This is a genomic window from Gordonia sp. GONU (assembly GCF_024733855.1).
Lineage (GTDB): Bacteria > Actinomycetota > Actinomycetes > Mycobacteriales > Mycobacteriaceae > Gordonia > Gordonia amicalis.
The window spans coordinates 115,344-229,933 of record NZ_JANRHB010000001.1 but is presented as its reverse complement, the minus strand read 5'-3'; the positions used below and the strand labels follow the sequence as shown (position 1 = coordinate 229,933).

Annotated in this window: 102 protein-coding genes and 4 tRNA genes (2 of these 106 cut by a window edge); 56 read left to right on the top strand and 50 right to left on the bottom strand. The window is 68.5% G+C overall.

Translation table 11 applies throughout. The annotated features are described in order from the left end of the window. The 3 genes in view from NWF34_RS01030 to gluA are tightly spaced (at most 12 nt apart) and all read right to left on the bottom strand, a layout consistent with a single transcriptional unit that may run on beyond the window. Positions 1–186 carry the 5' portion of an amino acid ABC transporter permease gene (locus NWF34_RS01030; protein WP_024498483.1) on the bottom strand. The gene continues 492 nt to the left of window position 1, outside the view, so 186 of the gene's 678 nt are visible here — the first part of the coding sequence; the start codon lies at positions 184–186; the stop codon falls past the left edge of the window. A 12-nt stretch (positions 187–198) separates the two neighbouring features. Continuing rightward, positions 199–1,239: a glutamate ABC transporter substrate-binding protein gene (locus NWF34_RS01025; RefSeq protein WP_236577606.1), complete on the bottom strand. Its 1,041-nt coding sequence runs from the start codon at positions 1,237–1,239 to the stop codon at positions 199–201. Positions 1,240–1,246: 7 nt separating this feature from the next. After that, positions 1,247–1,975, bottom strand: coding sequence for a glutamate ABC transporter ATP-binding protein GluA (gluA, locus tag NWF34_RS01020; RefSeq protein ID WP_024498485.1), 729 nt, complete (start codon positions 1,973–1,975; stop codon positions 1,247–1,249). Positions 1,976–2,118: 143 nt separating this feature from the next. On the opposite strand from gluA, the gene miaB reads away from it, so the two are divergent. Both miaB and NWF34_RS01010 read left to right on the top strand, forming a co-directional pair. Beyond that, positions 2,119–3,666 (top strand): tRNA (N6-isopentenyl adenosine(37)-C2)-methylthiotransferase MiaB, encoded by a 1,548-nt coding sequence (miaB, locus tag NWF34_RS01015; protein WP_024498486.1) that lies wholly within the window; start codon positions 2,119–2,121, stop codon positions 3,664–3,666. A gap of 36 nt (positions 3,667–3,702) precedes the next feature. Continuing rightward, a complete protein-coding gene (locus tag NWF34_RS01010; protein ID WP_096273859.1) occupies positions 3,703–4,293 on the top strand; it encodes a hypothetical protein in 591 nt (196 codons plus the stop codon). Between the two features lie 152 nt (positions 4,294–4,445). Here the strand turns inward: NWF34_RS01010 and NWF34_RS01005 are convergent, their stop codons facing one another. Further along, positions 4,446–5,810 (bottom strand): DUF349 domain-containing protein, encoded by a 1,365-nt coding sequence (locus NWF34_RS01005; RefSeq protein ID WP_024498488.1) that lies wholly within the window; start codon positions 5,808–5,810, stop codon positions 4,446–4,448. A gap of 214 nt (positions 5,811–6,024) precedes the next feature. On the opposite strand from NWF34_RS01005, the gene NWF34_RS01000 reads away from it, so the two are divergent. From NWF34_RS01000 to hflX, 4 genes are read left to right on the top strand one after another with little or no spacing between them, the layout of a single operon-like run. Then, entirely contained in the window at positions 6,025–6,774 is a 750-nt protein-coding gene (locus NWF34_RS01000) for a hypothetical protein (protein WP_024498489.1), read from the top strand. After that, entirely contained in the window at positions 6,771–7,688 is a 918-nt protein-coding gene (gene miaA, locus NWF34_RS00995) for a tRNA (adenosine(37)-N6)-dimethylallyltransferase MiaA (RefSeq protein WP_024498490.1), read from the top strand. Before NWF34_RS01000 ends, miaA begins: the two co-directional genes overlap by 4 nt. Positions 7,689–7,733: 45 nt before the next feature. Beyond that, positions 7,734–8,630, top strand: coding sequence for a diaminopimelate epimerase (dapF, locus tag NWF34_RS00990; protein ID WP_024498491.1), 897 nt, complete (start codon positions 7,734–7,736; stop codon positions 8,628–8,630). 51 nt (positions 8,631–8,681) lie between these two features. Next, the gene (gene hflX / locus NWF34_RS00985; protein ID WP_024498492.1) at positions 8,682–10,136 is read left to right on the top strand and encodes a GTPase HflX; all 1,455 of its coding nucleotides are present in this window, start codon (positions 8,682–8,684) and stop codon (positions 10,134–10,136) included. Between the two features lie 21 nt (positions 10,137–10,157). Here the strand turns inward: hflX and NWF34_RS00980 are convergent, their stop codons facing one another. The 4 genes from NWF34_RS00980 to NWF34_RS00965 form a co-directional block, all read right to left on the bottom strand. Continuing rightward, positions 10,158–10,418, bottom strand: coding sequence for an HPr family phosphocarrier protein (locus NWF34_RS00980; protein WP_006436465.1), 261 nt, complete (start codon positions 10,416–10,418; stop codon positions 10,158–10,160). A 71-nt stretch (positions 10,419–10,489) separates the two neighbouring features. Next, positions 10,490–12,565: a fructose-specific PTS transporter subunit EIIC gene (locus tag NWF34_RS00975; RefSeq protein WP_024498493.1), complete on the bottom strand. Its 2,076-nt coding sequence runs from the start codon at positions 12,563–12,565 to the stop codon at positions 10,490–10,492. A 59-nt stretch (positions 12,566–12,624) separates the two neighbouring features. After that, positions 12,625–13,590, bottom strand: a complete 966-nt coding sequence (pfkB, locus tag NWF34_RS00970) for a 1-phosphofructokinase (RefSeq protein WP_024498494.1) — start codon at positions 13,588–13,590, stop codon at positions 12,625–12,627. Beyond that, complete coding sequence (locus NWF34_RS00965) at positions 13,587–14,357, bottom strand: DeoR/GlpR family DNA-binding transcription regulator (protein ID WP_024498495.1); 771 nt, start codon at positions 14,355–14,357, stop codon at positions 13,587–13,589. The genes pfkB and NWF34_RS00965 overlap by 4 nt, the downstream gene beginning before the upstream one ends. Before the next feature lie 134 nt (positions 14,358–14,491). On the opposite strand from NWF34_RS00965, the gene NWF34_RS00960 reads away from it, so the two are divergent. Continuing rightward, positions 14,492–16,192 (top strand): phosphoenolpyruvate--protein phosphotransferase, encoded by a 1,701-nt coding sequence (locus NWF34_RS00960; RefSeq protein WP_258324049.1) that lies wholly within the window; start codon positions 14,492–14,494, stop codon positions 16,190–16,192. Here NWF34_RS00960 and lexA read toward each other — a convergent pair. Continuing rightward, a complete protein-coding gene (lexA, locus tag NWF34_RS00955) occupies positions 16,170–16,877 on the bottom strand; it encodes a transcriptional repressor LexA (RefSeq protein WP_006436470.1) in 708 nt (235 codons plus the stop codon). The genes NWF34_RS00960 and lexA overlap by 23 nt on opposite strands. 236 nt (positions 16,878–17,113) lie before the next feature. Here lexA and NWF34_RS00950 point away from each other — a divergent pair, with 236 nt between their 5' ends. Together NWF34_RS00950 and nrdR are read left to right on the top strand one after the other, a co-directional pair. After that, a complete protein-coding gene (locus tag NWF34_RS00950) occupies positions 17,114–17,680 on the top strand; it encodes a LysM peptidoglycan-binding domain-containing protein (RefSeq protein WP_024498497.1) in 567 nt (188 codons plus the stop codon). A gap of 99 nt (positions 17,681–17,779) precedes the next feature. Then, positions 17,780–18,247, top strand: a complete 468-nt coding sequence (gene nrdR, locus NWF34_RS00945) for a transcriptional regulator NrdR (RefSeq protein WP_006436472.1) — start codon at positions 17,780–17,782, stop codon at positions 18,245–18,247. On the opposite strand, the gene hrpA is transcribed toward nrdR, so the two are convergent. After that, on the bottom strand, positions 18,221–22,207 hold the full coding sequence (gene hrpA / locus NWF34_RS00940) for an ATP-dependent RNA helicase HrpA (RefSeq protein WP_024498499.1): 3,987 nt from the start codon (positions 22,205–22,207) through the stop codon (positions 18,221–18,223). The genes nrdR and hrpA overlap by 27 nt on opposite strands. A gap of 61 nt (positions 22,208–22,268) precedes the next feature. Here hrpA and NWF34_RS00935 point away from each other — a divergent pair, with 61 nt between their 5' ends. Then, entirely contained in the window at positions 22,269–23,528 is a 1,260-nt protein-coding gene (locus NWF34_RS00935) for an aspartate aminotransferase family protein (RefSeq protein WP_051349601.1), read from the top strand. A gap of 234 nt (positions 23,529–23,762) precedes the next feature. Here NWF34_RS00935 and NWF34_RS00930 read toward each other — a convergent pair whose 3' ends face one another. Continuing rightward, complete coding sequence (locus NWF34_RS00930) at positions 23,763–24,296, bottom strand: alkyl hydroperoxide reductase (protein ID WP_024498501.1); 534 nt, start codon at positions 24,294–24,296, stop codon at positions 23,763–23,765. A gap of 10 nt (positions 24,297–24,306) precedes the next feature. Beyond that, entirely contained in the window at positions 24,307–24,894 is a 588-nt protein-coding gene (locus NWF34_RS00925; RefSeq protein ID WP_024498502.1) for a peroxiredoxin, read from the bottom strand. 130 nt (positions 24,895–25,024) lie between these two features. Here NWF34_RS00925 and NWF34_RS00920 point away from each other — a divergent pair, with 130 nt between their 5' ends. Further along, positions 25,025–25,957, top strand: coding sequence for a hydrogen peroxide-inducible genes activator (locus NWF34_RS00920; protein ID WP_024498503.1), 933 nt, complete (start codon positions 25,025–25,027; stop codon positions 25,955–25,957). A gap of 4 nt (positions 25,958–25,961) precedes the next feature. On the opposite strand, the gene NWF34_RS00915 is transcribed toward NWF34_RS00920, so the two are convergent. After that, complete coding sequence (locus NWF34_RS00915; RefSeq protein ID WP_035760358.1) at positions 25,962–28,067, bottom strand: RNA helicase; 2,106 nt, start codon at positions 28,065–28,067, stop codon at positions 25,962–25,964. Then, entirely contained in the window at positions 28,064–29,044 is a 981-nt protein-coding gene (locus tag NWF34_RS00910) for a PAC2 family protein (RefSeq protein WP_024498504.1), read from the bottom strand. The genes NWF34_RS00915 and NWF34_RS00910 overlap by 4 nt, the downstream gene beginning before the upstream one ends. 253 nt (positions 29,045–29,297) lie before the next feature. On the opposite strand from NWF34_RS00910, the gene NWF34_RS00905 reads away from it, so the two are divergent. Both NWF34_RS00905 and NWF34_RS00900 read left to right on the top strand, forming a co-directional pair. Beyond that, a complete protein-coding gene (locus tag NWF34_RS00905) occupies positions 29,298–29,963 on the top strand; it encodes a hypothetical protein (protein ID WP_024498505.1) in 666 nt (221 codons plus the stop codon). 91 nt (positions 29,964–30,054) lie between these two features. After that, positions 30,055–31,149 carry a DUF4192 domain-containing protein gene (locus tag NWF34_RS00900; RefSeq protein ID WP_024498506.1) on the top strand — a complete coding sequence of 365 codons (1,095 nt, stop codon included), beginning with the start codon at positions 30,055–30,057 and terminating at the stop codon, positions 31,147–31,149. Positions 31,150–31,215: 66 nt separating this feature from the next. Here the strand turns inward: NWF34_RS00900 and NWF34_RS00895 are convergent, their stop codons facing one another. After that, positions 31,216–31,911, bottom strand: a complete 696-nt coding sequence (locus NWF34_RS00895) for a metal-dependent transcriptional regulator (protein ID WP_024498507.1) — start codon at positions 31,909–31,911, stop codon at positions 31,216–31,218. Positions 31,912–32,071: 160 nt separating this feature from the next. Here NWF34_RS00895 and NWF34_RS00890 point away from each other — a divergent pair, with 160 nt between their 5' ends. After that, positions 32,072–33,328: an acetoin utilization protein AcuC gene (locus tag NWF34_RS00890; RefSeq protein WP_024498508.1), complete on the top strand. Its 1,257-nt coding sequence runs from the start codon at positions 32,072–32,074 to the stop codon at positions 33,326–33,328. Beyond that, positions 33,321–36,161: a bifunctional GNAT family N-acetyltransferase/acetate--CoA ligase family protein gene (locus NWF34_RS00885; protein ID WP_024498509.1), complete on the top strand. Its 2,841-nt coding sequence runs from the start codon at positions 33,321–33,323 to the stop codon at positions 36,159–36,161. Before NWF34_RS00890 ends, NWF34_RS00885 begins: the two co-directional genes overlap by 8 nt. A 22-nt stretch (positions 36,162–36,183) precedes the next feature. On the opposite strand, the gene NWF34_RS00880 is transcribed toward NWF34_RS00885, so the two are convergent. Next, entirely contained in the window at positions 36,184–37,122 is a 939-nt protein-coding gene (locus NWF34_RS00880; protein WP_174324729.1) for a sigma-70 family RNA polymerase sigma factor, read from the bottom strand. Between the two features lie 289 nt (positions 37,123–37,411). Beyond that, the gene (locus NWF34_RS00875) at positions 37,412–37,852 is read right to left on the bottom strand and encodes a DUF3099 domain-containing protein (RefSeq protein ID WP_024498510.1); all 441 of its coding nucleotides are present in this window, start codon (positions 37,850–37,852) and stop codon (positions 37,412–37,414) included. A 146-nt stretch (positions 37,853–37,998) separates the two neighbouring features. Between NWF34_RS00875 and NWF34_RS00870 the strand changes: the two genes are divergently transcribed. After that, a complete protein-coding gene (locus NWF34_RS00870) occupies positions 37,999–38,271 on the top strand; it encodes a DUF3039 domain-containing protein (protein ID WP_024498511.1) in 273 nt (90 codons plus the stop codon). 21 nt (positions 38,272–38,292) lie between these two features. Here NWF34_RS00870 and NWF34_RS00865 read toward each other — a convergent pair whose 3' ends face one another. Further along, positions 38,293–39,609, bottom strand: coding sequence for a YihY/virulence factor BrkB family protein (locus NWF34_RS00865; protein WP_024498512.1), 1,317 nt, complete (start codon positions 39,607–39,609; stop codon positions 38,293–38,295). A 298-nt stretch (positions 39,610–39,907) separates the two neighbouring features. Here NWF34_RS00865 and NWF34_RS00860 point away from each other — a divergent pair, with 298 nt between their 5' ends. Continuing rightward, a complete protein-coding gene (locus tag NWF34_RS00860) occupies positions 39,908–41,662 on the top strand; it encodes a DEAD/DEAH box helicase (protein WP_024498513.1) in 1,755 nt (584 codons plus the stop codon). A 94-nt stretch (positions 41,663–41,756) separates the two neighbouring features. Here NWF34_RS00860 and NWF34_RS00855 read toward each other — a convergent pair whose 3' ends face one another. From NWF34_RS00855 to ppgK, 4 genes are all read right to left on the bottom strand, one after another. Next, positions 41,757–41,963: a hypothetical protein gene (locus NWF34_RS00855; RefSeq protein WP_006436490.1), complete on the bottom strand. Its 207-nt coding sequence runs from the start codon at positions 41,961–41,963 to the stop codon at positions 41,757–41,759. Between the two features lie 200 nt (positions 41,964–42,163). Further along, a complete protein-coding gene (locus NWF34_RS00850; RefSeq protein WP_024498514.1) occupies positions 42,164–43,165 on the bottom strand; it encodes a sulfite exporter TauE/SafE family protein in 1,002 nt (333 codons plus the stop codon). A gap of 420 nt (positions 43,166–43,585) precedes the next feature. Next, a complete protein-coding gene (locus tag NWF34_RS00845; protein ID WP_081712414.1) occupies positions 43,586–45,133 on the bottom strand; it encodes an RNA polymerase sigma factor in 1,548 nt (515 codons plus the stop codon). 55 nt (positions 45,134–45,188) lie between these two features. Continuing rightward, positions 45,189–45,977: a polyphosphate--glucose phosphotransferase gene (ppgK, locus tag NWF34_RS00840; RefSeq protein WP_024498516.1), complete on the bottom strand. Its 789-nt coding sequence runs from the start codon at positions 45,975–45,977 to the stop codon at positions 45,189–45,191. A gap of 129 nt (positions 45,978–46,106) precedes the next feature. Here ppgK and NWF34_RS00835 point away from each other — a divergent pair, with 129 nt between their 5' ends. Then, the gene (locus NWF34_RS00835) at positions 46,107–47,003 is read left to right on the top strand and encodes an inositol monophosphatase family protein (RefSeq protein WP_024498517.1); all 897 of its coding nucleotides are present in this window, start codon (positions 46,107–46,109) and stop codon (positions 47,001–47,003) included. A gap of 19 nt (positions 47,004–47,022) precedes the next feature. Here NWF34_RS00835 and cei read toward each other — a convergent pair whose 3' ends face one another. Further along, positions 47,023–47,715, bottom strand: a complete 693-nt coding sequence (gene cei, locus NWF34_RS00830) for an envelope integrity protein Cei (RefSeq protein ID WP_024498518.1) — start codon at positions 47,713–47,715, stop codon at positions 47,023–47,025. A gap of 473 nt (positions 47,716–48,188) precedes the next feature. Here cei and NWF34_RS00825 point away from each other — a divergent pair, with 473 nt between their 5' ends. Then, positions 48,189–48,488 (top strand): DUF4193 domain-containing protein, encoded by a 300-nt coding sequence (locus NWF34_RS00825; protein WP_006436496.1) that lies wholly within the window; start codon positions 48,189–48,191, stop codon positions 48,486–48,488. A 117-nt stretch (positions 48,489–48,605) separates the two neighbouring features. Here NWF34_RS00825 and NWF34_RS00820 read toward each other — a convergent pair whose 3' ends face one another. Further along, positions 48,606–49,160, bottom strand: coding sequence for a DUF3093 domain-containing protein (locus tag NWF34_RS00820; RefSeq protein ID WP_024498519.1), 555 nt, complete (start codon positions 49,158–49,160; stop codon positions 48,606–48,608). Between the two features lie 23 nt (positions 49,161–49,183). On the opposite strand from NWF34_RS00820, the gene dut reads away from it, so the two are divergent. Beyond that, positions 49,184–49,654 (top strand): dUTP diphosphatase, encoded by a 471-nt coding sequence (gene dut / locus NWF34_RS00815; RefSeq protein ID WP_024498520.1) that lies wholly within the window; start codon positions 49,184–49,186, stop codon positions 49,652–49,654. A gap of 76 nt (positions 49,655–49,730) precedes the next feature. Then, positions 49,731–50,600, top strand: coding sequence for a DUF3710 domain-containing protein (locus NWF34_RS00810; RefSeq protein ID WP_258324048.1), 870 nt, complete (start codon positions 49,731–49,733; stop codon positions 50,598–50,600). 19 nt (positions 50,601–50,619) lie between these two features. Here the strand turns inward: NWF34_RS00810 and NWF34_RS00805 are convergent, their stop codons facing one another. Next, complete coding sequence (locus NWF34_RS00805) at positions 50,620–51,342, bottom strand: alpha/beta hydrolase (protein WP_024498522.1); 723 nt, start codon at positions 51,340–51,342, stop codon at positions 50,620–50,622. Positions 51,343–51,540: 198 nt separating this feature from the next. Between NWF34_RS00805 and NWF34_RS00800 the strand changes: the two genes are divergently transcribed. After that, complete coding sequence (locus tag NWF34_RS00800; protein ID WP_006436501.1) at positions 51,541–51,921, top strand: OB-fold nucleic acid binding domain-containing protein; 381 nt, start codon at positions 51,541–51,543, stop codon at positions 51,919–51,921. Then, positions 51,918–52,598 carry a DUF3159 domain-containing protein gene (locus tag NWF34_RS00795; RefSeq protein WP_024498523.1) on the top strand — a complete coding sequence of 227 codons (681 nt, stop codon included), beginning with the start codon at positions 51,918–51,920 and terminating at the stop codon, positions 52,596–52,598. Before NWF34_RS00800 ends, NWF34_RS00795 begins: the two co-directional genes overlap by 4 nt. Here NWF34_RS00795 and NWF34_RS00790 read toward each other — a convergent pair. Continuing rightward, positions 52,588–53,250: a TrkA family potassium uptake protein gene (locus tag NWF34_RS00790; RefSeq protein ID WP_006436503.1), complete on the bottom strand. Its 663-nt coding sequence runs from the start codon at positions 53,248–53,250 to the stop codon at positions 52,588–52,590. The two genes, NWF34_RS00795 and NWF34_RS00790, sit on opposite strands and share 11 nt — an antisense overlap. A 17-nt stretch (positions 53,251–53,267) precedes the next feature. Next, positions 53,268–53,933 (bottom strand): TrkA family potassium uptake protein, encoded by a 666-nt coding sequence (locus tag NWF34_RS00785; protein WP_006436504.1) that lies wholly within the window; start codon positions 53,931–53,933, stop codon positions 53,268–53,270. Positions 53,934–54,011: 78 nt separating this feature from the next. On the opposite strand from NWF34_RS00785, the gene NWF34_RS00780 reads away from it, so the two are divergent. The 4 genes from NWF34_RS00780 to NWF34_RS00765 all read left to right on the top strand — a co-directional run bounded on the left by NWF34_RS00780 (position 54,012) and on the right by NWF34_RS00765 (position 60,508). Beyond that, the gene (locus tag NWF34_RS00780) at positions 54,012–56,027 is read left to right on the top strand and encodes an APC family permease (RefSeq protein ID WP_024498524.1); all 2,016 of its coding nucleotides are present in this window, start codon (positions 54,012–54,014) and stop codon (positions 56,025–56,027) included. After that, positions 56,024–57,316, top strand: coding sequence for a class I SAM-dependent RNA methyltransferase (locus tag NWF34_RS00775; RefSeq protein WP_191834405.1), 1,293 nt, complete (start codon positions 56,024–56,026; stop codon positions 57,314–57,316). Before NWF34_RS00780 ends, NWF34_RS00775 begins: the two co-directional genes overlap by 4 nt. A gap of 122 nt (positions 57,317–57,438) precedes the next feature. Next, positions 57,439–59,397 carry a 1-deoxy-D-xylulose-5-phosphate synthase gene (gene dxs / locus NWF34_RS00770; RefSeq protein WP_024498526.1) on the top strand — a complete coding sequence of 653 codons (1,959 nt, stop codon included), beginning with the start codon at positions 57,439–57,441 and terminating at the stop codon, positions 59,395–59,397. 13 nt (positions 59,398–59,410) lie between these two features. Then, positions 59,411–60,508 (top strand): glutamate--cysteine ligase, encoded by a 1,098-nt coding sequence (locus NWF34_RS00765; RefSeq protein ID WP_024498527.1) that lies wholly within the window; start codon positions 59,411–59,413, stop codon positions 60,506–60,508. Positions 60,509–60,530: 22 nt separating this feature from the next. Here NWF34_RS00765 and NWF34_RS00760 read toward each other — a convergent pair whose 3' ends face one another. The 3 genes from NWF34_RS00760 to NWF34_RS00750 all read right to left on the bottom strand — a co-directional run bounded on the left by NWF34_RS00760 (position 60,531) and on the right by NWF34_RS00750 (position 62,973). Then, complete coding sequence (locus NWF34_RS00760) at positions 60,531–60,959, bottom strand: SRPBCC family protein (RefSeq protein ID WP_024498528.1); 429 nt, start codon at positions 60,957–60,959, stop codon at positions 60,531–60,533. An 80-nt stretch (positions 60,960–61,039) separates the two neighbouring features. Continuing rightward, positions 61,040–62,314 (bottom strand): HRDC domain-containing protein, encoded by a 1,275-nt coding sequence (locus tag NWF34_RS00755; RefSeq protein WP_024498529.1) that lies wholly within the window; start codon positions 62,312–62,314, stop codon positions 61,040–61,042. A gap of 5 nt (positions 62,315–62,319) precedes the next feature. Continuing rightward, on the bottom strand, positions 62,320–62,973 hold the full coding sequence (locus tag NWF34_RS00750) for a DUF3000 domain-containing protein (protein ID WP_024498530.1): 654 nt from the start codon (positions 62,971–62,973) through the stop codon (positions 62,320–62,322). Positions 62,974–63,104: 131 nt separating this feature from the next. On the opposite strand from NWF34_RS00750, the gene hemE reads away from it, so the two are divergent. From hemE to NWF34_RS00730, 4 genes are read left to right on the top strand one after another with little or no spacing between them, the layout of a single operon-like run. Continuing rightward, positions 63,105–64,166: a uroporphyrinogen decarboxylase gene (gene hemE / locus NWF34_RS00745; protein WP_096273863.1), complete on the top strand. Its 1,062-nt coding sequence runs from the start codon at positions 63,105–63,107 to the stop codon at positions 64,164–64,166. Beyond that, complete coding sequence (locus tag NWF34_RS00740) at positions 64,166–65,575, top strand: FAD-dependent oxidoreductase (protein WP_258324047.1); 1,410 nt, start codon at positions 64,166–64,168, stop codon at positions 65,573–65,575. Before hemE ends, NWF34_RS00740 begins: the two co-directional genes overlap by 1 nt. Positions 65,576–65,613: 38 nt before the next feature. Then, on the top strand, positions 65,614–66,309 hold the full coding sequence (gene hemQ, locus NWF34_RS00735) for a hydrogen peroxide-dependent heme synthase (RefSeq protein ID WP_191834401.1): 696 nt from the start codon (positions 65,614–65,616) through the stop codon (positions 66,307–66,309). 32 nt (positions 66,310–66,341) lie between these two features. After that, complete coding sequence (locus NWF34_RS00730) at positions 66,342–66,863, top strand: hypothetical protein (protein WP_024498533.1); 522 nt, start codon at positions 66,342–66,344, stop codon at positions 66,861–66,863. 10 nt (positions 66,864–66,873) lie between these two features. On the opposite strand, the gene msrB is transcribed toward NWF34_RS00730, so the two are convergent. The 4 genes from msrB to NWF34_RS00710 all read right to left on the bottom strand — a co-directional run bounded on the left by msrB (position 66,874) and on the right by NWF34_RS00710 (position 71,142). After that, positions 66,874–67,311, bottom strand: coding sequence for a peptide-methionine (R)-S-oxide reductase MsrB (gene msrB, locus NWF34_RS00725; RefSeq protein ID WP_024498534.1), 438 nt, complete (start codon positions 67,309–67,311; stop codon positions 66,874–66,876). Between the two features lie 48 nt (positions 67,312–67,359). Continuing rightward, complete coding sequence (locus NWF34_RS00720; RefSeq protein ID WP_159404848.1) at positions 67,360–68,634, bottom strand: glycosyltransferase family 87 protein; 1,275 nt, start codon at positions 68,632–68,634, stop codon at positions 67,360–67,362. 70 nt (positions 68,635–68,704) lie between these two features. Further along, on the bottom strand, positions 68,705–70,273 hold the full coding sequence (locus NWF34_RS00715; protein WP_258324046.1) for an alpha/beta hydrolase: 1,569 nt from the start codon (positions 70,271–70,273) through the stop codon (positions 68,705–68,707). Between the two features lie 50 nt (positions 70,274–70,323). Then, on the bottom strand, positions 70,324–71,142 hold the full coding sequence (locus NWF34_RS00710) for a dihydrofolate reductase family protein (protein ID WP_258324045.1): 819 nt from the start codon (positions 71,140–71,142) through the stop codon (positions 70,324–70,326). Between the two features lie 35 nt (positions 71,143–71,177). On the opposite strand from NWF34_RS00710, the gene zapE reads away from it, so the two are divergent. Continuing rightward, a complete protein-coding gene (zapE, locus tag NWF34_RS00705) occupies positions 71,178–72,191 on the top strand; it encodes a cell division protein ZapE (protein ID WP_258324044.1) in 1,014 nt (337 codons plus the stop codon). Between the two features lie 151 nt (positions 72,192–72,342). Here zapE and NWF34_RS00700 read toward each other — a convergent pair whose 3' ends face one another. Genes NWF34_RS00700 through NWF34_RS00690 form a run of 3 tightly spaced genes read right to left on the bottom strand, consistent with a single transcriptional unit; the run spans position 72,343 to position 75,753 of the window. Next, positions 72,343–72,900, bottom strand: coding sequence for an N-acetyltransferase (locus tag NWF34_RS00700; protein WP_258324043.1), 558 nt, complete (start codon positions 72,898–72,900; stop codon positions 72,343–72,345). Then, positions 72,897–73,739 carry a sulfurtransferase gene (locus tag NWF34_RS00695; protein WP_258324042.1) on the bottom strand — a complete coding sequence of 281 codons (843 nt, stop codon included), beginning with the start codon at positions 73,737–73,739 and terminating at the stop codon, positions 72,897–72,899. The genes NWF34_RS00700 and NWF34_RS00695 overlap by 4 nt, the downstream gene beginning before the upstream one ends. Positions 73,740–73,776: 37 nt before the next feature. Next, the gene (locus NWF34_RS00690; protein ID WP_258324041.1) at positions 73,777–75,753 is read right to left on the bottom strand and encodes an NAD(P)/FAD-dependent oxidoreductase; all 1,977 of its coding nucleotides are present in this window, start codon (positions 75,751–75,753) and stop codon (positions 73,777–73,779) included. 136 nt (positions 75,754–75,889) lie between these two features. Between NWF34_RS00690 and NWF34_RS00685 the strand changes: the two genes are divergently transcribed. From NWF34_RS00685 to NWF34_RS00655, 7 genes are all read left to right on the top strand, one after another. Further along, entirely contained in the window at positions 75,890–76,528 is a 639-nt protein-coding gene (locus NWF34_RS00685) for a nitroreductase family protein (RefSeq protein ID WP_258324040.1), read from the top strand. Between the two features lie 11 nt (positions 76,529–76,539). After that, positions 76,540–78,132 (top strand): class I adenylate-forming enzyme family protein, encoded by a 1,593-nt coding sequence (locus NWF34_RS00680; RefSeq protein WP_258324106.1) that lies wholly within the window; start codon positions 76,540–76,542, stop codon positions 78,130–78,132. Next, on the top strand, positions 78,113–78,760 hold the full coding sequence (locus NWF34_RS00675) for a TetR/AcrR family transcriptional regulator (RefSeq protein WP_258324039.1): 648 nt from the start codon (positions 78,113–78,115) through the stop codon (positions 78,758–78,760). Before NWF34_RS00680 ends, NWF34_RS00675 begins: the two co-directional genes overlap by 20 nt. Continuing rightward, a complete protein-coding gene (locus tag NWF34_RS00670; RefSeq protein WP_258324038.1) occupies positions 78,757–79,866 on the top strand; it encodes a CaiB/BaiF CoA-transferase family protein in 1,110 nt (369 codons plus the stop codon). Before NWF34_RS00675 ends, NWF34_RS00670 begins: the two co-directional genes overlap by 4 nt. After that, positions 79,863–81,470, top strand: a complete 1,608-nt coding sequence (locus tag NWF34_RS00665; RefSeq protein WP_258324037.1) for an AMP-binding protein — start codon at positions 79,863–79,865, stop codon at positions 81,468–81,470. Before NWF34_RS00670 ends, NWF34_RS00665 begins: the two co-directional genes overlap by 4 nt. 101 nt (positions 81,471–81,571) lie before the next feature. Next, positions 81,572–82,861: a cytochrome P450 gene (locus NWF34_RS00660; protein ID WP_159405549.1), complete on the top strand. Its 1,290-nt coding sequence runs from the start codon at positions 81,572–81,574 to the stop codon at positions 82,859–82,861. Beyond that, positions 82,851–82,976 (top strand): hypothetical protein, encoded by a 126-nt coding sequence (locus tag NWF34_RS00655; RefSeq protein WP_258324036.1) that lies wholly within the window; start codon positions 82,851–82,853, stop codon positions 82,974–82,976. Before NWF34_RS00660 ends, NWF34_RS00655 begins: the two co-directional genes overlap by 11 nt. A gap of 135 nt (positions 82,977–83,111) precedes the next feature. Here NWF34_RS00655 and NWF34_RS00650 read toward each other — a convergent pair whose 3' ends face one another. Further along, on the bottom strand, positions 83,112–84,755 hold the full coding sequence (locus NWF34_RS00650; RefSeq protein ID WP_159405550.1) for an ABC transporter permease: 1,644 nt from the start codon (positions 84,753–84,755) through the stop codon (positions 83,112–83,114). 6 nt (positions 84,756–84,761) lie between these two features. After that, on the bottom strand, positions 84,762–85,640 hold the full coding sequence (locus tag NWF34_RS00645) for an ABC transporter ATP-binding protein (protein ID WP_024498548.1): 879 nt from the start codon (positions 85,638–85,640) through the stop codon (positions 84,762–84,764). Positions 85,641–85,854: 214 nt separating this feature from the next. Between NWF34_RS00645 and NWF34_RS00640 the strand changes: the two genes are divergently transcribed. From NWF34_RS00640 to NWF34_RS00630, 3 genes are all read left to right on the top strand, one after another. Then, positions 85,855–87,855 (top strand): NAD(P)-binding protein, encoded by a 2,001-nt coding sequence (locus NWF34_RS00640; protein ID WP_258324035.1) that lies wholly within the window; start codon positions 85,855–85,857, stop codon positions 87,853–87,855. 176 nt (positions 87,856–88,031) lie between these two features. Then, positions 88,032–89,042 carry an LLM class flavin-dependent oxidoreductase gene (locus NWF34_RS00635; RefSeq protein WP_258324034.1) on the top strand — a complete coding sequence of 337 codons (1,011 nt, stop codon included), beginning with the start codon at positions 88,032–88,034 and terminating at the stop codon, positions 89,040–89,042. Between the two features lie 177 nt (positions 89,043–89,219). Then, complete coding sequence (locus NWF34_RS00630; protein ID WP_191834398.1) at positions 89,220–89,468, top strand: hypothetical protein; 249 nt, start codon at positions 89,220–89,222, stop codon at positions 89,466–89,468. A 6-nt stretch (positions 89,469–89,474) separates the two neighbouring features. Here the strand turns inward: NWF34_RS00630 and NWF34_RS00625 are convergent, their stop codons facing one another. After that, the gene (locus NWF34_RS00625) at positions 89,475–91,754 is read right to left on the bottom strand and encodes a LuxR C-terminal-related transcriptional regulator (RefSeq protein WP_258324033.1); all 2,280 of its coding nucleotides are present in this window, start codon (positions 91,752–91,754) and stop codon (positions 89,475–89,477) included. Positions 91,755–91,816: 62 nt separating this feature from the next. Further along, complete coding sequence (locus tag NWF34_RS00620) at positions 91,817–92,230, bottom strand: limonene-1,2-epoxide hydrolase family protein (RefSeq protein WP_258324032.1); 414 nt, start codon at positions 92,228–92,230, stop codon at positions 91,817–91,819. A 103-nt stretch (positions 92,231–92,333) separates the two neighbouring features. Between NWF34_RS00620 and NWF34_RS00615 the strand changes: the two genes are divergently transcribed. Next, positions 92,334–93,737: an aspartate aminotransferase family protein gene (locus tag NWF34_RS00615; RefSeq protein ID WP_258324031.1), complete on the top strand. Its 1,404-nt coding sequence runs from the start codon at positions 92,334–92,336 to the stop codon at positions 93,735–93,737. Positions 93,738–93,784: 47 nt separating this feature from the next. Here the strand turns inward: NWF34_RS00615 and NWF34_RS00610 are convergent, their stop codons facing one another. From NWF34_RS00610 to NWF34_RS00595, 4 genes are all read right to left on the bottom strand, one after another. Next, on the bottom strand, positions 93,785–94,681 hold the full coding sequence (locus NWF34_RS00610) for a TIGR03619 family F420-dependent LLM class oxidoreductase (protein WP_191834394.1): 897 nt from the start codon (positions 94,679–94,681) through the stop codon (positions 93,785–93,787). A 157-nt stretch (positions 94,682–94,838) separates the two neighbouring features. Next, positions 94,839–94,913 (bottom strand) — tRNA-Val (locus tag NWF34_RS00605). A 20-nt stretch (positions 94,914–94,933) separates the two neighbouring features. After that, positions 94,934–95,007, bottom strand: a tRNA-Cys gene (locus NWF34_RS00600). 22 nt (positions 95,008–95,029) lie between these two features. Next, a tRNA-Gly gene (locus NWF34_RS00595) sits at positions 95,030–95,102 on the bottom strand. Between the two features lie 253 nt (positions 95,103–95,355). Here NWF34_RS00595 and NWF34_RS00590 point away from each other — a divergent pair. Continuing rightward, positions 95,356–95,427, top strand: a tRNA-Val gene (locus NWF34_RS00590). A gap of 85 nt (positions 95,428–95,512) precedes the next feature. Here NWF34_RS00590 and NWF34_RS00585 read toward each other — a convergent pair. The 5 genes from NWF34_RS00585 to otsB form a co-directional block, all read right to left on the bottom strand. Continuing rightward, complete coding sequence (locus NWF34_RS00585; RefSeq protein ID WP_258324030.1) at positions 95,513–95,983, bottom strand: GyrI-like domain-containing protein; 471 nt, start codon at positions 95,981–95,983, stop codon at positions 95,513–95,515. Positions 95,984–96,023: 40 nt separating this feature from the next. Further along, positions 96,024–96,461: an SRPBCC family protein gene (locus NWF34_RS00580; RefSeq protein WP_258324029.1), complete on the bottom strand. Its 438-nt coding sequence runs from the start codon at positions 96,459–96,461 to the stop codon at positions 96,024–96,026. Next, positions 96,451–99,084, bottom strand: a complete 2,634-nt coding sequence (gene adhE / locus NWF34_RS00575) for a bifunctional acetaldehyde-CoA/alcohol dehydrogenase (protein ID WP_258324028.1) — start codon at positions 99,082–99,084, stop codon at positions 96,451–96,453. Before adhE ends, NWF34_RS00580 begins: the two co-directional genes overlap by 11 nt. Before the next feature lie 139 nt (positions 99,085–99,223). Beyond that, complete coding sequence (locus NWF34_RS00570; protein WP_258324027.1) at positions 99,224–100,180, bottom strand: alpha/beta fold hydrolase; 957 nt, start codon at positions 100,178–100,180, stop codon at positions 99,224–99,226. Continuing rightward, positions 100,177–103,860, bottom strand: coding sequence for a trehalose-phosphatase (otsB, locus tag NWF34_RS00565; protein ID WP_258324026.1), 3,684 nt, complete (start codon positions 103,858–103,860; stop codon positions 100,177–100,179). Before otsB ends, NWF34_RS00570 begins: the two co-directional genes overlap by 4 nt. A gap of 146 nt (positions 103,861–104,006) precedes the next feature. Between otsB and NWF34_RS00560 the strand changes: the two genes are divergently transcribed. The 12 genes from NWF34_RS00560 to NWF34_RS00505 form a co-directional block, all read left to right on the top strand. Beyond that, complete coding sequence (locus tag NWF34_RS00560) at positions 104,007–104,429, top strand: TIGR02611 family protein (protein WP_159405570.1); 423 nt, start codon at positions 104,007–104,009, stop codon at positions 104,427–104,429. A 130-nt stretch (positions 104,430–104,559) separates the two neighbouring features. Then, positions 104,560–106,635, top strand: a complete 2,076-nt coding sequence (thrS, locus tag NWF34_RS00555) for a threonine--tRNA ligase (protein WP_258324025.1) — start codon at positions 104,560–104,562, stop codon at positions 106,633–106,635. Continuing rightward, positions 106,628–107,176 (top strand): HIT domain-containing protein, encoded by a 549-nt coding sequence (locus NWF34_RS00550; protein ID WP_006436352.1) that lies wholly within the window; start codon positions 106,628–106,630, stop codon positions 107,174–107,176. Before thrS ends, NWF34_RS00550 begins: the two co-directional genes overlap by 8 nt. A gap of 18 nt (positions 107,177–107,194) precedes the next feature. Further along, on the top strand, positions 107,195–107,986 hold the full coding sequence (pgsA, locus tag NWF34_RS00545; RefSeq protein WP_258324024.1) for a phosphatidylinositol phosphate synthase: 792 nt from the start codon (positions 107,195–107,197) through the stop codon (positions 107,984–107,986). Beyond that, positions 107,983–108,906: a phosphatidylinositol mannoside acyltransferase gene (locus NWF34_RS00540; protein WP_258324023.1), complete on the top strand. Its 924-nt coding sequence runs from the start codon at positions 107,983–107,985 to the stop codon at positions 108,904–108,906. The genes pgsA and NWF34_RS00540 overlap by 4 nt, the downstream gene beginning before the upstream one ends. Further along, entirely contained in the window at positions 108,903–110,027 is a 1,125-nt protein-coding gene (locus tag NWF34_RS00535) for a glycosyltransferase family 4 protein (RefSeq protein ID WP_024497177.1), read from the top strand. Before NWF34_RS00540 ends, NWF34_RS00535 begins: the two co-directional genes overlap by 4 nt. Continuing rightward, positions 110,027–110,515, top strand: coding sequence for a hypothetical protein (locus NWF34_RS00530; protein ID WP_024497176.1), 489 nt, complete (start codon positions 110,027–110,029; stop codon positions 110,513–110,515). The genes NWF34_RS00535 and NWF34_RS00530 overlap by 1 nt, the downstream gene beginning before the upstream one ends. Before the next feature lie 112 nt (positions 110,516–110,627). Then, positions 110,628–111,539, top strand: coding sequence for a pyridoxal 5'-phosphate synthase lyase subunit PdxS (gene pdxS, locus NWF34_RS00525; protein ID WP_006436347.1), 912 nt, complete (start codon positions 110,628–110,630; stop codon positions 111,537–111,539). A gap of 97 nt (positions 111,540–111,636) precedes the next feature. Continuing rightward, a complete protein-coding gene (locus tag NWF34_RS00520; protein WP_006436346.1) occupies positions 111,637–112,491 on the top strand; it encodes a PP2C family serine/threonine-protein phosphatase in 855 nt (284 codons plus the stop codon). 13 nt (positions 112,492–112,504) lie between these two features. Beyond that, positions 112,505–113,293 carry a hypothetical protein gene (locus NWF34_RS00515; protein WP_024497175.1) on the top strand — a complete coding sequence of 263 codons (789 nt, stop codon included), beginning with the start codon at positions 112,505–112,507 and terminating at the stop codon, positions 113,291–113,293. Positions 113,294–113,453: 160 nt separating this feature from the next. Continuing rightward, positions 113,454–113,933: a LuxR C-terminal-related transcriptional regulator gene (locus tag NWF34_RS00510; protein ID WP_006436344.1), complete on the top strand. Its 480-nt coding sequence runs from the start codon at positions 113,454–113,456 to the stop codon at positions 113,931–113,933. Positions 113,934–114,006: 73 nt separating this feature from the next. Continuing rightward, a protein-coding gene (locus tag NWF34_RS00505) for an acyl-CoA thioesterase II (RefSeq protein WP_258324022.1) crosses the window boundary here: on the top strand, positions 114,007–114,590 show its 5' portion. It continues 271 nt past the right edge of the window; 584 of the gene's 855 nt are visible here — the first part of the coding sequence; the start codon lies at positions 114,007–114,009; its stop codon lies off the right edge, out of view.

Genomic DNA, 114,590 nt, shown 5'->3' with positions numbered 1-114,590 from the left:
GCGGACCACGTTCACGTAGACCCCGGCGAAACCGCGCATCACCGGGACGGGGGAGACCCGCATCGCGGCGAGGGTCGTGCCCCACACCAGCGAGCCGATCGCCGAGTAGAAGGTCAGCTGGATGGTCACCCAGAAGGCGGGCCACAGCTGAGGACCCATGCTCTCCCACAGAGAGGCGTCATTCATCGATGGTTCCTCTCACTCGAGTCCGGGCGGGCACGGCTTGGATGGTGAATCGAGGAATTCGAGGTCACCGGGGTCGGGTTTGTAGGGGAACTTCGACCCGGGACGATCCGCGCGGGCGATGATCTCGTCCACGTACTCGTTGCCGAGAGCTTCGCGCAGGTCGGCGTTCCATGGTGACTCCCCGAGGCCGGCATCAGAGCTCCCGGCCGGGGTCAGCATGGCGTCGAGGGCCTTGTTGATCGCATCCACGGCGGCTTTGTCGCCGAGAGCGACACCGACGCCGTAGCGCTCGGTCGAGAACGGACTGCCGGCCGTTTTCAAGGCGTCCTTCACGCACGCGTCCTTGAGGTAGGTCATCTCGACGAGCTTGAACTCGTCCTTCCAGAAGTTGGCGTAACCGGCGAGGATCGCCTCGTCGGTCGTCAGGGCGTCGACCTTGTCTCGGCGCAGCGCCTCGACACACGCCGAGTAGGAGTCGTACTCCTGCAGCTGGACCGTCGGCAGCTGGGCCTTCACGTTCTGCGCCGATGTCGAGCCGGTGACCGAACAGAGCTTCTTGCCCTTGTCCAGGTCGGTGAGTTCGTCGATCGAGTTGTCGTCGGCGCGCACCATCAGACCCTGATAGGTCTGTAGGTAGGGGCCGCCGAACGACACCTTCTTGGAGCGGCTCGCGTTGATCGAATAGGTGGCGGCGATGAGGTCGACCTCGCCGTTGTCGATCATCGCCTCGCGACGGGCCGACGGCGTTTCCCGCCAGGTGATCTCCGGGTGGTCCACGCCGAGGTCGTCGGCTATGGAATTGACCACATACGTGGCGACCGACGCGTCGAAGCCGGTGACGTTGCCGTTCGGCTCGTAGAGCCCGAGTCCCGGCTGGTCGAACTTGACGCCCAGGACCACCGAACCGTCGCGGATCGAGTTCAGCAGGCTGCGGGGCTCGGTGCTCCCGCAGGCCGACAGCAGTCCGGTCAGCAGTGCCCCGACCGCGAGAAGCAGGCCGGCACGACGCCATCGGGACAAGTGTTGATGTGTGTGTGGTGTGGTGTGGCTCATCCGCATCTCAGTGCCCCAGGATCTTGCCGAGGAAGTCGCGCGCTCGGTCGGTCTTGGGGGCGGTGAAGAAGGTGTCGGGTTCGGAGTCCTCGATGATCGCGCCGTCGGCCATGAAGATCACCCGGTCGGCGGCCTTGCGGGCAAAGCCCATCTCATGGGTGACGACCAGCATCGTCATGCCCTCCTTGGCCAGGGAGACCATCACGTCGAGCACCTCGTTGACCATCTCCGGGTCGAGCGCCGACGTCGGCTCGTCGAACAGCATGATCTTCGGGTCCATCGCGAGGGAGCGGGCGATGGCGACGCGCTGCTGCTGGCCCCCGGACAGCTGGGCCGGGTACTTGTCCTTCTGGCTCGCGATGCCGACCCGCTCGAGCAGTTCGAGTGCGCGCTTGTCCGCGTCGGCCTTGGACTTCTTGCGCACCTTCGTCGGTGCGAGGGTCACATTCTCGAGAATCGTCTTGTGCGAGAACAGGTTGAAGGACTGGAACACCATGCCGACATCGGCGCGCAGTCGCGCGAGGTCCTTGCCCTCGGCCGGCAGGACCTGACCCTCGACCCGGATCTCGCCCTCATCGATCGGCTCGAGCCGGTTGATGGTCCGGCACAGCGTCGACTTGCCCGACCCGGATGGACCGAGGACCACCACCACCTGTCCGGCGGGAACCTCGAGGTCGATGTCCTTGAGTACGTGCAGCGAACCGAAGTGCTTCTGCACCCCGCGCATCGCGATCATCGGCTGGGACCCTGGGCCCGCGGACTTGCTCGGCGAAACGGTCATTCGTGAACCCTAACCAAATACGTGCCATCGAGTCGCGCAGGTGACGCCGAATCGGCGATTTGCGTGGGCCCCGTACCCTGGTAGGAGTGAGTATCGAGTTGTCGGATCGGCCTGACGAGGCTGCATCAGCCCAGTCACCCCGCAGCTATCAGGTCCGTACCTATGGCTGCCAGATGAACGTCCACGACTCCGAACGCATCTCCGGTCTTCTCGAGGACGCGGGATACGTCCGTGCGGCCGAGGACGACGACGCCGATCTGGTCGTCTTCAACACCTGCGCGATCCGCGAGAACGCCGACAACAAGCTCTACGGCAACCTGTCGCATCTCGCGCCGGTGAAGTCCAGCCGTCCGGGCATGCAGATCGCCGTCGGTGGATGCCTCGCGCAGAAGGACAAGGACACCGTCGTCGCCAAGGCGCCGTGGGTCGACGTCGTGTTCGGCACCCACAACATCGGCTCGCTGCCGGCGCTGCTCGACCGTGCCCGTCACAACGCGGAAGCGCAGGTCGAGATCCTCGACTCCCTCGAACGATTCCCCTCGACGCTGCCCGCGAAGCGCGACTCGGCCTACTCCGGATGGGTGTCGGTGTCGGTGGGCTGCAACAACACGTGCACCTTCTGCATCGTGCCGTCGCTGCGCGGCAAGGAGGTCGACCGACGACCCGGTGACGTACTGGCCGAGGTCCAGGCGCTCGTCGACCAGGGCGTCGTCGAGGTGACCCTGCTCGGTCAGAACGTCAACGCCTACGGCATGTCCTTCGCCGATCCCGACCAGCCCCGCAACCGCGGCGCCTTCGCCGAGTTGCTGCGGGCCTGCGGGACCATCGAGGGGCTCGAGCGGGTCCGCTTCACCTCGCCGCATCCGGCCGAGTTCACCGACGACGTGATCGAGGCGATGGCGCAGACCCCCAACGTGTGCCCGCAGCTGCACATGCCGCTGCAATCCGGCTCCGATCGCATCCTGCGCGCCATGCGACGCAGCTACCGCCAGACCAGATTCCTCGGCATCCTCGACAAGGTCCGTGAGGCGATGCCGCATGCGGCGATCACCACCGACATCATCGTCGGGTTCCCGGGGGAGACCGAGGAGGACTTCCAGGCGACCCTCGACGTCGTCGAACGTGCGCGGTTCTCCAGCGCTTTCACCTTCCAGTACTCGCCGCGTCCCGGGACGCCGGCCGCGACGATGCCCGACCAGGTGCCGGCCGAGGTCGTCGGCGAGCGCTACCAACGCCTCATCGCCCTGCAGGAGCGGATCTGCCTGTCCGAGAACGAATCCCTGACCGGCACCGAGGTGGAGCTGCTCGTCGTCGCCGACGAGGGACGCAAGTCCGCCAAGACCCGGCGCATGACCGGTCGCGCGCGTGACGGACGTCTGGTGCACTTCGCGCCCGGCGACGTCGCCTCCGGTATCCGTCCCGGCGACGTGGTCCACACCGTCGTGACCGCGGCCGCGCCGCACCACCTGATCGCCGACGCCGGGGTGCTTTCGCACCGCCGCACGCGCGCCGGCGACGCCTACGAGCAGAGCCGCACGCCGACCACTGCGCCCGTCGGGGTGGGCCTCGGTCTGCCGACTGTTGGTCCCCCCGAGCTCGCACCCGCGACCGCCGACGCCGGATGCGGCAGCGCGTGCGGTGGCTGAGCGTGCACGAACTCGAGATAGAAACAAAGTGAGGCGATGACGATGTCCGAGGATCCGTTCAAGGAGTATGAGAGCGATCTCCGCAAGGCGGAGCGTCGTGTGGCCGGTGAGATCGACCCCGGAGCCCGCGCGGTCGTCGTGGCCGTCGCCGTGTTGCTCGCCATGGTGTCGCTGGTCCTGCCGCACACGGGCTCCGTGACCGGTCTCGAGGTGCTGTCCTTGACACCCGAGGCAGCGGCCGAACGAGTCACCATCGTGTCGAAGATCTTCGTCTACCTGGTGGCGATCTTCGGCATCGCGATGTCGATGCTCGCGCTGCTGACCCGCCGATGGGTTCTGGCGTGGATCGCGTTGTGCGGCTGCGCGATCGCCTGCGTGGCGGGCATGCTCGCGTGGTGGTCGCGCAACACCCCCGGCGTCGGTGGCGTCGAACCCCCGTCGGGTGTGGGCGTCGGTCTGATCCTCGGCTGGATCGCGGTCTTCGTCCTCACCTTCCACTGGTCGCGCGTGGTGTGGGCGCGTTCGTCCTACCACCTGGCGATGGAGGCCGAGCGTCGCAGGCAGGCCGCCGAGCAGGAGGCCTACGCCTCCGCGCTCTACCGCAAGGACCCCGACGACCAGTCCTGAACGATCGGCTCCGCAAGCTCCGCTCCCTGAGGAGGCCCGGAGCCTGCGGAGGGCCGTAAGCTCCGCTCCCTGAGGAGGCCCGGAGCCTGCGGAGGGCCGTAAGCTCCGCTCCCTGAGGAGGCCCGGAGCCTGCGGAGGGCCGTCTCGAAGGGTCAGCGGTCGGTCACGGCGCTCTGGGCGGCCACGGCCCACTCGCGCCACTGTGCGGCCTGTTCCCGCAGTGACGCCGCATCGCGGTCCTTGCCGCGTTCGGCTGCCTTGCGGGCCTGCTCCTCGAACTGTGCGGCGCGATCCGCGAACTGTGCGGCACGTGCCTGGGCCTCGGGGTCGGTGCGCTGCCACTGCGCGTCCTCGGCGTCGCGGATGCGCTTCTCGAGAGCACGCGCGCGTGCCTCCAGCGAGTGCATCTGATCGCGCGGCACCTTGCCGATCTCATCCCACTTGTCTCGGAACGCCCGGAACTCACGGCGTGCGCCGTCCAGGTCGGCGGACGGGTTGATGGCGCGCTCGGCGGCGTCGAGCAGCGCGATCTTGGCGGTCGCATTGGCGGTGAACTCGGCGTCGCGTTCGGAGGTCGCGGCGTTGCGGGCGTTGAAGAAGACGTCCTGGGCGGCCTTGAATCGCTGCCACAGGGCTTCGTCGGTGTCGCGGGGGGCGCGGCCGGCGGCCTTCCACTCACCCAGGAGTTCGCGGAACTTCGCCGAGGTGGGTCCCCATTCGGTCGACGAGGACAGTTCCTCGGCGCGGGCGATCAGCGCCTCTTTTCGTTCCTTGGCGCCCGCTCGTTCGCGGTCGAGTTCGGCGAAGTGCGCACCGCGGCGGCGATTGAAGGCATCGCGTGCCTTCGCGTAGCGCTTCCACAGGACGTCGTCGGTCTTGCGATCGATGCCCTTGATCGCCTTCCACTCGTCGAGGATCTCGCGGAGCCGGTCGCCGGCGCTCTTCCAGTTGGTGGCCTCGGCGCCGATCTGTTCGGCCTCGGTGGCGAGGGTCTCCTTGCGGGCGATGGCGGCGGCGCGGGTCTTCTCGCGCTCGGCGCGCAGCGACTCGGCGACCTCGTCGGCGCTGCCCACGATCGCCTCCAGCCGCCGCTGCAGCGCGGCGACGTCGCCGATGACATGAGCGTTGGGCAGATCGTCGAGCAGGTGCTTGGCCGCCGCCTGCGCCTTGCGCGGATCACCCGAGCGTGCGCTGAGGCGTTCCTCGAGGATCTCGACCTCGGTGGCGAGATCGTCGAAACGGCGCGCGAAGTGGGCGAGACCCTCTTCGATCGTGCCGGCCTGCCACTGGCCGATCTCGCGTTCACCGTCGGCGGTCTTGAGCCAGACCACACCCGAGGAGTCGATCCGGCCGTAGCGGTGCGGGTCGCCGGCGCTGATGTGCGGAACGACAGGTTCGTGGGCTCCCGGCCGCGGGCCCGGCTTGGGGCGAGGGCCGGGTTTGGGTCCGGGCTTCGGCCCCGGCGCGCCCGTCTGGGGTGCCTGGGTGGCCGCGGAGGGATCGGTCGGGTGGGTCATCTGCACAAGTCCTGCCGCTCATTGGTGCCGCGCGTCACGGCTGCCGGTCGCTGGGTCGGTTCTCGCCGGGCATCGTAACGCCGCGGCGACAGCCGACAGTACGGATCCATTCAAGCAGTTCAGGCGCGTGCATGTGGCGTGCGTGCCGACTTGCCGACATCCGTGTCGGGGTTCGGCCGTCGGCGGCCGCGCCCGGTTCGACTAGCGTCGTGGTGTGCTTGCGGCCGTCGTCTTCGTACCGAGTGCCCCGTTGCTGGTACCCGAGTTGACCGGTCCGTCGGCGTTCGACACCGAACCCGTGCGATCGGCGGTCGGTGATGCCCTCGCCGACGCCGCGGCGACCGGGATCGACAGGTGGGTCGTGGTCGGTGCGACCGACGAGCCGATGACCGGGCCGGTCGACGAGGCGGAATCGGGCAGTTTCGCCCGGTTCGGGGTCGATCTCCGGGTGAGCCTGAGCGGTGTCGGGCCGGACGCCGAGACCGGCCCCCGGATGAGCCTGTCGGGGCTGATCGGTGCCTGGCTGCGCGAGTCGGCGTCGCTGGGCCCGACGACCGCGTTCATCGTCGGCCGGGAGACGACGCCTCGTGAGTGCGCCGCGATCGGTGCGGATCTCGCCGCGCTGCTGGGCGATTCGCGCGAGCGGGTCGGACTCCTGGTGGTCGGCGACGGCTCGACCGCGCTGACGCCCAAGGCGCCGGGCGGTGGTCGACGGGACTCCGCGGTCGCCCTCAACGACGCGATCGTCGCCGCGATCGGCGGCGCCGACACGGCAACGCTGGCCGCACTCGAAGCCGGACCCTGTGACAACGAGGGAGTCGGCGGCCGGGTGGCGTGGCAGGTCGTCGCGGCCGCTGTCGAGAACTCCGGCTCCGCCCTCGTCGCGAAGACGGGCTACGCCGACGCGCCGTTCGGTGTCGGCTACGTCGTCGCGACGTGGACCGTCACCGGTGATCCGGCATGAGCGATCACTCGGCGCCGCGGCCGATCATGGTCGTCGGTCCGACGGCGTGCGGGAAATCCGACCTCGCCCTCGACCTGGCCGAGCGGCTGGACGGGGAGATCATCAACATCGACGCCATGCAGCAGTACCGCGGCATGGACATCGGGACGGCCAAGGTGCCCGTCGCCGACCGCCGCGGCATCGTGCATCACCAGATCGACGTCCTCGACGTGACCGAGGTGGCCACCGTCGCCCGGTATCAGCAGGCTGCCTCCGCCGACGTGGAGCGTCTTCTCCACGCGGGGCGCATACCGGTGATCGTCGGCGGATCGATGATGTACATCCAGGGACTGCTCGACAACTGGCAGTTCCCGGCGACCGATCCCGAGGTTCGCGGCCGCTACGAGGAGATGCTCGCCGAGCGCGGTGTCGCCGAGATGCACCGGTTGCTCGCCTCGGTCGATCCGGCGGCGGCCGCCACCATTCTCGACACCGACGGTCGGCGCGTCGTCCGTGCTCTCGAGGTGGTCGAACTGACCGGGCAGCCTTTTGCGGCATCGCAGCCGACGATCGGTGAACCCCGTTGGGGTACCACGATTCTCGCGCTCGACCGGGAGACCGCCGAACTCGACGACCGGATCGCGCGGCGTACCCGGCTGATGTTCGAGACCGGTCTGACCGACGAGGTCGAGGCCCTGTGCGCCGCCGGACTGCGGGAGGGCCGCACGGCGTCGCAGGCCATCGGGTACAAACAGGTCCTCGCGGCACTCGACGGCGAGTACGACATGGCGCAGGCCGAGGAACTCACCTTCATCGGCACCCGCCGGTACGTGCGCAGGCAGCGGTCCTGGTTCCGGCGCGATCACCGCGCCGTGTGGCTCGACGCCGCCGCCCCCGATCTCGCCGACCGCGCCCTCGCGGCCGCCGCCGTGTGAGATCACCGGCAGCTGACGCTCTGCGTGACAAGTAGTCTGGGGCGCGTGAGTTCCCACCAGACCGGTCTGCGCTTCGTGAAGGGGCACGGCACCCAGAACGATTTCGTCGTGCTCGCCGACCCGGCCGCCGAACTGGCCCTCGACACCGAGATGGTCGCGGCGCTGTGCGATCGTCAGCGGGGCATCGGGGCCGACGGCCTGCTGCGCGTGGCGCGCACGGGTGCGCTCGTCGAACGCGGCGTCCTCGCCGCCCTTCCCGACGGGGTCGCGGCCGACGACTGGTTCATGGATTACCGCAACGGGGACGGCTCGATCGCCGAGATGTGCGGCAACGGGGTCCGGGTCTTCGCCCACTTCGTCCGCGCCACCGGACTCACCGCCACCGACGCCTTCACCGTGGGATCGCGCGCCGGTGCGCGGCCGGTGATCATCCACCACTTCGACGACGTGCACGCCGAGGTCACCGTGGAGATGGGCGTCGCGCGCCTCGACGGCACCTCGGTGGTGCGGATCGGCGACGACGTCTACCCGGGCGCCAAGGTCGACGTCGGCAACCCGCACCTGGCGTGCGTGGTCGCCGATCTCACCGCCGACGAACTCGCGGCCGTCGACTTCGCCGCCGGAGTGGTCATCGAACCGGGCGACTTCCCGAACGGAGCCAATGTCGAGCTGCTGACCCCGCCGGTCGAGGACGTCGACGGGCGGCTGTATGCACGGATGCGGGTCTTCGAACGCGGCGTCGGCGAGACGCGCAGTTGCGGAACGGGCCTGGTCGCGGCCACGCGGGCCGCTCTCGATGCACGCGGTCAGGACACCGGTGAACTGCGCATCGGCATCCCGGGCGGCGAGGTCACCGTGACCATCCGGCCCGACGGCTCCACCCTGCGCGGCCCCTCCATGCTGGTCGCCGACGGTGTCCTGCGACCCGGTTGGGACCGCTGAGCCGATAATCACGTGCTGAGCAGGGGGCGGGCGTGAGACCATGGATCCCGTATGACCGAATCATCAGCACAGATCCTTTCCTCAGCGGACCTCGACGATCGCACCGGTGACATCCGGGACGACGATCCGACGGTCGGCGAACTCCAACTCTCCGAGCGCGCGTCACTGCAGCGCGTCGCCGGACTCTCCACCGAACTCACCGACGTCACCGAGGTCGAGTACCGGCAGCTCCGTCTCGAGAAGGTGGTCCTCGTCGGTGTCTGGACCGAGGGCAGCGCCGCCTCGGCCAAGGCCAACATGACCGAACTCGCGGCCCTGGCCGAGACCGCCGGCTCGCAGGTCCTCGACGCGGTGATCCAGCGTCGTTCCAAACCGGACTCGGCCACCTACATCGGCAGCGGCAAGGCCGACGAACTCCGCGAGATCGTCCTCTCGACCGGCGCCGACACCGTCATCTGCGACGGTGAGCTCACCCCGGCGCAGCTCACCGCGCTGGAGAAGGTCGTCAAGGTCAAGGTCATCGACCGCACCGCGCTGATCCTCGACATCTTCGCCCAGCACGCCACATCCCGGGAGGGCAAGGCGCAGGTCTCGCTCGCGCAGATGGAGTACATGCTCCCGCGCCTGCGTGGTTGGGGTGAGTCGATGTCCCGCCAGGCCGGCGGCCGTGCCGGCAGCAACGGCGGCGTGGGCCTGCGTGGTCCCGGTGAGACCAAGATCGAGACCGACCGTCGCCGCATCCGTGAGCGGATGGCCAAGCTGCGGCGCGAGATCCGCGACATGAAGAAGGCGCGCACCACCAAGCGTGCGGCGCGCCATCGTTCGTCGATCCCGTCGATCACGGTCGCCGGCTACACCAACGCCGGCAAGTCGAGTCTCGTCAACGCCATGACCGGCGCCGGTGTCCTCGTCCAGGACGCGCTGTTCGCGACGCTCGACCCGACAACCCGGCGCGCCACCCTCGACGACGGCCGGGCCGTGGTCTTCACCGACACCGTCGGTTTCGTCCGCCACCTGCCGACCCAACTCGTCGAGGCGTTCCGGTCGACGCTCGAAGAGGTCGTCGACGCCGATCTCCTCCTGCATGTGGTCGACGGATCGGATCCGTTCCCGATGGAACAGATCTCGGCCGTCCGTCAGGTCATCGGCGAGATCGTCGCCGAGGAGAAGGTCGAGGCGCCACCGGAACTGTTGGTCATCAACAAGATCGACGCGATCGACGGCAACCGGCTCACCGAGCTGCGCGGTGCGGTGGGTGTCGACGCGGTCTTCGTCTCGGCACGCACAGGTGAAGGACTGCCCGAACTGTTCGACCGGGTCCGCGAGTTCGTGGGCCGCGAGGACGTCGAACTCACCATCGAGGTGCCGTTCTCGCGCGGCGACATCGTCTCGCGGATCCACAGCGAGGGCGAGGTCCTCGACTCCGAGCACACCGAGTCGGGCACCACCATGAAGGTCCGCGTCCCGGCCGCTTTCGCGGGCGAGATCGCGGACCTCACGGTGTAGACCTGCTCAGCCGGCGTCCGTTCAGTCGGCATCCAGATCGGTCTCGACGAGGGTGACGATCTTGTCGAGCGCTGCCTGATCCTCGGCGGTGACCACGACCTTGGCGCCCTTCTCGGCGCCGAGGGTCATGATCATCAGTGCCGAACCGGCGTCGACCGGGTCGCCGCCCTCGAGTTCGAGGGTCACGGTGCTGCCGGAGTCGGCGACGGCCTCGGCGATGATCGTGGCCGGCCGGGCGTGCAGGCCGACGGCCGATCCGACGGTGGCGGTGGTGCTGGGCATGGTGCCTCCTGTGTTGCTGGGGTATTCGGTTGTCGTGCTGGATGAAACGTCGGGTATGAGTGGGTCTGGGATCAGGCTGCCACGGCCTCGAGGTCGGCCGCTGCCACCTCCCTGGTCCTGCCGAATTGCTTCGCCGCGGTCACCGCGACCGCGCTGAGCACGGTGCCGGCGACGAGGGCCACGAGGAACAGCACCCAGTTGTTCATGGCGAAGAAGACGAAGATGCCGCCGTGTGGGGCGCGGAGCTCCACACCGAACGCCATGATGAGCGCACCGGACAGTGCGCCGCCGGCCATCATCGACGGGATGACGCGGAACGGGTCGACCGCGGCGAACGGGATGGCACCCTCGGAGATGAACGATGCGCCGAGAAGCCAGGCGGCCTTGCCGTTCTCGCGTTCGGGTTCGGTGAACAGCCCGGGACGCAGCACCGTGGCGAGGGCCAGGGCGAGCGGCGGGACCATGCCGGCGCACATCACCGCGGCCATGATCTGGAACTGTGCGGGACCGGCGGTCGCCGCGTCGGCGATACCGGCGGTTGCGAACAGGTAGGCGGTCTTGTTGACCGGACCGCCGAGGTCGAAGCACATCATCAGGCCCAGCACGATGCCGAGGACGACGGCCGATCCGCCGGACATGCTCTCCAGTCCGGAGTTCATCTGCTCGGTCAGCCAGGCGAGCGGCTTGCCGAGCACCATGTAGAGCAGTCCGCCGACGATCATGCTGCCGAACAGTGGGATGACGACCACCGGCATCAGTCCGCGAGCCCACTGCGGGACCGGGAGCCGCGAGATCCACAGACACGCGGCGCCGGCGATGAGACCGCCGATGAGTGCGCCGATGAAGCTGGCGCCGACGGAGAGGGACACGATGCCCGCGACGAAACCGGGGGCGATGCCGGGGCGGTCGGCGATGGCGAAGGAGATGTAACCGGCGAGGACCGGGACGGCGAGTCCCATCACCCCCGATCCGATCGCGAAACTCACCGCGCCGAGGTACTGCAGGAGCCCGCCGGACGGCAGATCCCAGACGCTGTTGTTGAGCGCGATGTAGACGGCGTCGTTCAGGGACCCGGCGCTGTCGAGGGTGCTGTTGGCGATCTCGTACCCGGCGAGCAGGAAGCCGAGCGCGATGAGCAGGCCGCCCGCCGCGACGAACGGGATCATGTAGCTGACACCGGTCATGAGTGCCTGACGAGTGCGCGCACCGAGTCCGACACCCGACGACGCGCCGGTCTCGGCGCCCTCGGTGCCGCCGTCGTCGGTCACCCGCGCCGCGTCCGGGTTCCGTCCGGCCGCAACGGCTTCGGCGATCATCGCATCGGGTTCGTTGATGGCTCGTTTGACGCCCGAGGCGATCACCGGCTTGCCGTGGAAGCGACCCTTGCCCTTCACCCCGATGTCGGTGGCGAAGATGACGGCGTCCGCGTTCGCGATGACCTCGGGGTCGAACGGCGTGGTGGCCGACGAGCCCTGGGTCTCCACCGCGAAGTCGACATCGGCACGGTCCGCGGCGTACCTGAGCGCGTCCGCGGCCATGTAGGTGTGCGCTATTCCGGTGGGGCAGGCGGTGATCGCGACGATGTGCGGCCGGTTCTGCGCCGGCGTCCGGGCGGTGACCGGGGTGTCCGTGGCCGGCGCCATCGGCGCTGCCGGGGAAGTGGTTGCGGTCGTGGTCTCGGTCTTCTTGGCGTCGGGATCGATGGCCTCGGTGACCAGTTCGATGATGCGTTCGTCGTTCTCGGCGGCGCGGAGGGACGCGACGAAGTCGGGGCGGACCAGCGAACGCGCCAGGGAGCTCAGCACTTTCATGTGCGCCGCCGCACCGCCCTCGGGGGCGGCGATGAGGAAGACGAGGTCGGCCGGCCCGTCGGGTGCCCCGAAGTCGACCTGGCGCGACAGTCGCGCCATGGCAAGGCTCGCCGTCGTCACCGATGCGGTGCGCGCGTGAGGGATGGCGATGCCGCCGGGGAGCCCGGTGGCCGACTTGGCTTCCCGCTCGAGTGCCGCGCGGGCCAGATCGGCGGGGTCGGTGGTCCGTCCGGCAGCGGCCAGGGCGTCGGCGAGGGTGGTGATGACGGCGGCGGGGTCTGCACCGGCGTCGACGTCGAGACTCACCGTCTGGGCGGTGATGATCTGCTCGGTCATGGGATGTCCTTCGGCATGGAGAGGGGCGGAGTGGTCGGGTGCCCGGTGGGGGATTCGGTTCAGTTCATCGGGGCGGCCCCGGAGAGTTCCGTGACCGTGACCCCGGACAGGTCGAGGTGGTGGGGGGTGGGGGAGGAGGTGCCCGCCAGTGCGGCGGCGGCCGAACCGTAGGCGACGGCGGACCGCAGACAGTCGGGAGCCGACGCGCCACGCGTCTGCGCGACGAGGAATCCGGCGAGGGAGGAATCACCCGCGCCGACGGTGCTGCGCGGAACGGTGGGTGGCGGCGTCGCGCACCAGACGCCCGCCGCGGTGGCGAGGACCGCGCCCCGTGCCCCGAGCGTGGCCAGCACGGCGCCGCCGATCTGCTCGACGAGCGCCGTGGACGCGGCGACGATGGGACGGAGGTCGTTGCGGGAGAGCGATTCCCGCAACTCTGCCGGATCGGTGCCGGTGAGTTCGGCGAGTTCGTCCTCGTTCGGCTTGATCAGGTCGACTCGTCCGGCGGCGGCCGCACGCAGCGGTGCTCCCGAGGTGTCCACCGCCACGCGGCAACCGGCGGTGACCAGGGCGTCGGCGACGGTCCGATACCAGTCCTCCGGTACGCCGGGCGGCAGTGATCCGCACAGCGTGACCCAGTCCGCGCCGTCCGCGTAGGTGCGGATCAGTGCGCTCAGCGCGGCCAGTTGAGCCGCCGTCAGGCTGACGCCCGGGGCATTGATCTTGGTGGTGGTGCCGTCGGCTTCGGCAATGGTCACGTTCGAGCGCACCTCGCCGTCCACGGGGACCGCGTCGTAGGGGAGTCCGAGCTCGTCGAGGGCGGCGAGCAGCGGGTCGCCCGCACGCGCCGGGAGCAGTGCCCGGGTCGGTAGTCCGGCGGCGGCGACGGTGCGGGCCACGTTGACGCCCTTGCCGCCCGGTTGGGCGCGGACCACACCGGCTCGCTGGACCTCGCCGCGCCGGAGCGGGGTGTCGAGTTCGAGGGTGCGGTCGACGCTGGGATTGGCTGTGACGGTGAGGATCATGCGATCACGACCTCGACGCCGCGGGCGGACAGGGCGGCCGAGAACCTCGGATCGATACCGGAGTCGGTGATCAGGACGTCGATGTCGTCGATGCCGGCGAATCCCGACAGCTCCTCGCGCTCCATCTTCGAACTGTCGGCGAGGACGACGACGCGTCGGGCCGCGGCAACCATCGCCGCCTTCACCGCCGCCTCGTCGGGGTCGGGCGTCGACAGACCGTGCGCTTCGCTGAGGCCGTTGGTGCCGATGAATGCGGTCGTCACGCGCAGCCGTCCCAGTGCGGCGACCGTCTCGGCGCCCACCGTGGCCTGGGTGAGTCCGCGGACGCGACCGCCCAGGGCGTGCAGACCGTCCGCATGGCGGCCGGCGAGCAACCCGGCGATCGGCAGGCTGTTGGTGATCAGCGTCAGATCGCGGTCCCGCGGCATGACCTCCGCGGCACGGAACGTGGTGGTGCCGGCGTCGAAGAGCACCGATCCGCCGTCGGGCGGCAGGAAACGGAGGGCGGCGCGGCCGATGGCGGCCTTCTCCTCGATCTGTTCGGTCTCCCGTTCGGCGATGCCGAGTTCACCGATCACCCGCATCACCTCGGGGCGGACGGCACCGCCGTGGACGCGCTGCAGGTGCCCGCCGCGTTCGAGAACGGCCAGGTCGCGCCGAACCGTCTCGCTGGTCACGTCGAACTTCGCGGCGAGCTCGGCGACCGAGGCGCGCCCTGCGACGCGAACCTCCTCGGCGATGGCCTGCTGTCTCTCCTCGGCGTACACACCGGCTCCGTTCTGATCGTTCCTGCTCACTCGGCCACCGCGAAATGTGGGAATATGTGGCTTTGAATGTTGTAGTAACTGTGTTTACGCCTTTTTATGTTGACAAGTCAAGCCAAATTTGTAACCGTGGTCACATGACGCAGATTCTGACGGGGACGCCGGTCGTCGGTGGTGTGGCTCATGGACCCGCACTGTGGCCGGGACGCCGTCCCGACCACAGTGCGGAGGCGCTCGGCGCCGGTGTCGAGATCTCCGAGGACCAGCGCCCGGAGGAGGTCGCACGATTCACTGCGGCGGCAGGCGTCGTCGCCGCGCGACTCCGTGAGCGCGCGTCGCAGAACACCGGCGTCGCCGCGGAAGTACTCGCCGCCACCGCCGGACTCGCGGAAGACCGCGGCTGGATCGGTGCGGCGTCGGCCCTGATCGCCAGGGGTACGCCGGCACCGTCGGCCGCCGTTGCCGCCACCGAACAGTTCGCCGCGGTGTTCACCAAGCTGGGCGGCCTGATGGCCGAGCGGGTCACGGACCTCAACGACGTCCGCGACCGCGTGCTCGCCGAGCTCCTGGGACTGCCCGAACCCGGGTTGTCCACGCCGGAGGTGCCCTCGATCCTGCTGGCCGACGACCTCGCACCCGCCGACACGGCCGGCCTCGACCCCACCACCACGATTGCCCTCGTGACGCGACTGGGTGGGCCCACCAGCCACACCGCGATCATCGCCCGTCAGCTCGGCATCCCGTGCGTCGTCGCGGTGTCCGGACTCGTCGGGATCGATGCGGGTACGGCGATCCTCGTCGACGGCACCACGGGTGAGATCGCCGTCGACCCCGATGACACCGCCGCGCGAGCCCGAGTCGAGGAGTATCGGCGTCACGCCGCTCGCGTCGCCGGATGGTCGGGTCCGGGTCGCACCGGCGACGGGGTGGAGGTGGCGATCCTGGCCAACGTCGCCGACGGGTCGTCGGCCCGCGCAGCAACCGATCACCCGGTGGAGGGTGTCGGACTGTTCCGTACCGAATTGGCCTTCCTCGAGCGCGCCGAGGAGCCTTCGGTCGACGAGCAGGCGGGCATCTATCGCGAGGTGCTGGACGCTTTCGACGGCCGCAAGGTGGTCATCCGCACCCTCGACGCCGGCTCGGACAAGCCGCTGCGCTTCGTGACCCATCCCGACGAGGCCAACCCGGCACTCGGTGTGCGCGGCGATCGAATCGCCTTGGCGCACCCCGAGATCCGCGCGCGCCAGCTCGACGCGATCGCCCGGGCGGCGCTGGAGGCCGACGCGCAGCCGTGGGTCATGGCCCCGATGATCGCCTCACCCGCCGAGGCGGCGACATTCGCCGCGCAGGTGCGCGAGCGTGGACTCGTCGCCGGTGTGATGATCGAGGTTCCCGCCGCGGCGATCCTGGCCCCGGCGATCCTGGCCGAGGTGGACTTCGTCTCGATCGGCACCAATGACCTCACGCAGTACACGATGGCCGCTGACCGAATGTCCGCCGAGCTCGCATCGCTGACCGATCCGTGGCAGCCGGCCGTGCTGCATCTCGTCGCAACGGTCGCCCGGGCCGGACGTGATCAGGGCAAACCGGTGGGCGTCTGCGGAGAGGCCGCGGCCGATCCGCATCTCGCCTGCGTGCTGGTCGGACTCGGGGTGACCTCGTTGTCGAGCGCTCCCGTCGCGGCGCCCGCGGTCGGCGCCCGGCTCGGCGCGGTCACCCTGGCAACCTGCGAAAACGCGGCGGCGGCCGCGCTGGCCGCCACCGATCCGGCTGCAGCTCGCGCGGCGGTCGCCGCGGTACTCGACAGTGACGAGGTCAGACTCGCCTCATTACGGTGACGACCTTGCCGAGGATGACGGCCTCGTCGCCCGGGATCGGGTCGAACAACTCGTTGTGCGGCATCAGCCAGACATGACCCTTCTGGCGTTTGAAGGTCTTGACCGTGGCCTCGCCGTCGATCATCGCGGCCACGATGTCGCCGTTGTCGGCCACGTTCTGCTGGCGGACGACGACCCAGTCGCCGTCGCAGATCGCGGCGTCGATCATCGACTCGCCGACGACCTTCAGCAGGAACAGCGATCCCTCGCCGACGAGCTCCCGGGGGAGTGGGAACACGTCCTCGACGGCTTCCTCGGCGAGGATCGGTCCGCCTGCGGCGATCCGGCCGAGCACCGGTACGAAAGTGGGTTCGGGCAGTGCTCCGCCGGTCGGCGAGGTCGGCGTCGGGGGTTCGCTCGGCGCGATGTTCACCGCCCGCGGACGGTTGGCATCACGTTTGAGAAGGCCCTTGCGTTCGAGCGTCCGCAGCTGATGGGCGACCGAGGAGGTCGAGGTGAGACCCACCTCGTCACCGATCTCGCGGATGCTCGGCGGGTAACCGCGTTCTCGCACGGATTTGCGGATCACCTCGAGAACTCCGCGCTGCCGCGGCGTCAGCGACGCCTCGGCAGCCGCCATGTCCGCCGGGGTGACGGGCTCGTCGGCGCCCCGCGCTCCGGTGCGCTTACCGCCGTCATCGCTCATGATCGGGTTCCTCTCGATTCCGAACGTGCTGGTAGATCGCTTGTCTTTCGACGAGCCTAGCCGAGAACGCCGACCGCATCAAACATTTGTTCGACGTGTCGCGAGACAATTGTCGGAGTGCCGTGCTACAAATCGAACATCAGTTCATCGAACGGATGATCGACATTCGAACAGTTCGACCGGGACGACGCGGTCCCACTCACGAACACCGTTCGACCGGATACACGGAGGGCACCATGCGCACCGCCACTCTCATCGACCCCGTCCACCTCGACCCCGCCCGGCACGACCCCGCCCGGCACGGCGGTCCCGTCCGCGGCGACGTCCTGGAGCGTCCGCGCCCGACACGTCGGGGAGACGCCCGGCGGCCCGTCGACAACCGTCCGGTGCCGGAATCGGCGGTCCGGGTCCGCCGCGTCGCGTCCACCCAGTGCGCGTCGCCGGTGGGTATGCGCGGTCGTGGACCGGTGGTCCCGGCGTGGCGTCCCGCCGAGGCGGCTCCCGCGGCCGTCATCCGCCGGCGTCGCCGCACGGCGACCGCTGTCCTCGCCGGCGTCGCGCTCGCCCTGGCCGTGTGGGTCATCGCGGTCGTCGGCCAGAACTACGCCGCGTCGGTCACGCCTGCCGCGGTCGGCACCGAGGTCGTGCACGTTCGGTCGGGTGACTCGCTGAGCACGATCGCCTCGCGGGTCGCCCCCGAGATGCCGCGTGAGGCCGTCGTCGACGAGATCATCCAGCTGAATGACCTCGCGTCGAGCGGGCTGCGCGTCGGCCAGCCGCTCCTCACCCCCCGGTACCACTGAGGCCGGGCGGTATCCTCGATGCCACAGGGACCAGCCGAGCACCGGCCCGGCATGCGGCGCGGCTGCATCAGAGCGTCCCGTGACCTGCGTGAGGATACGATGCGCTGCCCCTTCTGCAAGAACGACGACACCAAGGTCATCGACTCGCGTGTCGCTGATGAGGGGCAGGCCATCCGGCGCCGCCGCTCCTGCGTGGAGTGTGGGCGACGCTTCTCGACCGTGGAGAGTGCGGTCCTCTCGGTGGTGAAACGCAACGGCGTCACCGAACCGTTCAGTCGCGAGAAGGTGATGCGAGGTGTCCGGCGCGCATGCCAGGGGCGCCACGTCGCCGAGGACGCTCTCGCCCAGCTCGCCCAGCAGGTCGAGGACACCGTCCGCGCCAGTGGTTCGGCCGAGATCCCCAGCAATGAGGTGGGACTCGCGATCCTGAAGCCGCTGCGGGACCTCGACGAGGTCGCCTACCTGCGCTTCGCGTCGGTGTACCGGTCCTTCGACTCCCTCGAGGACTTCCAGCGCGAGATCGACGACCTCCGGGCCGCTTCAGCCGAGTCGGTCAAGAGTTCGTAGGACCCGCTTCTCCGACACCGGGAACGCGGTGCCCAGCCGTTCGGCGAACAATCCGACCCGCAGCTCCTCGACGAGCCACTGCGCCTCGTCGTTGACGTGCGCTTTCCGGTGTTCGGGTACCTGGGCCAGCCGCTGCGCCCACCGTTCGGTCACGCGGTCGATCACGGCGACTCCGGCCTGATCTCGCGCGGCGGAAGCCGGGAGTGCCGTCAACCGTGCCTCGGCGGCCGCGAGGTAGCGCGGCACGTTCTCCAGATGATGTCGCGGAGTGGCGGCCACGAATCCGTCGAAGACGAGGTTGTCGAGTTGTTCGGCGACGTCGTCGGCGGCGAGCGAACCCGCATGACGGTCGATCGCGGCGCGTACCGGCGCCACCGAGCCGAGCGACTCCACCGCGAGAGAGAAATACTCCGGAGCCGACTCGGTGATCCGTGGACGGATCTTCTCCGTCAGGGTGCGGAACGCCTCGGGTGAACGCACGGCGGACGCGGTCCCGGCGTGAAGGCCGGCGACGACGTCGCGGATCGCCCGGCGTGTGCAGTCGGCCAGCAATGTATCGAGATCCGCATAGGGACTCTGGCTCAACGCCAGCCGGCCGGCGGCGCCGAGCGAACTCGCCACGCGCCGGTGCAGTGGCGGGATCGCCAGGTCGAGGAGCGCGACGATCCCCCTCTCCGCCAGGCGATCTCGGGCCTGCTCCGACACCGCGTCGATCACGACCACCCCGCGTGTACGTCCGGCGTCGTCGGTGATCGCGTCGACGGTCGGGTACCTGGTGAGGCGCTGACCGGCGATGTCGACGGTCCGCTGCGCGGCGAGAGTGCCGATGCCGTCGTCGGTCCAGCTGCGATACAGCGTGCGTTTCACCGTCTTCGACGCCGCGGGCGTCGTCGCACGCTGAAGCTCGTCGATCGAGTCGGCACGCGCGGTGATCCGTCCGTCGTCGTCGGCGACCGCGAAATGCATCCGCAGATGGAGGGGAATCCGGTCGAGGTCGAAATCGGCGGCGGTGACCGTCATCTGGGTGATCGTGGTGAGTTCGCGGGCGAGCCCGACCGCGAGCGGTTCGCTGCGAGGCGTGAGACGGGCCAGCGCCAGGTCGGCGAACCGCTGGGCGGGGGACATCGACTTGCGCAACCTCTTGGGCAGCGATTTCACCAGTGCGGTGGCCAGTTCCGACCGCATCCCGGGCACGGACCAGTCGAAGCCCGCCGACCGGACGTGGGGCAGCAGTGCGCGCGGGATGATCACGGTGACACCGTCATCGGGTGCGCCGGGTTCGAACCGGTAGCGGAGCTCGAGTCGGGTGTCGCCCTGCTGCCACGCACCCGGATAGTCGGTCGGTGCGGCCTCGGCGGTTGCCGTGACATCCTCGGGCTTGAGGTCCAGAAGGGCAGGATCGCTGCGCCGTGCCTTCTTCCACCACGTGTCGAAGTGACGTGCGGAGGTGACCTCGGCGCCGACCCGGTTGTCGTAGAACTCGAAGAGCTGATCCTCGGTGATCACGAGTCCGCGTTCGCGCCTACGGTTCTCGACGTCGGCGGCGGCCTCGAGGAGGGCGCGGTTGCGTTCGAAGAACGGGTGCTGGGTACGCCAGTCTCCCTCGACGAGGGCATGGCGGATGAACAGCTCGCGCGAGACGACCGGGTCGATGGGACCGTAGTCGACGCGGCGACGGGCGACGAGGGTGACGCCGTAGAGGGTGACCCGCTCGTACGCCATCGCGGCGCCACGTTTCGACGACCAGTGCGGCTCGCTGTGCGTGCGTTTGACCAGATCCCCGGCCAGTTTCTCCGCCCACAACGGATCGATCCCGGCGACCGTGTGCGCGAACAGCCGGGAGGTCTCCAGGACCTCCGCGGCCATGATGAACGCCGGCGGTTTCTTGGCCAGCGGCGACGCCGGGAAGATCATGAGCGTCGTGTTCCGCGCCCCGGTGAATTCACGACCCTCGGTGTTGCGGACCGCGATGTTGCTGAGCAGACCCGACAGGATCGCGCGGTGGACGGCATCGGCGTCGACCTGCGGCAACTCCTCGCCGGCCGGACGCACGGGCCAGTCGAGATCCTTGACGATCTCGGTGAGCTGACGGTGCAGGTCCCGCCACTCCCGGATGCGCAGGAAGTGCAGGAACTCCCGCTCGCACATCCGCCGGAACCTGCTGCCGGACAACTCCTTGCGCTGTTCGTCCAGGTATCGCCACAGTTCGACGTAGGACAGGAAGTCCGACTGCGGCACGACGAATCGACGATGGGAGGCGTCGGCCGCCTCGCGATGTTCGGCCGGCCGTTCGCGCGGATCGGGCAGCGACATCGCGGACGCGATGACCAGCAGGTGGTCGAGGCAGCCGAGTTCGCGACCCGCGATCAGCATGCGGGCGATCCGCGGGTCGACCGGTATCCGCGACATCGAACGGCCGACGGGGGTGAGGCGCGGCGGGCCGCCTTCGCGGCTCACGGTGATCGCGCCGAGTTCGGTCAGCACGCCCATACCGTCGCGGATCGCGCGCTCGTCGGGCGGCTGGACGAACGGGAAATCCGCGATCTCACCGAGTTTGAGCGAGGTCATCTGCAGGATGACCGCGGCCAGGTTGGTGCGCAGGATCTCCGGGTCGGTGAACGCCGGCCGCGAGTCGAAGTCGTTCTCGCTGTAGAGCCGGATACAGACACCCGGCGCGACGCGACCGCATCGGCCGGCGCGCTGGCGGGCGCTGGCCTGCGAGACCGGTTCGATGGGAAGACGATTCACCTTGGTGCGGGTCGAGTACCGGCTGATGCGAGCGGTGCCGGTGTCGATGACGTAGCGGATGCCGGGCACCGTGACCGATGTCTCGGCGACATTGGTGGCCAGGACGATCCGTCGACCGTTCGACGGAGCGAAGACCTTCTGTTGGTCGGCGATCGACAGACGTGCGAACAGCGGGACGATCTCCGCACCGCCATCGCGGCCGGTTCCGGTGCGGCGCCGCAACGCATCCGCGGTCTCGCGGATGTCGCGCTCGGTGGGTAGGAACACCAGGATGTCGCCCCGGCCGCCGGCCCACAACTCGTCGATCGCGGCGTCGATGCCCTGGATCTGGTCGAGGTCGGCGTGCTCGCCGCCCCCGGTGTCGTCGCCGCTGTCCGGGCGTTCCTGGAGGCTCAGGGGCCGGTAACGGATCTCGACGGGGTAGGTGCGACCGGACACCTCGATGACCGGCACCGAGGCGTCGGGTGTGCTGAAATGCCGTGCGAAACGGGCGGGTTCGATGGTGGCCGAGGTGATGATCACCTTCAGGTCCGGTCGTTGCGGCAGCAGCCGGCGCAGATAGCCGAGGATGAAGTCGATGTTGAGGCTGCGCTCGTGGGCTTCGTCGATGATCAGCGTGTCGTAGCGCCGCAGCATCGGATCGGTGGCGATCTCGCGGAGCAGGATGCCGTCGGTCATCACGCGGATCAGGGTGTCGGCCCCCGAACGGTCGGTGAACCGGACCGAGTAGCCGACCGCGTCACCGAGTTCGGTGTCGGTCTCGTCGGCGATGCGTTTGGCCACCGAGCTCGCCGCGATACGACGCGGCTGGGTGTGCCCGATCGTGCCGCGGATGCCGCGCCCGAGTTCGAGGCAGATCTTCGGTAGCTGTGTTGTCTTACCCGAGCCGGTCTCGCCGGCCACCACCACGACCTGATGGTCCCGGATGGCGTCGGCGATCTCCTCACGAGCTGCCGACACGGGGAGTTCGTCCGGGAAGCGCAGCACCGGCACGCCTGCCCGGCGCCGTTCGAGGCGGTTGCGTGCCTTGGCCACGTCGGCGACGAGCTGCTCCCACTTGCGTGGGTCGGGGGTGCGGCCCAGCTTGTCGACCCGGCGGCGGAGTCGGTGAGCGTCGAGGATCCCCACCTCGTCGAGCGAGCGCAACAGCTGGGATCGGGAGATGCCGGGCTGAGGATCTCGCGGGGCTGGATCTGGGGACTCGACCGACATGATGTCTCCAGGATATGGGTCGCTGCCGGGGGTGTTCACCTCGCCCGGCATCATGGGGGCCATGGCTGATTCTTCGAGGGCACTGTCCGATACTCCTGGCGCTCTGTGGCACGGTTTCGCCGACATGGGTGCGGTGACCGCGAGTGGCCCGTTCGTCGTGACCAAGGGTGAGGGAACCCGCATCTGGGACCGCGACGGCAAGTCCTATCTCGACGCGACGGCCGGTCTCTGGTTCACCAACGTGGGCCACGGCCGCACCGAGATCGCCGACGCGGTGGCGCGTCAGCTCGGCACCATCGCGCACTATTCCAACTTCGGGGACATCGCGAGCGACGTCACGCTGCAGCTCGCCGACGAGCTGGCCGCGATCGCACCGGTGCCCGGTTCCAAGATCTTCTTCACCTCGGGCGGCAGCGACTCGATCGACACCGCGGTCAAGCTCGCCCGCCGGTACTGGGTGGAGCAGGGCAAGCCCGGCAAGCGCGTCGTCGTCAGCCGCACGAAGGCGTATCACGGCATGCACGTCGCCGGTACGTCGCTGGCGGGCATCCCCCTCAATCACGACGGCTACGGCGAGCTCATGCACGACGTGCAGAACGTCGACTGGGATGACGCGAAGAGCCTGCTCGGCCTCATCGAGCGGGTCGGTGCGGACAACATCGCCGCGTTCTTCTGCGAGCCGATCATCGGTGCCGGTGGCATCTACCTGCCGCCGGCCGGATACCTGGACGAGGTTCGCGCGATCTGCCGCGACCACGACGTCCTGTTCGTCGTCGACGAGGTCGTCACCGGCTTCGGTCGTATCGCCGGCGACTCGTGGTTCGCCTCGGCGCGCTTCGACCTGCAGCCGGACATGATCACCACTGCCAAGGGCCTCACCTCGGGCTATGTGCCGATGGGTGCGGTCTTCATCGCGCCGCGCGTCGCCGAACCGTTCTTCGCCGGCGGCGTCTGGTGGCGCCACGGCTACACCTACGGCGGTCACGCCGCCGCGGCGGCCGCCGCGCTGGCCAATCTCGAGATCATCCGCCGCGAGAACCTGCTCGCGGAGGCGACGCGGCTCGAGGGGGATCTCGCCACGGCGTTGTCCCCGCTGGCCGACCTCGATTCGGTCGCCGAGGTGCGCACCGGCCTCGGTGCGGTCACCGCGGTCCAGCTCGCCGACCCGGCATCGGCTCCGGCGGCGGTGGTGAAGCTGCGTGAGCACGGTGTCAGCACGCGCGCCGCGGGACAGGGCGCGCTGCAGATCTCGCCGGCCTTCGTGATGACGACCGACGAGGTCGGCGAACTCGCCGACCGTATGCGGGCCGCGCTGAGCTGAGCACAAGCGCCCCCTGATCCGAAAGTAGCGACCCGACCCCTCGCTCCCTGAGGTGCGAGGAGCGTAAGCGACGAGCCTCGAAGGGCTGGTGAGGATTTCGGACGCATCTCGCCAGGGCCTTCGTGGCTCGCTTCGCTCGCGCCTCAGGCAGCAGAGGGGCCGCCCGCGCGGCAGTGGATACAACAAGGCCCGGTTACCGAATCGATAACCGGGCCTTGTTGTCTGGACGCGCTATCAGGCGTTCGCGAGCACCTCGGTGGTGGCGATGGCCTGGGCCACGCCGGTCACGATCGAGGCGACCTTGAGGGCTTCGAAGATCGCCTCCCGGTCGACGCCGGCCTCGCGCAGGGTGTTCTCGTGGGCGGCGACGCAGTGCCCGCAGCCGTTGACCGAGGATACGGCGAACGACCACAGCTCGAATGCGGCCTTGTCCACGCCCGGGTTGCCGATGATGTTCATCCGCAGGCCGGGACGCAGGTCGTCGTACTTGCCGTCGAGAAAGCCGCGGCCACGGTAGAACACGTTGTTCATGCCCATGATCGACGCGGCGCCCAGGGCGGCGTTGTACGCCTCGGCCGACAGGATGTCGGCGGCCTCGTCGGCGATCTCGCTGAGCACCTTGGCGTTCTTGGTGGCGGCGGCGGTCGACAGCAGCGTGCCCCACAGCTGCTCTTCATTCAGCGCGGTGGTCCGGCTGATCGAGCCCAGGTTGAGCTTGAGGTCCTTCGCGTACTCCGGAAGGGCTTCCTTGAGGTTGTCGATACTCATCTGATCCCCTCTAGACGCCCGAGGACATGAGCTCGCCGGCGTTGATCGTCGGGTCGCCCTTCTTCCAGTTGCAGGCGCACAACTCGTCGGACTGCAGGGCGTCGAGGACACGAAGGACCTCGTCGACGTTGCGTCCCACCGAGCCCGCGGTGACCGACACGAACTGGATCTCGTTGTTCGGATCGACGATGAAGGTGGCGCGGTCGGCGACCCCGTCGGCGTTGAGAACGCCTGCAGCGGTGGCCAGTTCGCGCTTGAGGTCGCTCATCATCGGGAAGGGGAGGGTCTTCAGGTCCTCGTGCTGTGCACGCCACTGGAAGTGGACGAACTCGTTGTCGACCGAGGCGCCGAGCACCTGGGTGTCGCGATCGGCGAACTCGTCGTTCAGCTTGCCGAATGCGGCGATCTCCGTCGGGCACACGAACGTGAAGTCCTTGGGCCAGAAGAAGACGACGCGCCACTGACCGGGGTGGTCGTCGGAGGTGACGGTGGTGAAGTAGTCATCGGGCTGCTGGGCGTTGACCTTGCTGAGGTCGCCGCCGATCACGGCGGTGAGGTTGTAGGCGGGGAACTGGTCACCGATGGTGAGCAGGGCCATGTATCGCTCCTTCAGCTGAGTGAGTGAGTGTACGGAAACTGCGCGCGAACGAATTTCGCGACGTACGAGTACCATCGTGCCGGATTTTGCGCGAAAGCGAAACGTGATTAGTAGCACTACACTGATAGCCATGCCCGATAAAACTTATCAGCCGACCGTCGCCGGACTGCGCGCCTTCGTCGCCCTGGCCCAGCGCAGACACTTCGGTGCCGCCGCAACGGATTTGGGCGTGAGTCAGCCCTCGCTCTCGCAGGCCTTGTCGGCGCTCGAGGCGGGCCTCGGGGTGACGCTCGTGGAGCGCACCACGCGCCGCGTCCTGCTGACCCCGGACGGAGAGGAACTGCTGCCGCGGGCGATCGCGGCCGTCGACGCCGTCGACGAGTTCACGGCGGCGGCCGCGGGTGCCGGACGGCCGTTGCACGGGACGATCCGTCTCGGTGTCATCCCGACCGTCGCGCCCTATGTGCTGCCGGCCGTGCTGCGCGGTCTCGGTGAGAGACTTCCCGACCTGCGCCCTCGAGTCGTCGAGGAGCAGACCGCCCGTCTCGTCGAGCAACTGCGGGGCGGGACGCTCGACGTGGCGCTCCTCGCGCTGCCGCTCGAGATCCCAGGGATCGTCGAGGTGCCGCTCTACACTGAGGATTTCGTCCTCGCCCTGCCGGCCGGGCACGCTCTCGCCGGAAAGCGCCGAGTGGATCCCAGCGCCCTGGCCGACCTGCCGTTGCTGCTCCTCGACGAGGGGCATTGCCTGCGGGACCAGGCGCTGGAGGTGTGCGCGCTCGCGGGTGTGCGTCCTGATCTGGGACAGACCCGCGCGGCGTCGCTGACGACGGCCGTGCACTGCGTCGTCGGCGGTCTCGGGGTGACCCTCATCCCGCAGACCGCGGTCGCCTCGGAGACCGCATCGGGGGACCTGGCGATCGCCACGTTCGCCTCGCCGCGTCCGGGGCGCCGGATCGGGCTGGTGTTCCGGCGGTCCGCACGCCACGACGAGTCGTATCGGGAACTCGGGTCGATCATCGGTGAGCTCGTCGCCGAGACGGGCGCCGTCACGTCGGTCTAGGCGGTCAGGCCTCCGCAGCCTCGGCGGCGAGTGCCTCCCACTCGTCGACGAGGCTCGAATCGACCTCGCGGACCATGGTGCCGAGGTCGACGACGATCTGTTCGATCTCCGGCGTCACGGCGCTGGTCGGAACACCTTGGCGCAGAACCCGATAGCAGTCGGACAGGTAACGCAGCACGACGCCCTCGCTCCGGGCCAGCCCGTACGCGGAGATCAGCTCGGTGAAGGTCATGGCCTTCTCCAGCATCTCGCGGAGTACCGACTTCGGGTTGGGCGGGAACGACGCCACCCAGGGGTGGCCGCGCCGATAGATCTCGAACGCGCCGAAGATCTCCTCGAAGAGGGGTTGCGGCCAGGAGATGTCCTCCAGGCGCGACATCCGTTCCTCGTACTCGATCCCGTCGGCCTTCATCTCGGCGATCGCCGCGTCCCGGGCCACCTTGCGCTGGGCCAGCAGCAACGGCCGCGGGTTCTCCAGCGTCGACTCGAGAATCGAGATCACATCCAGTGCGTACGTGGAGGACTCCGGGTCGAGGATCTCGAACGTGGCCATCGCGAAGGCCGACAGCGGATTGGTCAGCGCGAAGTTCTCCGGCATGTCCACGCTCATCGCGATGTGCCGTCCGGTCTCATCGGGGGCGTCGAGCTGCACGACGATCCCGGCATCGCGCAGACCGCGGTACAACTCGATGGTGTGCTTGATGTGGCGCAGTTGACGATCACGCGGTTCGTGGTTGTCCTCGAGCAGGTGCCGGACGGCGGCGAAACAATCGCCGGGCCGACCCAGGACCTCGAGCAGCATCGCGGTGGTCATCTGGAAATGCGACCGCAACGGCTCGTCGGGTGCGTCGATCAGCTGGGTGAAGGTCTTCTCACCCCAGGATACGAAGCCTTCGGGAGGCTTGCGGCGCACCAGCTTCCGCAGCTTCTTGGGATCGTCGCCGGCCTTGGCGACGGCGCGGGCGTTCTCCACGTCGTGCTCGGGTGCCTGGGCCACCACATAGCCGACGGTGTCGAAGCCGGCCCGGCCGGCGCGGCCCGCGATCTGATGGAACTCCCGCGCCCGGAGGCGGCGGACGCGACGGCCGTCGTATTTGCTCAGCCCGGCGAACAACACCGTCCGGATCGGCACGTTGATGCCCACGCCGAGGGTGTCGGTGCCGGCGATGACCTTCAGCAGTCCCTGCTGCGCAAGACGTTCGACGAGCCGCCGGTATCGGGGGAGCATCCCGGCGTGATGGACGCCGATGCCCGAGCGCAGCAGCTTCGACAAGGTGTTGCCGAAGCCGGTGGAGAACCGGAAGTCGCCGATGGCCTCGGCGATCGCGGCCTTCTGCTCCTTGTCGCAGATCTTGACGCTCAGCAATGCCTGCGCGCGTTCGACGGCAGCGGCCTGGGTGAAGTGCACCACGTAGATCGGTGCACGTCCGCGCTCGACGAGATCGGCGATCGTCTCGTGGATGGGCGTCATCGCATAGTCGTGTTCGAGGGGCACGGGACGCTGGGCGCCGGTGACCTCGACCGTGTCCCGGCCGGTGCGGCGGGTGAGGTCGTCGACGAAGAAGGAGACGTCGCCGAGCGTCGCCGACATCAGCAGGAACTGGGTGGAGGGCAGCTCGATGAGCGGCACCTGCCACGCCCAGCCACGGTCGGGCTCACCGTAATAGTGGAACTCGTCGGCGACGAGCGTGCCGATGTCGCTGTCGCCACCGGCCGCTAGGGCGAGGTTCGCGACGATCTCGGCGGTGGCGCAGATGATCGGCGCGTCCGGGTTGACCGTCGCGTCACCGGTCAGCAGGCCGACCTGGTCGGCACCGAACATCGCGCACAGCTCGAAGAACTTCTCGCTGACGAGGGCCTTGATCGGCGCGGTGTAGAAGGCGCGCTCACCCCGGCAGCGCGCGAAATACAGGGCGCCGGCGGCCACGAGCGACTTCCCCGAGCCGGTCGGGGTCGCCAGGATGACGTGGCTGCCGGCGAGCAGCTCGAGCAGTGCCTCTTCCTGGTGCTCGTACAGGTCGAGGCCGCGATCGGTCCACCACTGCGTGTAGGTGTCGAGCGCCTGGTCCTCGTCGTCGACGGGCGCCAGGGCCGCCGCGCTCGCGGTCAGATCGACGATTGCGGTCCCTCGTCTCCGGGCTCGTCGTCCTTCGAACTCTGCTCGGCGGCCTGTTCGGCGAGGAATCGTTCGAGTTCGGCACCGAGCTCGTCACCGCTGGGCAGCGACTCCTCGGCGGCCAACAGCGACGCGCGCTCCTCGGCGGCCTGCGTGAAGGTGTCGTACTGGGTCTCCAGTGCGGTGACGACCGACTCGATCTCGCTGTTGCCCTCGACCTCGGTGTCCACCTGTGCGCGCACCTTCGCGGCGGCGCTCTCCAGCGCGGCGAGCGGCAGGTCCAGACCGGCCAGCTCGGCGACTGCGCCGAGCAGTCGCGCGGACGCGGCCGGGTAGTTGGTCTGCGCCAGGTAGTGCGGCACGTGGACCGACAGGCCCGAGGCTCGGTAGTCGTGCTCGCTCATCCGCAGTTCGAGCAGCATCGAGGCACTGGCCGGCAGCTTCATCGCCGAACCCCAGCGGGGGAGGTTCCCCAGGGCGTCGGGGTCGCTGCCGTGTGCGGTGATCGACGGCGGGCGCGTATGCGGCACCGCCATCGGGATCGCGTTGAGACCGATGACATCCGTGACTCCGAGTCGGTCGGACAGGCGGCGCACCGCGTCGACGAACTGTTCCCAGCGCAGGTCGGGTTCGGCGCCCGCCAACAGCAGGAAGCCCTTGCCCGCGTTGTCGCGGATCGCGTGCAGCGTCAGTGCCGGCATCTCGACCTCGGTGAAGGTCTCCCCGCTGAACGAGATCGTCGGGCGCCGGGAGCGGTAGTCCATCAGTTCGTCGGAGGAGAACGTCGCGACCAGTTCCGACTCCAGGCTGTCCCGGAGATGGGTGGCCGCCAGCGCGACGGCGTGGCCGGCGTCGGCGAACCCCTCGAGCGCATGGATCAGAACCGGGCCCGTGCCATCGGCACGGGTGACCTGCGGAGCGGGAAAGGCGAGTTCGTACAGCGCGTCGTTCCGCGCAGGTTGCTCGTCCACGTCATCCCTCCTTGTACGTGGCAGCCGTGGCACAGCACGGCTGGATTCTCGTCATATGTCTCATTGTCTCGCACCGGGGTCGCGGGTGAGCACGGGCATCCGGCGAAACACCAACAGTGCAACGACATCGTCGCGCCGGGGATTCCCGAATTGGGTGTGTCACCCGCGTGGGTGAGCGGTCGCGGTGGCACAGTAGATCGCTGTGACCCCGGCAACCGTTACGCCCCGTACGTCTTGTGGCCGCCGCCTGCGCGTGTTCGTGCTGGCCGCTGCCTGCACCGTTCTCGCCGGTGGCGTCCTGTCGGCGTGCTCGATCCAGGGCGACGCCCAGTCGTCGAATCCGGACCTGTCGTCGAGGTCGGTGGCCGCCTCGGATTTCCCGGGTGGTCCGGCGAGCCCGATCCCGCCTCAGGCGGTGGCCAACGCGCTCGCCGACGTCACCGGTGGTCCGGCACCCGGACAGGGGAGCAACACCGAGGTGTCACCGGCCGAGTGCGCACCCTCACCGGTGTCCGCCGACGGCGCGGTCGCCCTTCTCGGTCCCGGGACCGCGGAACGATCGACCCTGACCACCGTCGTCGCACACGTCGACACGTCGCTCGCCGAGGTCGTGGGCCGCGCCGAGAAATGCCCGGAACTGACCACGACGACCTTCGGTGCGTCGTCGACAGTGACCACTGAGGTCCTGCCCGCACCGCCGGCACCCGACGGCGTCGCGACCGCGACCATCCGTCGCACGATCGTCACCGGTGGTGGTACCGCGCCGGTGACCACCAGCTCGCTCGCCCTGATCGGCGAGCGCGACGGGGTTCGCGTGTATGCCGAATATCGTTGGCCCGCAGCAGGTCCGGTACCCGCAGAGGATTCGGCGGCGCTCGACGAGCTGTTCACGAAGGCGGTGTCGGCGGCCTTCGGCTGAGACCCGCCGGCCTGTGGACGGGCCGCGGAGGTTGTCCACAGGTCTCCCGGCTCGCCGTCGTGGGGGCCGGGCACGACAGATGCTCTCGTGCATGCCCAGATTCTCGGCGTCCTCGCGCCTCTACCGTGACCCCATCGATCCGACGACGCTGCTCACGGCGATCCCGGCGCTGCTCGGCTTCCTGCCGGAGCGCTCGATCATCGTCGTCGCCTTCGCGCCCGACCGTGGGATCTCGGCCACCATGCGACACGACCTGGCCCTCGACGACACCGGGAACCCGACACCCGAGCTGTCCACGGTGCTGGCCGGCCTCGGGTCGATCACAGATTCCTATGGCGCCGAGGAGGTCGTGGCGATAGTCGCCGACGACCGTTTTCCGGCCGACAGTGCGCAATATCGGCGGGTGCTCGCGATCGCCGACCGGCACTTCGGCGCGATCGGGGGCGTCGCTGCCGGATTCGCGGTGGCCGCGTTCGATCCCGGGGCGCCGTGGTCGGTCATCTGGTGTCCCGACGGGCAGGCGTGGTCGATCGACGTCGTCGACGACCACGGTGGAGTTCTCGACGATCCGCAGACCTGTCCGACCGCCATCGCCGAGGCCGTGAAATCGGGCCGTCGAATCCTGCCGCGCCGGTCGGAGATGCGGGCGATGCTCGAACCCGTCGACGGCGAATGCAGCGCCTCACGGCCGGGCCCGGACTGCGACGACTGTCGGGTCCTCCCGGTCGGGTCGCTGTCCGACGCACACCTGCTGGACCTGGTGATGGACTCGATCGCCGACGCCGGGGAGTCGCTGGACTGCACCGAGGTCGCGCTGCTGGAACAGGCCGTCGTACGACCCCGCACCCGCGATGCGCTGCTCGTCCTCGCGGTCACCGACCTACGGGAGGACGCTGAGCTGGTCTGGCGGGAACTCACCCGGCGACTCGCCGGGCCCGGACGGGCCGGGGCCGCGACCCTGCTCGCGCACCTGCACTACATCGGTGGGGAAGGGGCCTACGCGGGCGTCGCACTCGACGTCGCCCTCGAATCCGACCCGGACGCGAAGCTCGCCGGACTCCTCGACGGCTGCCTGCGCTCGGGAGTCCGACCCGGCAAACTGTGGGAGATGATCGACGGTTCGTACGCCACCGCCCTGGCGCTCGGGGTGCGGATGCCGGAGATCACCCGGCGCGCCGCCGGGTGATCTCCGGATGTGACGGCCTCAGACCTTCACTGCCTCAGACTTCTACTGCCTCAGACCTTCACTGCCTCAGACCTTCTCGACGACCTTCTCGACGAACACCGAGTGCGCCATGTCCGGGGAGAGCTCCAGACCCTCGTGCCCGGGCGTGTTGATCGTGATGATGCCCGCGGAGTTGGTCACCGTCACCCGGGCATTCGGCACCACCCCGGCCTCCCGCAGCTGCGAGATGAGACCCACGTCGGACTGTGCGTGCTCCGACAGGCGCCGCACGATGACGGCCACGGTGTCGCCGGCGGGCAGATCTGCGAGACGGGTCGCGCCGTCGTCGGTAGTGGGCACCTCGACGCCGAGCAGTTCCAGACCCGGGATCGGGTTGCCGTAGGGCGAGGTCGTCGGGTACTCGAGCACGGCGAGCAGACGACGTTCGACGTTCTCGCTCATGACGTGCTCCCAGCGGCAGGCCTCCTCGTGGACCTGATCCCAGGGCATGCCGATCACATCGACCAGGAGCCGCTCGGCGAGGCGATGCTTGCGCATCACCGCGACGGCCAGCGAACGGCCGCGCTCGGTCAGCTCGAGGTGGCGGTCGCCCGCGACGCGCAGAAGTCCGTCGCGCTCCATCCGGGCAACGGTCTGGGACACGGTCGGACCGCTTTGGTCGAGGCGCTCGGCGATGCGCGCCCGCAGCGGCACGATCCCCTCTTCCTCGAGGTCGTAGATCGTCCGCAGATACATCTCGGTGGTGTCAACCAGATCGTTCACTGTGCCCAATCCCTTTCGTCCCCGCCAAGATTACCCTGTTTACCCACGGTGACCGCCCTCTCAGGGGCCGTCGTCTCGTCACCACGACCCTGACGGTACGCACGTGTGGTCGAACCGACATCGCTCACCCGGCCGCGAGTTGAACCACTAGCCTGAACGTGTGACCGACACTTCTGCGACGGCCGTCATCTGGAGCGAGGACTTCCTGTCCTACCGGTGGGCCCACACCCACCCGATGAACCCCGTGAGGCTCGCGCTGACGATGACCCTCGCCCAGAGCCTCGGCGTGCTCGACGACGTCGAGACCGTCCCGCCGCAGGCCATCGACGACGACGCGCTCACCGTGGTGCACAGCCGCGACTACATCGACGCCGTCCGCGCGGTGGGTTCCGGCACCGCGTCGCTGTCCGGTCCGCTCCTCGAGCGGCTGTTCGGACTCGGCGACGCCGACAACCCGGTGTTCGCCGGGATGCACGAGGCCGCCCGGCTCCTCGTCGGCGGCACCCTCGCCGCCGCGCAGACCGTGGCCTCCGGCGCTGCGACCCGCGCGGTCAACATCGGCGGCGGCATGCATCACGCGATGCGGGCACGCGCCGCGGGCTTCTGCATCTACAACGACTGCGCGATCGCGATCAGATATCTGCTGGACAAGGGATTCGACCGGATCGCCTACATCGACGTCGACGCCCATCACGGCGACGGCGTCCAGGTGGAGTTCGCGGCGGATCCGCGGGTGATGACGGTCTCGCTGCACCAGCATCCGGCGACGCTGTGGCCGGGGACCGGCTGGCCGACCGAGGTCGGCGACGGCGACGCGCAGGGGAGTGCGGTCAACCTCGCGCTGATGCCCAACACCGAGGATCGGCTGTGGCTGCGGGCCTTCCACGCCGTCGTGCCGTCGCTGATCGCCGGGTTCAAACCGCAGATCATCGTCAGCCAGTGCGGCGCCGACAGTCATCGCGCCGACCCGCTCACCGACCTGTCGCTCACCGTCGACGGTCAGCGCGCGGCGATGATCGCGATGCGTGAGCTCGCCGACAAGTACTGCGAGGGGCGCTGGATCGCGGTCGGCGGCGGCGGATACGGCGTGGTCAACGTGGTGCCGCGCAGCTGGACCCACCTGCTGGGCGTGGCGCTCGACCGCGAGGTGGACGTCACCGCGACCATCGACGAATCCTGGTGCGCCACAGCCGAACAGATCTCGACGCAGGTGCATTCCGACTACGCCCGGCCGCCGGTCGGGGTGATGGGTGACGGCGGTGACGTCGATTATCAGCCGTGGGACGGCGACGCCGGCCAGGAGCCGCCCGAGGGGGTGAGCGCGACGGCACAGCGACAGACCGATCGCGCCATCCTCGCGACCCGCCGCGCGGTGTACCCTCTGCACGGTCTCGACCCGGAGGATCCCCGTGACTGATCAGGACGTGTCGTCCACCCCAGAACACTCCACGACCGCGCCGCAGGCGTTGGCCGATCAGCCCGAACCCCGTGGCGCCTGGGACTATCCGCGGCACTGGATAGCCGACGTGCTGGCCTCCGACGGCGGTGTCGTGCACCTGCGGCCCATCGTGCCCGACGACGCCGACCGGATCGTCGCCTTCCATTCCAAGCTCTCCGAACGAACCCGCTACATGCGGTACTTCGGTCCGACGCCCACCCTGCCGCCCCGTGAGGTGGCGCGGATGACGACCGTCGACCACCAGCAGCGCGTCGCGATCGTGGCGGTGCTCGGTGGCGAGATCATCGCCGTCGGCATCTACGAGGGGCTCGCCTTCGACGGCAAGCCGGAGTCGGCCGAGGTCGCCTTCGTCGTCGCCGACGAACACCAGGGCCGCGGCCTCGGACCGGTCCTGCTCGAACATCTCGCCGGCGCCGCGGCCGAGAACGGTTTCACCCGCTTCGAGGCCGAGGTGCTCAGCGAGAACCCGAACATGGTCGCCGTGTTCCGGGACGCCGGCTACCAGCTGGCCCGCAGCTTCGACGGCTCGACGGTGCATGTGGAGTTCCTGATCGACCCCACCGAGGCACTGCTGTCGGTGCGCAACGCCCGCGAGAACGCGTCGGAAGCCCGCAGCGTCGCGAACCTGCTGCGCCCGACCTCGGTCGCGGTGATCGGCGCGTCGACCGACCCGAACAAGGTCGGAAACGCGCTGCTGGCCAACATCATCGCCGGGGGGTTCACCGGTCCGGTCTTCCCGGTGAACGGGCCCGCCCGAGTCGAGGAGGAACCGCCGAGCCCCGGGTCACAGCGCCCGGGCCGCCCGACGTCGCCGAACCGGCGGCGCACTCACGAACGTCCGCCGTCGGTGCGCGGCATCCGCGCCTACGAGACGGTGCGCGACATCCCGGATCCGGTGGACCTCGCGGTGGTCGCGGTCCCGGCGTCCCGGGTCAACGACGTCCTCGACGACTGCCTGGTGAAGGGCGTGCGGACCCTCGTCGTCGTGTCGTCCGGTTTCGGTGACTCCGGCGAGGAGGAGGGTCTGGAGAACGAGCGACGCCTCGTCGCGCAGGTCCGCGAACACGGCATGCGGCTCGTCGGCCCGAACGCGCTGGGCGTGGCCAACAACGACGCCGGTATCGCGCTGAACGCCACGCTCGCGCCGCGCATCCCCGCCGCCGGCCGGGTCGGGTTCTTCTGCCAGTCCGGCGCATTGGGCATCGCGATCCTCGACACCGCCGCCCGGCGCCAGATCGGGTTGTCGACCTTCGTCTCCGCCGGGAATCGCGCGGACGTCTCCGGCAACGACCTGCTGCAGTACTGGGACAGCGACGCCTCGACCGATGTGATCCTGCTCTACCTCGAGAGCTTCGGTAACCCGCGGAAGTTCTCCCGCATCTCCCGCCGGGTGTCGCGGGCCAAGCCGATCGTGGCGGTGAAGTCGGGCAGGGGAGCGATGAGCCCGGTGCGCGCGGCCCGGTCCGCGGCCAACTTCGACGACCAGATCGCGCGCATGATGCTCGAGCAGGCCGGTGTCATCCAGGTCGACACGATCCCCGAACTGTTCGACTGCGCGGCGTTGTTCGCCTATCAGCCGCTGCCGCGCGGACCCCGCGTCCGCATCATCGGCAACTCGTCGGTGTTGGGCAGCCTCGCCGCCGACCAGGCCCGCAACGGCGGCCTGGAGGTGGTCGACAACATCGATCTCGGCGCGGGGGCGACGGAGGAACTGTTCGAGGACGCCGTGTCGGCGGCAATGACCGACACCGGCGTCGACGCGATCGTCGTCGTCTTCGTGCCGCCGGTGGCCGTCGACGCCGACTGGCACGCCCGCGCGCTCATGGCCGCGGCCAACACCCCCGGTGCCGACGGTGCCAAACCGATCGTCACCACGTTCCTCGCCGTCGAGGGTATCCCGCCGGGCCTCACGAAACCCGGCCCGAACGGTCTGCCCGAACGCGGCTCCATCCCGTCCTATGCCAGCCCGGAGCGCGCCGCAGCAGCTCTCGCGCGCGCCTGGCAGTACGCCAAGTGGCGGATGCGGCCGGAGTCGGTCGTCCATCGGGCCGAGGGCACCGATCCGGAGGCGGCCCGCATGTACGTCCGCGAGGCGATGGACTCCGACGGCTCGTCGTCGGACCGTCTTCTCGGCCAGGTCGAGTCGGCGAGGCTGCTGCGGTGGTACGGCATCTCGGTCGTCCCGTTCCGTGAGGTCACGACGATGCACGAGGCGTCGGCGGCGGCCCGCGAACTCGGCTTCCCGGTCGCGGTGAAGGCGACCTCGTCGAAGTGGCGGGGACGTCTCGACCGCGAGGGCGCCCGGCTCGACCTGCCCGACGCGACCGCCGTCGTGAACGCCTTCGCCGAGCTGAGCGAGCTGACCGGCGACCACGTCCTCCACGTCCAGAAGATGGCACCGAAGGGCGTCGGCACGGTCATCCGAGTCCGCGACGACGAGTCCTTCGGTTCGGTGATCTCGTTCGGGCTGTCGGGACGGACCTTCGACCTGCTGGGCGATCACGGGTATCGCGCGATCCCGCTCGCCGAACTCGACGCGCGAGAACTGATCGACGAGCCGCGATCGGCGCCGCTCCTCAACGGCTACCGCGGTGAGGAGCCAGCCGACAAGGAGGCGCTCGTCGACCTGCTCCTGCGGATCTCCACCCTGGTCGACGACATCCCCGAGGTGCGCGAGGTGCTGTGCGACCCCATCCTCGTCTCGGTGGACGGCGCATCGGTACTCAATGCCCAGATACGCGTCGGCCCGGTGCCCGACAGGCGGGACACCGGACCGAGGCGGTTGAGCTAGGAGGCTCTCGAACCAGAGGACGTCAGCTGGCGTAGGCGCGCAGACGCTCGGCACGATCGCCGGCGCGGAGCTTGCCCATGACCTCGCGCTCGATCTGTCGCACGCGCTCGCGCGACAGCCCGAACATGCGGCCGATCTGATCGAGGGTGCGCGGCTGACCGTCATCGAGGCCGTAGCGCATCCGGATGACCTGCTGTTCGCGCTCGTCCAGGGTCGCCAGTACCGCACGGATGTCCGAGTGCAGCAGACCGGCGATGACGGCGTTCTCGGCGGAAGTGGCCTCGGCGTCCTCGATGAAGTCGCCGAGCGGGGCCTCCTCGTCGCTGCCGACCGGCATGTCCAGGCTCACCGGGTCGCGGCTGTGGTCGAGCAGATCGGCGATCTTCTCGGCCGGGATGCCCGACTCGCTGGCCAGTTCATCGTCGGTGGCCTCGCGACCGAGCTGCTGATGAAGCTCCCGCTTGATGCGGGCGAGCTTGTTCACCTGCTCGACGAGATGGACGGGGAGCCGGATGGTGCGGCTCTGGTCGGCCATGCCGCGGGTGATCGCCTGGCGGATCCACCACGTCGCGTAGGTCGAGAACTTGAAGCCCTTCGCGTAGTCGAACTTCTCCATGGCGCGGATCAGACCCAGGTTGCCCTCCTGGATGAGGTCGAGGAGCGGCATTCCGCGACCGGTGTAGCGCTTGGCCAGCGAGACGACGAGACGGAGATTCGCCTCGAGCAGATGGGACCGTGCGGCCTCACCCTCGCGGACGATGGTCGCCAGGTCGCGCTTCTTGGTTGCCGAGAGGCGCTTCTTGGTTGCCAGGACGTGCTTGGCGTAGAGGCCGGCCTCGATCTGCTTGGCGAGTTCGACCTCCTGCTCTGCGTTGAGGAGAGCGGTGCGTCCGATCCCGTTGAGGTAGACGCGGACGAGGTCCGCGGCGGGCGACTGGGCGTCGAGATCCTGTTCCGTCATCGCCGGGCGGGTGCCCGGGGCGGACGGATCCGCGAAACCTGTGGTCGGGGTCGAACGTGCAACTGTCGAGCGTGACATGCGGCCTCCTGACTTGAATACGTTCACTGGGTCCAACGTCCATGCGTTGGCGATAGTTCCCGAAAGTGATTCGTCGCAAACCCGGAGGAGGCTTGGTGACCTGCGAAGACTTTCACCGATTCGCAGGGACGGCTGAGAAGTTGCTGAGATGTCGGGCCGCGGGGGAACCCGCTGCGGTCCCGCCCCGTCGGTCGTCGGGATCGACGGTGACTCAGTCGTCGTCGGGGTCGACCACGTGACCGTCGACGGTGCGGTGGGGGAGTTGCTGTTCGGTGCGCGAGAGGGCGGGAGGGCCGACGACGTGATGATCGGCGCCGTACTTGTAGAGAGGTACCTCCCCCCGCTTGCGCGGCGGCCGGTCGTTGGCGATGAGCACCGCCATCCAGGGCAGCGGGATGGAGACGGCGACGATGGCCAGCGCAAGAAGCCCCGAACCGGTGAGCGAGTAGGCGACGCCGGCGATGATCAGCGCGGGGACGCGGAACGCCATCATGATCAGGTACTTGCGGACACGGGCCTTCTGCTGCGCCTCGAGGGAGTCCTGGGCGTCGGTGATCAGGAAGGTCTCGGCGGGCACGGCCGGATGTTCCGACCTGCCGAAGCGCTTCGAGTCCTCGTGGTGGCCGTGCGGCTCATTGCCGTTCGCGCCCATGGAATCCCTTTGTTCGAACACCCTCTCCACTGTCCCACTTTCGGTTGCTCTTTGCACTCACGGATTCCGGGCCCGGGCGCCGCCCTGTGCCGGATGCGCAGCGGCCTCTCTGTGCCCCGGGTGCCCCGGTGACGCACAATAGAGCAATGGCAACTGAAACCATCGAACGCCCCGATCTCGACGAGTGGACCGACACCGAGACCGACGAGCGGTCCGAAGCCGACGCCACCGACAGCAGTGACGACGACCGGCCCAAGTTCTTCCACTACGTCAAGAAGGACAAGATCGCGGAGAGCGCCGTGATGGGCAGCCACGTGGTCGCGCTCTGCGGCGAGACCTTCCCGGTGACCCGGGCGGCCAAGCCGGGTTCGCCGGTGTGCCCGAAGTGCAAGAAGATCTACGCCAAACTGCGCAAATAGCCGAGCGGGCGCCGGGACCGGTCAGTCGCTCCCGCGGTCACGCGTGGGCCGGCGGATCGGTCCCGACGACAGCCGGTCGGGGATCGTCTTGAGCTGACCGGTGATGTCGGAGGTCTGCGAGTTGACCCAATGCCGGACCTGGGTCGTCGTGGACGCCTTGGCCGGCCAGAACTGCTGCACCGCCGCGTTGAACTCGGCGCCGATGACGATGCCGAAGCCGAGCGAGAAGGTGAACAGCAGGAAGGCGATGGGCGTCGCCAGCGCACCGTAGGACACGCCGGCCTCGGTGATCTTCGTCAGGTAGATGCGCAAGACGTAGCTGGCGACCCAGAAGAAGACGCCCGCGACGATCGCGCCGCCGATGAGCCGGTGCCACGGGAGCGGATTGGGCAGTGCCAGGTGGTAGAGCGTCGTGAGGACGAACAGCAGCAGGACGGCGACGAACGGGAAGTAGCCGTAGTCGATGAGTGTGGTCACGAACGATCCCCAGGACGCGGGCACGATGGCCCGCAGATAGTTCGGTCCGAGGGCGACCAGCGGCAGCAGGAAGACCGCCACGAAGAGGAAGCCGACATAGAGGAACAGCGCGAAGAAGCGCTGCCACACCGGATGTCGGACCTCGTGCTGGTCGTGCGCCTTCGCGATCGAGGCGATGAAGCACGACATCGCCGAGGAGCCCGCCCACAGCGACAGGATGAAACCCACCGACATGAGTCCGATGCGGCCCCGGCCCAGCACGCTGTCGACGGTCGGGGTGATCAGGTCGTCGACGACGGTCTCGGTGAAGGTGCGCTGCGCGAATTCGATGATGCGGTCGTAGACGATGTCGACGGTGCCGGGACCGAACCAGCCCGCGACGTAACCGACCGAGCCGAGGAGCCCGAGCAGTAGCGGGGGCAGGGAGAGCGCCTGCCAGAACGCGGCCTGCGCCGCCCAACCGATGATCCCGTCGTCCCAGGATTTCACGATCGTGCGCCACACCACCCGGTGGATGTTGGGTAGTACCGGGGGGCCGGGTTCGTCCTCGGTGCCGTCGGAGTCGGGCGCCTTCGCGCGGCTCGCGGGGACGGGTTCGTCGACGCCTTCGGGCTTCGCCTCCTTCTCGGCGTCCTCGGGCTCCGCCCGCTTCTCCGCTCCGGTCGTCGTCCTGGGGGATTCGGGCATGACGGGGACGTCTCGTGATGCAGGAGCGGTGTCGCCGGACGCCGAGGTGTCCCCGACGAACGGGGCGGGCCGGCGAGGAGTCCGAAACGTGGTGTCGAGTGGACTGGTGTCGCGTTGACCGGCGTCGAGCGGCGCGGTCACGGCGTTCGACGGATTCGGACACACGGCAGCCACCGGCGACGTCGCGTCGCCGGCCAGCGGTACCGGGTTCCTCTTTCGCGTTGTGATGAGTTCAATATCCCCGATCAAGGGCCCGGAAGGGTACCCGGGTCACCAGGCGCGTCGTTCGGAGTGACCACGCGGGGATGCGCACGCGGCTGTCGGCGAGCCGCGACGAGGGGGTGTCGCGATGCGGGGGCGGGGCGGCCCCGGCGGTACGATTGCCGGGTCCCCTTCGGCGCGGGTCCTCCCAACGCGAGGGGTCATTTCATGCCCGGTAGGGAATCCGTACGCCGTCAGGAGCAGCACACACGTGACGTCAGCCGAACCCTCCACCAGCGCCGGGACCGATGCCGCGGCCCCCAACCGGCCTCAGCTGCGTGCGTGGCAGCGCCGTGCACTCACCAAGTACCTGACGCGCAAGCCGAAGGACTTCCTCGCGGTGGCGACCCCCGGTGCCGGTAAGACGACGTTCGGTCTACGGGTCGCCCGCGAGTTGCTCGACGACCGCACCGTCGAGCAGATCACCGTCGTCGCGCCGACCGAGCACCTCAAGCACCAGTGGGCGGAGGCGGCCGCGCGCGTGGGTATCGCACTGGATTCGCGTTTCTCCAACTCGGCCGGTCAGACCAGCTCCGACTACCACGGCGTGGTCCTCACCTACGCCCAGGTCGCGGCACACCCGACCAAGCACCGGGTCCGCACCGAGAACCGGCGGACCCTCGTGATCCTCGACGAGATCCACCACGGCGGCGACGCCAAGTCGTGGGGCGAAGCGATCCGCGAGGCCTTCGACGACGCCGAACGCCGACTGCTGCTCACCGGTACGCCGTTCCGCTCCGACGACTCGCCGATCCCGTTCGTCGTCTACGAGCCCGAACCCGGCGGAAACCAGCGTTCCAAGGCCGACCACACCTACGGCTACGCCGACGCCCTGAAGGACGGCGTCGTCCGTCCGGTGGTGTTCCTCGCGTACTCGGGTGAGGCGAGCTGGCGGACCAGCGCCGGTGAGGAGTTCACCGCTCGGCTTGGTGAGCCGCTGTCGGCCGAGCACACCGCCCGGGCCTGGCGGACCGCCCTGGATCCCCACGGCGACTGGATCCCCGCGGTCCTCACCGCCGCTCACACCCGACTCGGCCAGCTGCGTGCCAGCGGCATGCCCGACGCCGGCGGTCTGGTCATCGCGACCGACCAGTCGACCGCCCGCGACTATGCCGAACTGCTTACCGCCATCACCGGCAAGCAGCCGACCCTGGTCCTCTCCGACGACCCCAAGTCGTCGTCGCGGATCGCTGAGTTCTCCGCGTCGAAGGACGAGTGGATGATCGCGGTGCGCATGGTGTCCGAGGGCGTCGACGTGCCGCGGCTCGCGGTCGGCGTCTACGCCACCAGCTCGTCGACGCCGCTGTTCTTCGCGCAGGCGATCGGTCGATTCGTGCGGTCGCGGCGCCCCGGCGAGACCGCGAGCGTGTTCCTGCCGTCCGTCCCGGTGCTGCTCGACCTCGCGAGCCAGATGGAGGCCCAGCGCGACCACGTCCTCGGCAAGCCGCACCGCGAGAGCGACGGTCTCGACGATCAGCTGTTGATCGATGCGAACAAACAGAAGGACGAACCGGGGGAGGACGAGCCGGCGTTCCAGTCGCTGCACGCCGACGCCGAACTCGACCAGGTCATCTTCGACGGCGCGTCGTTCGGCACGGCGACCTTCGCCGGCAGCGACGAGGAATCGGACTATCTCGGCCTGCCGGGGCTCCTCGACGCCGATCAGGTGCGGGCACTCCTGCAGAAGCGTCAGGCCGAGCAGGTCGTGTCCCGGACGTCGGCCCCCGCGGCGGAGTCCGCGTCCGAACAACCGGAGCCCGGGCGCGGTCCCGGCACCACCGGGGAGAACCTGCACGCGCTGCGCAAGGAACTCAACACCCTGGTCGCCATGCACCATCACCGCACCGGCAAGCCGCACGGCATGGTGCACAACGAGCTCCGAACCAGGTTGGGTGGTCCGCCGACGGCGATGGCCAGCGCCGAGCAGCTCAAGGAACGCATTGCCGCTCTGCGGACGTGGCGCTGACCGGCACCGGACCCGAACACGAGAGAACCCGGCCGGATGATCCGGCCGGGTTCTTCTTCGTCTGTGGCTGTCGCCCGTCAGGCCATGACGAGTGTCAGACCAGTTCGCCCGCGGCTTCGACCACGGTGGCGCTGAGCTCCACCAGGCGCGCTTCGTGCTCGTTGAAGTGATGACGGCAGAAGAGAAGCTCGCCGCCCTTGGGCAGGACGGCACGTACCTTGGCTGCTGCGCCGCAGCGATCACAGCGATCGGCGGCGGTGAGCGGCAGGTAGATCGGGGCTGTGGTGGCGATGTCAGTCATGGTTCCTCCGTCCCGGTCCGGCGCCGGTGTCCGGTCGCCTTCCCTTCGAGCCGACACATCCGGGCGATGCGTCAACCTCACTCTGTCAGACGTTCGGCGGGTTCGTATTGTTCCGGCAGGTGCCATCGGTGTGTCGTCACTCACCGTTTACCTCGGGCAACAATGTGACAACGTCTGCCGGAAACCGTTTCAGGCTGCTGTCAGCCGGCTGGGGTCGGCGACTGGGAGCCGGCGACATCGGAGTCCGCATCCGGCACCTGCGCATCGGTGTCGGCGCCGACGAGCGCCACCTCCTGCTCCTCGCGGAAGTGGGTGATCGCGTCGGAGGACTCGTTCTCGCGGTCGCGCAGGTATTCGCGGAGCGAGTAGGCGAAGGCGGCCGCCCACCCGACGGCGATGACGACATAGAAGATGTTCCGCACACCGCCGGGGGCGTCGATGAAGTCGCTCTTGAGCAGGCTGCGCGTGTTGGTCAGGACGATGAGGCCGCCGACCGAGGCGCCGAGCAGGCGCGGCGGGATGTGGCGGACCAGCCAGGCGGCGATCGGGGCCGCGATGACACCGCCGACGAGAATGGCACCGACCCACGCGAAGTTGATGCCCTGGGAGCCGAGGCTGAACAGGAAGCCGAGGCTGGCAGCGACGGCGATGATGAACTCACTGGTGTCGATCGAACCGATCACCTTGCGGGGCTCGAGCCGGCCACTGGCCAGGATCGCCGGGGTACCGACCGGCCCCCAGCCGCCGCCACCGGTGGCGTCGACGAAGCCGGCGACGAAGCCCAGCGGGCTCAGGAAGCGCTTGCGCAGCGGCTTGCCGAGGTTGTGTCGGGGGATGCCCTGGAAGGTGAAACGGATCAGGATGTAGAGCCCGAGCAGCAGCAGGATGACGGCCATGAGGGGTGCGGCCGCCTCGGTCGACAGATTGGCGAGAATCGTCGCACCGAGGAAGGCGCCGATGGCACCCGGGATGGCGATGCGGCGGACCACGCGCCAGTCGACGTTGCCGAACTTCCAGTGGGAGACACCGGACACCAGCGTGGTGCCGATCTCGGCGAGGTGGACGGTGGCCGACGCCGCGGCCGGGTTGGTGCCGATCGCGAGGAGCAGCGTGGTGGTGGTGACGCCGTAGGCCATACCGAGGCTGCCGTCGACGAGTTGGGCGGCGAGGCCGACGAGGCCGATCAGGACAATCGTTCTCATGGAGGATCTTTCGGGGCTGGCACGCGGTCAGGGCGCGCCGAGGCTGGGACGAGCGCACGAAGGGCTCGCGATGACGGGTGGGGACAGGACGGTCCCGGGTGGGGTCGGTCGCATCAGCGACACAGCATCGAGGCCACCCGCAGCAGATCGACGGCGGGGCGGGTCACCAGAAGGGGACCACTCGCCGAGAGGGGACCATGGGGGCTGCTCCCGGACGACGTCAACGCATACGGCACCGGGTCAGCGTACGCAGCAACCTGCGGAAACAGAATCTGTCGGCCCGTCTCGGAATCTCTCCGCGTACAACCCTTGACAGAAGTCGACATGCCCTGCTCGATCTGCGAACCCGGAATTCGGCCCCGACAACGCGTTCGCCCCCGTCGCCGAGTGACGGCAACGGGGGCGACGGAGAGTGCGTGACTAGTCCAGGTAGTCCCGGAGGACCTGCGACCGCGACGGGTGGCGCAGCTTGGACATCGTCTTCGACTCGATCTGGCGGATGCGCTCACGCGTGACGCCGTAGACCTGGCCGATCTCGTCGAGGGTGCGCGGCTGGCCGTCGGTGAGACCGAAGCGCAGACGCACGACACCCGCCTCGCGCTCGGAGAGCGTCTCGAGCACCGACTGCAGCTGGTCCTGGAGGAGAGTGAAGCTCACCGCGTCGACCGCGACGACTGCCTCGGAGTCCTCGATGAAGTCGCCGAGCTGGCTGTCGCCTTCGTCGCCGATGGTCTGGTCGAGAGAGATGGGCTCCCGGGCGTACTGCTGGATCTCCAGCACCTTCTCCGGGGTGATGTCCATCTCCTTGGCGAGCTCCTCGGGCGTCGGCTCGCGGCCGAGGTCCTGGAGGAGTTCACGCTGGATCCGGCCCAGCTTGTTGATGACCTCGACCATGTGCACCGGGATGCGGATGGTGCGGGCCTGGTCGGCCATCGCGCGGGTGATGGCCTGGCGGATCCACCACGTGGCGTAGGTCGAGAACTTGTAACCCTTTGTGTAGTCGAACTTCTCGACCGCGCGGATCAGACCGAGGTTGCCCTCCTGGATGAGATCCAGGAACGCCATGCCGCGGCCGGTGTAGCGCTTGGCGAGCGAGACGACCAGTCGGAGGTTGGCCTCGAGCAGGTGGTTCTTCGCACGGTTGCCGTCACGGGAGATCCAGTTCAGGTCGCGCTTCTGCGCGGTGCTGATCTTCTCGCCGGAGTCCATCATGCGGCGAAGACGTTCGGTGGCGAACAGGCCGGCTTCGATGCGCTTGGCCAGCTCGACCTCTTCCTCGGCGTTGAGGAGGGCGACCTTGCCGATCTGCTTGAGGTAGGCACGCACGCTGTCGGCCGACGCGGTGAGCTCGGCGTCCTTGCGGGCCTGGCGAAGTGCCTCCGACTCCTCTTCGTCCCAGACGAAGTCGCCGGACTTGGCGGCGGGTTCGGTCTTCGCCGACTCCTTGGCCGGGGTCTTGGCGCCGGCGGGTGCCGTTTCGGCTTCCTCGTCCTCGTCGTCGGAGTCTTCGGCGTCGTCCTCGTCGTCGACCTCGAGGTCGTCGTCGATCTCCACGTCCTCGAGATCGGCGTCGGGACCGTCGATGTCGTCGATCGAGTCCGGATCGTCGGGCTCGGCGTCGGTGTTGTCCACACCCTCGGCGGAGGTGGCCTTCTTGGCAGCCTTCTTGGGGGCTGCCTTCTTGGTGGCCTTCTTCGCTGCTGCCTTCTTCGCAGGCGCCTTACGGGCAGCGGTCTTCTTCGCAGCCTTCTTGGCGGTCCGCTTGGCCGGGGCTTCGGTCGAGGCGGTGGTCGACTGGGTCTCGTCGGCCTCGGCGTCCCCCTGGCGGGTCTTGATGGCTGCCACGTACAACCTTTCGAACTTCTCTTCTGCGGTGTCTTTGTCGAGTCTTGTGAGACGTGACACGGCAGCACGAGCCGCCGTGGACAAGGGCTTGGTTTCTCGGTTCAGATGACCGGTGACGACCATTGTAACGACATCGGCCGGTCCGATGTGACAAAGCCCTGGTCAATCCAGGCGCGGCCTAGGTTTTGAGGCCTTGTGAGACGGCCATCGCCGCGCCGACGATCCCGGCGGTGTTCAACAGCGTGGCCGCCACGACCGGGGTCTGGTTGGTGAGCAGCGGGATCCACTTGTCGGCCTTGCGGCTGATGCCGCCGCCGGCGATGAACACCTTGGGCCAGAACAGTGCCTCGTAGGCCTTCAGCACGTCGGAGACCTTCTCGGTCCACTTCTCGTAGGACCAACCCTTCTCCTCCTTGATCCGCGAGGACGCCTGGTGCTCGGCCTCTTTCTTGCCGACCTGCATATGGCCCAGCTCGGTGTTGGGCACGAGGTTGCCGTTGATGAGGATCGCCGACCCGATGCCGGTGCCGAACGTCAGCAACATCACCACGCCGTCGACACCTTTGCCGGCGCCGTAGGCGTCCTCCGCCATCCCGGCCGCGTCGGCGTCGTTGAGCACCGACACCGCGCGACCCCCGAGGTGCCGGCTGAACAGTTCGTAGACGTCGGTACCGATCCACCCCTTGTCGATGTTGGCGGCGGTCCGCATGATGCCCTCGGTGACCACGCCCGGCAGGGTGATGCCGACGGGACCCGCCCAGTCGAAATGGGCGACGACCTCGGCGACGGCGGCTGCGACCGCCTCCGGGGTGGCCGGCTGCGGGGTGAGCACCTTGAATCGATCGCCGACGAGTTCACCGGAGTCGAGATCGACGATGCCGCCCTTGATTCCGGAGCCGCCGACGTCGACGCCGAAGCCCAGATGAGTGGGTGACGGCGAATCGTCGGTGGCGGGCGTTTCGGTCATGGCGGAGTCCCCTTCCGGGCCGGCGGTGATCGACACCAGGCTATCGGCGCCCGCAGCCGCCCGCGCGGCATCCTCCGGATGCGGCACTTCACGTCACCGGTGAGCGGCCCCGGCCGCCGATGTGCTGACATGGAACACGTGGATCAGACAATTCCGGTGGACGAACTGGCCGCCATCGCGGTGGACGTGGCGCAGGAGGCGGCCGCCCACGTGCGCCGCCGCCGACCCGAATTGTTCGGTGCGACAACGCCGCCGACAGCGGACGCGGCACCCGTCGATTCGGCCGCCGTGAACCCCGTCTCGACGAAGTCGACGGAAACCGACCCGGTCACCGTCGCCGACACCGAGACCGAACGGCTGATCCGGCAGCGCCTGCACGAGTCCCGGCCCACCGACGAGGTCCTGGGGGAGGAGCACGGTGGGAGTCGCGCCGTCCCGTCCGGAGTGCGCTGGGTGGTCGACCCCATCGACGGCACGGTCAACTTCATGTACGGGGTCCCGGCCTACGCGGTGTCGGTCGCCGCGCAGGTCGACGGCCGCTCGGTCGCCGGTGTCGTCGTCGACGTGGCGCGCGAGGTGGTCTATGGCGCCACCCTCGGTGGCGGTGCCTGGGTGGCCGACGGCGACGGCCTGCGCGTACCGCTGCGGTGCAACCCCGTCGATCGTGCGGAACTCGCCCTCGTGGCAACCGGTTTCGGCTATGCCGCGGACCGTCGGCGCGCGCAGGGACGGATCGTCGCGGACCTGCTCCCGCGGGTGCGGGACATCCGGCGGATCGGTGCCGCGGCACTCGACCTGTGCATGGTGGCCTCCGGCGCCGTCGACGCTCATTACGAGCACGGTCTCAGTCCCTGGGACTGGGCGGCCGGTGGTCTCATCGCCGCCGAGGCGGGTGCGGTCGTGGTGACGCCGCCACCGGACTCGCGCGCGGACGAGGGGCACATCACCGTGGCGGTGGCGCCGGGGATCGCCGACGAGTTCCTCGCCCTGCTCGATGGGGCCGGGGCCCGGGAACCGCTGACCTAGCGGGGTCGGTGGGGCCGATTCAGCACGGAGCCGAGTGGACCGCCTTCACCAACGCGGGATCGGCGCCGGTCTCGGGGTTCTTGGGGTCGGCCGACCGCAGCGCCTCGAGTGTCGCCTGCGCGTCCTGGGAGAGCTCGCCGCCCGAGTGATAGGTGCCGAGGGCGACATCGACCCCGGTGCCACGGCGTCCGTCGTCGACGAGCTGGGCGCAGGGGAACGCGAGCCAGGTCGCCGCCGCGGCGGCACGGCCGGCGGGCCCGAACCGGATCTGCGCCACGCAGTTGAGATCTCGGTTCGCGTAGACGGGATCGTCGGCGAACGGGGTGTCGGCGGCCGGCGTGAATCCCTGCGCCGCGAGGTCCTCGGACACCGACCGGGCAGCGCCCCGTTCCTCGGATGCGTTGAGGACCCGGACCTGGAAGGTCGACAGTGCGGCCGGAGCGACCTCCAGCATCTCGTCGCGCGGGACCTGGGTGAGGACGGGCGGTTCGGCCGGCTGTTGTGCGCCGGGTTCGACCGCGGTCGACGGAGTGGGCTGATTGCATGCGGTGGGGACCGATTCGCTGTTGTCGCCGCCGAGGACGATCGCCCAGACGACGACGCCGAGGACCAGCAGGACCACCACCGTGATGATCGCCGGGGCGTACCGGCGCCGCGGATACGGGCGGCCCTGTTCGTCGGTCGGGTAGCCGGTCGTAATCTTCGAGACCACCGTGGAACGACTCCTCACTGGGATTTCCCACTCGACCACGCCGTGGGCGCACTGCTCGAGCGGATGTACTTCACCGGGAGCGACGCCCCGCGCAATCTCCGCAACACTCTAGAGGGTCGATCCCACGGTGGGTGCGAGCCTCGCCGCGGGAGCCGTGTCTCGCCGTCTCCGAGGCGTCCGACCTGCCTGAATCGCGAGATTCCGGACGAGTTCGCGTTGCCACATTGACGATTGACCGGGCATGGTCTATTCTTCGGGCGCCCGCGCTTCCAGCCTCGGGGTGCAGCCGACATCAAATCGTGACCGAAGTCACACAATACGCCGGATTCTTGGGTACGAATCGTGCTCGAGACGACGTTGTAGTGACCCCACCGGCAAGACAATCCCGGCGGAGTCGTGCGCACACCCTCAGGTGACGGCCACGAGCCGGAACCGAGAGCGCCCCCTCACTCTCTGAACAAGTAAGGCACACAATGGCTACTGATTACGATGCGCCACGACGCACCGAGGCCGAGGACCTCAACGAAGACTCGCTCGAGGAACTGAAGGCCCGCCGCAGCGAGGCGCAGTCCGCGGCGGTCGACGTGGATGAAAGCGACACCGCGGAGTCCTTCGAGCTGCCCGGTGCGGACCTCTCCGGCGAAGAGCTGTCGGTTCGGGTCGTCCCGAAGCAGGCCGACGAATTCACTTGTACCAGCTGCTTTCTCGTCTACCACCGCAGCCGGCTGGCGGAGGAGAACGGCAACTCGCTGATCTGCGTCGACTGCGCATGAGATCCGCGGGACACCCGCGGAAGTGAACGACGACTCCCTGACCCACAGGGCCTGACGACGAAGGGGCCGCGCCATCAGGCGCGGCCCCTTCGTCGTATGGGGGTGCGGGTCGATCGGTCAGGCGCCTGCCGACGGGCGGTCGGCCGCGGCATCCGGGAGGTCGAGGGCGGCCAGCAGTTCGGCGGGGCGCCGGGTGGACACCAGCCAGTAGGGGGTCGGGTCGTCGGGGTCGTCGAGTACGACGAGGACCATCGTCTTCACCCAGAAGCGGTGCACCAGATAGGCGGCGGGGTCGAGCTGACGGCCGAGGGCGGCACTCTTGGCGGTCGCCGGGATGGAGGCCCCGCGGGCGACGACGGCCCGCGGCAGGCGGGCGCGATGTGCCTGGAGTTCGCGGTCGGCGGTCACCCGGACGCGGGTACGGCTCATCGACCACAGCACCAGGACGCTGAGGATCGCGGTGACGACGTAGCCGATCACGCTCCACTTGCTGCCGTGGGCGGACAACTGGATCTCGTAGCCCACCACACCGGTCACGACGGCGGCGGCCAGCCACCACCACCACGGCACGGTGAGACGCTCGTCGAAGAGGTCCGCGGAACCAGCGTCCCGGCGAGCCGCCGGATTCTCCGACGTGCCGCCGGTGTTGTCAGGCGATTGGGGTGCGGTCACGGTGACCAGCGTAGTCTGCGTGCGTGACCACAGCTCTTCCCCCTCTGCCGCCCATCGCGGTACGTCGACTCGACCCCGATCTGCCGTTGCCCACCCGAGCACATCCCGGGGATGCGGGCGTGGACCTGTGCTCGGCGATCGACCTGGAACTGCCGGCGGGACGACGTCAGTTGGTCGGTACCGGGATCGCGATCGCGTTGCCGTTCGGCACCGTCGGCCTGATCCACCCGCGCTCCGGACTGGCCGCGCGCGCCGGCCTCTCCATCGTCAACACCCCGGGCACCGTCGACGCGGGCTACCGCGGGGAGATCAAGGTGTGCCTGATCAACCTCGACCCCGAGCAGTCCATCACCATCTCGCGCGGTGACCGGATCGCGCAGCTGATCGTGCAGCGCGTCGAGCTTCCCGATTTCGTCGAGGTCGAGGAACTCGACGACACCAGCCGCGGCGACGGCGGATACGGATCCAGCGGCGGCCACGCCATCCTGAGCTGAGCACGACACGCCGAGGTCGGTCCGACGCCGCGTCGATTACTGTTCACACGGAACGCGGATTGACGAGGAGTAGACGATGACGAAGAACGGTTCGGATGAACTGCGGGTCGGTCAGGCACTGGGCCCCTACGACATCGACGCCCTCGCGACGGAACCCCACGAGCTGGAGAACTCCCACCTCGACCTGGGGTCGGTGCTCGTCCCGGTGGTCGAGGGCGGGCAGGTCACCGTCGAGATGTCGGAGGCGCACCAGCCGCAGAACGTCTATCTGGTCACCCCGATCGGCCGGATCTCGGTGAGTGCGTTCGCGGCGCCCAAGTCGCCGGGTACGTGGCGCGAGGTGGTCCGCGAACTGGCCGAGTCGTTGCGTGACGGCGGCGCTACGACCAGCATCGAGGACGGCCACTGGGGCCGGGAGGTCGTGGCCGAGGTCGAGGGCGCCACGCATCGCTTCATCGGCGTCGACGGCCCCCGGTGGCTGGTGCGCTGTGTCGGTAGCGGGCCGTCGGAGAGCGCCGAGGACCTCGCGCGCCTGAGTCGTGCCGTGCTGGCCGAGACCGTCGTGCGTCGCGGTTCGGATCCGCACCCGCCGCGGGAACCGCTTCCGATCGTCCTGCCGCCGGTCCTCGCCGATCAGGTGGCCGCCGCCCAGCAGCAGATCTTCGCCGAGGCGGAGGCGGGCGCGGAGGCCCCGGGCGGACCCCAGACACCTACCGGCGAGGTGGCCGGCTCCGACGACGAGTCGGAGGCCGTCGCCGGGGGAGCGCTGGACCAGGTGGCGCACGCCGCGGTCTACGGCGAGAACACTTATACCGACGCCCCGGCCGAGGGCGGTTCGGGCGGCCACGACGATCCGTCGGTCACCGCCGACCCGGACCCCGAGGACGACGCCCCGCTGCCGCCGTCGTCGGGCTCGGCGATGCAGCGCTTCTTCCGTCGTCGCTGAATCCGCTGCGGACGGGGTCTCACCTCGACAGGCGCGTGTATGCGGCGAGGCAACTGTCGCCGAGGAGCGCGGGATCGCGGCCCCACCCCTCGAGGGTGACCTCGACCAGTGCCGAACGCGGCGCGGCGTCATGCCAGGTGCGGGCGACCGCGATCGGGTGGATGGCGTCGTCCGGGGCCGCGACGAGTGCCAGTGGAACGGTGAGTCGGGTGATCTGCTCCGGTGTGGGCGCCGAGTAGTCCGCGGCATCGCGTAGCTGTCCGATGACCTCGGGGTGCAGGCGTCCCCAGGAGCGGGAGAGTTCGGCGGCCAGCCAGTCCGGGCTGCTCGCGGCCATCGCGGTGACCGTTGCGTCGAGCCCGTCGCGTTCCATCGCATCGGCCGTCGCCCGTGCGCTCGCCGCGGCGAGCGCGGAATCGGCGTCGCCGCTCCAGGCGGGCAGGGCCGCGAACACGCCCGCACATCGGTCGCCGGTGTCGGCGAGTGCCCATTCGAGGGCGATGGCGGCGCCGATCGACACCCCGCCGACCAGAACCGAGTCGTGTTCGACGGCCGCACGTTCGAGACCACGCCGATGGCCGGCGACCAGATCCGGCGTCGGCTCGAGCGCCACGAGCTCGACTCCGAGCATCGCCGCGGCGTGACCGAAGGCACGTGTGACGTGGTCGGCATCGGAGCCGGTCCCGGGAATCACCACCAGCGCGGTGGGTGTTCGTGTGGACGGACGGTCCATGTGGGGCATCAAAAGTTCATCCGGATGCAGGGCACCTGGAGATCATCCCCTAGGGTGTCCCGGGACTGCGGGTGAGCCCCGGTCGTCCACGTTGTCACCGGCCGATGCCGGGTCTACGCTGGCGGACAGTCACCGATCAATCGTTCGGTGGCCACGGACGCTGACGCGAAAGCCTGGTGCCCGGCTGAAATCCATTGGGAGGTTGGGATGCCCACCACTGCTGGTTATCTCAAGCGTCTGACCCGCCGACTCACCGAAGATCTCGGGAACGTCGAAGCGGAGCGAATCGCGGAGGAGTCGAAGGCGACGGGCGCACAACGCGCGTCGGACTGCACTCGCGGCGAGGAGGTCACCATGCACGGTGAGCTGCGTGCGGTGGAGACGTGTTCACGCGCGGCCAAGGCCGGCGTGAAGGCGGAGTTCTTCGACGGCTCCGACATCGTCATGCTCAAGTGGCTGGGCCGCAATCGCATCGCGGGTATCGAACCCGGCCGCAAGGTGACCGTGCGGGGACGTCTCGCCCTGCAGGACGGTCACAAGGTGATCTACAACCCCTACTACGAGCTGCAGGGCAGCGACGACGAGTGACACCCACGAGCGACACCGGCGAGCCGGGTGACGAGTCCATCGGCCACGACGTCGAACCGGATTCGGGTCCCGCCCCGACCCCGACGGTGCTCGAACAGATCGGCGGCGTCTCCGGGCTGATCTACTCCACGGTTCCGGTCGTGGTGTTCGTACCGGTGAACTCGTTCCTCGGCCTCCGGGCCGCCATCGTCGCCGCGCTCGCCGCCGCAGCCCTCGTCTTCGGCGTGCGGATCATCCGCCGCGAAGGTCTCACCCCGGCGATCTCCGGCCTCCTCGGCGTCGCGATCTGCGTGTTCATCGCCAGTCGCGTGGGGGACGCGAAGGGGTACTTCCTGTTCGGGATCTGGACCACTCTCGTCTACGCGGTGCTGTTCGTGGTCTCCATCCTGGTGCGCTGGCCCCTGATCGGCGTCGCCTGGCATCTGGTGAACGGGCAGGGGACCGCCTGGCGAAGGCATGGCCGGACGCTGCGCGCCTATGACATCGCCACCGCCCTGTGGGCACTGGTCTTCGCGGCACGCTATCTCACCCAGTCCGAGCTCTACGACCTCGGCGCCACCGGATGGCTGGCCTTCGCGCGGATCGCGATGGGATGGCCGCTGACGGCCCTGGCGGTGCTCGCGACCGTCCTGCTCGTCCGCCGCGCGGTCCGCGAGGAGGAGACCGTCAGCGCGTGATCCGCATGGCGTCGTAGAGCGCGGGTTCCGCCTCGGCCGGCGCGATGAAGACCAGTTCGTCACCGCCCTCGATCGGGTCGTCACTCTGCGGCACGATGACACGCCCGCCGCGCAGGATCGCGACCAGTGCCACGTCCCGCGGTAGCTCGAGCTTGCGGACCGGCTTGCCCGCCACCGGTGTGTTCGCGGGCAGGGTGAGTTCGACGAGATTGGCCTGGCCCTGTCGAAAGGTCATGAGCCGGACCAGATCCCCCACCGACACCGCCTCCTCGACGAGGGAGGCGAGCAGGCGCGGGGTCGAGACCGCGACGTCGACACCCCAGTCGTCGCCGAACAGCCATTCGTTGCGCGGGTCGTTGACCCGGGCAACGACCCGGTTGATCGCGAACTCGGTCTTGGCGAGCAGGCTCACGACCAGATTGGCCTTGTCGTCACCGGTCGCGGCGATCATCACGTCGAAGGTCTGCAGTTGCGCGTCCTCGAGCTTCGTGAGCTCGCACGCGTCGGCGAGAATCCACTTCGCGCCCGGCACCGCGTCCGGGTCGACGTGGTCGGCCTTCCGCTCGAACAGGGTGACGTCATGCGAGTTGACCAGGAGTTCGCGGGCGATCGAGCGCCCGACCGCGCCGGCTCCGGCGATGGCGACCTTCACGGATGACTCCTCGTCACTCAGGATTCGGGATGGGTGAACGGTTCCGCGGCGACTCGGCGCGCGTTGACCAGATTGTCGAGCAGGACGGCGACATAGATCACGTCGTCCTGCTGGAGAACGGTTTTGGCGTCGGGCAGGACCGGTCGGCCGACCCGGTTGAGGAAGGCTACGCGGGCACCGGTCTGTTCCTGGAACCTGCCTACCGAGACCCCGATCCACGACTCGTGGACGTCGACCTCGGCGACCGCGAGCGAACCCGACGGGTCACGCCACTCAGCCGTCGCCGTCTCACCGAGCGCGGAGACGAACCGCTCGGTCGTCCACGGCACCGTGGCGACGGTCGGGATGCCGAGCCGTTCGTAGACCTCGGCGCGTTTGGCGTCGTAGATGCGTGCCACGACACGTTCGACGTCGAAGGTCTCCCGGGCGACCCGCGCGGCGATGATGTTGGAGTTGTCACCGGAGGAGACCGCGGCGAAGGCGTCGGCGTGCTCGATCCCGGACTTCACGAGGATGTCCCGGTCGAACCCCACGCCGGTGATCGTGCGGCCCGCGAAGTCGGCGGACAACCGCGAGAAGGCGGACGGGTCCCGGTCGATGATCGCGACGTCGTGTCCGCGTTTCTGCATCGCCATCGCGAGCGACGATCCGACCCGCCCGCAACCCATGATGACTACCTGCACGACATTCCTCTCCCGATGCGGCGTGCGTGCCGCGAGTCGAACCTACCCGCCGCGACGCGGACGCTCTAGGGTTGCCTGGTGTCCACCGTCTCCAAGGTGTCCGTTGCGACGAAGCGACTCCTGCTCGGCAGGCCCTTCCGCAGCGACAAGCTGGGCCACACCCTGCTACCCAAGCGCATCGCCCTCCCGGTCTTCGCCTCCGACGCGATGAGCTCCGTGGCGTATGCGCCACAGGAGATCTTCCTGGTCCTCTCGGTCGCCGGGATCACCGCTCTCACCTTCACCCCGTGGGTTGCGATCGCCGTCGCCGTGGTCCTCGCGGTGGTGGTCGCCAGCTACCGGCAGAACGTGCACGCATATCCGTCGGGTGGTGGCGATTACGAGGTCGCCACCGTCAACCTGGGACCCAACGCGGGCCTCACCGTCGGCAGCGCCCTGCTCGTCGACTACGTCCTGACCGTAGCGGTGTCGGTGACCTCGGCGGCGGAGAACATCGGTTCGGCCGTTCCGTTCGTCAACGAGCACAAGGTCTGGTTCTGCGTCGGGGCGATCGTGATCCTGGCGGCGGTGAACCTGCGCGGCATCAAGGAATCCGGAGCGGTGCTGGCCATCCCGACCTATGCCTTCATCGTCGGCGTGCTGGGCATGCTCATCTGGGGCTTCACCGAGATCTTCGTCCTCGGCGAGGAGATCCGTTCGGAGACCGCCGACTTCGGAATCGTGGCGGAACAGGACAACCTCACTGGGCTCGCGCTGGCGTTCCTCGTGGCCCGATCGTTCTCCTCCGGGTGTGCCGCGCTGACGGGGGTCGAGGCCATCAGCAACGGCGTACCGGCCTTCCGGAAACCCAAGTCGCGCAACGCCGCGACCACGCTGCTGATGCTCGGTGGCTTCTCGATCACCCTGCTGCTCGGCATCGTCCTCCTCGCCCAGGAGATCGGCGCGAAGTACGTGATGGATCCCGCCAAGGACCTCGTCGGCGCCCCCGAGGGTTATCAGCAGAAGGCGATGATCGCGCAGCTCGCGCACGCGGTGTTCGATTCGTTCCCGGCCGGTTTCTTCTTCGTCGCGACCGTGACGGCGCTGATCCTGTTGCTGGCCGCGAACACCGCGTTCAACGGCTTTCCGGTGCTCGGTTCGGTGCTGGCCCAGGATCGATATCTGCCGCGGCAGCTACACACCCGTGGTGACCGGCTGGCGTTCAGCAACGGCATCCTGTTCCTGGCGGTCGCGGCGATCATCTTCGTGGTCGCGTTCGGCGCGCAGGTGACCGCGCTGATCCAGCTCTACATCGTCGGCGTGTTCGTCTCGTTCACGCTGAGTCAGACCGGCATGGTGCGGCACTGGACGCGTCTGCTGCGCACCGAGACCGACCCGAGTGCCCGGCGCCGGATGGTGCAGTCGCGGGTGGTGAACTCGATCGGCCTGGTGATGACGGCGACGGTCCTCGTGGTGGTCCTGATCACGAAATTCACCGCGGGCGCGTGGATCGCGGTGCTGGCGATGGTCTCGATCTTCGTCCTGATGAAGCTGATCCACCACCACTACGCGTCGGTACAGCGTGAACTCGATCGGGCCGAGACCGACGACGAGGGCGTGCTGCCCAGCCGGACGCATTCGATCGTTCTCGTGTCGAGTCTGCACATGGCCTCCAAGCGTGCCCTGCGCTATGCCCGGGCGACGAGACCGGACGTCCTCGAGGCGATCACGGTGAACGTCGACGACCGCGACACCCGCAAACTCGTGTCCGAGTGGGAGGCCAGCGACATCACGGTCCCGCTGAAGGTCATCGCCTCCCCGTACCGTGAGATCACCCGGCCGGTGATCGACTACGTGCGGCGGGTGCGCCGGGAGTCGCCGCGCGACGTGGTGACCGTGTTCATCCCCGAGTATGTCGTCGGACACTGGTGGGAGCAGATCCTGCACAACCAGTCCGCGCTGCGGCTCAAGGGGCGCCTGCTGTTCGAGCCCGGGGTGATGGTGACCTCGGTGCCCTGGCAGCTCACGTCGTCGGATCGCCGCAAGGAGACCAAGAGGTACTGGGCGCCGGGTGAGACCCGCCGCGCCCTCGGCGAATCGGAGCGCACCCCATGACGCCGTCGCCTCCGGCGCGCCGGGTCGAGGTCGCCGTCGACCGTCCGGCGAACGGCGGGGAGGCGGTCGGCCGTGCCGACGGCCGGGTGCTGTTCGTACGCGGCGCGATCCCCGGTGAGCGTGTGGTCGCCGAGATCACCGACGACCGTCACGACTCGTATTGGCGGGCCGAGGCCGTGGAGATCCTCGACCCGTCGCCGCATCGGATTCCGGTGGCGTGCCCGGCGGCGGCCGGGGGAGCGGGATGCTGCGACCTCGGGCACATCGAACCCGGGCATGCGCGCGATCTGAAGCAGGCCGTGCTGCTCGACGTCCTGAGCCGGGTCGGCCATCTCGACGAGGCGACGATCGCCGACACCGACCTCGCGACCCGCGGGGTCGACCGGTTACCCGGGGCCGACACCGGCTGGCGCATCCGGACGAGGCTGGCCGTCGACGGACGTGGTCGCGCCGGGCAGCGCGCGTTCCGCGGTTCCGCGGTGATCCACGACGTCTGCGTACAGCCGGCGGCGGGGATGGTCGACGACCTCGCCAGTCGCCGGTTCACGCCGCACGCCGAGCTGGCGGTGGTCCTCGACGCCGACGGCACCCGTCACATCACCGAACTCGCGCCGATCGCCGAGGTTCGTCACGGCGACCCCCGCCGGCGCGCTCAGCAGAACCGTCGGCGCCGTTCCCGACCCCGCGCACAGGTCGTCGTCGAGGGCGCCGAGTTCGCGGTGCACCGCGTCGGCGGCCGCTCGTGGAACATCCCGGTGACCGGATTCTGGCAGGCGCACCGCGCCGCGCCGCAGACCTACGCGGACACGGTGGTCGGTTTCGTCGGTGAACATCTCGACTCCGCCCCCCGGGTCGCGTGGGACCTCTACGGCGGTGCGGGGGTGTTCGCCGGCGCGCTGCTGGACACCTTCGACACGGGCCTCGACGAGGTCCACATCGTCGACTCCGACGCCGGTGCGCTGGCGGCCGCGTCGGAGACCTTCGCCGACGACGGCGACCGCGTGGTCACCCACCGGGGTGAGGTGGCGGCCCGGATCCACGCCCTCGGCGAGGCGCCCGACATCGTCGTCCTCGATCCGCCGCGCACCGGTGCCGGCGAGCGCGTCGTCGACGCGATCACCGCCGCCCGACCGGCCGTGGTGGTGCACGTGGGCTGTGATGCGGCGCGGTTCGCGCGTGATCTCGGTCTCTTCGTCCGTTCCGGATATCGCGTCGCGCAGGTCCGCGGCTTCGACGCTTTCCCGCTGACACACCATGTGGAGGCGGTCGCGTGTCTGGTGCCGGCCTGAGCCGTCACCCGCGGTGTGGGTCGGTCGACCATCCGCGGGGCGGGGTGGATCCGAATGCTTCCGTAGACTGACGGGTTATGGGCCGGGGGTGTCTCCGGCGGCGTCGCGCGATGGAGGAAACGATGAGTGTGCTCGACCGGATCAGCTCGCCGGCCGATCTGCGGTCACTGTCGGAAGCGGAGTTGGAGACTCTCGCCTCCGAGATCCGGACGTTCCTGATCGAGAAGGTGGCGGCCACCGGCGGCCACCTCGGACCGAACCTCGGGGTGGTCGAACTGACCCTCGGGATCCATCGTGTCTTCGACTCACCGCACGATCCGATCCTCTTCGACACCGGCCACCAGTGCTACGTCCACAAGATCGTGACCGGCCGCAAAGACGGGTTCGACAGTCTGCGCCAGCGTGGCGGCCTGACCGGCTACCAGGAGCGCGCGGAATCCGAACACGACTGGATCGAGTCCTCGCACGCCTCGGCGGCCCTTTCCTACGCCGACGGCCTGGCCAAGTCCTTCGAACTGACCGGGCAGCCGGACCGAACCGTCGTCGCGGTGGTCGGCGACGGTGCGCTCACCGGCGGTATGTGCTGGGAGGCGATCAACAACATCGCCGCGTGCAACCGGCCCGTCGTGATCGTCGTCAACGACAACGGCCGGTCCTACGCGCCGACCATCGGCGGCCTGGCGAGCCACCTCTCGGGTCTGCGCCTGCAGCCCGCCTACGAGAAGTTCCTCGACGAGAGCAGGCGCGTCGTCAAGCAGATGCCCGTGGTCGGCGAACCCGCCTACGCGGTGCTCCACGGTGTGAAGAGCGGCCTCAAGGACCTGCTGGCGCCCCAGGCGATGTTCACCGACCTCGGCCTCAAGTACGTCGGACCCGTCGACGGACACGACATCGGTGCTGTCGAGTCGGCTCTGCGGCATGCCCGTGACTTCGGCGGCCCGGTCATCGTGCACACCGTCACCCGCAAGGGCATGGGCTATGCCCACGCCGAGAATCACGTGGCCGATCAGATGCACGCCACCGGGATCATCGACCCGGTCACCGGCCGGCCCACGAGCGTCGCCCCGCAGGACTGGACCAAGGTCTTCTCCGCGGCACTCCTCGATGCCGGCGCCAACCGTCCCGATGTCGTCGCGATCACCGCTGCGATGCCCGGTCCCACCGGACTGACGCCGTTCGGCGAGCGCTACCCGGACCGCATGTTCGACGTCGGCATCGCCGAACAGCACGCGATGACCTCGGCGGCGGGCCTCGCCCTCGGCGGCCTGCATCCGGTCGTGGCCATCTACTCGACCTTCCTCAACCGCGCGTTCGACCAGCTGCTGATGGACGTCGCGCTGTTGAGACAACCGGTCACCCTCGTCCTCGACCGGTCGGGCATCACCGGACCCGACGGGCCCAGCCACCACGGCATGTGGGATCTGTCGCTCATGGCGATGGTTCCCGGCCTGCGGGTGGCCGCGCCGCGTGACGCGGTCCGGCTGCGCGAGGAGTTCGACGAGGCCCTCGGAGTCGACGACGGCCCGACCGCGCTCCGTTTCCCCAAAGGTGCGGTGCCGGAGGACATCCGGGCGGTCGAGCGACTCGACGACGGTGTCGACGTGCTGCACCGCAGCGACCACGATCTCGGTCCGGCGACCGGCGACGTGCTCATCGTCGCGGTCGGCGCCTTCTGCAGCCTGGCCGTCGACACCGCAGAGCGCCTGGCCCGGCAGGGCATCGAGGCCACCGTCATCGACCCGCGCTGGGTGCTGCCGGTCGCGACCTCGGTGGTCGAGGTCGCCCGTCGTCACCGCCTGGTCGTGACGCTCGAGGACGGATGCGTCAGCGGTGGTGTGGGATCGGCTGTCGCGGGAGCACTCTCGGCGGCCGAGGTACCGGTTCCGGTGCAGATCAAGGGCATCCCGCAGACATTCGTCGAGCACGCCTCGCGCGGGGAGATCCTCGGCGAGCTCGGTCTGACCGCCCAGGACCTCGCCCGTTCGATCACCGCGACGGTATCGGGGATGCAGGCCGGTCCCGCGCTGGAACGCCAGCTCGAGAACCCCGCCGATCCCGCGGAGAGCCGCGCCGAGGACTGACATCGGAGGACACGTGGCCGGGCTGCCGCCGCTGGGTGTCGAAGAGGAATTCGTCCTCGTCGACCGCGAGACGGCACGTCCCGTCGCACGCAACCGCGAGGTGGCCGCGGCGGCCTCGGCTCGTGGACTCGACCTCGCCCTGGAGCTCACCTCCTGTCAGGTCGAGATCGCCACGCCGACCTCCGACACCGCCGAGGAGATCGGCGATCACCTGTACCGGCTGCGGAGCATCGTCGCGGCGGCCGCCGACGACGTGGGGGTCGACGTCGTCGCATGCGGACTGCCGCCGCGGGTCCCGGAATCCTTCCCGGTGACCGACACGCCCCGGTATCGCGCGATGGCCGGACGATACGGCATGCTCGCCCACGAACAGGGCATCAACGGTTGTCACGTGCACGTCGGCGTACCCGACCGGGACGCCGCCGTGGCGGTGTGCAACTGGCTGCGCCCGTGGTTGCCCGCGCTGCTCGCCCTGACGGCCAACTCCGCGATCTACCGTGATGCCGACTCGGGTCACGCGAGCTGGCGGTCGGTGTTGTGGTCCCGATGGCCGGCCGCGGGTCCGCCGCCGCACCTGCGATCGGCGGCCCATTTCGCCGAGCTGGTGGAGCTGCTGGTGGCGACCGGTGTGATCCTCGACCCGCACATGCTCTACTGGGATGCCCGGCCGTCGGATCATCTCCCGACCGTGGAGATCCGCGTGGCCGATGTGCAGATGCGGGTGGACGAGGCCCGGGCCTTCGCCACGATCGTCCGCGCCGCGGTGATGACCGCGCTCGACGACGTGGAGCGCGGGACCGAATCCGCCTCGGCCACACTCGATCCGATGCTGCTGGCGGCCGCCTACTGGAAGGCGGCCCACGACGGTCTCGATGGTGACGCACTCGATCCCGTGACGGGAGGGCGCATGCCCGCCTGGACCAGGATCTCCCAGCTCGTCACGGTGGTCGGACCGGCGCTGAACCGGTTGGGACAGCGCGAGGAGGTCGACGCCGCGCTGCGCCGGACGTGGAGCGAGGGGAACGGCGCGTCACGTCAGCGGCGCATCTTCCGCGAGACTCATTCGGCGCCCGCGATCACCCGCGCGGCCACCGTGCGCGTCGACCGGTGACGGTCGATCTCGGCCCGGGCTTTCAGCGCAGGGTGGCGAGATTCGAGATCGACTTGTGCACATCGGACTCCAGCACCCTGGCGACCAGGCTTCCGACGGGTCCGTTGAGCAATCCGCCGGACACCTCGGCGGACAGATCGAAGTAGGAACCGTCGGCGATCTCGTCGACCTTCATGGCGAGGTCGATCTGGATGCCGCCGCGCCCGCTGCCGGCGAGCGCGATCAGCCTGGGCTCGTCGTATTGCGTGACGGTCCAGTGGATGACGTTCCGGAACCCCTTCACCTTGATCAGCGACGAGACCTTCGTCCCCTCGTCGATCGTGTCGGGGACCGGGGACTTCCAGCCGCCGAAGATGGTCATCCACTCGTCGAATCGCGAGAGGTTGGCGGCGAGTGCCCAGGCCGCGCTGGGGTCGAGGTCCGAGTCGATGCCGACGGAGACTGTGGCCACTGAGTGCTCCCATTCCGTGAGGTCGTGCCTGGTGCGAGGTCGTGCCTGTCGGGGAGTCTCTTACCCAGGTCGGCCGCGGCCTATTCGGGTCCGTCGCCGGTCTCGGTCGCGCCGCCCCCGCGTAGGGCCTCGGTCAGCGCATCGACGCTCAACCGCCGCTGCCAGGGACGGGCTCCGGCGGCGGCGAGATGCGCGTCCACCGCCTCGGTGGTGACCGGTTCCCGCAGTCCGTCCCAGCACAGCTGACGGACCACATCGGGGGCGAGGAGGTTCTCCACCGGGAGGGTGCGGCTCTCGGCGACCTCTTTGAGAGCCGGACGCACCTTCTGCATCCGGGCCGCGGCCTCCGGGTTGCGCTGTTCCCAGCGACTCACCGGTGGCAGTCCGGGGCCGTTGGTCTTGCGGGCCGGCAACTCGTCGTCGGGCAGTTCTCGGGCACGTTGGAGGGCACTGAGCCAGACCCCGGCCTGGCGTCGCTGGCGGGGACCGCCGAAGATGGGCAGACGGGTCAGCTCCGAGTTGGACCGGGGGTCGGCGGTGGCGGCGTTCACGATCGCGGTGTCGGGCAGCACCCGGCCCGGGGCGACATCCCGGCGTTCGGCCAATTCCTCACGCGCCATCCACAATTCGCGCACCGCGGCGAGTGCGCGGGCGGACTTCACGGTGTGGATGTTCGAGGTCTTGCGCCATCGGTCGGTGCGTGGCGGTGCCGGCGGACGGGACAGGACGTAGGCGAATTCCTCACGAGCCCAGCCGTCTTTGCCGGACTCGGCCAGCGCCGCGTCCATCGCGTCCCGCAGCTCGACCAGAACCTCGACGTCGAGCGCGGCGTAGTTCAGCCATTCGTCGGGGAGGGGCCGTCGCGACCAGTCCGCCGCACCGTGACCCTTGAGCAGGCCGAGGCCGAGGAACTGCGCGACCATGGCCGCCAGGTTCACCTTCGCCAGGCCGAGGAGTCGCCCGGCCAACTCGGTGTCGTACAGCTCGACGCACTCGAAACCCAGCTCGCGCAGACACGGGAGGTCCTGGTCGGCGGCATGCAGCACCCATTCGGGCCCGCGCAATGCGTCGATCACCGGGGCGAGGGCCCCAGGATCGGCGATGGGATCGAGCAGGAAGCTGCCGGCACCGCGTCGTTTGATCTGGATCAGATACGCACGCTGCGAATAGCGGTAGCCGGAGGCGCGTTCGGTGTCGACGGCGATGGGGCCCTCGCCCGCCGCGAGTGCTCGCGCCGCGTCGGCGAACTCCGCCGCGGTCGACAGCACCGGCGGGACACCGCCGGCGGGCGCGAGCAGCGGTTCGACCTCGGGAGCCTCGTCCTCCGGCGTCGGGTTCTCGGGTGGTGTGTCCACGGTGCTCACGTCGCGCCGAGTCGGGTCACGCCCGTCGGCGGGAGGCCGGCAGCCGATGCTAGCACCTCGCAGAACGCTTCGAGGTGTCCGTTGAGACCCTCGGCGGTCAACGCGGTCCACGACGCGCGGACCTCGAGCTGGTGGGCGCGCGGCGGTCCGGCGATGTCGCCGTAGCGCACCGACGTGGTGGAGGTGACGGTTCCACCGAGTGCGGTCACCTCGATGCGGCGGGCGGTGCCGTCGAGGGACGGGCCGTTCCCGGAGTGCTCGGGGGTGCTGCTCTCGCCGACCGGCACACCGAGGGCGTCGGACAGCCAGCTCCAGGCCACCTCGGGCAGCAGCGGATCCATCGCCAGTGCGGCCTCGACCTCCGCCTGCAGATAGGCGACGAGGCGGATCGTGCCGTTCCAGGCGTCCTGACCGGCGGGGTCGTACAGCAGGATCAGTCGTCCGAACGCGGAGCCCTGGGAATCGGCGGGAACGACGTCGGGGTCGTCCGGCGGGCGCACCTCGGCGCCGACCGCGTAGCTGTACGGCGCCAGGCGCTGCGGCGGACGGATGGGCCCGACCTCGATCTCACGGCGGACGCGGGCAGCATGCAGCGACTCCACCGCCGCGCGGAAATCAGCAGGCTCGTCCGGAGCTCCCGAAGAAGTCACCGTTCGACCGTAGGTGTGTCGCGCCTGGCAGCGGCGGAGGCGCGCCGGTTCACCGCCCCCGGAAATGGGGACGTGGGGTGAAGTCCCTGCCCTGATCCGTGCGGAACGTCGACATGGCAGAGTAAGCGGTGATGTCGAACGTAACTGGTACTCGGGTCCATCGGTCGCACCTGCCGCTCGTCGCCGCGGCCACGGGTGGGACTCCGTCACGCCGTCCGGTGTGGTTCATGCGGCAGGCGGGCCGTTCCCTGCCCGAGTACCGCGCGATCCGCGCGAACCACGGGATGCTCGAATCGTGCTTCGACGCCGAGTTGGTGTGCGAGATCACGATGCAGCCCGTACGCCGTCACGATGTCGACGCCGCGATCCTGTTCTCCGACATAGTCGTGCCGCTCAAGGCCGCGGGGATCGACCTCGACATCGTGGCCGGGACCGGCCCGGTGATCGCCGAACCCGTGCGGTCGGCGGAGGCCGTCTCGCGCATCCCGCGTCTGGAGCCCGCCTCGGTCGGGGCGATCTCCCACGCCATCGAGCTGTTGCTCGCCCAACTCGGCGACACCGCGCTGATCGGCTTTGCCGGTGCGCCGTTCACCCTCGCCTCCTACCTCATCGAGGGTGGGCCGAGCCGCAATTACGAGCGCACCAAGGCGATGATGCACGGCGATCCGGAGACCTGGGCCGAGCTGATGGCGCGCCTGGCCGACATCACCATCGCCTTCCTGCAGGTCCAGCTCGAGGCCGGCGTCGACGCCATCCAGCTCTTCGACTCCTGGGCGGGCATGCTGTCGGCCGCCGACTATCAGCGTTTCGTGGCGCCGCACAGTGCCCGTGTCCTCGCGGAGGTCGCCGGCTACGGGGTCCCGCGCATCCACTTCGGCGTCGGGACCGGCGAGTTGCTGGCGCCGATGGCCCACGTCGGGGCCGATGTCATCGGTGTCGACTGGCGGGTGCCGCTCGACGAGGCCGTACGGCGAGTGGGACCGGGCAAGGCGGTCCAGGGCAACCTCGACCCGACGCTGCTCTTCGCGGGACCGGAGGTCGTGGACAGCGAGGTCCGCCGCGTGGTCGCCGACGGTGACCGGGCGATCGCGGCCGGCGCCGTCGGCCACATCTTCAATCTCGGCCACGGGGTGCTTCCGGGTACCGATCCAGATGTTCTCACCCGCACGGTCGAACTGGTCCACAGCCTCTGATGAGTGCCGGGCCCCGGATCGCCGTCGTCGGCGGAGGTGTCTCCGGCCTGACGGCGGCGTACCGACTGCGGCGCGAACTCGGCGCCGACGCACGTATCGACGTTCTGGAAGCGGGTGAGCGGCTCGGCGGCGTCCTGCACACCACGACGGTCGGCGGACAGGCCGTCGACGTCGGGGCCGAGGCGTTCATCGTGCGGCGGCCGGAAGCTCTTGGCCTGGTCGACGAACTCGGGTTGGGGGATCGGGTCGTGTCACCGACCGGGCGCCGACCGGCCGTCTGGTCCGGCGGTCGCCTTCACCCGCTGCCGACGCCGGCGCTGATGGGTATCCCCGCGACGCCCGACGCGGTTGCCGGCCTCGCCGATCCGGCCGACGTCGAACTCATCCGGACCGAACCCGATCGCCCCTGGCACTGGGACCTGTCCGCGGACCCGACGGTCGGGGACCTCGTGACCGAACGTTTCGGCCCATCGGTGGTCGCCCGCAGCGTCGATCCCATGCTCGGCGGAGTCTATTCGAGCCTCGCCGGCGACATCGGCCTCCGTGAGGCGCTGCCCGCCCTCGCCGCGCGCCTTGACGCCGGTGTGGCGAATCTCACCGACGCCGTCGCCGGTCTCGTCGCCGAGGCCACCGGCTCGGGTCCCGTCTTCGGCACCCTCGTGGGCGGTTACCGGGTCCTCCTCGACGCCCTGCAACAGGCTGCGGCGGTGCGGCCCGAGCTCTGCGCACACGTCCGTGAGCTCGAGCCGACCGCCACCGGCTGGACGCTGCACGTCGGCGGTACTGCACGCGACGACGTCCGCGACTACGACGGTGTGATCCTCGCGATCCCCGCCTGGATGGCCGGCCACCTCCTGCGTCGTTCGCTGCCCGACTTCGCCGCTCCGCTGCGGGCGGTGCAGGGTGCGTCGTCGGTGGTGGTCTCGATCGCGCTCGCCCCCGGAACCCCGCTTCCCGATCACTCCGGGGTCCTGGTCGGTACCGGAGAAAGTCTGCGCGCCAAGGCCTTCACCCTCAGTTCGCAGAAGTGGGCCCATCTGTCACACGACGACGCGCCCGTCTCGGTACGGGCGTCGTTCGGCCGGTTCGGTGCCCCGGTACCGAGCGTCGACGACGAACCCGGCGTCCACGACCGATTGCGGACCGAGGCACTCGAGGACCTCGACGAGGTGTGCCGGGCGGCCGGCGTGGCACCCGCCTCGCCGCACGTCGTCGACACGTACGTGCAGCGCTGGACCGACGGCCTGCCCGTGTACGGACCGGGACACCTGGCCGCCATGGCGCGGCTCGCCGCGGCCCGCCCTCGCCGTCTCGTGCTCGCCGGCTCGTCGTATGCGGGCGTCGGCGTCCCGGCCTGCATCGGACAGGCCGGATGCGCGGTGGCGGCGCTGCTCACCGACCTGACCTGACTGTTCGTCCGGGCGGACACGGTGGCACCATGTGAGATATGGCCCGCTTGGATTACTCAGAACTCAACTCGACGATCCGTTACCTCATGTTCTCGGTGTTCGCTGTCCGCCCCGGCGAGCTCGGCACCGACCGTGACCAGGCGAAATCGGATGCCGCAGACTTCTTCAAGTCTCTCGAGGACACCGGTGTCGTGGTCCGCGGTGTGTACGACGTGTCGGGTCTCCGCGCCGACGCCGACTTCATGATCTGGTGGCATGCCGCCGACGTCGAGTCCATCCAGGCCGCCTACGCGAAGTTCCGTCGCGAGACGGTTCTGGGACGCGCCTGCAACCCGGTGTGGAGCAACGTCGCCCTGCACCGTCCCGCCGAGTTCAACAAGAGCCACATCCCGGCCTTCCTCGCCGGTGAGGAAGCGGGCAACTACATCTGCGTGTACCCGTTCGTGCGGTCATACGAGTGGTACCTGCTTCCCTACGAAGAGCGTCGCAAGATGCTCGCCGACCACGGCAAGGCCGCCCGCGAGTACAAGGACGTGCGCGCCAACACGGTGTCGTCGTTCGCGCTCGGCGACTACGAATGGCTGCTCGCGTTCGAGGCACCCGAACTGCACCGGATCGTCGACCTCATGCGCGACCTGCGCGCCACCGAGGCGCGGATGCACGTCCGCGAGGAGACGCCGTTCTTCACCGGGCCCCGCGTCGAGGTCTCGGCGCTCATCGACGCCCTGCCCTGAACCCGGGATTCGGTGGCGGCAATGCGTGCTCTGTGCGCATTGCCGCCACCGCTTTCGGTGTCATCATCGGGATGATGACGCTGGTTGCATGCGGTGGCGGAACCGGCTCGACTACTGATCGCTCCCATGACGTCGCGCGTACCGGCACCAGTCCTTGCGTCGACGCCGAACTTCACGCGAATCTGTCCGTCGATGAGTACAAGGTCGCGAGAATCGACTACCGCCGGGCGGAACCCGCGTACTCGTCGGCCACCCCAGAGCAGCAGGCCGAAGCCGAGTTCGCGCTTCATCGCCCGTTCGTCGAGGCGACCCCGCCAGGGGCGCAGGCACGGTATGCGCGTCAGGTCTGCACGGACCTCGAGTGGCTCGGCATCTTGCGGTCGCCGCAACTGAAGACCGCCGCAACAGGTTTCGGCTACTACGACTGCGCGTCGGCGAGCCACCCGAATGAGGCCGCCGGCGACGGCAACGCGAAGGAGCTTCGCGACGCTTATCGCCGGATCCACATCGCGGCCAGGACCACGCTGTGCCCTCAGGCGGAGGGCACCAGCTGAGGGTGCCGTGCTACTCGGCCGGCTCGAGCTTCAGGCTGATCGAGTTGATGCAGTAGCGCAGATCGGTGGGGGTGTCGTAGCCCTCACCGGCGAACACATGGCCCAGGTGACTCCTGCAGTTCGCGCAGAGCACCTCGACTCGCGTCATGCCGAGCGAGTTGTCCTCGACCTCGATGATCTTGTCGCCGGCGAGGGGGGAGAAGAACGACGGCCAGCCGCAGTGGGATTCGAACTTCTGCTCGCTGCGGAACAGCTCCGCATCGCACGCCCGGCAGCGGTAGACGCCGACCGTCTTGGTGTCGGTGTACTCGCCGGTGAAGGGTGCTTCGGTGCCGGCCTGGCGCAGAACCCGGTACTCGGCCGGGGTGAGGCGCTGCTTCCACTCCTCGTCGGTGAGGTTCGCCGGGTTCGTGGCGGGTGCGGTGCTCTCGGGCGTGCTGTCGGTCATGTCGTCCACGGTAGCGCGGGACGCGACAGCGTCGCGCTCAACGCTGTGCTAGACGGACTTCGACAACGACAGCTCGTCGTCGGACTTCGTCGCCGGCGCCGGGGGAGTGTCGGACTCCGACCGCATCACGGCATCCTCACCGGCGACGCCGTCGGAGCGCATGTCGAGGTAGCGGAACAGCAGCGAGCAGAACACCGCGATCATCAGCAAGGACCAGCCCCAGGTCACCTTGTTGTACTCGACCATCCAGCCGAAGGCCGTCCACCGCTGCGAGTAGAAGCTGTCGAAGGTCATGCAGCCGTACACGCCGAGCCAGGCCGGCCAGTTGCGCATCGCCGATCCGGGCAGCAGCACCGTCATGAGCAGCGGGAACAGCAGCATCGAGTAGTAGCCCTGGCCCAGCGAGCCGACGAGGAAAGTGGTGCCCAGCAGCACACCCGACGACGTCGCGAGCCACAGCAGTTCGTTGGTCTTGCGGTAGTAGCGGTACAGGAACCACAGCGAGAACGCGGCCATCAGCACGAACGCGACACGCAGCAGCAGCACCAGCCACGGTGCGACCCCGAAGTAGGCGCCGTTGCCGGCGATCGAGCTGTTGTAGTAGTCGCGGGCCTCGCCGAGGTAGGGGACGGTCCGGCTGATGAAGGCGTCGGCATCCACCGACAGCGGCCACGCGATCACCGTCAACACGAGGGGGACCGCGATGGCGAAGGCGAACACCCGCCACTGCCGGTTGAGCAGCGGCAGCAGCAGCAGCGGCGCCAGCACGGGTTTCACGGCCAGCGTCAGACCCATCGGGATGCCCGCCCACCAGTCGTGCCGTGAGCGCATCAGCATCAGGAAGGCGATCATGCCCAGCAGGACGAACGAGTTGAAGTTCGTGAAGATCAGTGTGTGCGAGACGGTTTCGGTGAAGAAGAAGACGAACAGGACCGTCGGCATCACCCATGAGTCCAGGGCATAGCCGAACATCCGGGTCAGCAGGTAGGCGCAGATCAGCAGGGCCACGACGCTGACCGCGATGAACGCCCAGCGTGCGCGTTCGTAGTCGATGACCGCGACCGGCGCCATCAGCAGGGTGCCCGACGGCGGGTACAGGTAGTGCGGGTCGACCGTGGCGTAGTTCTCGCCGTAGACCGGCAGGTTGTTGAGGAAGTTGTAGGCCGCGGCGTACACCGGCTTGAAATCGTCGGTGCGGTCGCCGTTGACGCCGAGGAACACCGACCGGTGCACGACCATGAGCAGGCTGATCGGCCACAGGATCATCGGGATGATCCGCTGCGCACTCATCTGGGGATACAGATACCTGTCGAGATTGGCCACCCGCGCACCGTACTACGGTCGGCCTCGGACACTCCGCAGAACCCTCCGGGCTGCATCGGGTCGGACCCGGTCAGGTGGGGCAACCGCGCTGGGTCGGCCCCCCGAGAGGCGTCTTGGTCGCGTACTCGGCCGCGACCTGGGCCGCGCAGGCGCTGCGACCCAGCACCGAGAAGCCCAGTCCGTCCCAGCTGACGGTGACCGGCTCGGCCCCGGCGTTCATGAACAGCGGGACGAGTGTGCTCGCGCCGTTGCCCCCGTTCACCGGGTCCCGGGTGCCGTTGAGGATCAGCGGGTCGGCGGGCAGCGATGACGGCGGGCGCACCGCGGTGCCCGACGCCCAGCCGTTGCAGCGCACCAGCGACAGCGCGCTGTCGGAGCCGGTCAGCGGACTCTGCTTCGTCCAGGCCTCGACGAGACCGGGGATCTCGTTCTGCCCCACCGGGCCGGTGACGTCGTTGCACCGGGACACCAAGGCGCCGTCACTCATCCGCAGGGTCGCGGCCCGATCGGCGAGCCGGACCAGCGCGGCCGTGTCGCCTCGGTCGGCGGCGGTGATGGCGCGGGACAGGTCGAGCAACGCGTCGGGACGGTCCGCCGCGAGGGCGAGCGTGGTGGTGATGGCGTTCAGTGCGGTGGTGTCCGACAATCCGTCGAGGCGTCCGGCACGCGCCTTGGCGAGCAGCCCGGTCATCACCCCGACACCGTTCGTGCCGAGCGTGCAGCCGTCCAGTGCGGAGCATCGCTGGGCGAAACCCTGCAGCGCCGTCTGCACACCCTGGGCGCGCAGGTTGGCCCTGTCCCGAGCGTTGGCCCCGAAGGGGGCGGGGGTGTCGAGGATGATGCGTCCCGCTCGGCCCCCGTACAGGGAGGCGTAGGACAGCACGACGTCGGAGCCCTCGCCGACGCCGATGAGGCCCAGGTGTTCGACGCCCCACCGCTGCCGAAGTGTTTCGAGGTCCGCGGCGGCGAACTGTGCGCCGAAATTGAGTTGGTAGGGCGTCAGGGTCTCCGTGCACCCGTCCGAGGCCGACGAGGCGGCCGAGGCGAGGCGGGAGATGCGCGCCTGGGTGGTGGTCCCACGCGTGGTGAGGCCGTTGTCGGCGATCGTGCTCCGCTCGAGCCGGGTCATGCAGTCCAGGTCCCCACTCTGGGGGATGCCGCGATGATCGACGGCCACCACCGGGTGGGCGTCCAGGAACGCCCGGCCCGGACCGGTGGACATCACCATCAGGGTTCGCGACGACGGGAGATCCGATCCCGAGGTGAGCACGAGCGGCGGGGCACCGGCCGGCGTCGCCGCGGTACGGGCCCGGGTCGCCGCGATCCTCACGACCTCGCCGTCGGGCTTGTTCCGGTCGACCGGGGAGTCGAACTCCGCACATTCGATGGTCACCCCGGCCGGGCGGGCGATGCCGTAGCGTCCGCTGGTGCCGGCGGCGCAGTCGGTCCACTCGAGATCGGTCTTCGGTACGGCCAGCGCCGGCGCCGGGGGTGGAGCCGACGACGATGCGGTCGGGCCCTCACCGCCGCCGCCACCGGGGATGAGTTCCGGACCGCGGTCGGGGCCCACCGCGCACGACGACACGACGATCGCGACAATCACACCCAGGACAGCCGTGACGGCGTGCGCTCTTCGCATGACCGCGAGCGTAGTCAACGACTCCCGACGACGACCGTGCAGTGATCGGTTCAATGGATGGACGACCGGCCGTGGCGCAACCAGCGCGTGAAGACGTAGCCGTCGTCGTCGGTGATGATCGCGGCCGGCGTCATCGCCTTGAGCGCCGCCGTGTCCTCGTCTCCGTCGCCGGCGCGGACCGCGATCCGGCCGGCACGTCCGCCGGCCAGGTAGGGGCTGGTCGTCAGGCACAGTTCGTCGAGCAGGTCGTCGGCGATGATCGAGCCGAGCAGGCTCGGCCCGCCCTCGCACAGCACCCGCGGCCGGCCACGGTCCCCGCAGGTCGCGATCAGCGTCGACGTCTCGACATCGTCCTCGCCGCAGTCGACGAGGGTGGCGCCGGCGTCGACAAGCGCGGCGCGACGATCCGCCGGAGCCGACGCGCAGGTGAGCACCACGGTGTCGGGGTGGCTCAGCGGTGGGTAGTCGGGCGGCACCGAGAGCGAGCGCGACACCAGGGCGAGCGCGGGGGCGGGTTCCTGTCCGTTCTCCTGCCGAAGCTCGGCGAACGCATCGTCGGGTTTCGGCTGGCGATAACCCTCGGTGATCGCGGTCCCAGCACCCACGAGGACCACGTCGGCGAGTCCGCGCAGCACGCGGAAGACGGTCTTGTCGCCGTCGCCGCCGAGGCCGCCGGACTTCCCGTCGTGCGTTGCCGCGCCGTCGATCGAGGACACCATGTTGGCCCGGACGAACGGTGCCGCGGCGCCGGGACCCGCCGCCGGACGTGGGGGGTACCGATAGTGTTCGGCCAGCGCGAGGAGGGTCTCGGGCCCCTCCCGGTCGGCATCTGCGGATGTGACCTGGGTCGCTTTCTGCAGGTGGAACATGCATCCATCATTCCGTGGATCGCTACTCTCCACACATGGCGGCCCGACTTTGCGATCGCAACCCTGCGACCTCGCCGGATGCACTCATCGACGAGATGGTGCCTCCGTCGACCTTCGACGACGTGAGTTTCGACTCCTACATCCCCGATCCGAAGGAGCCGTCGCAGGCCCAGGCGGTGGCCAAGGCCCGCGACTTCGTCGCCCGCGCGTCGAAGGCGCGCTCGGGCAAGAAGGGCCTGTTCTCGCGCAAGGCGCCCGCACAGGGGATCGGGCTGTACCTCGACGGTGGGTTCGGCGTCGGCAAGACCCACCTGCTCGCCTCGATCTACCACTCGATGCCGGAGCCGAAGTCGTTCGCGACGTTCGTCGAGGTGACCCACGTGGTCGGCGCGCTGGGGTTCGTGAACGCCGTCGAGCGGCTCTCGCAGCACACGGTGCTGTGCATCGACGAGTTCGAACTCGACGATCCCGGCGACACGATGCTGGTGTCCCGGCTGCTCACCGAGCTCACCGCGAAGGGCGTGTCGGTCGTCGCCACCTCGAACACCCTGCCCGGCCAGCTCGGCGAGGGCCGCTTCGCGGCGCAGGACTTCCTGCGCGAGATCCGCAAGCTGTCCGCCGTGTTCGAGACCATCCGCGTCGACGGCCCCGACTACCGCCACCGCGACCTCCCGCCCGCCCCGGACCCGCGCACCGAGGGTGAGCTGGTCGACATCGCCGAATCCACCGAGGGTGCGACCCTCGACGACTTCGACGCCCTGTGCGATCACCTGAGCACGCTGCACCCGTCGAAGTACAAGGATCTCGTCGACGGCATCTCGCTGGTGTGCATCACCGGTGTGCACCCCGCCAAGGATCAGTCGGTCGCCCTGCGGCTGGTGGTGCTCGCCGACCGCCTCTACGACGCGCACATCCCGGTGACGGTGTCCGGCGCCAAGCTGGACGAGATCTTCACCGACGAGATGCTCGCCGGCGGTTACCGCAAGAAGTACCTGCGCGCGACCTCTCGTCTGCTGGCGCTGTCGCGCTTCGCCGAATCGGCCGTCTGACAGGCACTTACGGCCTTCTCCGAAAAGCGCCCCTGGAAACCGCCCGGTGGAGTGAGGAGTGAGGCGACTGACATAGTGTCGTCGGACCAGCTGTGCTGGGTCGATTTCAGGGGCGCATCACGGGGGCAGATTCAGCGCCGGCGATTAGCCGCTACAGCTTCTGGGTGAACACGTAGTCGTGTTCGACGCTGCCGCCGAGGTCGAAGGTCCGCACCCCGGCACGGCTGAAACCCGTCTTGGTGTAGAACTTCTGGGCCCGTTCGTTGAGCTGGTTCACACCGAGCCAGACCACTGCGCTACCGCGATCGCGGGCGCGGTCGAGTGCTGCGTTCATCAGCCCACGTGACGGGCTGAGGCCGGGACGCGAATGGTGGTCGGGGAGTACGTACATCTTCGACACCTCGGTCGCCGGCCGATCGGGAACGACCGCTGCGACAACGGGATCCGACGGGTCGCCGTGCAGCACCAGCGCGTAGCCCAGGATCGCTCCGTCCGCGCCGTCCCGGGCGACGAGCACGTCGGCGTCCGGATCGGTGATGTAGCCGCGGAAGTTCTTCTCGCCGAGGTTGGTCGCGATGAACTCGGCGATGTCCTCGGCGGCGGCGTGTGGCGGGCAGGCCAGCGGGAAGGTCGCACCGGCCACCTCGGCGACCGCCGCCGCCCGGTCGGGATCGGTGACGAGTTCGACGGTCACCGCGGGGGACGTCATGGCCGGGAGTCGGCCGATGCCAGGGGGCGTGCCGGATCGGCGGTCCAGGCGTTCATCGATCCGTCGTACACCGCGACGTCGTTCCGGCCGAGTGCCCGCAAAGCGAAAGCCGCTGCGGTGGCGGCGATCCCGCCGCCGCAGTAAGTGACCGGACGCACCGTGGGGTCGAGGGCGCCGACCTCGGTGAACAGCCCGCGCAGCTCGTCGAGCGGCCTGAGTGCGCCGGATTCGTCGACGAGTTCGCCGAACGGGACATTGACGCTGCTCGGGATGTGACCGCCGGAGAACGATTCCCGGTCGAGCGCGTTGACCAACAGAACCGACGAATCCGCGGTGGCCGCGGCGACCTCGTCGGTCGACGCGATGCGTTCCGGCCGGCGTCGTGCGGTGAAAGTTACTGCCGGATGGGTTGATTCGCCTGTTTCGGTGGGGAGTCCGGCCTTCGCCCAGGCGTCGAATCCGCCGTCGAGGACCACGACGTCGTCGAATCCTTCGAGACCGAACTGCCACCACAGTCGGGTCGCCCAGATGCCGTTGACGGTGTCGTAGACGACGACCGTCGAGTCGTCACCGATGCCGGCCTCGCCGACGGCCGCGGCGAACTTCTCCGACGACGCCGCCGCGAACGGGGCCTCGCCGTCCGGATCGGACAGCCCGGCGATCTGGTCGACGAACACCGCACCGGGCAGGTGTCCCTGCAGGTAGGAGTCGCGGCCGGAGGCGACGTGCGCACCGTCGGCGTCGAAGCTGAGATGAACCGTCGCGTCGACGATGCGCAGACGTCCCTCGCCGAGACGGGCATGCAGTTCATCCGGGGTGATCAGCGGTACGGAGGTCATGGCTGACACCGTAGTCCTGCCACTCCGCGGCGCGCCGTCAGGGATCGAGCGGCTCGTCCGGGATGGTTTCGGCGCTGATCGGTTCCGCATGGAAGTCGGCGAGATCGACGTGGCGGGTCCTGGCCCAGTAGTCGACGATCCGCCACGGCAGCACCGCCACGACACGACCCTCGGGGTTGCGGTACCAGTTGGTCATCGCCGGGTGCGTCCACACCATCTGCGCGTGCGCGCGGTCGACGGCGTCGTTGTACTCGTCGGTGACGTCGCGGCGCACCTCGAGTGCGCCGAGTCGGTTCTCGATCATGGCGCGGATGGCGTCGCAGACGTAGCGCACCTGGTACTCGAGGATGCTGATGAAGCTTCCGCCGTGTCCGAGTGCGGTGTTGGGGCCGGTCAGGATGAACAGGTTGGGGAAGTCGGGTGCGGTGATGCCGAGGTAGGCGTACGCGTCGTGATCGCCCCAGGCCTCGACCGTCGTCTTGCCGCTGCGACCGGCGACGTCCATCGGGTACAGGTAGCGGTCGCTGTGGAAACCGGTCGCGAACACGATGATGTCGAAGTCGTGCGCCCGGCCGGTGCTGTCGACGAGACCGGTGGCGGTGACGGAGTCCACGCCGTGGCCCACCAGCTCGACGTTCGGCTGCCGCAACATGCGGAACCAGCCGTTGTCCAACAGCATCCGCTTGCCGAAGGGCGGGTAGTCGGGTGTCGACAGCTCGATCAGGTCGTCGCGGTCGCCCAGTTCGGCGCGCATGTAGCGCAGGTAGAACTCGCGGTGACCGTGATTCACGGCGTTGATCGATGCGGTGGGCTCGGGCCATTCGGGATCGACGTGCAGGGTGGAGTGGACCTTGTCGTTGAAGATCCAGGACAGCCGGGCGCGATACCACTCGCGGTAGCCGGGCAGGTTGTTCATCAGCCAGTGCACGCCGTCGCCGACGGGGGCGAAGTAGTCGTCGTTGGGGGCGATCCACTGCGGGGACCGCTGGAAGATCGTCAGCGACCCGACCTTGCCGGCGATGGCCGGACCGATCTGCATCGCCGAGGCGCCGGAGCCGACGATGGCGACCCGTTTGCCGGCCAGGGCGCCGGGCTCGTCGAGTTCCGTGGGCCAGTCGGCGGAGTGGAACATGCGGCCGGCGAAGGAGTCCATGCCGCTCAGCTGGGGGAGCTTGGGGCGATTGAGGATTCCGACAGCACTGATGAGAATCCGCGAGGTGAGGGTGCTCTGACTTCCGTCCCGGTCCCGGACCCGGACGATCCACTGCTGGGCGGCGGAATCATAGGTGGCGGAGAGGACCTCGGTGCCGAACCGGACGCGGTCGCGCACCGCGTGGCGGTCGGCGAAGGCCTGCAGGTAGCCCTGGACCTCGTCGCGTTTGCCGAAGTGGGTCGACCAGTCGTGGTCGAAGGACGAGATCGAGTACAGGTAGCTCGGGGTGTCCACACCGGCGCCGGGGTAGTGGTTCTCGTACCAGGAACCGCCGACATCGTCGTTCTTCTCGAGAACGGTGTGCTCGATGCCGGCCTCCGCGAGCTGGGTGGAGATCAGCATCCCGGCCACGCCCGCGCCGATGACGAGGGCGGTCATCGTCGTGCCGAGGTCCGCGGGCAGCGTCGACAGGTGGCTGCCGCGGAGGTCGCCCCGCACGATCTCACTCATCATGGGGCCGAATTCCGGCGCCACCGGCTCGCCGGCGGTGAAGGACATCAGGGCGGCGACCAGTTCCTCGTCGGCAGGTTCGCGTGCGGGTGAACCCTGCTCGTACCAGTTCTCCAGGGCCTCGACGACGGCGTCGTGGATCTCGGCCTGCACCTCCTCGGGCAGCCCGCCCGTGGAGTTGTCGTCCATGCCGCGACTGCGCGTCGGGCGGTATCGGTCACTCAGCCACCGGCGATCGCCGGTCATCTCCACCAACACGGCCAGCAGTGTCGGGATGTTGCCCGCGGCGACGGCCGAACGGATCTCCGAGGTGGTGGGGCGCGTCTCCGGACGGAGGGAAACTGATGTCATAGATGCAACTAACCACTGTTAGTCCCGTCCCGTCAACACCGGGGATTTCCCATCAATCGGCGCTTGACGCCTCCGATCCGGTATGGGACTGTGTGCTCAGTCATACTAACAACGGTTAGTGATCACGGAGGTTGACATGGAACTCAGCGAGGCAATGCGCACGACGGGCACCTGCCGCTACTTCAGCGACAAGCCGGTCGAGGACGAGGTGTTCTACCAGGCGTTCGACGACGCGCGCTTCGGCCCGCAGGGCGGCAACCGCCAGCCCGTCCGCTGGGTCGTGGTCCGCGACGACGCCACCAAGAAGGCCCTCGCCGACCTCTACCTGCCGTTCTGGGAGCCGTACTACAACTCGATCCTCGAGGGATCGAAGAAGGTCGGCGCCGTCCCCAAGACCATCGAGAGTGCGAACTACTTCGCACACCACCTCGTCGAGGTGCCCGCGCTCGTCGTGGTGTGCGCCGAGATGGAGGGACTGCACCCCACCGATCACGAACTCGGCCGGCTCAGTGTCGTCGGCGGTGCGTCGATCTACCCGAGTGTGCAGAACCTGACGCTCGCGCTCCGCCAGCAGGGCGTCGCCACCGCACTCACGACCCTGCTCTGTGCGGCCGAGAACGACGTCAAGGAACTGCTCGGCATCCCGGACGACTACATCACCGCCGCGCACATCGCCGTCGGCTACCCGCGAGACGGCTTCCCGCGCAAGCTCACCCGCAGCCCGGTCGAGGACATCGCCTACCTCGACCGCTTCGACAACCGGATGTTCGCGTGAGTGCCCCCGTCATGGCCTCGGACCGCACCTTGACCGAGATCCAGACCTCGCCGCTGGGTCGCGCGACCATCGGTGACCAGCTGCGCAGGCTGTCACGTTCGCAGGGTGGCAAGCCCGCGATCATCGCGTACGACGCCGACGGTGGCCGCACGTCGACCAGCTATCGCGAGCTCGACGGGATGGCCAACCGGGTCGCGCACGTCCTCGCCGACCTCGGTGTCCGACGCGGCGACCGCGTCGCGGTGATGAGCCGCAACCGCGTCGAGTCCGTAGCCACCTACTACGGCACGCTGAAGCTCGGGGCGGCGTACTCCGGGGTCAGCCCGATGTTCCGCGAGAAGGAGATCGCCCAGCAGCTGGGTCATCTGGAGCCCGCGGTGCTCGTCGTCGAGCGCGACCTGGCCTCGCTCGCCGGGCCGATCGCCGACAGCCTCGGGATCTCGGTCCTCGTCGTCGGGGAGTCGGCGTCGAACTCGTGGAACTCCTTCGACGACCTCGTCGGGCGGGCCGAGGACGCCGAGCCCGACGCGGACGTCGACGAACACGATCTGGCCATGATCGTCTACACCAGCGGTACCGAGTCGACGCCGAAGGGCGTGGAGATCGCGCACCGCAACTACCTGATCTCCACGGCCCCGGCGTACACGTGGGGACTGCGCTGCCAGAACGACGACGTCTGGCTGTACGTCATGCCTTTCCACACGATCGCCGGGATCGGCTCGCTCACGTCCCTGACCCTGCTGGGCGCCACGCTCGTGCTGCCGGCCGCGATCGACCCGGCGACCTCCCTGCGGATGATCCGCGACGAGAAGATCTCGGTGCTCGCCCAGACCCCGACCTTCTTCATCGCCCTGGCCAACCACCCCGACTTCGGGCCCGACACCGTCGGCACGGTCCGCCGCTGTCTCACCTACGGCGGCCAGGTGTCGCCGCATGCGGTCGACGCATGGGCCTCCGCCACCCCGGAATCGGTGTGGGGAACGTACTGGGGCCAGTCCGAACTCACCCAGTTGGGGTCGGTCGGGTGGTTCAAGCGGCTCGAGGACGTGCCCGGTGCGGACCCGACCTGGATCGGCCGGCCGGTCGGCCATCTCGAGGTGCGTGTCGTCGACGCCGACGGCAATGATGCCGAGGAAGGCGAACTGCTCTGCCGCACACCGTCGGTCATGCTCGGATACTTCAAGGACCCGGAGAAGACGGCGCAGGTCCTCGAGGGCGGCTGGGTCCACACCGGCGACATCGTGCGCATCGACGACGAGGGCAACATGTTCTTCCGCGACCGGCGCAAGGACATGATCAAGACCGGCGGATACAACGTCGCCTCCCAGGAGGTCGAACGTGTGCTGCAGGCGCATCCCGACGTGGAACGGGCCGCGGTCGTGGGTCTGCCCGACCCGTACTGGTCCGAGGCGGTCACCGGTTTCGTCGTGCTCCGCGCGGGTACCTCGGTGTCCGCGGAGGACATTCGCGAGCACTGCCGATCCGAACTGGCATCGTACAAGGTGCCCAAGGCGGTGTATCTCGTCGACGAACTGCCGACCGACGCCCAGGGCAAGTTGCTCAAGCGCGAGTTGAGGAGAGCCTATGGAACCCCTCAGGGCTGACGACCCCACTGCGGTCGCTGCCGAGGTCGTCCCGGGTCGGGTGGCGGAGGAGCGTCCGCGCACCCGCCGGGACGAGATCGCGGAGGCCGCGGCGCGCTACTTCGCCGAACACGGGTACGCCAACGCGGGGATGCGTGACATCGCCGAGGCCGTGGGCATGCGAGGTGCGAGTCTCTACAACCACTTCCACTCCAAAGAGGAGATCCTCTACGCGATCGCGCTGCGGATGACCGAGGATCCGCAGGCGGACCTGCTCCTGCTCGACGGTGAGGGCGGACCCGTTCAGCGGCTCACCGGCCTGGTCGAGGCCCACGTCCGGCGCCTCGCGCGCCACCGGGTGGAACACCTTGTGGCGCTGCGGGAACTGTCGGCGCTGACGCCCGAACATCGCCGGATCGTCACCGACTACCGCAAGTACTACCAGCGGCGCATCCGGGACGTGATCGAGGCCGGCGCCCGCATGGGCGTGTTCGAGGTGCGCGACGCCCATCAGTCCGCCATCGCGGTGCTCGACCTGATGAACGGCATCAGCTGGTGGCTGCGCGACGACCACGACGTCGACCAGTTGGTCGACGACTACGTCGATTTCACGATTCGCGGGATCCTCCACCATCAGGCGGATTCGTGAGCGGTCCGCTCGCCGGTGTACGCGTCGTAGAGATGCCGGGACTGGGTCCGACGCCGCACGCGGCGATGATGCTCGCCGACCTCGGCGCCGACGTCATCCGGATTCGACGCCCCGGCCCCGAGGCGCCCGGCCCGGACGGCATCGTCGAGGCGGACGCCGGCCTGTACCGGTCCCGCCGCAGTATCGAGGCCGACCTCAAGGACCCCGCCGACCTGGCTCGCATCCGCGAGATGATCGTGCGCGCGGACATCCTCGTCGAGGGTTTCCGGCCGGGCGTCATGGAACGGCTCGGACTCGGACCCGAGATCTGCGACGACGCACCGCAACTCGTCTATGCCCGGATGACCGGATGGGGACAGGACGGTGACCGCGCTATGCTCGCCGGTCACGACATCAACTACCTCGCCGTGACGGGTGTGCTCGAGGCGATGGGTCCGGCCGGATCACCGCCCGTGCCGCCACTGTCGCTGGCCGGCGACTTCGGCGGGGGATCGATGCTCCTCGTGGTCGGAGTGCTGGCCGCGCTGCACGACCGGTCGCGCACCGGGCGCGGGCAGGTCGTCGACGCCGCGATGGTCGACGGGGCCGGTCTGCTCGCACAACTGCAGTGGTCGTGGAAGGCGGCCGGCCGCTGGGTGTCCCGGTCGGAGGGCAACCTCCTCGACGGCTCCGCTCCCTTCTACGCGACGTACGAGTGCGCGGACGGCAGGTTCGTCGCCGTCGGGGCACTCGAGGAGAAGTTCTGGCGCAACCTGATCGGCACCCTCGGCCTCGGTGACCTACCCGACCGCTGGGATCGCACACACTGGCCGGTCATCTCCGCCGCGCTCGCCGCCCGGTTCGCCACGCGCAGCCGCGATCAGTGGGCCGATGAGTTCGCCTGTGTCGACGCGTGCCTGACGCCCGTGCTCGACTTCGACGAGGCGGCCGCCGATCCCGTTGCGCGGCAACGGGGCAGCTACGTCACCGTCGACGACGCCGTCCAGCCCGCACCCGCACCACGGTTCTCCCGAACTGTCCTGCCCGCACCGTCAGAGTCCTCGACCGCGGACCTGACGCAGATTCTCGATCATTGGTCGACCGATTCACCTGTGGAGGTGTCGTGAGTTTCGCCAGCCCGTTCCCCGACGTCGAGATCCCCGAGGTCAGCGTCCACGAGTTCCTGTTCGGCTCCATCGCCGACGACGAGCTCGAGCGCACCGCGCTGGTGGACCCGAAATCCGGTGCGGTGACGTCGTATGGGGAACTCATCACCCAGATCGACGCGGTTGCCGGCTGGCTGGCGTCGCGGGGGATCGGTGTCGGCGACGTGGTGGGCATCCTGTCGCCGAACATTCCGGCGTTTGCGACGGTGTTCCACGGCATCCTGCGTGCCGGAGCGACCGCGACGACGATCAACGCGCTTTTCACCGCGCCCGAGATCGCCAAGCAACTCCGGGATTCCGGCGCCGCGATGCTGGTCACGATCTCGCCGATGGCAGCGCAGGCCAAGGCCGCCGTCGCCGAGGTCGGGTTGGACGACACGAGCCTCGTCGTCCTCGACGGAGACGGACAGGAGATCTCGGGACATCCGAACGCCGCCCACGTGCTCGGCGCCGGACTACCCGCGCCCCAGGTGACCTTCGATCCGGCCACCCACGTGGCGGTCCTGCCCTACAGTTCCGGGACCACCGGCAATCCGAAGGGTGTCGCACTCTCGCACCGGAATCTGGTGGCCAATGTCGCCCAGTTGAAGCCGTTGCAGGGGATGACCGCCGACGATGTGGTGATCGCGGTGTTGCCGTTCTTCCACATCTACGGCATGACGGTGTTGCTGAACGCGGCGCTGTTCAACCGTGCCTCGCTCGTCGTGATGCCGAAGTTCGACCTGGTGGAGTTCCTGGAGAGCATCCAGAACCACAAGGTGACGATGGCCTACATCGCGCCGCCGGTCGCGGTGGCGCTGGCCAAGCATCCGATCGTGGACGACTACGACCTGTCGTCGTTGCACACGATGATGTCGGGTGCGGCCCCGCTCGATGACGAGCTGGGTCAGGCGGTCGCCAAGCGTCTGGACCTGCACATGCTGCAGGGCTACGGCATGAGCGAGCTGTCCCCGGTGTCCCACATCATCCCGTTCGACACCCAGGCGACGCTGGGTCGTGAGGATCCGCCGTTGTCCTCGACGGGGTGGCCGGTGCCGAACACGGTGAACAAGATCGTCGACCCGGCCACCAGCGACGAGGTCCCGATGCCGACCGAGGGCCTGTCGGAGCCCGGTGAGTTGTGGGTGCAGGGGCCGAACGTGATGCTCGGCTATCTCAACAACGAGCAGGCCACCGCCGACACCATCGACGCCGACGGCTTTCTCCACACCGGCGATCTCGCGCAGGTCGACCCGACCGGTTGCGTGTACATCGTCGACCGCCTCAAGGAGCTCATCAAGTACAAGGGCTACCAGGTGCCCCCGGCCGAGTTGGAGGCGCTGCTCCTGACCCACGAGAAGATCGCTGACTCGGCGGTGATCGGCGTCATCGATGCGGAGTCGGGGGAGGAGATCCCCAAGGCGTTTGTGGTGCGGCAGCCGGATGCGCAGCTCACCGCTGATGAGGTGATGGGGTTCGTGGCGTCGAAGGTGGCTCCGCACAAGAAGGTTCGTGCGGTGGAGTTCATCGAGGCGATCCCGAAGTCGGCGTCGGGCAAGATCCTGCGCAAGGACCTGCGCACCTAGACGCGGAAAACGCTAGTCACAAACTAAATATGTCTCAATTGATTGACAGGCGACCAAATCTTTGTGATGGTGACCACACCCTGATCGATTGGAGACATACTGTGGCAGCCACCATTCCGACAACCGACCTGGAGCTGACGACGGCGGAGGGCGGGATCGCTCCGTACCCGGCAATCCTGGGTATCGCCGAACTGGGACCGGTCGTCTATCACGAGCCCAGCAGCTCGTATGTGGTCACCACCTACTACGACTGCGCCCGGGTGCTGGGTGACGCGAGGTCCTTCCGGCAGCCCGCGGTGATGTACGAGACCCTGTTCGGTGCTCCGACGATGACGAGCGTGGAAGGCAAGCGGCACAAGGAGCTTCGGAGTATCTGGTCGTCGGCTTTCACCCGTGCCGAAGTGCGGTCCCGATGCGAGGGAATGGTCGAGGAGGCCGTCCGTAGGCGCGTCGACGACGTGTGTCGCCGGGTCGCTGCCGGCGAACAGGTGGAGGTCGTCAGGAATCTGACCCGCCAGATCCCTTCCGACGTCATCGCCGAGATGACGGGTGTGCCGCGCGAGGACAAGAGCGACTTCATCCGTTGGAGCGATCAGTTGGTGGCGATTTTCGAGTCGGAGGCAGCGACGGGGGAGCGCAAGGCCGAGCTCCAGATGCACGGTGCGCAAGGAGTTGCCTCGCTCAACGACTATGTGGCAGGCCGTCTCCGGTCCGGAGCGCACGACGACGCCCCGGACCTGATCGGGGACATGGTGCGGAGCGACGTGTCCATGTCCGTCGAGGAGATGGTGGCGTCGGTGTCGCTTCTGGTCTTCGGCGGCAATGACACGAGCTCGAACCTGATGGCGACGACGCTGTGGGCATTGGGCCGGCATCCGGAGCAGTGGGAACTGCTCAAACAGGATCGATCACTCGTCCCCCACGCGATCGAGGAGGTCAACCGCTGGTGGAGTGTCGGTCAGACAAACTGGCGGGTCGCCGACGAGGGTGCGGAGGTCGCCGGCGTGTCGATTCCGGCGGGCTCGACAGTGCTGTGCCTGGTGGGTGCGGCCAACCGGGACCCGAGCCGCTGGGATGACCCGCACAAGTTCGACATCACGAGAGAGTACTTGCGGAATCTCGGCTTCGGCTCCGGGTCCCACATGTGCCTCGGCAAGTCGCTGGCACAACTCGAGATCGAGACGTGGCTCAACAACATGCTCGACGGTCTGCCCCGGTGGCGGGTTGCGCGTGCCGACTGGAACGCGCCCTTCGGCACTCCACTCGGCCCGGCGGCGTTGGTCATCGAGGCCGACCCCGGTGGCCGATGGCGCGGTGATGTCTGCGGCGACGGGCGCGGTGTGAATGAACACCGTCCTGTGTCCGGCATGCGGGGCGATCGTGGAGAGTGACGACGAGGGCGACCTCATCGCGCGCGTCCGGGAGCACACCGAGACCGCGCATGACTACGTCATCCCGTCGGAACATGTCCTGCTCGCCATGAACCGGGACGACGAGTTCCACTGACTCCGACGGCAACAGGTATCCCGGGATCGCCAAGATTCTCGGTGGCTACCCGGCACCCACGTGTCGGTCGACACGTGGGAACGCTGGGTCGTCGACAGGGACTTGGGGGCTACAGCTAGCGAGACCGGGGTGCGGCTAACCCACGTCGCGCTTGCTGAATCCGGCGACGCCGAGGGCCACGGCGACGGCTGCCAGTGCGGTGACGCCGAGAACTCCGCCCGCCGTCACGGTGTCGAGGGGAGCCTGCGGCAGATGATGGAACGGCGACGCCACGCGTGTCCACTCGGGTAGCTGGAAGGACTCGGCCAGTATCTCGGCGACGAGGCAGTACGCGAAGTACGTCCAGGCGAGGATCGCGGCGGTCCGGGGCAGGCAACCGACGCCGGCCACGGCGACCGTGACGATCAGCCAGACGGCCGGGACGTACACCGCGGCCGCGGCGAGCAGGCGTGGGATCTGGCCGAGATCACCGATGGTGAGGCCATAGGCCAACCCTTCGCCGACCGCGCCGGCAGCCAGGACGACGGTGCTGCCCGCGAGTGCCATCGCGATATGGCCGGCGAGCCAGGCGATCCGGTTGGTGTTCGCCGCGATGATCGGCTCCGCCCGTCCGGCGGTCTCCTCTCGGCGCGCCCGCAGGGCACTGTTCACCCCGTATCCCGCCGACAGCAGGGCGGCGATCGTGAGCGTGAGCGCGAGGTAGGCATCGACGGCGTCCGCGGCGCCGCCGGGCAGGAACTCCGCGATCTGCGGGTTGTCCGCGATGAAGTCGGTGATCGCGTCGCCGAACGATCCGTATGCGGCCGACAGGACGAACACGCCGGCCACCCAGGCGGCGATGGATCCGCGGTGCAGACGCCACGCCATCCCTGTCGTCGTCTGCGACAGTCGCGATGCCTCCGCACGCCCGGCGCGGTTGCCGAAGATCCCGGCGCCGAAATCGCGGTGTTCGGAGACGGCCACTGCGGCTGCGAGGGTGAGCAACGACGCGACCAGTGGCAGGAGGAGAGGCCACCATCGGTCGGTGGAGTAGGGAAGCGTGCGCTGGCCCCAACCGATCGGCGAGAGCCACGACGCCGCTCCGTTGCCGACATCACCGATTGCCCGCAGCACATACGCCAGCCCGAGCATGGCCGTGATCGATCCGTACACACTGCGGGGGTTCTCGAAGATCTGCGCGGCCAGCGCCGTGAGCGTCGCGAAGGTGAGACCCACACCTGCCAGTGCCGCTCCGAAGAGCACCGACCCGCCGAGCGGGAGCCCGGTGGCCGCGGCGGTGACTGCGACGGCGACCCCGGCGGCTAGGTTCGCGAGGGCGGCGAGGGCCAGTGCGGTGGCGACCGGTGCATCGCGGCCCACACGCGTCGACCGGAGGAGTTCGGCGCGGCCGTTCTCCTCGTCGGTGCGTGTGTGGCGACCGACGAGAAACATCGACATGAGTCCGAGAACGATTGCGGCATAGCCGGATATCTCGAACACGACCTCGCCGCCGATGCTGGCGAGCAGTTCTTTGGGTCCGGCGAGTGCGACGACTGCAGGACTTCCGCCGAGGGTCTCGCGCAGGGCGGCCAGTTTGGCGGGGGTGTCGTAGAGGTTCTGGCTGCCGACGGCTTGGAAGCCCACCAGGGCTGCGGTTCCGCCGATCCACGCGAGGAGGGCGGCTCGTTCGCGTCGCAGGTAGAACCGGAGCAGGGTGCCGAGACCGGTGGCGTCCGCCTTCCGCCCCGCGCTGCCCACCGATCGCGGCTCGGCGACCTGCGTCATCTCGATCTCCGCCATCCGGTCTCAGCCCCCGTAGTGCCGGAGGAAGATGTCCTCCAAGGTCGGTGGAGCACTGGTCAGGTCGCGGACGCCCAGGGTCGCGAGTTCGCGGACCACCGTGTCCAGTGCGTTGGCGTCGACGGTGCAGCGGATGCGATGCCCGTCACGGATCAGGTCGTGCACGCCGGGAACCTCGTCGAGTGGCGCGGGATTGTGGGCGGTCTCGGCACTGATCTCGAGGCGGCCGAGGTGGCGGAGTTCGGTCAGCGAGCCGCTGTCCACCGTCCGGCCCGCCCGGACGAGGGTGACCCGATCGCAGAGGGCTTCGACCTGGGCCAGGATGTGGCTCGACAGCAACACGGTGCGTCCACGCCGGCGCTCCTCCTCGATGCACCGCTGGAACTCGGCTTCCTTGAGCGGGTCCAACCCGGCCGTCGGCTCGTCGAGGAGGAGGAGTTCGGCATCGGAGGCGAGCGCGGCGATCAGCGCGACCTTCTGCCGATTGCCCTTCGAGTACGTGCGGGACTTCTTGCGCGGGTCGAGTTCGAAGCGCTCGATCAGTTCGTCGCGACGACGCCGGTTCCGGTCGCCGCGGAGATTGCACAGGAGATCGATGACCTCGCCGCCGGTGACGCCCGGCCACAGATTCACCTCACCGGGCACATAGGCGATGCGTCCGTGCAGGTTCACGTCGTCCCGCCACGGATCGCGGTCCAGAACGCGTACGACACCCGAATCCGCCCGCAGCAGCCCGAGCAGAATCCGGATCGTGGTTGTCTTGCCGGAGCCGTTCGGTCCCAGGAAGCCGTGGACCTCGCCGTCGTCGACGGTCAGGTCGAATCCGTCGAGGGCCTTGACATGGCCGAACGACTTGGTCAGGTTCTGGATCGTGATCGCGGCCACGATCTCAGATTAGAACGCTTCGGGCGTTTTGGTCGCGGGGTCGAAAGTCATCTGATCGCGGGTCGGGCGTCCGGATCGGGAAGTGGCGGAGCGGAGGCGTCGCTCGGGTGGCGTGTCGCGGGGGAGGACCTGCGATAAAGTCTATTGATGAACCATTCACTGATAGAGTATGTGGCGGTCGGGTGCCGTTCTTCCAGTGCATGAGAGGACCACGATGACGAAGGTCGCGGGGATACCAGCAGAGTCGGTTCGCCATCGGTACCCGCACGTGTTCGAGCCGTTGCAGCTCGGCTCGGTGACGATACCGAACCGGATCGTCAGAACCGCGCACACGACGCACCAGCCGCTGACCCCGGGTGGCGGACTGGCCGAGTACCACCTCGAACGTGCCCGCGGCGGCGTCGGTCTGTCGATCCTGGGTGCCGCCTCGGTGCACCCGTCCGCGGCCATGGAACTGGCGCCCTACGATCCCGCGACAGTCCCGGCATACAGCCGACTGATGGCGCGGATAGAGCGGTATCCGATGAGACTCATGCAGCAGTTGTGGCACCCGGGATCCGCGGCCCATGCGAATGCGCTGGGCGGGCCGATGTGGTCGGCCGGCGATGTTCCCAACCCCGTCCGGGGTCTCGTGCCGATCCCGATGACGCAGACCATGATCGACGATGTCGTCGAGGGATTCGCCGTCTCGGCTCGTCATGTCCGGGAAGGCGGGCTGCACGGTGTGGAGATCCACGCCGGACACAACTACCTGGTCTCGCAGTTCCTGTCGCCGGTGACCAACAACCGGACCGATGACTACGGGGGGTGCGAGGAGAACCGGTTGCGGTTCCTGCGCGAGATCGTTGCCGCGATCCGGCAGGAGACCGGTGCCGATTTCCCGATCGGTGTGCGATTGTCCAGCGACGAGGACGTCCCCGGTGGCAACACTCCGGCCGACGCCCGGAGGATCGCCGAGGCGCTCGGGGACTCGGTCGATTTCGTCGATGCCTCGTTCGGCGGGTACTACCGCTTCGTGCGGATGATGGCGACAGGAGACGGCTATCCCCTCGGCTATGAGCTGCCCGCCTCGGAGCAGGTGACGCGTGGACTGGCCGTTCCCACGATCGTCACCGGCCGGATCATGACACTCGACGACGCGGAGCGTGTCCTGGCCTCCGGCCAGGCGGACATGGTGAGCATGGTCCGGGCACTGATCGCCGATCCGGAGATCGTCCGCAAGACGGTCGACGGTCGGGAGGCCGAGATCCGGCCGTGCATCGGCACCAACGAGGGGTGCGTCGCGGGCCGTCGTGGAACCTTCGGCTGCGTGGTGAATCCCGTTGCCGGCAAAGAGGTCACGTGGACAGCTGATCCGTCGCCGGCGCCGCGAACGAAACGTGTGCTGGTGGGTGGGGGCGGTCCCGCGGGGATGGAGGCGGCCCGCGCCGCTGCGCTGCGCGGCCATGACGTCGAGCTGCTGGAGATGACGCAGCAGCTCGGCGGGCAGGTCGCGATCGGCGCGGCGGCACCCCACCGGTCGGACTACGGGGCGCATGTCCGTTGGCTGGCCGACGAGCTCACCCGATTGGGGGTGAGGATTCGCCTGGGCGTGCCACTGGAGCCGGACATCGTGAGCAGTCTGGCGCCGGATGTGGTGATCGTCGCGGTCGGTGCCTCACCGCGGACGGACGGGTTCACCGCGGCCCGGCCGGCCTTCCGGTTGTCGACGGCGGCCCGCCGCCGGGTCCGGACATCGTGGGAGGTACTGGGTTTCGGTGGGCGGATCGACCGCGCGTCGAGGGTGGTGGTCTACGACGACGACGGCGACTTCGAGGCCATCTCCGTGGTGGAGAGCCTGCTCGACCGGGCGTGCGACGTCATCCTGGTGACCCGGCATCCCACGTTCGGGGTGGGTCTGCCGGAGCCGGCGTCCACCGCGCAGGCCGCGCGCGACCGGATCGCGGGCCATCCGGGCTTCGAACTCATCGCGGACGCGGTGCTGACCGATATCGGGGAGGACGGAGTAGGGGTCGAGTTCCTCGGCTCCGGTCGCACCCGCCGGGTCGTCGCCGACACGGTCGTGATGGTTGGGGCGCGGGAACCCAATCGTGAAGTGGCCGAGGTGATCACCGAGGTCTTCGAAGGTGAGGTCCACGTCATCGGTGACGCGTCGGTGCCGGGCCGGCTGCGCACTGCCGTCCTGGACGGGGCGACGGTCGGGCGAAGCATCTGAATCAACCTGTTCAGGCGATCTGCCACGAACCCGGTCGAGGCCCGGTAGTGTCCCACTATCAGTAAAGTCTAGTAGTCAATAGTCTCGATAAAGACTATTGGGTTGCATGCCGGGCGCTGATCATCCGCGACCATCTCGCCCCGGATCTGGCTGGACCCCAGGGACAAGGAGAACTCATGAAGATCGGCTTGCGGTACGACATGCGAGCGCCCGATCTCGGTCCGGGGTCGGCGAGCCCGCGCGACCTGTACCGGGCCGCCGTCGAGCAATGCCTCTGGGCCGACAAGAAGGGCTTCAACACCGTCTATTTGGCCGAACATCATGGGGCAGAGGACAACTACTGTCCGTCGCCGCTGATCCTGGCGGCCGCGATCGCCGGAGCCACCGAACAGATAGAACTGCACTTCTCCGCACTGTGCGTCACGATGCACGACCCCCTGCGACTCGCCGAGGACCTCGCTGTGCTCGACCTCATCGCAGGTCCCGGCCGGGTGTTGGTCACCGCCGGAATCGGTTATCGCCCGGAGGAATTCGACATGTTCGGCGTCGACTTCCCCAATCGTGGCAAGGTCTTCGAGGACAAGCTCGAAGTCCTCCGCGCCGCGTGGCGCGGTGCGGAATTCGACTACCGAGGCACCCGCGTCCGCGTCACACCGGTCCCGGGAACCCCGGGTGGACCGACTCTGTACATCGGGGGAAACGCCAAACCGTCCGCCCGGCGAGCGGCACGGATGGGCCTGGGTTACCGGCCGGCCACCGAGGACCTCTACCGCTTCTACGTGGAGGAGTGTGCCAGGCTCGGGCATCCCGAACCCGAACCGTTCCCGCGGCACGGTCCGGCGTTCCTTTACGTGGCCGAGGATCCGGAACAGGCCCTGGAGCAGGTGGCACCGCACGTCATCTATGCCAGCAACATGTACGCCTCCTGGGCAGGCGAGCGGGCGAACGCCACCACGAATGGGTACTGGGCCCAGAAGAGCGATCTCGACTCCATCCGGAACGATCCCTCGATGTGGATCGTGAGTCCGGATGAAGCGGTACGACGGCTCTCCGAACTCGACGACGGCTACGAGTTGCGGGTGCATTCGCTACTCGGTGGTCTCTCACCCGAATTGTCCTGGCGCAGCCTCGAATTGCTGGTCGACAAGGTGCTTCCTCGCGTTCGCTCGGCACAGCCGGTGAGTTGACTGTTGACTGACCGTCCATCCGACCGGCAGGGGAGCGAGGCTTCGTGACGGTTATGTCTCACTTCACGGTCGAATCCGAGTGTGAGCCAGTTCATAGGTAGGTACCTAGGTACTTTTGCGAATGGATTCGGGTGTCCGCGCCGACCAAGGTGGGAGGTGGCAAAAGGAGGCCTGGTCATGAACGCTATGCAGCTGGACGTACTGGAGCGAGTGGCTGTCGATCAATTGGCAGCACACATCGTCGGGTCGCGCGACGTGGTGATGTCGGCCCCGCGCACGTGCGTCGCCGAGACGGACACCTCGGCCGTGCGCAGGCTCGTCGAACTGGGTCTCGTCGACGACAATGCGGATTCGACCGGTCGGCCGCGAATCCGGGTCACGCCCGCCGGTGTCGAGGCGCTGGCCTACCTCGCGTCGGTGGCTTGAGAAGGATCAGAGGCTCTCGTCGGCGCTGACCCACCGCGCGATCTGCGTGCGCGACCGGAACCCGAGCTTGGTCAGGATGTGGTCGACGTGGGCGTCGACGGTACGGGCGGAGATCGTCAGTTTGGTGGCGATCTCCTTGTTCGTGAGGCCGTCCGCGACCAACGTCGCCACCTCGTTCTCGCGGCGGGTGAGGGAGGAGCGTAGAGATGCGGTCCCCGAGCGTCCCTGGGTCGCGGGCGTCCGGCCGGAGACGAGCTGGACCGCGACCTCGAGAGTCGACTCTCGCCCCATCGCATAGGACTTCTCGAAGCCCTCGTCGCCCAGCTCCGCGCGCAACTTCTTCTCGACGGTGGTCGTCACCGGGTTGATCGCGGCCTGGGCGAGAGTCATGTGACTGTGTTGGTGCCACACGGTCTGCGCCGACCCCAAGAGTGTCGCCGCCCGTTCGGGGTCGGTGCCGGCGGCACACCACCCGCTGACCTCGATGCACACGGCAACCATGCCGGGATAGTCGAAGGCCCGATACAATTCGATCGCTTCGGCCATCAACGCCTTTGCGGCGCTGATGTCTCCCTGGTGCCAGCGAAGAATGCCCATCGGACCCAGTGCGATCGCCTTCACCAGGTGCGTGCCGTGCTGATCGGCATAGTCGAGGTAGCGAGTCGTGTACTGGTCTGCGTTCTCGTCTTCGGTGATGAAGGCATACAGCGCGGACAGTGCCAGACAATCCGCGACGAACCCGACGTTCACCCGGTCTGACCTCCCCGCGATCGCTTCCTCGGCGAGGTCGAAGGCCCGGGGTGCGTCGTGACGCAACGACGCTTCCAATCCTGCCGCGAACCGCGCGCTGAAGACGAGCTCGTCGGTCGCGGCCACTCGTTCGGCGAGTTCGGTGTACTCGGCGAGATACGTGTGTGCTCGCTCGACCTCACCGACGAGGAAACCGAGGACACTGCCGATGAGCAGTGCATTCGCCCGATCGACCGTCGGCTCGCCGAGCAGGTCGACCGCGCGGTTCGCCCACTCGAATCCTTCCCGCAGGGTCCCCGACTGTGACCAGTACGGGCGAAGGGTGCGCACCATCTCGGCCGCCGCGGCCCCGTCTCCCGTCTCGAGGCTGAACGCCAGTGCCTCGCGGATGTTCGCGTGTTCGGCGCGGGTGCGCCGGAACCACTCGACGTCGTCCGGACTGCAGTAGTCGGTGTCCGAGGTCTGGGCCAGGCGTAGGAAATGGTCGCGATGGCGCATTCGCACCGCAGTCGCATCGGAGGACGACTCGAGCTTCGCGAGGGCGTACTGGCGCATCGGTTCCAACAATCGATAGCGTCCCTGCGGCTCGTGGTCCTCGTCGACGCGCACGATCATCGACTTGTCGAGGAGCCCGATCAGTTCCCGCAGCACCCCTGCGCCCGTCTCGGAGGGTAGGCAGACGCCATCGGCGGTCTCCGCGGTGAAACCGCCTGCGAAGACCGAGAGCTGTTCCCACACTTGACGTTCGCGTGGTGAACACAGCTGATAACTCCAGTCCACCACGGACTCCAGGGTCCGGTGGCGTGCCGACCGGTTCCGTTCGCTCGACATCATCATCGCGGAGTCGCCCAGTCGCGCTGCTATCTCGGCGGGCCCGAAGACCCTGATATTGGCGGCGGCCAGTTCGATCGCCAGCGGCAGTCCCTCGAGTCGTCGGCAGATCTCCTCGACCGCGGCGCGATTGTCCTCGGTGACGCGGAAATGGGGCTGTGCGGCCGAGGCGCGTTCTTCGAACAGTTGCATCGCCTCGCCCAGGCCTCCCGGCGATCCCAGGGTCAGCGGACTGACGGGGAACAGCTGTTCGCCCTCGACGCCGAGTACCTGGCGGCTGGTCGCGAGGATCTTCACGGCTGGGGCCACCGACAGCAATCGGCCGACCACCTCGGCGCACGCGTCGATGAGATGCTCACAGTTGTCGAGCACCAGGAGGAGCTTCTTCGCGCGCAGGTGCTCGGCCAACGTGCCGAACGCGTCGGAGGAATCACTCGGGAGGCCGAAGAGTCCGCACAGGGTCTGTGTCAGCAGACCGGTCTGCCGGAGGTCGGCGAGTTCGACGAGCCAGACGCCGTCGGGGAACTCGCGTCGTACGCTGGCGGCGACGGCGAGGGCCAGACGGGTCTTCCCGACTCCGCCGACGCCGGTCAGCGTCAGCAGTCGTGCGGTTCCGAGCAGGGATCGTGCTCTGGTCAGATCGTCACGCCGGCCGACGAAGCTCGTCAGTTCCACCGGGAGGTTGCCGCTCGGACGCGCAGTCACCGGCCCAGTATCTCACCTTGCCTGCGGGAGAAGTCGGCCTCCATCGGACCGGTCGGCGACGGTCATCGGTCTCCTTCGTCTGTCGGCCGACCGGCGTTGAGTGCAGCGGCCTTTCGCTGCCGCCAGGTGTCGAGGTCGGCGTAGTCGCGGATGGCACCGATCGTGTCGCCGGCGAGTTCGAAGACTCCGGTGACCTCGATCGCTGCTTCGTGAGCTCCGAACCAGAACCGGTCGACGCGCTCGACGAATGTCCGATCGTGATCGGCGAGGTGACTTATCGGTTCCCAGCTGACTCGGTCGGCGGCCGTCAAGGAGACACGTAACGCATCCACGACGGCGGTGCGGCCCGTCACCGGTGGGTGGGGCACGGCCAGGTGGTACGAGATGTCCTCGGCGAGACAGCAGGCGAGGGCGTCGAAGTCGCGGGAGTTGACGGCGTCGAAGAATTCCGCGACGGGGCGGGGCAACTCGATCAACACGGCTCCTTCGTCCTCGGCGATTGTGACGTAGCCTACAAGTAAGTAGTCTATAACTCAATTAATGAAAACGCGATATAACAGCGCGTCAGGAGGGATCGGGATGACCGAAACAGTAGGCGGCGTAACGGAATCGGGCGTGGAGATGAACCGCGTCGACCTGGACGGCGCCGACGCCGACCGCGTGGAGCGGTGGCGCGCGGAGGTCGAGGCCGTCTTCGAGTCCCGGACCGCGACATCGCGCGAGGCGTTCGCCCGGGCACGCGAGCACATTCCGGGCGGGGTTCCCGGCGGTCTCGGCTTCATGAGTCCCCATCCGGTCTACTTCGAGCGCGCCGACGGCGCCTACGCGTGGGACGCCGACGGCAACAAGTATCTGGATGTGATGTCCGGCGACTGGTTGCTGCCGCTCGGGCACTGTCACCCGGATGTGTTGGACGCGACCATCACTCAGTTGCGGCGGGGCACCACCTATTGCTCGCCGCACGTATCGCTGGGTGCCGACCTGGCGGCCGAACTCCATCGTCGTCTCCCGTCGATGGAGCAGATCAGGTTCACCGCGTCCGGTACCGAGGCGACGATGACGGCGCTACGTCTGGCGCGTGCTTTCACCGGCCGGCCGAAGATCGCCAAGATGCGCGGTGGCTACCACGGCACCCACGACCTGTCGCTCGTCGCCAACGGCCGCTTCGCGGATCCGGGCGCGATCCCGCCCGGCCTCATCCCCGGCGTCGAGGATGCCGTGGTGCTGTTGCCGTACAACCACTCCGGCGAGTCGGAGCAGATCCTGGACCGGCATGCCGACGAGATCGCCGCGGTCATCGTCGAGCCGATCCTCGGTGGAACCGGGATGATTCCGGCGACCCCGGAGTTCCTGGCCAGACTCCGCGAGGTCACGAGGCGGCACGGAATGCTCCTCATCCTCGACGAGGTCGTCTCGTTCCCGATGGGTGTCCACGGGGCGCAGGGGCATTTCGGGATCGAACCCGACCTGACCACCCTGGGCAAGGCCATCGGCGGCGGCCTGCCGCTGGCCGCCTACGGTGGCCGCGCCGACATCATGTCGCTGGTCGATCCGGTTCTCGATCCGATGACGCAGATGCGGCACGCGACCACTCTCGGCGGGATACCGGCGACCCTCGCCGCGGGGCTGGCGCAGGTCCGCGCGCTGACACCCGAGGTACACGACCATCTCAACCGGCTCGGCGAACAGCTCCGGCAGGGTGTCCGCGACATCGGCCGCCGGCGTCACGCGCCGCTCCAGGTCACCGGTTTCGCCCACGTCTTCGGCATCCACTGGACCCCGACGCCGGTCGTCGACCTGGAGACGGCTCTCACCTCGGACAAGGCGGTGACCAACCTGCTCACCACCAGCCTCTACAACCAGGGGATCCTGATGTTCAAATCGGCACTCGGGACGGTGACGTCCCCGATGACCGACGACGACGTCGCGATGTTCCTCGACGCGCTGGAACGCTCGGTCGTCGACAGCGGGCTCGTGGGCTGAGGCGTTCCGGGCCGGCCGCGCCGATCCGGTCGGCCCGGGCGGCCCGGTCAGCCCCGCGCGGCGTCGACGAGCGGGGCCAGGTTCGCGAGGACTCCGAGCCAGTCGGCGGCTTCGGTGATCTCCGAGCAGAAGTTGGTCTCGACGATGACGCCTTCCAGGCCGGCGGCAACGCATTCGCTGACGCGTGTGGTCATCTCTGCCACGTCGAGCCGTACGCCCGCGGTGGATTGCTGGGCGACGCGATAGATGGCGTCGAGTGGCGCCATCGAGGCCGGACGCCGGCTGTTCATCTGTCCCAGGGTGTCCACGACCGTGGCGATCGGGACGGAACCGGGATTCCAGAGGTCGAAATCCCTTGCCGTCCTCGCGAGTCCCTGCTCGGAGTACATGCCGGACATCAGTTTGGGTGGGGACACCGGTTTCGGACGCATCACTGCGGGGCCGATCTCGAAGAACTCCCCGTGATGCTCGACCGGATCCTCGCCCCAGCAGGCTCGCAGGGCTGGAACGAAATCGTCCATACGCCGGCCACGGGTTCGGGGGTCGACACCCATGGCCACATGCTCTTCCACCGACCAGCCCACACTCAGCCCGACGACGGTCAACCGTCCGGCGCTGAGCTGGTCGATCGTGGCCAGACGATTGGCAAGTTGGGCGGGCCAGTGATTTCCGCCCACCAGGATGCTCGTGCCCAGCTCCATGCGAGTCGTCCAGGTGGCCACCGCGGCCAGCAGCTCGGTCGGGGCCCAGACCGAGCGGTAGACGTCGGGTTGCGACTGGGCGCTGCCGCCGTACTCGCCGGCCTGCTTGAGTGAGTACAAGAAGTGGTCCTGCACCCAGAGCGAGTCGAAACCCATGTCGTCCGCCTGCTGGACGAAGTCGCGGACGAGTGACGCAGACACGGCTGGACCGAGCTGGGGGAGCGTCAATCCGATCGAAGTCATGATCGCTCCGTCCGACGGCCGGCGGGCGCGCATCCCCTAAGTACTCGCATACAAAATAACTTAGCACTCGACTTATTGGGGAGTGGTTGTTCACGTGCCCCGGGTATGGCCACACAACGAATTCAGCCCCGATCCGCAGATCGGGGCTGAATGACGATGGTGCGCGATACAAGGATTGAACTTGTGACCTCTTCCGTGTCAGGGAAGCGCTCTCCCACTGAGCTAATCGCGCGGGTATATGAAATTGTGGTGTGGAGGTGGCGACGGGAATCGAACCCGTGTACACGGCTTTGCAGGCCGTTGCCTCACCACTCGGCCACACCACCAGATGCGAGTCGACTCGCGCCGAGCGGATGACGGGATTCGAACCCGCGACCCTCACCTTGGCAAGGTGATGCGCTACCAGCTGCGCTACATCCGCATGCCCACGAGCGATCTTGTGGATCTTGCTGCTCGCGGTGCGAAGAGAAACTTACGCGATGGATTCCGAACTTTACAAATCGCCTGGTCAGAGGGCTGGCAAAAGACGAATTCCCAGCGTGTGATTACTCCGGACCGGCAAAACCGATGACTGTGACGTGGCGCACGTCCGTGATTTGGGAACTCTGCGGAACCCGTGTAATCTTCTGGCTCGTGCGCAGGCGCCCCTGTCACCGACATCAGGCGCCCGACACGGTCCCGTGGCTCAGTGGAAGAGCGTCCCGTTCACACCGGGAAGGTCGCTGGTTCGATCCCAGCCGGGACCACACAGACAAAGGCCTCGTCGTGACGACGAGGCCTTTGTTGTCTCCTCACGAGAGCCGATCGCTCCCGGAACCCGCTGAGCGTCGTCTAGTCCTCCAACGGCCACACGATCAGGGTCTGCATCGACGACAGATCGTTCTCGTCGGGCTCGGTCAGGTAGCTCTCCCACATCACCCCGGCCGGCCTCAGATTCTGGGCCTGCATCCACTGCATCAGCCGACCGTAGGTCTGCTCCATCGCATCGTAGGAGCCGATGTGCAGGATCTGCGCGGCGCGACCGCCCGGAAGGGTTTCGGTAGTGACTTCTCCGTCCACCGAGACGTCGCGGTCGGTGGGAAACCCGGCCGCCACATCCACAGTGTCCGTGGGCATGCCGTGGTAGAGGCCCAGCGGCGGTCCGACAACGCTTGCTCCCGCGTTCCGCATCGCGTCGTCCACCGCGTGGAACGAACGATCGAAGAATTGGGGAAGGCCGGTCATCGGGACCTTCTCGCGATGTACCGCGACCCGCGCCGGGGTCAGCTCGACGATCTGGGGTTCGGTGGACGGATCTGTCATGCCTGGTCTCCTTCGCGTCGTGTCGGTGCGGGTTCGGATCTCACTTGGCGAAACGTTTCGTCAAACCGGTCAGTGTGCTGTCCACGAGTCCCTTGATCACCCTTTTGCGCACGAACCCGGGCAGCGGCAGATTGTGATGGATCGTGAGCTCATAGGTGACCGAGGTCGTGTCAGGGCCCGTCGCGTCGAGTTGGTAGCGGCCTTCCTGGCCGGTCTGCATGCGCCCTTCGAGCATCGACCAGCTCATGCCGTCGTCGCGGTGCTCATAGGTGAGCGTGTAACTGTCTGTCCCGACGGTCGCGGACGCCTTGAACCTGGCCGTGCGGGGAAGTCCGGTCTCCGGGTTGGTCTCGAGTACCTCCGCCTCGATGATCTCCGGAATCCACTCGGGCTGGCTCTCGAGGTCGCGCAGCGTCGCGAGCACGGTCTCGAGCGGGGCGTCGACCTCGACGGTCTGGGAAGCGCGGTCAGTGGGCATGATCATCCTCACCGTAGTAGCCGAGTTTGAGCAGGTCGGTGATCTCGCTGATGAGCGGCATCCGCGGGTTGGTGCGGTTACTCAGGTCCTGGAACGCATTCATCGCGAGTTCGGGCAACGCTTCGAGGAACTCGTCCTCGGCGACGCCGATCTCCTTGAGGGTCTGTGGGATTGCCAACCGGCGCAGCAGACCGTCGACACCTGCGAACAGCCGGCGTCGGCTCTCGTCGGGCTCGCGTCCGCCGAAGATGACCCGTCCCAGCTGTGCGTACTTCTCCGGCGCGACGTACGCCGAGTATCCCGGCGCGGGCATGAACTTCGTCGGCACCGCGGCGTTGTAGCGCAGCGTGTGAGGCAGGAACACGCCGTTCACCCGACCGTGCGCGATACCGAATGCAGCGCCGACGGCGTGGGCGAGCGCGTGATTGGTCCCCACGAACGCGTTCGAGAAGGCGAGCCCCGCGAGAGTGGCGGCGTTGGCCATGTCGGTGCGGGCCGCGAGGTCGGTCGGATCGTCGTACGCACGCGGCAACGCGTCGAAGATGAGTCGTGCGGCCTGGACGCAGAACGCGTCGGTGTACGGGGAGGCGAAGATCGAGGCGACGGCTTCCAATGCGTGGGTGAGCGCGTCGACGCCGGTGTCGACGGTCAGTGCGCGGGGCATGGAGAGGGTCAGCGTCGGATCCACGATCGCCATGTCCGGGACGAGGGAGTAGTCGACGAGGGTCTCCTTGCGGCCCGCGACGGTCAGTACCGCGGCCGGTGACACCTCGGACCCGGTGCCCGCGGTGGTGGGAATCGCCACCAGCCGCAGGGTGTGCGGGTCCTGCGGGTATTCCGCCAACCGCTTGCGGGGATCGAGGAACGGCAGGGTCAGCTCGGCCAGGTCGGTGTCGGGGTGCTCGTGGAAGAGCCGGATCGCCTTGGCGGCGTCGATCACCGACCCACCTCCGACGGCGATGAGCAGATCCGGCGGCTGACCCTCCAGCACGGCGACGCCACGACGGATCGTCGCCTCGTCCGGTTCCGGCTCGACCTCGGCGAAGACCCGGACGTGTTGGGCGTGCAAGTGGGCACGCACTTCGTCGACCACTCCGCGTTCGGCGCTCAGGGCGTCGGTGACGACCACGACATCCGCGCACGGGACGTCGCGGAGATTGTCCAGTGCGCCGGCGTTGAAGAACGTGTTCGCGGGCACGCGGAACCACTGGGACGGGGTACGTCGATGAGCGACGGTCTTGATGTTCAGCAGCTGGAGATAGTTCACGTTCTCGGTGGTGCTCGACCCGCCCCAGGTGCCGCAGCCCAGCGAGAAGGTGGGCGGGAGATCGTTGTAGATCCCGCCCAGGGCTCCGACTGCGGTGGGTGCGTTGACGAGGATCCGTCCGGTACGTACTGCGGCACTGTAGGCGTCGACGACCGACTGATCGTTGGCATAGACGGCAGAGGTGTGGCCGAGACCGCCGTGTTCGGCGACCAGGACCGCGGCGTCGATCCCGTGATGCACGTCGCGGGCGCGGACGAGTCCGAGGACGGGCATCAGCTTCTCCTGCACGAGCGGGTGTGCCGCGAGCTCGTCGAGATCCGACGGCAGCGGCGCCAGCAGCACCTTCACCGAAGGGTCCAGGGTGAAACCGGCGCGGGCGGCCAGTTCCGGAGCCGGCTGGCCGAGTGCGCCGAGATTGACCTTGTCGCCGTCGCCGAACGCGAAGTCGGCGATGGCCGCGGACTGCTCGTCGGTGAGCAGGTGTGCGCCCATCCGGCGGAACTCCTCGACCGTGGCGTCGTAGATCGCGTCGTCGACGATGCAGGTCTGTTCCGCGGGGCAGATGACGGAGGCGTCGAAGGTCTTGGAGATCAGGATGTCGACGACAGCGGCTTCGATGTCGGCGGTCCGGTGCAGGTAGATCGGCGCGTTGCCGGGTCCGACGCTGAGTCCGGGTTTGCCGGCCGCGTTGGCGAGCGCGACGATCTTCCGCCCGCCGGTGACCCAGATGAAGTCGACGAGCCGGTGCCGGAACAGATAATGGGTCACCTCGTGGGCGGCGTCGGGGATCACCTGCAGAGCGCCGGGGGGCATCCCGGCCGCTTCGGCGGCCTCACGCAGGATCGTCACCGTCCGTTCACAGGAGCGCGCCGCCACCGGCGAGGGGCGGAAGACGATGGCATTGCGCGTCTTCGCCGCGACGATCGCCTTGTACAGCACCGTCGACGTGGGATTGGTGACCGGAGTGATCGCGAGCACGACGCCGATGGGCTCGGCCACCCGCACGACACCGCGTTCGTGGTCCTCCTCGATCACGCCCACCGACTTCTTGTCCTTGAGGTGGTCGTGGAGGAACTCCGTCGCGACATAGTTCTTGACGACCTTGTCCTCGAAGACCCCGAAACCGGTTTCCTCGATCGCCACCGCGGCGAGTTCGGCGGCGGCCCGCACCCCGGCCCGCGCCATGGCCGCGACGATCGCGTCGACCCGTTGCTGGTCGAGTGTGCGGAACTCGGTCGCTGCGGCCGCGGCCCTCTCGACCACGGCATCGACGTCGGCGGTGGTGTCGGGTGTCAGCGTCGACGCTCGGGAGTGCTCTGGCGTCTGCGATCCGGTGTCCACATGGGGGTTCGGCATTCGATATCACCTCGAACCGGTGTCGTCGCGCCCTCGGTCCATGCGCGGCCGTGTGGGCGCACGTTACTCGCGCTCGTGGCGTGAAGGACCCGTTTGCCACTCCGCGGCGCGAACTTTCGCTTCATGGCCGGCGACCGCTTCATCCGGGTCGGGATTCCACGAAATCGGCGATCACCTCCTTCACCCGGTCGCGCTGACCGAGGAGGAGATGTCCGCCGGAATCGAGGCCGAGCAGTCGTGCGCCGGGGATCCTCGACGCCGCGTCACGGGCCGCGTCGTAGGACGCCAGCGGATCATCGGCGGCGTGCACGATCAGAGTCGGCGCCTCGATCGCCTCGAGGTCGTAGGTGCCGATCTCCGGGTCGGCGACATAGGCGTCGAACACCGCGCCCCGCCGACGCCAGGCGACGGGGAAGATGCTCTCCGAGATCTCCTCGGCGACACGGCGCTCATCGGCCGAACGAGGGAACCCCGGCGGCACACCGAGGAGGCGGAGGAACGTCGGGTGGGCGAAGGCTTTCAGGGGCCACAGGGCGTGATCGGAATAGAACCACCGTGCCCACCGGGGTGGTATGCGTGCCGTGCGGCTCCCCGGAAAGTTCCCGGAGAGGATGATCAGGTGCCGAACCCGGTGGGGATGGCGCAGCGTGAACTGGACCGCTGCGCTCGTGCCCGCGGAGATCCCGATGACGTCGACCTCGTGGTGGCCGAGGTGATCGAGCAGTTCGGCGAAGACGTCGGACTGGGCGGCGACCGAGGGCTCGGCGGGCATCACCGATCCCAGATATCCGAAGCGGGACGGGACGATGATCCTTCGGTCTGGCAGCAGGTCGCGCACCGACAGCAGTCCACCGTCGCAGCCCTGGAAGATGCCGTGGCTCACCAGGACCGACTCACCCGCGCCGTGTGCCGCGTATTCGACAGCGCCACAGCGGGATTCCATCACATGGCGGGTGACCGCCCCGACCCGCTTCCGTGCTGCGACGCGGTCTCGGACATAGGCGATGCCGAGCATCCCGGCCGCCGATGCGAGGGCGCCACTGGCGATCAGGCCTCCGGCCCACGCCCTGCTGGTTCGTCCGTCCGGAGGAGTCATCGGAAGCGGACCGTTGTCCCGGGCGCCAACTGGACCAGTTTCTCGCGACACTGCACATCGATCGGAGCGACGTCGCGTTTCTCAGACGTGACCTCGACGCCGCTGCCGCTGACCCGCAATTGCAGACGGTGCCGACGGTAGTAGACGCGGAAGGACAAGACGCCCAGGGATCGCGGCCACCGCGGGTTGAGGATCAGGCGGTCGTCGCGGAGCTCGAGGCCCGTGAAACAGCGCTGCAACAGGTCGATGCTCCCGGACATTGCCGCGAGGTGGATACCCTCCGACGTCGTACCGCCCTGGATGTCGGTGATATCGGAGTCGAGGACTCTCTCGAAGAACGACACCGCGTGTTCGCGATCGCCGCGGGCGAGCACCCACGCGTGGACGACCGAACTCAATGTCGACCCGTGCGAGGTCCGGGACATGTAGTAGTCGATGGTGTGCGGGATCATCTCGGGCGGCAGCCCATAGCCCAGGCGTTCCAGCAACTCTCGCAACTCTTCCGCAGAAAGAAGATAGAAGAGCATGAGAACGTCGGCCTGCTTGGACACCTTGTACCGGTTCACGTCGTCGTTCTCGGCCTCCAGGATGCGGTCCAGCCGCTGGATGTTCCCGTACTCGGCGCGGTAGGCGTCCCAATCCAGTTCGACCAGTTCGTCATATCCCTCGAACTGGCTGATCGTGCCGTCGTGGAAGGGGACGAACATCCGGCAGGTCAGTGTCCGCCACAGCTCGAGTTCTGGTTCGCGCAAGCCGATCTCGTCGAGCAGATTGACCCGATCACGCTGCGGGATGGTCGCCAGGGCATCAAGAGCGCGCCGGATGACCCACACCGCCATCACATTCGTGAACGCGTTGTTGTCGATCCCGTCGTAGGGTGCCTCGGGGTAGCCGGAGTGGAACTCGTCGGGCCCGATGACGCCCCGGATCGCGTACCGGTCGTGGCGCGGGTCGTAGGTCGTGATGTCGGCCCAGAACCGGGCGATCTCGACGAGCAGTTCCGCGCCGGACTCGATGAGGAAGTCGAGGTCGTGCGTCACCTGGAAGTACTGCCACACGTTGTAGGCCACAGCCAGGCCGATGTGGTGCTGGCGGGCGCTGGGGTCCGGGTTCCACCGTCCCGAGCGCGGGTTGAGGTGCAGCTTCTGGCTCTCCTCCCGGCCGTCGCTTCCGGACTGCCAGGGGTACATCGCACCCCGGTGGCCGGCTTCGCGGGCGGCGACCCGCGCTTCCCCGAGACGCCGGAACCGATAGCGGAGCAGTGCCTTGGCGAGTTTGGGGAGCCGGGGGGTGAGGACAGGCAGGACGAAGACCTCGTCCCAGAAGATGTGGCCTCGATAAGCCTCACCGTGCAGGCCCCGCGCCGGGATTCCGACGTCCATGTCGATGGTGTTGGGTGAGACCACCTGCAGCATGTGCAGCATGTGGAACCGGAGCGCCCGTTGCGCGTCGGGGTGCCCTTCGAGGTCGGTGCGGCACAGGTCCCACATGCGCACGCATGTCCTGGCGTGATCGGTGAGCAGGTCGTGGAACCGCCCGAGCCGGGCAAGTGTGCGCGAGGCGGCGACACCGGGTTCGGAGATCCCGTTGTCGCGTGAGGTGTACAGCGTGGCGACCTTCTCCACGGTGACCTCTTCCCCCGCGGCGATGTCGACACCGATCCGGTGCCCGATCCGACCTTGATCGGAGATCAGGTCGTAGTGGGCGGGTAGCTGTTCGTTCCCGCGCCACACCGTGGTCCGGGCCCCCACCGCAATGGTGATGCGGGACTGGTTGGTCTGCACCCGCAACAGAACCGAGTCCGTCGAATCCGCCGTGCCCTCGGGGGCGGTGAGATGCCTGCTCGCCAGCTCCCGGTAGCGCTCGACCCCGGAATTGGTGACGGTGCCGTCGATCATCGAGGAGACCTCGATCCTGCCCGACCAGTCCTCGGCCAGGATTCTGGTGTCGAGCGCGCCGACATGACGTTGGTCCATCGACACGAATCGGCGTTGCCGGACGGTGGTGGTGCGACCGTGCGCATCCCGGTAGCGGAGGTCGCGGGTCAGCATCGCGCGCCGCAGGTCGAGCGTCTGACGGAACGACAACACCTCGACATCGTCGATGCTGAACCAGTCACCGCTGTCGATCCGGAAGGTCAGCGGCAACCAGTTCGGCAGGTTGACCAGGCTCTCGTTCTCGACCTCCCCGGCGGGCAGTCGGTCGGTGAGCCGGTTGTACACGCCGGCGGCGTAGGTGCCCGGGTAGTGCACCGGTCCGGCATCGCACTCCGGGGCCGCCCCACGCGTCGCGAAGTAGCCGTTGCCGACGGTGCACAGGGCTTCGCGGAGCTTCTCCGCGGGCGGATCGTAGGAGTCGTAGGTCAGTGACCAGTCCGACGGGGGCTCGCTCGCCTGCTCGACGTGATCGGCGATCTGGGCCAGCAGTGCCGGGATCGCCGCGGGTGACTCCGCGGCGAACTGGGCGGCCGTGCGGCGGTCGCGGTTCTCCTCGGCGCGCACCACGATCCCGATCCCGTCGGTGGCGATCCGGTCGAAGGCGTCCTCGTCGGTGAGATCGTCGCCGAAGTAGATCGTGATCCACCCCCGGTCGACGGCGCCCACCTGGTGGCGGACCCACTCCAGCGCCTGCCCCTTGTCCCAGTCGACGTCGGGTTTCAGTTCGAGGACCATGCGACCGGGGAGGGCTCGCAATCCCTGGCGCACACCGATCTCGCGCGCCGCCACGATGATGTCCTCGACATCGTCGGGGGAGGCGTTGCGGAAGTGGACGGCGACACTGAAATGTTTGGGCTCGACCAGGACTCCGTCGACAGCGGCAAACCGCTGCCGAAGTTCCTCGGATGCCGCCGCGATCGTCGGCGTGGACGTGCGGGCCACCTCGTTGACGAGGTGCTCGCCCCCCGGTCCGAGGAGTTCGAGGCCGTGACACCCGGCGTACCAGAGGCCGGGAAGCCCCACGCGCTCGCGGATGTCGTCGAGGTCGCGGCCGCTGATGACGGCGACCGGACACAACTTCGCCAACCGGGTCAGCGCCTCGGCGGCACCCTCGACGAGGACCGCAGCGGACGGATCGTCGACGATGTCGGACAGGGTTCCGTCGAAATCGAGGAAGACCACGGGGCGTCGAGATGCGGCGATGGCGTGCAGGTGCTCGAGGTAGGTCAGTGCGTCGGGCATCGTCGAGATCCGGGCGCCGCCGAGGCGTACCCGGATGTCGGCGGGATCACCGACCACGGCGTCGGCGCCGAGACGCCGGAGTTCCTCGGCCCGCGCTGGTGTCCCGATCGCCACGACCAGCGCGAATCCGCCCCGTCGAGCTGCGGCCACGCCTTCCGGGGTGTATTCGACGACAGCGCATCGCAGAGGTGACACGCCGAGGCGCCGGGCGATGTCGAGCAACCCGGCCGGGTCGGGGTGAGGGGTGCCCTCGAGCTGTTCGGGCGGGGTGTCGGTCACGTTCGCGGCGAACAGGCCGTCGAGCTCGGGGCCCAAGGTGCGCCCGACCGAGCGGGCCCCGCAGACGATTCCGAACCCGCGGAGACGCTGGACGAGACCGGCGGTGGACTCGATCGCCCGCGGGTGCGCCTCAGTGGTCGGGTGGCCGAAGCCGACGATCACGCCGTCGTGCAGACGCGCGTCGATCGTCACCGGTCGTGTCGGGGCCGCCGTGGTCGCCATCGTTCCAGCATGCCCCCGGGCACCGGGTGATCGGGCGAACTTCTGGTAAAGGTATCGCGGCGGCGGGCCTCATGTCCGCGTCGGCGATGGTCGCCGAGATGCCGGTAGCCTGAACACGGCTTGGGCGACGGCGGAGTAGGGGAGACATGACGGAGTCGTGGTGGAAGCGACTGCGGATCCGGGCGCGTCATCGCCGGTACGTGGTTCGCTCCAATCCCCGCTGGCATCGGATCTACCGCATCGCGGTCGCCGTCGTCGGCACCGTCGTCCTGCTGTGCGGGCTCGTCACCATCCCGTACCCGGGTCCCGGCTGGCTCATCGTCTTCCTCGGACTGGGAATCCTGGCGTCGGAGTTCGACTGGGCTCATCGCCTGCTGAAGTTCGCACGCGCGAAGTACGACGCCTGGATGGAATGGATCGGCCGGCAACACTGGTCGGTGCAGTCCGTCTTCTGGATCGGTACCTGCGCGATCGTCGTGGGCACCCTCTGGCTCCTCGGGGCCCTGCAGACGGCGGCCGGTTGGGTGAACCTCCACTACGAGTGGCTCGCGAGTCCCATTTTCTCCTGATCGCTCACCCGAGCCGCGCCGCAGAGGAGGGGTTCGGTCGGGCGGGATGACACGCGGATACCATCAGAGTCGCAAACGTCCCCCACGGACGCGCCCTTCGCGTGTCCGAACCTATTCGAGGAGCGTCCCCGTGCCCGACGACGTCCAGGTGACCAGCCCAGCCACGATCCGTGTGCCGGCTGGAACGACCGCGGGCACCGCACTTCGTGATCACGACCTCCCCAACAAGGGGCCGGATGCGATCGTCGTCGTCCGCGACGCGCACGGTGACCTTCGTGACCTGTCCTGGGCGCCGGCCGAGGACGCCGAGGTCGAACCCGTTGCGGCCGACACCGAGACCGGACGCAGCGTCATCCGGCACTCGTGTGCCCACGTGCTCGCGCAGGCGGTCCAAGATCTGTTCCCCGAGGCCAAGCTGGGTATCGGACCGCCCATCAAGGACGGCTTCTACTACGACTTCGATGTCGCCGAGCCGTTCACACCCGACGACCTCAAGGCCCTCGAGAAGAAGATGAAGCAGATCATCAAGTCCGGCCAGCGCTTCTCGCGCCGCGTCTACGACTCGAAGGACGAGGCGCGCGCCGAGCTGGCGAACGAGCCGTTCAAGCTCGAGCTGATCGACGACAAGGGCGCCGCCGACGATGCCGAGGTCATGGAGGTCGGCGGCGGTGAGCTGTCCGTCTACGACAACCTCAATCCGCGCACCGGCGAACGGATCTGGTGCGATCTGTGCCGCGGTCCGCACGTGCCGACCACCAAATACATCGCGGCCTTCAAGCTGACCCGGTCGTCGGCCGCCTACTGGCGCGGTGACCAGGACAACGCCGACCTGCAGCGCGTGTACGGCACCGCATGGGAGTCGGCGGAGGCGCTCGACGCCCATCTCGAACTGCTCGCCGAAGCGGAGAAGCGCGACCACCGCAAGCTGGGTGCCGAACTCGACCTGTTCAGCTTCCCCGACGAACTCGGCTCGGGACTGCCGGTCTTCCACCCCAAGGGCGGCATCATCCGCAAGGAGATGGAGGACTACTCACGGGCGCGTCACGTCGCCGCGGGGTATGAGTTCGTCAACACCCCGCACATCACCAAGTCGCACCTCTACGAGGTCTCCGGTCACCTCGACTGGTACCGCGACGGGATGTTCCCGCCCATGCACGTCGACGCCGAGTACGACGAGAACGGCGAGCTGCGCAAGCCCGGCCAGGACTACTACCTGAAGCCGATGAACTGCCCGATGCACAACCTGATCTTCCGGGGTCGGGGACGTTCGTACCGGGAACTGCCGCTGCGCATGTTCGAGTTCGGGTCGGTGTACCGGTACGAGAAGTCCGGCGTGATCCACGGGCTGACCCGAGTGCGCGGTATGACGCAGGACGACGCGCACATCTACTGCACGCAGGACCAGATGCGCGACGAGCTGACGTCGATCCTCACCTTCGTCCTGGGGCTGCTCAAGGACTACGGTCTCGACGACTTCTACCTCGAACTGTCGACGAAGGACCCGAAGAAGTTCGTCGGATCCGACGAGGTGTGGGAGGCGGCGACGAACACGCTCGCCGAGGTGGCCCAGGCCTCCGGTCTGGATCTGGTGCCCGATCCGGGTGGTGCCGCGTTCTACGGCCCGAAGATCTCGGTGCAGGCCAAGGATGCGCTCGGTCGCACCTGGCAGATGTCGACGATCCAGCTCGACTTCAACCTGCCGGAGCTGTTCGGTCTCGAATACACCGCGTCGGACGGGACCAAGCAGCGGCCGGTGATGATCCACCGCGCGCTGTTCGGTTCCATCGAGCGGTTCTTCGGCGTGCTCACCGAGCACTACGCGGGCGCTTTTCCGGCGTGGCTGTCCCCGGTCCAGGTCATGGGCATCCCGGTCGCCGAGGCGTTCGCCGATCACCTACAGGGCGTCGTCGACGCGCTGCGGGCCGCCGGTGTCCGTGCCGAGGTCGACCACTCCGACGACCGCATGCAGAAGAAGATCCGCAACCACACCACCGGCAAGGTTCCCTTCATGCTGCTCGCGGGCGAGCGCGACGTCGAAGCGCATGCGGTGAGCTTCCGATTCCGCGACGGGTCCCAGATCAACGGTGTCCCGGTGGGTCCCGCGATCGCCGCGATCACCGACTGGGTGGCGAGCCGGCGCAACGAGTCGCCGACCGGGGAACTCCTGGAGGCGAAGCTCGGCCCGGTGGGGGCGGTCGATGGCTGAGGCATCCGGCGAGATCCGCGACGAGGGCGTCGGTGTCGGTGATCGTCTGGAGCGGCTGTGGAGTCCGCACCGGATGACCTACATCGCCGACCCGCAGCCGGCGGCGAAGACCGGTCACCCCTTCCTCGACATCCCGACGATGTCCGACGAGGACGGTCTGATCGTCGCGCGCGGCGAAGCCGTGTACGCGGTGCTCAACCTCTACCCGTACAACCCCGGTCACACGATGGTGGTCCCGTACCGCCAGGTCGCCGACCTCGAGGACCTGACACCCGCCGAGTCGGCCGAGCTGATGGCGTTCACGCAGCGGATGATCCGCACGATCAAGGCGGTCTCGAACCCGAACGCCTTCAACGTGGGACTCAACCTGGGCTATGCCGCGGGTGGCTCGCTGTCCGAGCACTTGCATCAGCACATCGTGCCTCGCTGGATGGGCGACGCGAACTTCATCACCATCGTCGGCGAGACGAAGGTGATGCCGCAGTTGCTGCGCGACACCCGGTTGCTGCTCGCCGAGGCGTGGCAGCGCTTTGATGACTGAGGGGGAGGGAGCTCGCGGATGCTGAGCATTCTGGGTCGGGCGTCGGTCTCCAAGGTGACGCTGCCGATGGGGCGGGCGCTGCTGCGGACCGGTCTGACCCCGGACATCATGACCGTCATCGGAACGGTCGCGACCGTGGCCGCCGCCCTCACGCTGTTCCCCATGGGGTACCTCTTCCTGGGCACCCTGGTGATCTGGCTGTTCGTCATGTTCGACATGCTCGACGGCGCGATGGCGCGTGCCCGTGGTGGCGGGACACGGTTCGGCGCCGTCCTCGACGCCACCTGTGACCGCATCGCCGACGGCGCGATCTTCGCCGGACTCGTGTGGTGGTGCACCGTCACCGAACCGCACCACCTGCTCCTGGTCGCGACCCTGATCTGCCTGGTCACCTCTCAGGTCATCTCGTACGCGAAGGCCCGGGCCGAGGCCAGCGGGCTCTACGGCGACGGAGGGCTCATCGAGCGTCCCGACCGGCTCATCATCGTGCTCGTCGGTACCGGCCTCACCGGGCTGGGCCTGCCCTGGGCGGTCCACGTGGCGATGTGGCTGCTCGCCGTCGGCAGCGTGATCACCGTCGGCCAGCGCATGTGGTCGATCTCGAACTCGCCCGGCGCCCGCGACCTGATCCCGCTGAAGGCAGACCCCGACGACGACACCGGGAACGACGACACCGCGAACGACGGCACTGCGAACGACGACACCGGGAACGACGACACCGGGAACGACGGCACTGCGAACGACGACACCGGGAACGACGACACCGGGAACGACGCGAACGGATCGACTCCCCCCGACGGAGCGCGATGACCGACGTCGCCGCTCTCGCCGCCGACCTCGGATACCGGGCCGGCTGGGCGGCGGTGCGGAGGGCGCCGGAACGCGCCGCACGCGCCGTCTTCGACCGTGCCGGAGAGTTCGCCGGTCGCCGCAACGGCGGCCCGGAACAGCTGCGCCGCAACCTGGCCCGCGTGATCGGCACCGACCCGGCGAACGTCCCCGACGACCTCGTCGCCGACGCCGTGCGGTCCTACGCCCGGTACTGGTGCGAGGCCTTCCGCCTACCCACCCAGGACCGGGCCACGGCGGCGTCGACCGCCACGTTGCCGGACCCCGACCACGCCCGCCTCGACGCCGCGGTCGCCCGCGGCAAGGGCGTCGTGCTGGCGTTGCCGCACACCGGCAACTGGGACATGGCCGGGGTGTGGCTCGTCCATCACTACGGCAAGTTCGCGACGGTCGCCGAGCGGCTGAAGCCGGAGTCGCTGTTCACCCAGTTCGTCGAGTACCGCGAGTCGCTGGGCTTCGAGATCTTCCCGCTCAGCGGCGGTGAACAGCCGCCGTTCGGCGCACTCGCCGAACGGCTGCGCGCCGGCGGCATCGTGTGTCTGCTGGGGGAACGCGACATCGCCCGTCAGGGCGTCCCGGTCACCTTTTTCGGTGAACGAACCCGGATGCCGGCCGGGTCGGCGCGCCTGGCCATCGAGACCGGGGCAGCGCTGATCCCCGTCCACCACTGGTTCGAGGAGGCGCCGTACTCCGCGATGTCCTGTGGTGAGGAGATCGACGTCTCCGCCGGGGTCGAGGCGGCAACCCAGGCGCTCGCCGACGCATTCGCGGTGAACATCGCCGCGCATCCCACCGACTGGCACATGCTGCAGCCGCTCTGGGAAGCCGACTGGACCGACAAGCAGAAGGCGCGGCTGGCCGACACCGGGGGAGCGACATGAGAATCGGGATGATCTGCCCCTACTCCTTCGACGTTCCCGGAGGTGTGCAGGCGCACGTCACCGAACTCGCCCACGTCTTCATCGACCGCGGCCACGAGGTCAGCGTCCTCGCCCCGGCATCGCGTCGTACCGAACTGCCCGAGTACGTCGTGCGTGCGGGCCCGTCGCTGGCGATCCCGTACAACGGGTCGGTGTCGCGGGTGAACTTCAGTCCGAAAGGCTATCTACGACTGCGTCGTTGGATCGCGGAGAACGGCTTCGACGTCCTCCACGTCCACGAGCCCAATTCGCCGTCGATCTCCATGCTCTCGCTGATGGTCGCCTCCGGCCCGATCGTCACGACCTTCCACACCGCGACGTCGAAGTCGCTGTGGCTCAGTGCTTTCCAGGGAATCCTACGTCCGTACCACGAACGCATCGCCGGTAAGATCGCCGTCTCCGAACTCGCCCGGCGCTGGCAGATGGAGTCGCTGGGGTCGGATGCCGTGGAGATCCCCAACGGCATCGACGTCGGCAGCTTCGCCAACGCCAGACCGCTCGACGGCTATCCGCATGCGGGCGGCACGATCCTGTTCCTCGGTCGCTTCGACGAACCGCGCAAGGGCATCGACATCCTGATGCGCGCGTTGCCGGCGGTCGTCGCCCGGTTCCCCGACGTGCGCGTCCTCGTCGTCGGTGGCGGCAACCAGGCCGCACTGCGCCGGCGGGCCGGGACCCTCGCCGGCCACCTCGTGTTCCTCGGTCAGGTCGACGACGCCACCAAGGCGCGCGCGCTCGCATCGGCCGACGTCTACTGCGCACCCAACCTCGGCGGCGAGAGCTTCGGCATCGTCCTCGTCGAGGCGATGGCCGCCGGGGCCGCAGTGATCGCCAGCTCGCTGAACGCCTTCCGGCGCGTCCTCGACGACGGCCGGGCGGGCAAGCTCGTCGACACCGGGTCGCCGGATGAGCTGGCCGCGGGGATCATCTCGCTGCTCTCCGACGACGAGGCGCGCGAGCAACTGGTGGCCGCGGGTCGCGTCCGAGCGGACAAATACGACTGGTCGCGGGTGGCCGACCAGATCCTGCGCGTCTACGACACCGTGACGGTCGGTGCCGGACCGGTGGTGGTGTCGGACTGATGGCCACCTGGATCGTCATCGGGATCGTCCTGGTCCTGCTGGTCGTCGGCTGGGCTTATCACACGGCCAACCGGCTCGACCGCCTCAACGTCCGGGTCGACCTCGCCCGGCAGTCCCTCTACGCGAGTCTCGACCGTCGCGCCGTCGTCGTCCGCGCGATCGCCGCCGAACTGCCGGGATCCGAGCTGACCGCACTGGCCGACCGGGCCGAGCGTGCAGCGCCCGAGACACGCGAGGACGCCGAGAACGCACTGTCGGCGGCACTGGCCCGCACCGACGGCCGCGGACGGTCTCCGGCCCTGGTCATCGAGCTCGCCGACGCCGAGACGCGGGTGATGATGGCCCGCCGTTTCTACAACGATGCGGTGCGCGACACCCGGGCGCTCGCCGAGCGGCGACTGGTCCGGTGGCTGCGTCTCGGTGGCCGCGCGTCGCCGCCGACGTACTTCGAGATCAACGAACGCGTCACGCCGGGTCAGGGCGAGTGATCCTGGTACCAGCGCGTTCGCCCGGCTGACCTAGACTGGTTCCACGCTGCCGCGGGGTCCGCTGGAGCGGATCGGCTGCGGCACGCCGAGACAGCGACATGAGGAGAAATCAGTGAGTCACAACGGCGCGACCGTTCCCGAGGTCGGTCAGGGCACCGCCCGGGTCAAGCGGGGGATGGCCGAGATGCTCAAGGGCGGCGTGATCATGGATGTGGTCACCCCTGAGCAGGCGAAGATCGCCGAGGACGCCGGCGCGGTGGCCGTGATGGCTCTCGAGCGGGTGCCCGCCGACATCCGCGCCCAGGGTGGGGTCTCGCGGATGAGCGACCCGGACATGATCGACGGGATCATCTCCGCGGTGTCGATCCCGGTGATGGCCAAGGCGCGCATCGGGCATTTCGTCGAGGCGCAGATCCTGCAGAGTCTGGGCGTGGACTACGTCGACGAGTCCGAGGTGCTGACCCCGGCCGACTACTCCAACCACATCGACAAGTGGGCGTTCACCGTGCCGTTCGTGTGCGGTGCGACCAACCTGGGTGAGGCGCTGCGTCGTATCACCGAGGGTGCGGCGATGATCCGTTCCAAGGGTGAGGCCGGTACCGGTGACGTGTCCAACGCCACGACGCACATGCGCAAGATCCGCGACGAGATCCGCCGCCTGACGTCGCTGCCGAAGGACGAGTTGTACGTGGCGGCAAAGGAACTGCAGGCTCCCTACGACCTGGTGGTCGAGGTCGCCGAGGCCGGCAAGCTGCCGGTGACGCTGTTCACCGCCGGCGGTATCGCCACCCCGGCGGATGCGGCGATGATGATGCAGCTCGGCGCCGAGGGTGTGTTCGTGGGTTCGGGGATCTTCAAGTCCGGCAACCCGGCTCAGCGTGCGGCCGCGATCGTGCAGGCCACCACCTTCCACGACGACCCCGACGTGCTGGCCAAGGTCTCGCGCGGTCTGGGCGAGGCCATGGTCGGCATCAACGTCGACGACATCCCGCAGCCGCACCGCCTGGCCGAGCGCGGCTGGTGACCCCGACCGCCGGAACGCCCCTGTTCAACACGCCGGAGACCGAACAGTCGACATGCGTAGCGAGCCGGGGGTGTTCCGGCGGTAGGATCTGCTGATCATGGATGCGGCGACCATCGTTCGGGACACCTCGGTCTCGGGCACACACATCGTGGGTGACTTGCGGCTCGAGTGGTCGGCGGCGTGCAACGTCGGACGGGTCCGCGAGACCAACGAGGACGCCGCACTCGCCCTTCCGGGCATGTACCTCATCGCCGACGGCATGGGCGGTCACGACAGCGGCGAACTCGCCAGCGAGGCCGCGCTGCTCACCCTCGCCGAGGCGACGAGCGCCGGCGAACTGAACGCCACCAGGCTCCAGCTCGACGATCTGCTGGTCGCCGCGCAGCGCCGCATCGGCGAGATCGACACCGAGACCGACCGCCGCGCGGGTACCACCGCCACCGGCGCCGTGCTCGTCACCCACGAACAGAGTCCGCACTGGCTGGTCCTGAACATCGGCGACTCGCGCACCTACCGGTACCAGAACGGGTCGCTGCAGCAGCTGACGACCGACCACTCGCAGGTCCAGGAATTCATCGACGCGGGCTTCCTGACGCCGGAGGAGGCGCGAACCGACCCGCGCCGCAACGTCATCACCCGCGCACTCGGTGCGGGGATGGTCGACCCTGTCCCGGACTTCTTCAACACGCCGGCCTTCCCGGGCGACGTCCTGCTCCTGTGTACCGACGGGCTCACCGGTGAACTGCCCGACGAGGAGATCGGCGACATCCTCGCCAACGCGTCGACCTCTGACGAAGCCGCCGAACGTCTCGTCGACGCGGCGCTCGCGCTCGGCGCCCACGACAACGTCACCGTCATCGTGGTGACCGTGCACGAGTCGGTCCCGACCCTGACGATGCCCGCTCTCGACGGGGAGACCACCGGCGAGGCGACGGTCGCCGGCCCCGAGTGACCGCGGCGATCTGATGAATACAGGTCACGACCCCTCGGTGCACGACCACCCCGGGACTCCGAGTGCCTCCGAGGGCGCCGACACCGGGATGGACGCCGGCGCAACCTATGTCGAGTACTGCGGCGAACGGATCGCACTCGATGCCGAGCGGCGCTTCTTCATCGGGCGCGAGGCCGATCTGTCCATCGACGACAACCCGTATCTCCACCGCCGATTCCTGGTGGTGCACAACGAGAACGGGCTGTGGTGGCTGACCAATCTGGGCACCCACCTGTCGGCGAGCGTCTCCGCAGGCGACGTCGGCTTCTCGGCCACGCTCGGCCCGGGCGCGCGGATGCCGCTCGTGTTCGGCGAGACGACCATCGTGTTCACCGCCGGACCCACCACCTACGAGCTGAGCGTGTTCGCCCGTGCGCCGCAGGTGAAGTCGGTGACGCGCCCGGAGTTCAGCGGCGGCCACACCACCCAGGGCGTTCCGACCCTGACCGAGAGCCAGAAGCTGCTGATCGTCGTGCTGGCAGAGGAGATCCTGCGCCGCGAGGGGACCGGCGCCTCGGCGATCCCGTCCTCGGCACAGGCGGCGCGGCGCCTGGGCTGGCCGCTGACCAAGTTCAACCGCAAGCTCGACAACGTCTGCGACAAGCTCGACCAGCTCGGCGTCAGCGGAATGCGCGGCGGTGGTGGCAAACTCGCCAGCAACCGCCGGACCAAGCTCGTCGAGTACGCGGTGTCCTCGCGCATTGTGACCCGCGAAGACCTCCCGCTCATCGACGCCGAGGCGGCGAGGAACGCCGCCGGCTGATGCCGACCGTCTGACCTGCGGTCATGGCATGGGTAGTTCTCCCCATGCGGTGGGGAGTTCTCCCCATCGACCGGGACGCGAAACGCTCATAATCTTCAACTCATCGCCGGAACGACCCGGCACCGACCATCCGGTTCGATTGAGTGAAGAGGAAGCACACATGACTGCGATCGCCCACCCGGCCCCCCAGCACCTGCGCCAGATCAACGCTCGACGCGACGCCGAGGCGCAGGCCCGCCGGCAGGAGGCTCTGGCCCGTCTCGCAGCCCGCCGGATGCCGCTTCCCGGACAGGTCTCCCGCCAGAGTCAGCCCGGACTCGGCCACCGCGCGGGTCACCCCCACCTGCACCGCGTCGCCTCGCCGATGCCGGTCGCGGAGAGCGCGGTGAAGGTGGAGACCTCCACCGGTCGCGCGAAGCCGAACCTCACCTCCCGCGAGGTCGAGGTGCTCCGGACCTGGATGCTCGTCGACTCCAAGCCCGCCGTCGCCCAGGAGCTCTACATCTCGCTGGGCACGGTCAACACCCATCTGACCCGGATTCGCGCCAAGTACGCCGAGATCGGTCGTCCCGCACCCACCAAGGCGTCGCTCGTCGCCCGCGCCATCCAGGACGGGATCATGACGCTCGACGAGCTCTGACGCCGACGTCCGGACCGGGGAACTCTGTGGTCCGGCCTCCGGCCGGGTCGTCCGGTGCGGAATACTGGTCTGCGTGGCAGCCATCGAGGACATACTCCAGGTCGAGCGGATCGAGACCGACATCTACCGGGGTGGTGCGTTCCCGAGTCACCTCCAGCGCACATTCGGCGGACAGGTTGCCGGACAGGCGCTGATGTCGGCGACGCGCACGGTCGACGCCGACTATTACGTCCATTCACTGCACGGATACTTCCTGCGGCCCGGTGACCCGGACATTCCCGCCGTGTTCCTCGTCGACCGCGTCCGTGACGGTCGTTCCTTCGTCACCCGGCGGGTCACCGGAATCCAGCGCGGCGAGGCGATTTTCACGATGTCGGCCTCGTTCCACGTCCGCACCGACCAGGGCTATGAACACCAGGACCGCATGCCACCGGTCCCGGACCCCGAAGAACTCAACGACCGCCTCGACGAGCTCGCGGAGGAAGAGCGAGCGGTGTTCAAGGAGTGGCGCAACTTCGACCTCCGCATCGTGCCGCCCGAGAAAATGGTGACCTCGCCCTATTTCGCTGCGCAGCAACGGGTCTGGTTCCGTTATCGGCATCCGCTGCCCGCCGACACGGTGTTCCACGTGGGGACGCTCGCCTACATGAGTGACAT

Excerpts from the sequence above, each read along its gene's own strand:
- NWF34_RS00685 (WP_258324040.1), top strand. The coding sequence starts at position 75,890 with ATGGAACTCAGCGAGGCAATGCGCACGACGGGCACCTGCCGCTACTTC.
- NWF34_RS00870 (WP_024498511.1), top strand. The coding sequence starts at position 37,999 with ATGGCAACTGAAACCATCGAACGCCCCGATCTCGACGAGTGGACCGAC.
- hrpA (WP_024498499.1), bottom strand. The coding sequence starts at position 22,207 with ATGTCGGTCGAGTCCCCAGATCCAGCCCCGCGAGATCCTCAGCCCGGC.
- pfkB (WP_024498494.1), bottom strand. The coding sequence starts at position 13,590 with ATGATCCTCACCGTCACAGCCAATCCCAGCGTCGACCGCACCCTCGAA.
- NWF34_RS00920 (WP_024498503.1), top strand. The coding sequence starts at position 25,025 with ATGCCCGATAAAACTTATCAGCCGACCGTCGCCGGACTGCGCGCCTTC.
- NWF34_RS00630 (WP_191834398.1), top strand. The coding sequence starts at position 89,220 with ATGAACGCTATGCAGCTGGACGTACTGGAGCGAGTGGCTGTCGATCAA.
- msrB (WP_024498534.1), bottom strand. The coding sequence starts at position 67,311 with ATGACCGACAGCACGCCCGAGAGCACCGCACCCGCCACGAACCCGGCG.
- hemE (WP_096273863.1), top strand. The coding sequence starts at position 63,105 with ATGTCGAACGTAACTGGTACTCGGGTCCATCGGTCGCACCTGCCGCTC.
- NWF34_RS00615 (WP_258324031.1), top strand. The coding sequence starts at position 92,334 with ATGACCGAAACAGTAGGCGGCGTAACGGAATCGGGCGTGGAGATGAAC.
- NWF34_RS00880 (WP_174324729.1), bottom strand. The coding sequence starts at position 37,122 with ATGACGGAACAGGATCTCGACGCCCAGTCGCCCGCCGCGGACCTCGTC.
- NWF34_RS00550 (WP_006436352.1), top strand. The coding sequence starts at position 106,628 with ATGGCTGAGGCATCCGGCGAGATCCGCGACGAGGGCGTCGGTGTCGGT.
- NWF34_RS00570 (WP_258324027.1), bottom strand. The coding sequence starts at position 100,180 with ATGACTCCTCCGGACGGACGAACCAGCAGGGCGTGGGCCGGAGGCCTG.
- NWF34_RS00610 (WP_191834394.1), bottom strand. The coding sequence starts at position 94,681 with ATGACTTCGATCGGATTGACGCTCCCCCAGCTCGGTCCAGCCGTGTCT.
- adhE (WP_258324028.1), bottom strand. The coding sequence starts at position 99,084 with ATGCCGAACCCCCATGTGGACACCGGATCGCAGACGCCAGAGCACTCC.
- NWF34_RS00635 (WP_258324034.1), top strand. The coding sequence starts at position 88,032 with ATGAAGATCGGCTTGCGGTACGACATGCGAGCGCCCGATCTCGGTCCG.
- NWF34_RS00810 (WP_258324048.1), top strand. The coding sequence starts at position 49,731 with ATGACGAAGAACGGTTCGGATGAACTGCGGGTCGGTCAGGCACTGGGC.
- NWF34_RS00950 (WP_024498497.1), top strand. The coding sequence starts at position 17,114 with ATGCGCACCGCCACTCTCATCGACCCCGTCCACCTCGACCCCGCCCGG.
- NWF34_RS01005 (WP_024498488.1), bottom strand. The coding sequence starts at position 5,810 with ATGACCCACCCGACCGATCCCTCCGCGGCCACCCAGGCACCCCAGACG.
- NWF34_RS00690 (WP_258324041.1), bottom strand. The coding sequence starts at position 75,753 with ATGACATCAGTTTCCCTCCGTCCGGAGACGCGCCCCACCACCTCGGAG.
- NWF34_RS00650 (WP_159405550.1), bottom strand. The coding sequence starts at position 84,755 with ATGGCGGAGATCGAGATGACGCAGGTCGCCGAGCCGCGATCGGTGGGC.
- NWF34_RS00845 (WP_081712414.1), bottom strand. The coding sequence starts at position 45,133 with ATGGTCGTCACCGGTCATCTGAACCGAGAAACCAAGCCCTTGTCCACG.
- NWF34_RS00825 (WP_006436496.1), top strand. The coding sequence starts at position 48,189 with ATGGCTACTGATTACGATGCGCCACGACGCACCGAGGCCGAGGACCTC.
- NWF34_RS00900 (WP_024498506.1), top strand. The coding sequence starts at position 30,055 with ATGCCCAGATTCTCGGCGTCCTCGCGCCTCTACCGTGACCCCATCGAT.
- miaA (WP_024498490.1), top strand. The coding sequence starts at position 6,771 with ATGAGCGATCACTCGGCGCCGCGGCCGATCATGGTCGTCGGTCCGACG.
- NWF34_RS01010 (WP_096273859.1), top strand. The coding sequence starts at position 3,703 with ATGACGATGTCCGAGGATCCGTTCAAGGAGTATGAGAGCGATCTCCGC.
- NWF34_RS00560 (WP_159405570.1), top strand. The coding sequence starts at position 104,007 with ATGACGGAGTCGTGGTGGAAGCGACTGCGGATCCGGGCGCGTCATCGC.
- lexA (WP_006436470.1), bottom strand. The coding sequence starts at position 16,877 with ATGAGCGATGACGGCGGTAAGCGCACCGGAGCGCGGGGCGCCGACGAG.
- NWF34_RS00835 (WP_024498517.1), top strand. The coding sequence starts at position 46,107 with ATGGAACACGTGGATCAGACAATTCCGGTGGACGAACTGGCCGCCATC.
- NWF34_RS00710 (WP_258324045.1), bottom strand. The coding sequence starts at position 71,142 with ATGTTCCACCTGCAGAAAGCGACCCAGGTCACATCCGCAGATGCCGAC.
- ppgK (WP_024498516.1), bottom strand. The coding sequence starts at position 45,977 with ATGACCGAAACGCCCGCCACCGACGATTCGCCGTCACCCACTCATCTG.
- NWF34_RS00530 (WP_024497176.1), top strand. The coding sequence starts at position 110,027 with ATGGCCACCTGGATCGTCATCGGGATCGTCCTGGTCCTGCTGGTCGTC.
- NWF34_RS00975 (WP_024498493.1), bottom strand. The coding sequence starts at position 12,565 with ATGACCGAGCAGATCATCACCGCCCAGACGGTGAGTCTCGACGTCGAC.
- nrdR (WP_006436472.1), top strand. The coding sequence starts at position 17,780 with ATGCGCTGCCCCTTCTGCAAGAACGACGACACCAAGGTCATCGACTCG.
- pgsA (WP_258324024.1), top strand. The coding sequence starts at position 107,195 with ATGCTGAGCATTCTGGGTCGGGCGTCGGTCTCCAAGGTGACGCTGCCG.
- NWF34_RS00510 (WP_006436344.1), top strand. The coding sequence starts at position 113,454 with ATGACTGCGATCGCCCACCCGGCCCCCCAGCACCTGCGCCAGATCAAC.
- NWF34_RS00850 (WP_024498514.1), bottom strand. The coding sequence starts at position 43,165 with ATGAGAACGATTGTCCTGATCGGCCTCGTCGGCCTCGCCGCCCAACTC.
- NWF34_RS00775 (WP_191834405.1), top strand. The coding sequence starts at position 56,024 with ATGACGCCGTCGCCTCCGGCGCGCCGGGTCGAGGTCGCCGTCGACCGT.
- NWF34_RS00980 (WP_006436465.1), bottom strand. The coding sequence starts at position 10,418 with ATGCCCAGCACCACCGCCACCGTCGGATCGGCCGTCGGCCTGCACGCC.
- NWF34_RS00535 (WP_024497177.1), top strand. The coding sequence starts at position 108,903 with ATGAGAATCGGGATGATCTGCCCCTACTCCTTCGACGTTCCCGGAGGT.
- NWF34_RS00875 (WP_024498510.1), bottom strand. The coding sequence starts at position 37,852 with ATGGGCGCGAACGGCAATGAGCCGCACGGCCACCACGAGGACTCGAAG.
- NWF34_RS00540 (WP_258324023.1), top strand. The coding sequence starts at position 107,983 with ATGACCGACGTCGCCGCTCTCGCCGCCGACCTCGGATACCGGGCCGGC.
- NWF34_RS00930 (WP_024498501.1), bottom strand. The coding sequence starts at position 24,296 with ATGAGTATCGACAACCTCAAGGAAGCCCTTCCGGAGTACGCGAAGGAC.
- NWF34_RS00585 (WP_258324030.1), bottom strand. The coding sequence starts at position 95,983 with ATGACAGATCCGTCCACCGAACCCCAGATCGTCGAGCTGACCCCGGCG.
- NWF34_RS00855 (WP_006436490.1), bottom strand. The coding sequence starts at position 41,963 with ATGACTGACATCGCCACCACAGCCCCGATCTACCTGCCGCTCACCGCC.
- NWF34_RS00515 (WP_024497175.1), top strand. The coding sequence starts at position 112,505 with ATGAATACAGGTCACGACCCCTCGGTGCACGACCACCCCGGGACTCCG.
- zapE (WP_258324044.1), top strand. The coding sequence starts at position 71,178 with ATGGCGGCCCGACTTTGCGATCGCAACCCTGCGACCTCGCCGGATGCA.
- gluA (WP_024498485.1), bottom strand. The coding sequence starts at position 1,975 with ATGATCGCGATGCGCGGGGTGCAGAAGCACTTCGGTTCGCTGCACGTA.
- NWF34_RS01025 (WP_236577606.1), bottom strand. The coding sequence starts at position 1,239 with ATGAGCCACACCACACCACACACACATCAACACTTGTCCCGATGGCGT.
- NWF34_RS00800 (WP_006436501.1), top strand. The coding sequence starts at position 51,541 with ATGCCCACCACTGCTGGTTATCTCAAGCGTCTGACCCGCCGACTCACC.
- NWF34_RS00675 (WP_258324039.1), top strand. The coding sequence starts at position 78,113 with ATGGAACCCCTCAGGGCTGACGACCCCACTGCGGTCGCTGCCGAGGTC.
- NWF34_RS00520 (WP_006436346.1), top strand. The coding sequence starts at position 111,637 with ATGGATGCGGCGACCATCGTTCGGGACACCTCGGTCTCGGGCACACAC.
- NWF34_RS00805 (WP_024498522.1), bottom strand. The coding sequence starts at position 51,342 with ATGCCCCACATGGACCGTCCGTCCACACGAACACCCACCGCGCTGGTG.
- NWF34_RS00580 (WP_258324029.1), bottom strand. The coding sequence starts at position 96,461 with ATGCCCACTGACCGCGCTTCCCAGACCGTCGAGGTCGACGCCCCGCTC.
- NWF34_RS00640 (WP_258324035.1), top strand. The coding sequence starts at position 85,855 with ATGACGAAGGTCGCGGGGATACCAGCAGAGTCGGTTCGCCATCGGTAC.
- otsB (WP_258324026.1), bottom strand. The coding sequence starts at position 103,860 with ATGGCGACCACGGCGGCCCCGACACGACCGGTGACGATCGACGCGCGT.
- hflX (WP_024498492.1), top strand. The coding sequence starts at position 8,682 with ATGACCGAATCATCAGCACAGATCCTTTCCTCAGCGGACCTCGACGAT.
- hemQ (WP_191834401.1), top strand. The coding sequence starts at position 65,614 with ATGGCCCGCTTGGATTACTCAGAACTCAACTCGACGATCCGTTACCTC.
- NWF34_RS00935 (WP_051349601.1), top strand. The coding sequence starts at position 22,269 with ATGGCTGATTCTTCGAGGGCACTGTCCGATACTCCTGGCGCTCTGTGG.
- NWF34_RS00700 (WP_258324043.1), bottom strand. The coding sequence starts at position 72,900 with ATGACGTCCCCCGCGGTGACCGTCGAACTCGTCACCGATCCCGACCGG.
- dxs (WP_024498526.1), top strand. The coding sequence starts at position 57,439 with ATGAGTGTGCTCGACCGGATCAGCTCGCCGGCCGATCTGCGGTCACTG.
- NWF34_RS00740 (WP_258324047.1), top strand. The coding sequence starts at position 64,166 with ATGAGTGCCGGGCCCCGGATCGCCGTCGTCGGCGGAGGTGTCTCCGGC.
- NWF34_RS00715 (WP_258324046.1), bottom strand. The coding sequence starts at position 70,273 with ATGCGAAGAGCGCACGCCGTCACGGCTGTCCTGGGTGTGATTGTCGCG.
- NWF34_RS00680 (WP_258324106.1), top strand. The coding sequence starts at position 76,540 with ATGGCCTCGGACCGCACCTTGACCGAGATCCAGACCTCGCCGCTGGGT.
- NWF34_RS00960 (WP_258324049.1), top strand. The coding sequence starts at position 14,492 with ATGACGCAGATTCTGACGGGGACGCCGGTCGTCGGTGGTGTGGCTCAT.
- NWF34_RS00695 (WP_258324042.1), bottom strand. The coding sequence starts at position 73,739 with ATGACCTCCGTACCGCTGATCACCCCGGATGAACTGCATGCCCGTCTC.
- NWF34_RS00925 (WP_024498502.1), bottom strand. The coding sequence starts at position 24,894 with ATGGCCCTGCTCACCATCGGTGACCAGTTCCCCGCCTACAACCTCACC.